We start from the raw sequence: 115,343 nt of genomic DNA, 5'->3' as shown, positions 1-115,343 counted from the left end.
GCTTACCAAAGTCTTCACCAGCATTATCACCTTTTGCATCTTTAACAGTATACTTTGTTGCTAATTTAACGTCTTTAATAGTTAACGAACCGCTGTTTTGTAATAAGAACTCTTTCTTAACAGAATCCCCTGGTTTTAAATCTTTAATATCTACAAGCGTCTTAGGGTTTAATGTAAGGTCTAACGTCCCAGCTGCAAATGTATTGTTTGATACTTCTTTATCGCTAAAGAATGCAAATGTTCCTCCACCAATTAAAGCTAACCCCAATGCTGCTGATGCAACTCCCATACCTAATTTCTTTTTCAGACTCACAATCAATTCCCCCTAGCTTTTTTATATTTTTATCACTTATTTTTCAATAAGAGATGTAAAGAAAACTATATTAGCTTAGCTAATATGTGTTCTTTTTTAAAAACCTTATGTTCATTATAACGAACAACCCTATATAAACACAACACATATTTATTAATATTTTCAGTTATTTTTATTTCTCAATATTATTTAGATTCTTCAGAAAAAAGAATGATGATTTATAAATTTTTTCACACTCAAATGCATTTAATACTATAAGAAAAAAGAAAAACAAAGAGGTGAGGGCTAACGTTCCCTCACACTCATATAAATATTACTAGTTTTGCTTATTCGTTCATTATCTCTTGCACCACATTCTTGTTTTCCAGCCGTTTCACTACAGCAGTTACTCCGCTTTTTTCTGTTCTTCTGCTTTCTTTTGTCCTTCCGCTTCAATTGCAACGTTTAATTGTTGCTGAAGAGCCTGAATTTGCTCATCAATAGCTTTCAAGCTAATTTCTTTCTCAATATAGTCATGTTTCTCTTTGATACTGCGAAAGCCTTCATTTACATATACGGACACTTGCTGCATCGACTCATCTTTATTTACCTTTAATTCTTCTTGTATTTGATTGTAAGGAGCCTCTATTTCAGTATATACATTTTGCAGAGCTTCCTTCTCAGCAACAATTTTCTCACGCCCTTGTTGCCATACAGAAATCGCCTGTTTTATTTCTTCAATAGAAGTTGCTTTCGATTTCCCCTTCATCGTTCCATACTCACGCTCAATAAACTGTTTATGTTTCTCAGATTGCTCTTTTAACGTATTAACTGTTTTCGGAAATATAATTGCTGTAGAAAGCGTCGCTTCCACTTTTGTTTCATGAATGAACGCCGCTTCTGTATACGTCATAATTTGAGATCCTAAATAAAACGTAATAGAACACATACACGGCAATATAAGCATCTTTTTAAAATTCCGCGGTCTTTTCAGCATCTTAATCTCCCCCATCGAACATTACGTTCTTTATACAGAACATTATCTATATTATAGTAAAGAACTATTAAAATTGATAGACAAATACTAGAAAAATAGAAAAAGGGCTATCCATGTGATAGCCCTTTTTGTTATTATCTTTCTTCACCTGCTGTTTGTTGTGCATCAAACGTCCAATTTAATTGTAACTTATCGCCTTGGAATTGATTTTGATCTTTTCCATTATCAACGAACTCAAATTTCACTTTGAATTTATCAGATTTACCTGCTGAAATACCTTTTTCATCCCAGAACCAAGCCGATAAATCATTATCTACAGCTGTAAGTGTGTCACCTTTTAATTTATCTAAAGTAGTTTGTTTCACAATTGTCTCATGCTTATCTACATTTTTTAAGAATGTTACTTTAATATGTTTACCAAAATCATCTTTATTATCTTTCTTTACATCTTCTACATTATAATCTGTTTTCAGTAGAACCTTTTTAATATCTAAAGAGCCTTTATTTTCTAGTTTAAATTCTTTTTCAATTGTATCCCCAGGTTTTAAATTCGATACGTTAACAACTGTTGATGGATTTAATGCTAAATCCAGTGTCCCAGCCGCAAATGTATTGTTTGACACTTCTTTATCACTGAAAAACGCAAATGTTCCTCCACCAACTAACGCTGCTCCTAGTACTGCTGATGTAATACCCATTCCTAATTTTTTCTTTAAAGTCATGTCCATATCCCCTTAATATATATTTGTTAACTTCCTAAACGGAAAGTATAACCAAACGAACTAGACGGATTGTTCTACTTTTTTATCTTTCTTTTCTCCGTCAATACTACGAATAGCACCAAAAATAGAAATCGCGGAATAACCAAGTAAAAAGACTCCTGGAATAATAAGAAGTAATGCTGCTCCCGCTTTTGAATTCGCATAATTCAGTAAATACCCAACATACGGAACTGTAATATCTGCATACTTTCCAACTACATTTTCTGCAAGTACTGGCTCTAAATCTGGTCCGTTGTTGTTATCCCCTTTTGTTTCATACACTACTTTTCCATTTGTATCTTTTACACCGATAATACGGTGAGTGATAATTTTTTGATCTTTCTCTTTAAAGGTAATAACATCACCTTTTTGATATTTAGAACCATCTTTGTTTGGTTCTATTGCAATGATTGATCCTGTTAAAAACGTTGGCTCCATTGATCCTGAAAGAACGCTCTTAAATTGATATCCCATCACTGTGGGATCACCACCGCTTGCTTTTGAAGAAATAACTACAAAAGCTAAAAACACCATCAATGCAAATAAAACAAATGAGATCGCGTTGCTAATTACCTTCCAAATTAATTTCATCGACTCTCTCCCTCTCCGTTGTTTTATATTATTTGAAGTATGCAATGTTCATTGTGTTCTTTAACAAGAACACAAGTAAATGATATAACGAACTTTAGGTTATTGCAATAAGAAAATTTACAATTATTAGTTAAAAGTATTTTTAGCATAGAAAAAGACTGTGATAAAATCTCCACAGCCTTTTTACTAATACGTTATTTTTCTTCTGTTTTCATTCCTTTTGTATTTCGGCGTAGCACTACATATAAAATGGCTCCAAATAGTACAAGTGCGCCTACCCCAACACTTATTACTTTCACATTTGACTCTTTTTCTTCTGATACAATTGTATCTTTTTTAGGCATCGCAAAAGTGACATCTTCTGTTGAAAGAACATTTACCGTCGCAATTGTTTGATTATTTTTCGTAATATCAACTGCACCAACTACCTCACCACGATGAATTCCTTTATGATACAAAGATTCTTTATCTAATGAAGCTGCCCGGAAAATAGTTTTCACATTTTTCCCTTCATCTTTCTTAAGCATAAGTTCTGCACTTTTTTCAAGTTCACTATTAATATCTTTATTTAAATATGTTGTTTTTTGATGCCAACTATGTTTATCTAGTACAGTTTGCTTCACAAATTGACCAAAAGAATAGTCCGCCATCTGCTTCAAATCTTCATAAATTTCAGGTCTTTGAGAAGCCATTACTACATTTATAATACGATTTCCATCTTTCTCATTTAATAAAACAAGTGTATTACGCGCTTCATTCGTAAACCCTGTCTTACCGCCAATGCTATATGGATTTTCAAAAAAATTAGATTTATTAAAAATAGACACCGTCTGCCTAGACGTCGTAACTGTCGTTCTTTTCGTATTCATCGCTTGTAAAATTTCAGGATAATTTTGCACACCTTTCGTAATCATAGCCATATCATATGGCGTCGTATAATGATTCGGATCATGCAATCCATTCGGTGTTACAAAGTGACTATCTCTCGCTCCTAATTGCTTTGCTTTCTCATTCATCATATTGGCGAAATTTTCAACACTCCCGCCAATCCGCTCCGCAATCGCATACGACACATCATTCGCACTCAGCACCATTAAAATCATAAGCGCAGTATTTCTATTAATTGTCTCTCCAGGTTGAAACTCAATTTGATAATTACTCTTCTCTTGATCTAATGCTAATTGTGAAAATGTAAATTGATCCTCTGGCTTTGTATGCTCCATGAGTAGAATCGCTGTTAACACTTTCGTCGTACTAGCAGGATATGCGCGGTGATATGCGTTTTTGTCATACAAAACATCTCCTGTTTTCGCATCAATTGTCGTTGCAAACTGACTAAAAACATTTGGTCCTTCCGCAGGTGGTGGTGCAACTTGTTCTGGATTTACTCCAATATTCGTCTCAGCACGCAATGTCATAGGTGTCAACAAAAACAAACAAATAACTGTAATAAAAACCAAAATTTTCTTAAAATTTACCATATGACTCTCCCTTTTCCATTTAATCCCTTAACAAAATAATATATCTACCAATCATATGTAATTTGTATTAAACTGGAAGAATTTTCACTATTTTTTACTATATCATATTTTTACGATAAAGAACATAAATATACAATAAAAATAAGAAGGAATTACTCTTTCTTATCCTTCTCATCAATCAACGAATCTATTAACTTTTGACTAGCTTCCTCGGGCGTAATCTCATCCGTTATCCCCATAAACGACCAACCTTTAGAATCAACCCACTCAACAAACTCTTGTAAAAATTCATCATGTGTAACATCCACATCAAGAATCGATCCATTAATCGAAATCGTTCTATTTCTAGACACGCGCATCTTGAACGTTTTTCTTACCATTACAACTTTTCTCCCTCTACTCCTGAATATTTATAAAATAATCTTGTATCTCTGTTATACATGATTTTCAGTAAATTGTAAAAAGGATATATTGGCCAATTTAAATAGCAAAAATGAAAATCTCTTACCTACGTAAACGTAATACGACATATAATTGCTCATAAATTATTAAATAAATTCATAAAAACATACAGTTATGTGGATTTATTTAAGTAAGCCATTATAGCCTTTTGGAAGATATTATCTAAAATAGTATACTAAACGGATGAAGGATATTTGAATACAGAAACTGAGGCTTTCTATTTAGCTGGACTCTTAAGTGGTAGACTTAGAGACTGATGCCGAAATTCATATTTAATTTCTATTTCTGTACATAATATTGTAAGAAAGAAGGTAGTACTGTGAAAACAACAGAAAATTTTACTGACAGGGCCGATATATATGCACAATATCAGCCTAGTTATCCTAATGAATATATTGATTACTTACTTTCAGCTAACCAACTGAAAGGAAATCCGATTGTAGCTGATATTGGTTCAGGTACGGGTACGGGGATATTTAGCCGCCAGCTGCTTGAAAGTGGTTTACATGTTATTGGAGTTGAGCCAAATAATGATATGAGGAAGATGGCTGAGCAATCGTCAAAACTATATTCTCGTTTTCAATCCATAAAAGCAACTGCTGAAAATACCACTTTAAAAGAAAATAGTGTAGATTTAGTAACTGTTGCCCAAGCATTTCATTGGTTTGATAAAGAGGCTTTCAAAATTGAATGCCAACGAATTTTAAAACAAAAAGCAAACGTTGCTCTTGTTTGGAATAGTAGAGATTTAACTAGTCCACTTATTAAAGAGAACGCAGAAATTTGCCACATCAAATTCAAATGACTTTCGTACAATAAAGTAGAATATATTAGAAAACACCTTAAAATGAGGAGGAACTCAATGGCGCGTTGTACGTATTGTAAAACGAAGTGGAAAGTAAAAGACGTATGGTCGCTTCTCATAACATTTGAAAAAGATTGTCCGTATTGTTTTGGAAGACAATATATGTCTAATGATACTTTTCATCAAGCTAACGCTGCTTTACCACTGTTATTTTTATGCCCTTTAATTGTTGATTTAAGCGATGAAAATCCTTTAGATAAATACCGGAAATAATATAACGGCTACATTCAAAAACTACTTTTTACTGAATTTTCTTCTTATCATTATCCCTTCATACATTACTAGCATAATCGCTTATACTTTCCCTTTTGAAGATTCCGTAGCCCAGTAGGAATAGCGTCCTCTGAACAAGGTTTATCAATTATGACTAAAAAACAGTGATATATGTATACTGTTAAACATAAAAAATTAGCATTAGGTTCCAATCAAATATTAATTGAAACTCAGCACCGCTTGTATTCTGTAATTCAGAATACAAGCAGTGTTTTTTATTATGCATTTTTGCATACAGTATGATTTTCTCTTGTAAATAGATAATAATGGTATATAATAAAATCAATGTTTTACCAATAAAAGGTAATAAAAAGCAGTGTGATAAGTAAATAACCAAAACGTATTAACAGATTTGCTCTATGTAAATCATGATACATATATGGAATCAAAACTATGAAATTATATGTAGAGGTTAGATTACTACAAGATGAAAGATTCATAGCGAATACACTCGAGGAAAAAAGCGTTCGATTAGATTAATGTTATAAAACTACTTAATGTGGTATCTATGGAACGAATTGAGAATATACTTAGGGGGAATTTCAAGTGAAAACATTTGGTAAAGTATTATTAACAGGAGCTTTAGCTTTAGGTGGTTTAACAGCTATGAACATTGATACACCGAAGGCACATGCTGACGGAGCAAGCGAGTTCTGTCGTTATATTTGTGGTCCTAGCGAAACGGTGAACGGTGTTACAGTTCAGGTACACTCTACACAAGTTACTTTTGGTAGCAGCGTAATTGCAAGAATTACAAATGACCGAGCGGAAGAAATTCATTACAATGTCAGCCTTGAAAAGAAATATGGCGATAGATGGGGAGAATTTGAAACCAACTTCCGTTGGCAAAATCAATGGGTCCCAGCTGGAAGCAATGATGAAATTGCAACTTTCACAGGATATGGCGATGATATTTATGAGGATGGAACATATCGTTATAAAGTCGAAATAAAAGACGCTGACGGTTCTATTGATACAATTTACACAGCAGGAATGACAGTTACAGGGCGATAGCTCATGACTGAGTTCCATTATTTATGATTTTATTTTTGATAATATCATTGATAATTGCGGTGATATTATTATTAAAATAAGCTCTTCGAGGCTTATTTTTTTATATAAAAATTGGAATGATAATATCCAGAAAATTACATCTTTACACTATTGAAATTTGTTGTTATTATAAGAATACATTAAATGTTACAATATTCAACAAATTATATAAATTCTCCGATTACACGAATGAAATGAAAACACATTGCTGGTGGTAATATTTATAGTTGGGATCCCGTAGCTCAGCAGGGAGAGCGCCACCTTGACAGGGTGGAGGTCGCTGGTTCGAACCCAGTCGGGATCATAAGAATAAAAAGCCCTCAAATCCTATGGATATAAGATTTGAAGGCTTTTTATTTTTCAACTTCTTTATTAATTTATATATCACTGGTCACAATTTGGTCACCTATTCATAGATTATCAGCTTTATACCCTAAACTTTAGATAAATTCCAAAGATAAAAATGAACTTTAACACACCCTCAAGTTTACGCTTTAATTCTTGAAGGAATTAAACAATTAAGTAGGTCTTTAAATATTAAAACCTCTCTTACTCACCAAATTCAGACTGGAATTTTTTATTTTCCACATCTATTATTACTGAGTCCATTTCATGCATTTTTTTGTAATAATCCTCCAAACTTTGTATCATACTATATTGATTACCATCTGTAATACTTTTGAGACTTGTTAATTCCTTTGTTAATGGAGCATAGCATGCATGTTTATCACCTGCTTTTTCCTTCTTAATTAATTCTACTCCTCTCAAAGGATTATAAGGAACGACATGAGATGTTCTTAACAGATTTCTTAAATCATGAAAGTATTCATTCTCCGCATTTAAATCTTTACTTTGTTCTAAACAAAATTCCGTTAGATAATCAATTGTAGTCTGTATTGGAATGCGAGCCGAAATAACGTACTTTTCGCCATATCTCGTATCCTCAATTATGTATTCGTTTTCCCTGGCTTCTTTTAAATGTTCACTAGATAACCAGAACAATCCTAAAACATTGTATTGCTGATCTTGTTTTTCTACGAACGCGCAAACTAGATATCCATTTTCTTTACTAGTAATTAAATCAAAATCATTTTTACTTATATAAAAATCCTTCTTAGCGTATTTTACAAATCCTCTTCCACCTTCCTCTTTTTCTACATAGTCTCTTGGAGTTACATTTACTGTCTTTATTTGTAAAGCCCATGTTTTAATCTCAGAATCTTGATTTCGACTGTAACGATATTGGTTGGTAACTAAAATATCAAATCCAAAATCAACTTCCATTTTCGTAGCTTCGTATTGCATTGTATAAAATTGAGCTATTACATAATGCTCTCCTCCAAATCCATAGTATATGTTATCTTTGTCTAAATTCTCCATACTCTCCCCCTATATTTAGTAACATAATAATCACCTTCCATATTAGGTTAATTTATAATTATAGAAAAGGAAATTAATTCATAAGGAGTGTTGGTGATGTCCCCGAAATTAACATTAGAAGATATACAAATTCTTGCTGAATCTCGAGAAGGAAAATGCCTATCTGATCATTACATAAACAGTCAAACTCATATGACTTTTCAATGTAAGAACGGACATATTTGGAAGGCAACACCAGCAAAGGTTAGGTTTGGGCGATGGTGTAGAAAATGTAGTGGACATGAAAAAAAGACTTTACAGGACATGCAAAAAGTCGCAAAGAAACATGGTGGAGAATGTCTGTCATCTAGTTATAAAAATAATAAGACAAAATTAATATGGAAATGTAAACATGGTCATAATTTCGAAGCCGGTGCATCTTTAATTTTTACTAGAGATAAGAAAGGGAGATTTTGCCCTAAATGTAGTACTAGAAAAAGAGGAATTGAACGTAGACATACAATTGAGGAGATGCAACAGTTAGCCTACAATAGAGGTGGGAAATGCCTATCAACTTCTTATACTGATTCCCATACCAAACTAACATGGCAATGTACCGATGGACATATATGGAAGGCTAAGCCCAATCAGATTTTGTCTGGTAGACATTGGTGTCCTCATTGCACTCCAAACTTAACCGAAGAAAGGGTACGTTTTACTTTAGAAGCATTAACCGGTTTATCGTTTAGATCCAATCGTGAAATCATAGCTCCTTATGAATTAGACGGATACAATGAATATTTAAACGTAGGATTTGAATATAATGGAATTCAGCATTATAAAATAGATGGATTCTTTATCAAAAATGAAAATGAGCTAATGCAACGCATTCAACATGATACACAGAAAGAACAATTATGTAAGCAAAAAGGAATTAAACTACTTATTATTCCTACACACGACATATCAGATAAAACGAACGATGAACAACTTATTCAATACATAACAAATATGCTACTCACAAAGAACATACCGATCAAACAAAATATCCATTCTATTGATAGTCGTAAATTATATACAACATACATGTCTTCACTTTATGAACTTAATGAAATAGCAAAAATGTATGGTGGACAGTGTACCGCCTCAGAATACAAAGGAAGCAAAGCTAAAATTGAATTTGTATGTGCCAAAGGACATCATTTTATGAAAAGACCTTACGAAGTAAAACAAGGACAATGGTGTAAAACCTGTTACTTAGAATCAAGAAATGATGATTCTCACATGAGCACTAAACAAATAAAATCTCTTCATGATCTACATAAAATAGCAGAAACATATAATGGTAAGTGCATTTCTTCCAAATACAAAAACAGTAAAACTAAAGTGGAGTTTGTATGCGCTAAAGGACATCATTTTATGAAAAGGCCCTATGAAGTCATGCGAGGACAATGGTGTAAAGAATGTTATTTAAATAAACGAAAGAGACATTAAATCTAATAAAAAATAGTACCCTATGGATACTATTTTCATTCTATCTTAACTACTTTTTAAAAATATTCTCATAATGCCATCTTAAGTACTCTTCTTTTGGAGGAGAAAAAGATGGCTTTTTTATTTTCTTCCCACTAAATTTCATAAGTGTTTCTTTTAAGATGATATCAGATTCAATAAACTTAGAAACCTCTATTGTTAAATCAGGATGGATTGTAATATATCCTTGATCAAATGCTTTATCTAATAAAACGGATAAACAAATCCCATTTTGAGGATCAAGTCTAGTATTCTTGTTTTCTGACCAAGGTATAATATGAGAACCTACCAAGAATTCTTTTATTTTTATTCCAGTTATTGCACATTCATATCTATAATTCTTTTTCACTTCATTAGAAAAAGTACTTTGACCACTTCTTCTCTTACTAGTTCCAATGTTATCATCAACGAAATAATTTTTATTCTGTATTTCTTGTATAAATCCAACTCTATTCACAATATTTTCGAGCTCGATTTCCTTATGTTCTTTCCCAGCATATGCTTTCTTTATGATATTTCGAAAATCGCGCTCTTTAATCTGTGTCATGCCATATTGATGGAATAAATATGCCCAAGTTTCCCCTCTTTGCTTAAATTCCCACTCAAATTCATCAAGATCAGTTTTTGTTAAATACGATTCAAACAATATTGCTTTATCTATTATGCCACGTACTTTATCTTTTCCAATGTTTTTAATCTCTTTAATTCTGCCAGCACCGAAAAAATAAAAACTATTTTTTATTTCAGATGCATTCTGTGGTCTTCTATAAATAAACAGATCTCCAGCGTTAACTCGACCATATTTACTAGGGGACCAATCATAGGAAACAAAGTCCACATCTCCATGATCAGTGGTAGTACCTTTTGTATCTAAAATAAAAAAATTAGTACCTATGTTATCTAGCTCTTCTTTATAATAATCAAGAATATCCTGCATTAAACACGCTCCCCTTTCAAAAACACATAACATTAAATCTTAACATTCAATTTAAAAATTATATCACGTTTAGTCAAAGATCATTTTACTAATTTTTCCGAACAGATTCCAGTTGCATAATTAGTAATACATGACTATATGCATCTAATTTAATTTTTATATTAGAATTCTATAATATCCTAACTATAACTTTTGGGGTGGAGGTCACTGGTTCGAGGCCAGTCGAGATCATATGAGAAACCCCTTGATAGTCAAGGGGTTTTATTTTGTATTTCTCAATTCTATGGCCTCACAAATTGGTTACCCTACCATAAAGTTGTTTACTTACTACCGCGCTTCGCTTGCTACCCTCTACAAAAAAATTTAGGACGTTGTCCTAAATTTTTTCGTAAAGGATAAAATTTGGTGATTTATTCCACAACTTTTTATAGTTATAAATCCTTTTATGTTTTCATTACGTTATTACGTTAAAATTATATTACTTATTTATCATTTTTGTTTTTTTAATTCAATCTCTTTCCAACCATTAAACTCATAATAAAAAAGTTCAGGACTATATGCCCTAAGATCATACATAGATTCAGCATCTAAACGTTTATATAAATCCAAATGAAACCAATCATATTTCTTCTTAACAGGATATAAAGGATATCCCATAATAAAAGCAAATTCTTCCCAATCAATTAAATTATTTTTATTACCACAACACATTTTTACATCCTCACATCTATAAACACTCTCACACTTTGTACAATAGCAATAAGACATCAATAATCTCCTTCAAATGTTTTTATTTAATCGTCGTTTCATTCTTAAATAAACTCTTGAAAAGCCGTACTAGATTCCCATTTTTGATCACTTACTAAGTCTATAAAATAGCTTATTACTTCCATATTATTTTTATTGCGTATAAATCCAATAGGATCATTATCCTTCAACAATTCAGCAATTGAATTAAGTAAAAGAAAAGCAATTTTTTCGTTGATTAAAAAGTCCTCTGTATCTTTTTGAATAAATCCTACAGGCAACTCATCAATCAAAATTTTTATGGCCTTAATATCTGATTTCCATCCTTCATTTTGAATGTCATCATCTTGAATAACAACCCTTATATCTTTACCTTCAATAAAATTAATTGGCGTATTTTGTTTTAATAAACCATTTAAAATATTTTTCTCCATTTTAAACATCCTCCTGTATAATAACTTAAAATATTAGATCATTTATTTTATTTGCAGTTTCAATTTGCATACTCGGTAATACATGACTATAAGTATCTAATGTGACACGTATATTTGAATGCCCCAGCCGTTCTGCAACCACTTTAGGATGAACCCCTTCTTTCAATAACAAAGTTGCATGTGTATGCCTTAAATCATGAAATCTAATCTTTGTTATATCTATTTTCTCTATTAAGCTATAAAAAGACCTTAATAAATTTCTAGGTAAACATGGTGTCCCAATATTTGTGCATACCACAAGATCATGATTTGTATATAAAATCCCTGCCACTCTTTTTTCATTACCAATGGTTTCTTTATGCTTCACTAAAAAATTTATCGTTTCATTAGGTAATGCAATGCTTCTTTGTCCAGACTTTGTTTTTGCTCCTGCTATTATTTTGTTCCCTGCATGATTTAAAGTCTGCTTAATTGAAAGTGTATTATTATTAAAATCAATATCTTTCCATCTTAGGGCTAATATCTCACCCTGCCGCATTCCTGTAGTAAGTGCCAAAAGGAATGCAATATAATATCTACTACTCTCTGCTACCTTTAGAAAGCCTTTTACCTCTCCTATATCCCAGACTTTTAATTCACTTTTATATGCTTTAGGTCTATCAACCAAAGAGGCAACATTACGTTTTATTAACCCCCACCTTTCAGCTTTTTTTAAAGAATCATTTATTAAAGAATGTATTTTTTGTACATTCTCTCTTGATAATAAATTATTCTTTATTATCTCGTTATACAATTTTTGGATATCTATAGGTCTTATTCTGGAAATTTCTATGTTTCCTAGGTTAGGAATAATATATTTATGTATTAACCAACTATAAGTTTTAAAAGTTGACTCTTTTATAAGTATCTTTTTATCATCAAGCCAACTATTTAAATATTCTTTATACAACATTTTAGAAGGTTCACTAAATGTACCATCTTTTAAAAGAGCATGTTCTGCTTCAGTCAAAGCATTTTGTGCTTCCTTTTTTGTTTTAAAGCCCCTCTTCTTTTTTTGCCGTCTCTTTCCATTTATTCTCCCTAGTTCTAGTACATAATACCAACTATGACCATCTTTTTTTACAGAACCAGCCAATTAATTTTCCTCCTTTACATCGCTACCTTCTAACCAAGAGATAAATACAGTCTTTAATACTTTAATTCTTCTCCCTATGCGAACTATATGAAAATCACCAGAGTTAACCAACTCATAAGCTTGTCTTCTTCCAATTCCTAATATTTGTTGAATATGTACAACATCTAGTACTGATGGGTATTGTTCTAATGTATTCATAAAATCCTCCTATTTTAGTACGAATGAGTTGATAAAAAACGTCTATTTCTTTGTATTTTTTCTTGATCAAAAGTAGTATTTTTCTTATCCAACTTTGATTCAGTCCATCTCTTTGCAATTCTAGTAGTAACCTCTAAACTATCATGGTTATTTAAAGCTCCCACTGAAATCAGTAAACCAGCAATTTGATCTAATAGCTGTTCTGTATTCCCTATTTTCACTTTTTTTCTTATAATGGGAGAAAAATTTTGTGTTAAATCTGCTTTTTGAACGAAAATCCACCTAGTATCTAGCGGCCACCTAGTTTTATTTTTATCTGATAATGGAACCTTAAGGGTTAACCATTCCATTGTTAAGTAAGACCAAATGTTATTTTCCTTTAGAATAAAATCTTCTATAGAGCTAACTCCAAATTCTTTTAGACATTTTCTTCTAATTTGAAATTCAACCCTCCATACAGATTTTATTTCATCCCATAAATGTTCTTTCCACAAATCATAAAACCAAAGTTTTTGAGATTTTTTCACTTCAAGCGTTTTATTATATATACGTGCCAACAATGGATCGCCACGCCCTATTGTAAAACCACTAAATTCACTTCCATTGTAATATTCATCATTTACAAAATGATTTACTTTCCCTCTTGCTCTAGTTACTACTTTTTCCAAATCATATCTAGTAAAAGGAGTTTCATCACTATCTACACATACATCAATCCTTGATAACTTTGTATCTGTTATAGAGATTCCAAAACCACTTAACCAATTAAAAAACTCTTTAACAGCCTTTTCAAAGCCAAGTGACCATAAATAAGATGCAAGAAACCGGACCTTAATCGGTGACGTATTTTTTACCTGCTTATCCATAAAGTACATTAGAAAATCATTACATGATACCTTATAGGAATAGAAAGGAATGCCGTTTCTATGTACTTTTAAACTAATTCCGTTTATTTCAACTTCATACTCTTTGGATTCTTCTTGAGCTTTAGATTTTAATAAAGCTAGCATATCTAATGTGCTTTTAAAAGATTGAAAATAGTCAAAGACTTCAACTCCAAATTCAACTGTATCAATACCTTTAATAATCAATATATGTTCCTCCTTACCTGATGTTGTAATTAGAACCACGCATGTTATATGGTTGCGGGATTCTTAATCGATGAAACGCCTCATTCTTAACATTGAGCCTCTGCAAGTCCCAGGCTAGCCCCAGGCCTTTAAGAGGCCTTGGTCTAGCTAACTAACAACAGCCTGATATGCCTTCCCTCTCCAAATTAAGATCTAGTTGATACTCTGCTTGGCTTCCTTTAGATATCAACTGCACCTAAACCTTTTTGATTTTTTACAAGTTTCCCCTCAACTTTTCATTGAATTATTTATACTTTTTCTAACTACTTTTAATATTTTTCAACATCTTCTAAAAGCTATATACACTACTACAAAACAAAAATAACGAAATGCGTTAGTTTATTTCCAAAAAATATAATAACAAATAAAAATAACGGATTCAGTTAGATTATACTAACATAATCCGTTATTTTCAACCTTATTTTATATTTTTTTCAAAATCCGTTAATAATGCTAAAATAGAATAGAAATAACAAGGAATGGAGCGAACATTATTTATGAAAGAAAAAGAAATCCTCGAAAATTTTTCAATTGGACCTCAAATCAAGTTATTGAGAAAAGAGCGAAAATGGACTCAACAACAACTTGCAAAAAAACTTAATGTTTCCTCTCAAGTAATCTCAAACTGGGAAAGAGGTTATACAATTCCTACTGCCAATGATATAAAAAAACTTGCAACAGAACTTAATGTTGATTCAAATATGATTCTTACTGGTCATAGTACTGAAGAACTTACTAATTATGTTACGGGGACAATGGCAGTTAGTACATGGGTTCAAAGTTTTGCAGACAATTTCGGATACGAACTAGTAGCTCAATTCTTGAATAATGATTTAAATATTGAAGAACTATTAAATTCCAATGTAAAGCTCAATTTCAACGGACGAATTCTAACAGATTCTGATAAACAAAAAATCCTTAATCTTATTAAAGTGCTGTATCAATAATTCCTATCAAATATAATATATTCATAATTAATAGCAATAATTATGAAAGGCGATTATTACTTAACTTAATAATCGCCTTTCATCACATTTCAGTTATCATTTTTCTCATAAAAATTAGTAACCAGTCTCTAATATCTACTTATTAACTTTCCGAATAATACCTTCCATAATTTCTATAAAATCAGTTGGCCACTCCTCTTGTGATAGATCATTAATTAAATGTCGAACATTCTTTTCATTCTTTTTATAGGCAATGTTTCCTACATTTTCACAAAACTTGGCTAAAAATTTATCCCCTGGTACAACCTCATCTAATTTCTCTTCCCAAAGGGTATCAAACTCTTTCATAACCTTATCAATATCAATTTCTAAATCTAACTTTTCTCTCATTTTAACTCTTGTTTTATTAAACCATTCTTTTAAACCATCAATATCATGAACAATATCCTTAGAATTTTTCTCTGGATATATTGCTGTCAAATATTTTTCACGAGTATATTTTCTTGAAGATTCTATTTTTATATCCGTATAGGTCTTTTTCATTATTCTCCCTACTTCATCCACATCCATCATGTTTGTTCCATCCTTAGCCTTAATAAACTTATCTAAAACTACTGGACTTAAAAATAGATTTTCAATACATACTCCTGGCCAAAAGACTAAACTACTTCTTTCTGGATGCTGACTAATCTTTCGTTCTTTCTCTTCTGGTGTTTTATAATCTGAATCTAAAATAAAGAATGTTTCCACACCACTCTTTTCGAATATTTCTAATGATTCTGCATTAGCGAAATATTTATACTTTGTTTCACCTTTCATATCAATACAACCTATTTTCGATAACATTTGCGGTTGAAATTTTTGTAAGTATGTATCTACAATTAATTTATCTGTCTTTCCTTCTACAAATATCAACATTTTTTTTATCAGTAGTGCTTGAGCGTTATAACCTAATTCACTAATAACTTGATCTAAACTTTCTGAATCTAATAATTGAATACTATTTTCTTCCTCCTCTTTTCTCTTAATCAAATAAACAGATTTATCATACGTTTCTTCTACAAATGCTGTTGAGTGGCTTGTAATAAATACTTGAGCATATTTTGCTTTTAACTGTAGATATTCACTTAACCTTTGTTGTAATTCAAAATGTAAATGTATTTCTGGTTCCTCAATTAATATAATTTCAGGATCCAGAAGTTCTATATCTAATATAATCCTAAAAATTTCTCTTATTCCTGTACCGTTAAGGTTTATCAAGTTATCCCCAACATCGATGACTGGCTGATTTTCCTGATTGAAAAACACATCTATTTCGATGCCTAGCAATCTCTTACACATGTTTCTAAAATTCATCCAAACATCAAAATGTTCTTTTCTGTTCTTTAGTAAAAACAATCTGTGTGCATCTTCCGGAGTTACTCCCTCTTTTTTTTCAGGCTGAAATATTATTTTATTGTTTTTTATTGCTTCTTGGCTAATTGTAATATTCTCATTTTGAAAACGAATACTATTAACTTTTGATTTACCTATATTAATTTCCCACGTATCTTTTATTGCCTTTTCTATTTCTTTTAACCCCTTTATTAAATCTTGAACATATTTATCATATAAATTTATTTCCTTCTTTAATTTTAATAGAATATCCTCTTGTATATCCTGCATATCAATATCATTAGTTTTTAATAAAAACATCGCGCTATCTGATAAGTTTAAATTGTCTTCTATGTACTTATGAGCATTTATAGTCTCTTCTATTTTCAAATCCATTGTTAAAGATGATACATACTCGTAATCCTTCTTATATTGGTCTGACGCTGCATTGAAATCTTTAACTTTTTCAATGTCATCCAAAAACATTTCTACAAGCTGACTATAGCCAAGCATTTCCCGATCATATTGCTTCATTAACTTTTGAAAGTTCCTATATTCCTTATCACTCATTTTCATAATTAAATGGTAGGTATAAATTTCTTTCTTTTTTTGTGTACACCCTACCCATGCAATATAGTATTGATCAAAAACCTCCAGCACTCCAATTAACGCTAACTCTTTAGCACGAGTAGCATTCATTATATCTTCTTTACCTAATATATCTTTAGTATACAAACTATGAGATCCTATAGCCTCAAAAAAACAACGTATTGCTCTTAAATAATTAGACTTACCTATATTATTTTTACCTATAAAAAGATTTACATCATTCATATCCTCTAATAAAGTGTTTTTTATATTACGGAAATTTCGTATATGTAAAGATTTTAATTTAATACTCATCTTTTCCTCCATAAACTCAATATTTTCAAAATTACTATACAATAAATAAAACTCCCTTCTTCCCCTTTAGTATATTATACATATTAACATTTATCTTCCAATCTATTTTAAAATTATAAAATAGAACATTCACCTATACATCTTACTATGTAATGACTGGTGAGCTACCTGGTCACAGACTGGTCACAGAATATAGGAAATTACTGGACATCAAGAATTATTTTAGTATACGTAACCTCCTTAAAAGCTTGTCATGAAGTCATTTCTGGACAAATTAAAATATTAAAGGAAATTATACTCTCTACCTTGACAGGGTGGAGGTCGTGAGTTCGAACCTCTCCGGGATCATATGAAAAACCCCTTGATAGTCAAGGGGTTTTCTTTATGTAGCAAATAAATGATTATTATTAAAACTAAATTTTTTCCCTACTTCTTTTCTCCATTTTGGAGAAAGACATAAATTATATTAATCATCGCTCTGCGTTATTCGCTAGAACTCGATTCTTTACTCTCTTTTGAGAGCTTTTTAAAATTCTCTTTGAAAAATAGCCTAATACGGCAATTTTTATATTTATTTATATAAATTTATCAATAAAAAAAGATCTACACAGTTTAACTATGCAGATCTTTGTAAATTTAAGTTTAAAAATGAATAGACGAATCCTATTTTTGCCCTAACTTGATTGCCTTTTTGATATTACTAAATGCACCTTTACCATATATTAATACGCCACCGCGGTAAACACGACTCGTTAAACCAATCATTATACATATTGTTGCGATTAGAATCCCTAATGCTAGCGCAATCTCCCATACTGGGATATTAAGGAATCCAATTCGTACAAGCATAACTATAGGAGTAAAGAAAGGTACATAACTAGTAATGGTAACAACCATGCTGCTTGGATTTGACATTCCATAAATTGCAATATACAAAGCAGCAAGTAACATAAACATCAGCGGCATAACAGCTTGAGAAGATTCCTCTATACGCGTAATGATAGAGCCAAATAGACAAGATAATGAGCCATATAATAAGAATCCTAATGTGAAGAATAGAATCCCATAAAACACTAGAGTTGGAGCAACAGAATTTAAATCAATACTATTTAAAATATCATTTTTCGAATCATTAATCGCTGTTTTATATCCAACAGTTGCGACCAAGCCCCAAATTATGATTTGCGTAATACCAGCCAATAATGTCGAGAATAGCTTCGCATATAAATGTTTGGTAGGCGAAATACTTGAAACAACTAACTCCATAACACGAGAAGATTTCTCTGTTGCAACATCTGTTGCTAATTGTGCAGCATACATTAATATCATTAGATAATTTAGCATGATAAAGACATTAATTAAAATCCCTACACCCTCAGTATGTTCTCCATCTTTAACCTTATCTGAAACCGTTTTGGTATGAATTTCTACTGGCGTTGTTAACACCTTTAATTCATCTTGCGATAGATTCAATTGCTGGGCGAAGTTAGAAGATTGTATTTGAGATAAAATCGTTTGAACCTTGCTAACATCTTGCTGATTTACATCCGTCTCAGTTATATACGTAGCCTTTAATTGTTTATTATTCAATTCCTCTACAACGATTGCATATGTATAATCACCATTTTTAACACCTGATTCTGCTTTTTGTTTATCCGTGCTACGTTTAACTTGTATCTTACTATCGACATTTTTAAACACTTGATGAATGGTTGAATATAATTCTTCTTTTTCTGTAACAACAACAACTTGATCGTCCTCGTTACCTGCAAACAAGTTATAAATCTTGTCAAAATTCATCAATCCTATAATTAACATAGAAACTATTATTGTAATAGCAAAATATGATTTTGATTTCACTTTAGATTTATAGTTTTGTAAAAAAATTGTCCAGAAACTACTCATTTTGTGCACCTACTTTCGCAATAAAGATATCATTTAATGTAGGCTCTTCTACTGCAAACTTTTTTACATACCCTAATTTTGTTATCTCTTTAAATAAAACATGTGACACTTCTTCATATGAAATTTTAAGAGTAACTGCATTTTTACGTTTCTTCATACTTTCTACACCTTTTATTTCTTTCAAATGGTCAAAGTCATGATCGCCAACGATTACAACGTTCTTTTTACCAAAATCACTTTTAATTTTGGCAATGTCACCCTGAACAACAGGTACACCTTTGTGCATAATACAAATGTGTTGGCATAACTCTTCCACATGTTCCATACGATGTGAACTAAAAAGAATTGACGACCCTTGTTTTTGCATATCAAGAACAGCGTCTTTTAACATTTCAACATTTACTGGGTCTAAACCACTAAATGGTTCATCTAAAATTAAGAGTTCAGGCTTATGTATAATCGCTGTTATCAGCTGGATTTTTTGCTGATTCCCTTTAGAAAGTTCTCCTACCTTTTTGTTCAGATGCTCAGTAATATTAAAACGCTCCAGCCAATAGTGAAGTTCTTTTTCTGCATCTTTACTTTTCATATTCTTTAGTTTTGCAAAAAAGTTAACTTGTTCTTTGACAGTCATTTTCGCATAAAGACCACGTTCTTCTGGTAAATACCCAATTTTATCTGTAACACCATAATTTATAGGTTTACCATTCCATGAAATGGTCCCACTTGATTTCGATAAAAGTCCAAGTATCATTCGAAATGTAGTCGTTTTACCTGCTCCATTCCCGCCCAAGAATCCAAATATTTCACCTTTTGGTATCTCGATATTCAAATTATTCACTGCAACATGCTCGTCAAATTTCTTTGTTAAATCTTTAATTAGTAAACTCATTATCCACACCCTTAATTCCCAAGATGATTTATTTATACAATTGTATATCCATAATCAACCACAATATTTTGCCCTCTAATGGCATCGCTTTTATCAGACATTAAAAATAAAATGACATTTGTTACATCTGAAATTTCAACAAATTTTCTATATGGAATCTTTTTTAATAACTTATTTCCTTCAAAGGACTTCAAATAGCTTTCGTTATTATCGTTTATGCTATAGGACAGTGAATTGTATACCACTGTAATGATTCATTTTTTATCTTTCAAAAATGAATCATTACCAACAAATGTTATATTTCGCATTATAAGGTTAGCATAAGATTTTAAATATTTAATATGCAATTCTGCATATTTTAATACTCTCAATTATTTACATAGTGTTTGACCATCTTTATTTAAAGCAGCCCCCACATTTACAAAATTCACTTAAAACAAGAATTTGTTTATCCATACTTTTTCTATAATTTTTCATGGAAGAACTGAAATTAATTAGTACCCCTGTTAAACACCTAAATCTGATACTTAAACTAACTAATCTTCCTCTAATAAATTGTTGTCTTATTTAACTTCACAATTAATAGTATCCAGCAGGCATAGTCACAACATCTTCGTACACCTCCTCATTAAAGCTGAAGGAACACTAATTAAAATCTGGTCCAGAAATTTTACCTTTCTACGTTACAGGATCCGCATAAGAAAACATAGAATACAGTACCTCCTCTGTTACAACTAGCTTTATGTCTTGAATTCAAAAAACATAATATCTAATTTATATAATTAATCTCGTGAGTTCAAACCTCTCCAGGTTCATAAAAAAGAGACACCATATNNATATGGTGTCTCTTTTTTATCTAATTCAATTACTTCCCACCAAACATCTTCTCCAAAGACTTTGCATTGGCAAACAATACTTCTTTCAAGTTATCGTCAGCAACGATTTTATAGTCGCCATCTTTGTCTTTCTTTAAGTTCAATGTAACTTCGCGAGTTGCCATTGCTGCATCTTTATCCGTTAAGTTTTTGATGATAGTTGAGGTCATTGTTTTTTCAATCGCTTTTTCAGATTGTTCTTTGTCTTCGCTAAATGCGCTAGCGAAGGCCATTGGCATAACTTCTCCCACTGCTTTTGTTACAGCAACGGATAGATCAGCAGATGTAATTTTCACTTTCACTTCTGCTTTGTCATCCTTTTTCGATACTTCTTCTAGCTTTTCAAATTTAAAGTTCTTTGTAATTGCACTTAGCATTGCTTTTGCCTCAGCATCATCTGTTTTTTCATTTAGTTTATTAAATTCCTTGTCACTCTCAACAAATGTACGAGCCTTTTCTACATCACCTTTTTGTATCGCTGTTAAAAATTCTTCTGTAGTATCTTTCGGATTTGCACACCCTGCTAAAACAACCGCTGTTAATCCTACTACCATCATTAATAGCAATAATCTCTTTATCTTTTGCACGCTCATTCTCCTCATTATCTTTTCTAGTAAGTCAGTATCATACAATATTATGAAACTGACATTACAAACATTTTTTAGTATAGCATTTATATGATTAATTTTCTATTAATTCCCAAAAATATAAAGAGCCTTGCAGCATTCCTACAAGGCCTCTCTTCTATCAATCTGTATCCGTAGCACAAATGAACCACATTTTCTGTTCCCTACTACCATCCATATAGTCCGATCAAAGATCATAAGCGATAACCAAAGTGATATATTAATAGCAGCAAATAATAAATATAAAATGAAGTCTCTCTTTTGTAGTGCCCCTCTATTCATTACAATGTAAAATGCACCGATAGGAGGCAAAATAAAGCAAAGGAAAAAGTTTTTCTTAACAACCATAGATACGCAGTTTCTTTCTGCATATGAATCCCCTTTTCATCATAATACTTGCTTCAACATCGGCCTCACTACCCTATATTCATCACTATAAGCTTCCTTTATGATTAAAGGCGGATATTCACTTTTTTCTTCCTCAATCATTGTAAACACTTCTGTTTTCTCTTGTAATGTATTAGATTCTCTATTTTTAGTAGGGTTTTTACTTGTTTTAATTTTCTTTGTTACTTCGCCAAGTTTTTGCCCAACTTCTTCTACTTTGGCAGGTTCATTCGTAACATAGTATTCTTGTTCGTCCCATACTAATATAGGTGGCACTTGTTCTCTTTTGTTACATATTATATAAGTAGTACTAGCTACAAGTAGTATACAAGTTAATAAATAGAAGATAGTTTTTTTATTCATATACTACACTCCTTATCTATCAGTTCATTGGATTATATAACACAATTTATTTACAGTAAATGGATTTATAGGTAATTTTTAGGTTTAACAATAAAGAAAAACCTTACCGAAGTAAAGTTCCGTTTTTACATTCTATAGTGACTGATTAATTAATACGATCATTACAATAATCGCTATAAGCATAACAACTAAACAGCCGATTAATTTATAAAATCCTCGCTTCGTTAATGTCCCACCTTGAACATCTTTACGAATAAATAAGAATACGGCTAAAAATAATACAAGCCCAATGCCAAAAGCATACATCATTTGCATATGTTAATCTTCCTTTCTCTCTTCCATCTTAATATCTTTTTGCCAAAACAACAAATGAGATAAAGACGGTACTCATCGTAAGTGCCATAAGTATATTCAATAATTCAGTAGCAGATAGTGTAAGTATTTTTAAGTTTAAGCCAATAGAGAAAAGAAGATAATATACTGTTAATGCAAAAAAGGTTACAAACATTCCTTTATAACGAATGAATTTCATTCGCTCATCTTTTTCTTTAAATTGTGGGTGTAAGTAGCTTAGGCAGAAACTCATAATCATCATCCCAAGCAATGGATACGTTATAGCCGGCGGTGCAGAATGCGTCATTATACCTGTTAATATCATAAATCCACTCATAAATAGAAAGATAATTCCCATGATTACAAAGTACTTTTGTGAATAGTTCATTCTTACTCCTCCCCTTCTTTTCCTTCATAAATAAATACATGTTCTATCGTTGTCTGAAATGTTTTTGCTATTTCAAATGCTAGCGGAAGTGATGGATCGTATTTCCCTTTTTCAATTGAGATAATGGTTTGTCTGGAAACCCCGAGTTTCTCGGCCAGTTTTTCTTGAGATAGTCCAAATTTCTTTCGGTATTCGACCATTTTATTTTCCAAGGAAATTTCTCCCTCCTTCCATATATCGAGTATATATGTAAAGTAAACTTTACGTCAAGGTTCCTTTACATTTATTTCAATCAGTTTTCGTTCTATTTATATAGAAGAAACTTGTTCGATTTCAGCACGTCTATTTTGTAATAAAACATGGAACACTGTATGTAATCGTTACTATATTTCCTCCTCACTTTTTTAAAAATTTAATATCTTCATATTTGTTTTATCCTTTTAAAATATTTCATTCTCTGCTTTATTAGATGCAATGTGTTATTTGTTTTACGGTGTTTTTTGGCATATTTATAGAAACTAACGGGTTATAAAGCATTTTTTATGTTTAACCACTTTTTTTGTAGAAATCCTTCATTTTCCTTTCGATATTTAACACTATCGAAATAAAGTTTATGGTAAATTCATAATTTTTTATTTTTTATACTATATTCCGTTATATTGTTGTATAATATCTATGAAAGCGCTTATTATTTCAATATACATAATTCGAATCAACTTTTATCAAAACATTCCAATGATTATACTTATATTTACATGTAACAATTCTAGTTTTCAATGTAGGTATACCAAATATATCCACCCCATTTTTCTGTAAAATTACTTTATAAAGTGAAAGATTAACTTGGGTGATAAGTTATTGTGAATGTTTTTTTACAAAACAGATAAGTAATAGTGTTTGGTATTATGTAAATTATTGTAATAACATAAGAGTAAAGAAAACATTTACATTGATTATTGGTTCATCAATTATTGAAAAGAGCAAAATGCACCTTTTGTATGGAAAAGGATTATATGCATTGGGAGGTTTAAACAAATGACGAGGAAGAATACAACGACAAACCCTTGGGCCAAGTTCCACGGTCCGAACCTTGGTTATGTGATTGAACAGTATGATCTTTACGTAACTGGAGCAGGTTCTGTTGATCCGGAATTACAAGAGCTTTTTGAAATTTTTGGAGCTCCTTCGTTTCAAGATGATGTCGTAACAGGGGACAACACAGCAACACATTTTTCTCCTCAAAACACAGGTAACATTGAAAAAATTCTTAAAGTCGTTCAACTTGTTGAGCAGATTCGTTCTTTCGGGCACACGTTGGCTCACATCAACCCGATGGAAGATGCTGCAAATGGACAATCTCTTCTTGAGAAAGCAATGAACGAACTGAGCGATGCTGACTTGAAAGCGATTCCAGCGAAAACAGTATGGCAAGATGCACCAGAAGGTATTCACACTGCACTTGATGTAATTCATAGATTAAAAGACGTTTATACAAAATCTTTAGCTTATGAATTTTCTCATATACAAGATAGTGAAGAACGCACGTGGTTGCATCAAATGGTGGAATCAAATTCATTGCGTCAACCACTATCAAATAAAAAACGAACTGCTCTTTTAAAACGTTTAACAGCTGTTGAAGGTTTCGAGCAATTCTTGCATAAAACATTCGTTGGGCAAAAACGTTTCTCTATCGAGGGCGTTGATATGCTTGTACCTGTTTTAGATGAAATTGTTCTAGAAGGTGCTAAGAACGGCGTAGAGGATGTCATGATTGGTATGGCTCACCGCGGTCGTCTAAGCGTACTTGCTCACGTATTAGAAAAACCATATAGTCACATGTTTGCTGAGTTCAAACATGCAAAAATAGAAGGCGCAGTAGCCAATTCTGGCTGGACTGGCGACGTAAAATACCACCTAGGTAGAGAACAAGTCGTTAGTAACGAAGAAGTTAGCACTCGCGTGACATTAGCAAATAACCCGAGTCATCTTGAGTTCGTGAATCCTGTAGTAGAAGGTTTCGCACGTGCTGCTCAAGAGAATCGTAAAAAATCTGGTCTTCCAGATCAAGATACTTCAAAATCATTCGTAATTTTAGTTCATGGTGATGCTGCATTCCCTGGTCAAGGTATTGTATCTGAAACGCTCAACTTAAGCAGATTGAACGCGTATCAAACAGGCGGAACGATTCATGTTATCGCAAACAATGCAGTTGGTTTCACGACTGATAGCTATGATTCTCGTTCTACGAAATATTCAAGTGACCTTGCAAAAGGTTTCGATATTCCGATTGTTCACGTGAACGCTGATGATCCAGAAGCTTGTCTTGCAGCTGCTAACCTTGCGATTCAATATCGCATGTTGTTCAAAAAAGACTTCTTAATCGATTTAATCGGTTACCGTCGATATGGTCATAACGAAATGGATGACCCAGCAGTTACGCAACCACAAGTGTACAAAAAAATTAAAAATCACCCAACTGTAAGAGCAATTTATGCAGATCAATTACAAGCTGCTGGTGTTCTAAATGCAGATGAAGTTGAAACAATTACTCAGTTTACGCAAGAACAATTAAAATCCGATTATGCACAAGTACCGCCAGCTGATACGAGCGATGCAACAATTCACGTTAAAGTGCCAGATGTTGTTGCAAAAGGCATTCAACCAATTGATACTGGTGTTGAGATTGACTCACTTCGTGCAATTAATGAAGGTCTACTATCTTGGCCAGAAGGCTTTAACGTATATCCGAAAGTGAAGAAAATTCTTGAGCGCCGTAAAGATGCTTTAGAAGAGAACGGTAAAATTGAATGGGCACTTGCTGAGTCATTAGCATTCGCTTCTATTTTACAAGAAGGTACGCCAATTCGTTTAACTGGTCAAGATTCACAGCGTGGTACATTTGCGCACCGTCATATCGTATTACACGATACTGATACAAATGAAACATATTCACCGTTACACCGTTTACCAAACATTAATGCTTCATTCTCTGTTCATAACAGTCCATTATCAGAGGCTGCTGTTGTTGGTTACGAATATGGTTATAACGTATTCGCTCCAGAAACTCTTGTTATGTGGGAAGCGCAATATGGTGACTTTTCAAATACTGCGCAAGCATTATTTGATCAATATGTTTCAGCTGGAAGAGCAAAATGGGGTCAAAAATCTGGTTTAGTTCTTCTATTACCACACGGTTATGAAGGTCAAGGACCAGAGCACTCTAGTGCACGTCCAGAGCGTTTCTTACAGTTAGCTGCTGAGAATAACTGGACAGTTGCAAACTTAACGAGCGCGGCACAGTACTTCCATATCCTGCGTCGTCAAGCATCTATCTTAGGAACAGAAGCTGTTCGACCATTAGTACTGATGACGCCGAAGAGTTTATTACGTCACCCACTTACGCTTTCAACTGCTAGTCAGTTAAGCGAAGGACGTTTCCAACCTGCTTTAGAACAAGAAAACCTTGGCACGAAACCAAATAAAGTAAAACGTCTTGTTTTAAGCACAGGTAAAATGGCGATTGACTTAGCAGCAGAAATCGAGTCTGGTAAACATGAGTACAACTTAGACGAAGTTCATGTCGTTCGTATCGAGCAATTGTACCCATTCCCTGCTGAGAAAGTTCAATCTATTATTAAACGATTTAAAAACTTAGAAGAAATCATTTGGGTTCAAGAAGAACCTCGTAATATGGGCGCATGGCATTACATGGCTCCAATTCTGTTCGAACTTGCTGGAGATAAAGTGAAAACAGGTTACATTGGACGTCCTGATCGCTCTAGTCCATCTGGCGGCGATCCATTCGCTCACAAAGCTGAGCAAGAACTAATTGTTGCACACGCTTTAGATGTGAAGTATAACTTCCGTCAAGATAAACAAGAAATTGAAGTTTTCAGCAACTAAAAAGTAATAATGAAGGTTTCTAGCTTGTTCCCTGGGCAGATATTCTGCCCAAGGCCAGGCTAACAAATGGAGATTACCGAAGACAAAAGAAGAAAAAACACACCGTTAGGCAAATAAGGGGAGGACATTTAAAATGATCGAAATTAAAGTACCTGAGCTTGCAGAATCTATTACCGAAGGAACTATTTCACAATGGCTTATCAACGTAGGCGACAAAGTTGAGAAAGGCGGCAGCGTTGTTGAGCTTGAAACTGATAAAGTCAATGTAGAAATCATTGCAGAAGATTCAGGTATTGTATCGAAGTTACTAGGCGAACCTGGGGATACAGTTGAAGTTGGCGCAACTATCGCAATTTTAGATGCTAATGGAGCACCAGTTGCAGTAAGTACACCTGCACCACCTGCTGAGCAAGCAAAACAAGAAACAGCTGAAGCACCGAAAGCTGCGGCTCCAAATGCTGAACAAACTACGAGTCTACAAGGCTTACCAAATACGAACCGTCCTATCGCATCACCAGCTGCTAGAAAAATGGCTCGTGAATTAGGAATCGACTTAAACGACGTACGTAGCACAGATCCACTTGGACGCGTGAGACCACATGATGTACAAGCTCATGCTGCAGCACCAAAAGAAGCACCAGCTGCTCCAAAGAGCCCAGCTCCTGCTCCAGTTGCAAAAACGGAATTCGAAAAACCAGTTGAGCGCGTGAAAATGTCCCGCCGCCGTCAAACAATTGCAAAACGTCTTGTAGAAGTTCAACAAACATCTGCAATGTTAACAACATTTAACGAAGTTGATATGAGTGCGATCATGGAATTACGTAAAGAGCGTAAAGACGCTTTCGAGAAAAAACATGATGTACGTCTTGGCTTCATGTCATTCTTCACAAAAGCAGTTGTTGCAGCATTAAAACAATTCCCATTATTAAATGCTGAAATTCAAGGTGACGAGCTTATCATCAAAAAATTCTATGATATCGGTATTGCAGTAGCAGCTCCAGATGGATTAGTTGTTCCAGTTGTACGCGATGCTAACCAATTAAACTTCGCTGAAATCGAAAGTGAAATTCGTAATTTAGGTATGAAAGCACGCGATAACAAACTTTCATTAAAAGAACTACAAGGTGGTACATTTACAATTACAAACGGTGGTGTATTCGGTTCTCTAATGTCAACACCAATCCTAAATAGCCCTCAAGTTGGTATTTTAGGAATGCATAAAATCCAAGTACGCCCAGTTGCAATTGATAACGAGCGTATGGAAAACCGCCCAATGATGTACATTGCTTTATCTTACGATCACCGTATTGTTGATGGTAAAGAAGCAGTTAGCTTCCTTGTTGCTGTTAAAGATATGCTTGAAGATCCAAAATCATTATTATTAGAAGGTTGATAGATTAATAATCTAATATATAAAGGCTGTAGAATACATCATTCTACAGCCTTTTTTTGCGTTCATACGGGACAAATTTCATGGCATAAGATAATAATGTATGCCTAAACGTAAGGAGGATTAAAATGAATAACCTTCCAATTCATGCAAAACTTAAAGTAAATAAGGATACTTTCTTCCTGCCCGATTCAAACGGGGGTGTCTATTTTCGAAATAACGCCAGTTCATTTCGCATGGACGGTGATGGAATTTATGACTGGATTGAAAAATTAATGCCAATGTTTAACGGTAATCATTCTTTAGCAGAAATAACTGATGGTCTCCCTCTCCCCTATCAAAATCGTGTATTTGAAATTGGAGAGGTTTTATATGAAAATGGTTTCGTTCGCGATGCAAATCAAGATGCACCTCATGAATTAAACAGTACATTACTCGACAGATATGCTTCACAAATTGAATTTTTAGAAGCTGATTCTCATTCAGGTGCTTTAAAATTTGAAACGTACCGCGGAGCAAATGTCCTTGTACTTGGCTCCGGAGATATGCTTACTTCTTTAGTTTCTTCTTTATTAGAATCTGGTTTACCTACATTTCATTACCTCGTTACAGATCGAGATGAAACAAACTATGACAGAATACATGAGCTAATAGAACGTGCATATGAAGTTGATAACGGTGTACTCATTCAAGAAATCGATACTACAATTGACCGTCCCTTGCATGAAGTATTCGAACCTTTTGATTGGATTTTATATGTTTCTCAAAATGGAGACATTGACGGTTTAAAAACAGTTCACACTATTTGTAGAGAAACGAAAAAGAATTTTATACCAGCTATTTGTTTATCAACACTCGGTATAGCTGGACCTGTCGTAACGGAAAATCGTGATGAATGCTGGGAATCCGCATGGCATCGGCTACATGAAACGACTTTGCAAAATGAAAATTCATCAGATTCCTTCTCACCAATTACATCTGCAATGTTAGCAAATGTAATCGTTTTTGAATTGTTTAAACATGTCGCGGATGATTTATATCGTGAAAAAGAATTACAATTCTTTTTATTAAACTATGAAACACTTGAAGGAACGTGGCATCCTTTTATAAAACACCCTCTTGCAACTGATGAAAGTTTTACAATTGATACGATAGAAAATCTTTCTGAAAAACTTGAGCATCGGTCCAACCAACATACTTCAACTGATGTATTCCGCTTTTTCGACTCATTAACTTCTAAAGAAGCCGGTATATTCCATGTATGGGATGAACAAGATTCATATCAATTACCGTTATCACAATGCTATATTCAAGTAGCCAATCCATTATCAGATGGCCCAGCTCCCCTTCTGCCTCTTATGACTCGCAGTGGATTAACTCATAATGAAGCACGCCGAGAAGCTGGTTTAACAGGAATTGAAACATATGTAGCAGAAATCATTCACCGCCTTATTCCTGAACATAACGATATCGGTATTGGCGCTGGAGAAACGATGACAGAAGGATTTTACCGGGCACTACAACAACATTTAAATAATAAATTGTATGAACGGCAGTCACATATGCTAGAAGAACTTACAACGATTGATTTAACTGATATTCACGATAAACATTGTAGATTTTATTACGATGCCCTTGCTACAATTCATGAAACACCTAAAATCGCAATGAGTGAAGAGATTCTCAGTTTTCCAGTCGTTTGGGTTGGTATAAATGATAAATGGTACGGTGCATCTAATATTAATATGACGTTAGCGTTACGGAGCGCACTACAACTATCACTGCTCCACATTCAAAGTGAAGAGACTCCTTACAGAGCTAATATCTTGCCTGAATCATCTATTATTTTATATGACACGGATTCTTTTAGGGTGGAAATACAAGCGGAAGAAGAAATTCCAAGTGTGCAATCTTTACAGCTTGCCTTACAGCATTTAGAAGAACATAATTTTTATCCCTTCGTGTTTGATTTAGCAATCGAACCATTTTTGAAAGAAAACTTAGACGGTGTGTATGGGGTATTAATTGCAAAGGAGGACGGTCTATGACTCAAAATATATTGCTTATAGGGGATGGCCTTCTTGCAGACTATGTACATGATCAATTATGCAAACAATATTCCATCATTCGTCAGCATACCCTTACAGAAGAACTTCCTGAAAATATTTATCTCGCTCTCGTATTACATGATGGATCTCCTTCTCCTATTCATCATGATGCTGAGCTAATTTTTCGCTCAAATCATATTCCGTGGCTTCGTGGTTTCACTTCATTTGGCGAAGGTATTATCGGTCCTTACATTCATCCTCTTACGCCCGGATGTTCCCATTGTTCTGATGGACGCCGTTTTATCGCTGGCTTTGATCAAAAAGAAATGTGGGAACTACAGCGGAAATATGCCTTTAAAGCCGAAAATGGAACGAGGCGTGATGTACGTGCCACCCAAAATGGCATGTTACAAATGTGCCATCTTATTTGCGCAGAAACAGAAAAAATATTAACTCATAACCATTCTTCTTTAGAAAATGAACTTATTTTACTAAACTTACAAACATTACAATGTACGCGGCATTCTTTTCTTCCAGATCCTCTCTGTCCTGTATGTAGTAGTTTACCTGATGATACTGCGGATGCGGCGGAAGTTTCTTTACAACCGAGTTTAAAAGTAAGCACCGAAACGTATCGCTGCCGTTCCATTCATGAATTAAACACATTTTTAACGAAAGACTATTTAGATTATCGGATCGGTATGTTGAACGGCAAAATGCAGCATTCTTTATTGCCATTCGCTGACGTCATTATAAACATGCCATTAATGTTTGGAAATGAAGGTGTTGCAGGCCGAACTCATTCCTTTGCAGTGAGTGAAGCAACTGCTATTTTAGAAGGTTTAGAACGATATTGCGGTATGTCGCCTCGCGGGAAAAAGACAAATGTGCATGGTAGTTTTCATGATTTAGAGGAACATGCACTAAATCCCCTTACACTCGGTGTGCATACAAATGAACACTACAGTCGTGATAATTTTCCATTTAAGCCGTTTGATCCTGATTATGAGCAAAACTGGGTATGGGGATATTCTTTATCACAAAACAGACCGCTTTTAGTTCCTGAATCAATTGCTTATTATAGCCTTGGTCATCGAGATGCTTTCGTGTATGAAACATCAAATGGATGTGCAATTGGCGGTAGTTTAGAAGAAGCGATTTTTCACGGCATTTTAGAAATTGTAGAGCGTGATGCCTTCTTACTCACTTGGTATGCCGAATTACCTCTTCCCCGCCTTGATCTTAGTTCAGCAAATGATACAGAATTACAATTAATGATCCAGCGGTTACGTACGATTACTGGATATGAATTACACGCTTTTAACGCGACGATGGAACACGGCATCCCGAGCTTATGGGTAATTGCAAAGAATACACGTGAAAATGGAATGAACGTTGTTTGTGCGGGAGGCGCTCATTTAGATTCTATTCGAGCTTTAAAAAGTGCCATTCAAGAAATAGCAGGCATGTTACTTATAACAGACGATGAGCTCGAGCACAAAAGAGAATACTACGAAAAATGCTTACAAGATCCTTATTTCGTTAATAAAATGGAAGACCATAGTATGCTGTACGGATTGAAAGAAACGGAAGAACGTCTTCACTTCCTTTTACGAGAAGATGCACCGGTGCAAACGTTCCAAGAAATGAATGTATCACAATCATTTGATATGGATTTAACATCCGATCTCCACCAACTTTTAAATCGTTTGCATCAATCTAATCTTGAAATAATCGTTGTAGATCAAACCGTTCCCCTTATAGAAAAGAACGGACTACACTGTGTAAAAGTTATTATTCCAGGCATGTTACCGATGACTTTCGGACACCATCTTACTCGGATTACAGGACTGGACCGGGTATATACCGTACCGATGACACTTGGATATACAGACGAACCTTTAACGAATGAAAGATTAAATCCACATCCACATCCGTTTCCATAGTAAAGGAGGGATTTCATGCAGCTAGATACTTTTTTACATCATCTCCATTTCTCTATCGATGAAATTATGCCGAATCATGAGGTGGACTGGAAAGACGCACCGCTTCCTTATAAATTATATCGAAATGTACCTACCATCCCGCTCTCCTTAGAAATCCCATTATCTTTACCGAACTCTTCTACTACACCTACTTTAGATGAAATTGGTCACTACCTTTGGTATTCATTTGGTGTAACACAATTATGTCAGCTAAATAGCGAGAGAAATGTATTACGAAGATCTATTCCTTCAGGCGGCGCTTTATATCCGAATGAATTGTATATCTATTTAAAGATTGACGATTATCCAGACGGCATTTACCATTATGACGCCGCGCATCACCGGCTTATTTTACTTCGCGAAGGAAATTTCGATTCTTATTTAGCAGACGCACTCGGTAATCGCTGTAATATACATGATTGTTTCGGTGCTGCATTTATATCTACTATGTTTTGGAAAAATTTCTTTAAATACAATAATTTTTCATATCGCCTTCAAGGATTAGATAGCGGGGTTCTCATTGGACAATTACTAGAATGTGCAAAACAGTTCGGTTATACGAACGGCGTATACTTTCAATTTCTAGACCGTGCACTGAACCGTTTACTCGGATTGTCAGAAGGTGAAGAAAGTGTGTATGCCGTTATTCCTTTAAGTACAGAGCCAGAAACTAATTGGTTTCACAATGATTACCGTGAAAATAAAACAGTTACTTCTCATGAGTTGTTGCAACAAATTCCGCCGTTAGCACATGAACATTTCGTTCGCTCAAAACATGTAGGTGAATATCCGATGATAACAAAAATAAATGAAGCTTCTATGATCGAATCGACAGCACACTTCCAAACACTACATCATGAAGAGCACTATCAACATAATGCGTACGCTGTACAGCTACCAAAAGTAGAACGGTTATCGTATGATTTCCTACAACTTTGTAAAAAACGATATTCTCCTGATGCGGACTTTATTTTAACGAAATGGGATGCAGCCGAGCTCGCTACTTTACTACAAGAAGCGAGCCTCTCCTTCCCCTATTACAACGACCTTGACGGTAAGTATGCAAATGAAAATGCACGCGTCTTCTTATATGGATGTTTTTATAACGTGAAAAATATTGAAAACGGGGCTTACGCTTATAATAGTAAAACACATTCGATACAACCAATTCGGTATGGAGACCTTCGTTACCCTCTTCAATCTAGTATGACGATGGATAACGTAAACCTTTTTCAAGTACCACTTTGCTTACATGTAGTCGGAAAGAAAGATTACTATACACGTGCATTAGGCTATAGAGGATATCGTATTCACCAAATGGAAGCTGGTATACTCGTTCATAAACTCGTTTTTGCAGCGACCGCGATGGGGATGGGCGGGCATCCATTACTTAGTTTTGATACAAATTCATGTGATCAATTGTACGGTATTGATGCTGGGAATGAAACGTCTCTTATTCAAATTCCTGTTGGGGCGTATCGAGCGCGGAATTGGTTAAAAGGGGTTTTGCATAGTTAAAAGCACGCCGATGGACGGCGTGCTTTTTTACTAGATTAACTTAAAAATACTCTTAATTTGTCTAGCAAATAACCAATTTTTCGTACCGTAGTTATCATTTAAACTATCTAAATTAATAGATTGTCCGTTAGCAAACTTTAATTCTAACGTTGTATTTTTGTCATTTGTTTTTAAATTACTATTTGTAATATCATCATACTTTAATTTTTCAATCTCAATATATTCGTCTTTTTCTTGTCCGATCACGACATGGTCTTGGAAGAAGAAAAACACTTCTACTTTTTTACCGAAACAAAATACATTTTTCGTATAAATTAATGTCGCATTATCAAGTCCGACGCATACTTCTTTCATCTCTTCCACAACGTGTCCAAAGTCTTCTTCTTGTCTTGCGTTTGATTCAGCAATCCATTCTTCGATTGTTTTCATGTTAATTGCCATACTGTGCCCCCTGGTTCGTTCATTGCTTTTTTTAAAAATAAATACTATATGAAAATATAAGCGATAAGTACTATGTTTTCAAGGGTGAACGGTATATTCAAAATAAAGTTAAATTTCAAAGTAATCTACTAGAGGCACCGATTTCATTATATTTTAAACGTTTGAACGAGACATTCTTCATCATCGATTAACTGTGTTTTCTCATCAAATACGATGTTTAGCTCCCTATATACTTTCTTCCAAAAAGAAACAGCTGGTACATTTTTCACAAGTTCGATAACGAAATACTGTCCTCGTTTCTCTTTTAGTACATTCTCAATAACTTGTTTACCAATTCCTTTTCCTTTGTACTGATTCAATATGAAAATGTCATTTATGCCAAAGTCGTTTTCCTTCTTCAAAAACGGGCGTTCCAACAATAATAAAAATCCTACAATACTATTTTCAGCTTTTATAAAATACGGAGTGATTCCGTCATTTCCCCAAAACATGTGCAAATCTTCGTATTCAAAAAATCCATTTGCCCCAATCTTTATATTAGGAGTGAATGTAGAGAGATCATGAAGATATAGTGCGTACAAATTACGTAATATTTCTTTTTCAGATTCTTGAACGGTTTGAAGTGCTACAAACATTTTTAATAATCCCCTTCCCTATATGTAACTGTTTCTCCCTCTTTATTATTCGCTAAAAAAGTTTACCTACCTTTGCAAAAAAAATAGCACTTAAAAAGTGCTATTCTGCTCTCCTTGCCGCTTGCTGAATTGGGTCCCAAACGCTGTTATATGGTGGTGCATAACTTAAATCGACATCTTCTAAATCATGAATGCTCATTTTATTGAAAAGTGCCATCGCGATCACATCAATACGTTTATCTACGCCTTCTTCTCCAATTACTTGCCCGCCCAACAATTGTTTCGTATCAGAGCGATATAGTAGTTTCAAGTAAAGTGGTTTTGCATTTGGATAATAGCCCGCCATATTTGTAGAATCTACTTTGACCGTTTTATACGGGATATGTAGCCCTTTTGCTTCTTTTTCATTTAAGCCTGTTCTTGCGAACGTCAAATCCATAAATTTAATAATACCTGTGCCTAACGTACCTTTAAATGCTCTTCGTTTATCAAGCATATTCAGTCCAGCAAGTCGCCCTTGTTTATTAGCAGTCGTTCCGAGCGGGATATGATCATGAATTTCCTTTATAACGTGGTAATGTGTTGCGCAATCACCGGCTGCATATACGTCTTGCACATTCGTTTGCATATATGCATTTACTTCGATTGCCCCTTTATAATTTGTACGTATATTTGTTCCTTCAAGAAAATCAGTATTCGGCTTCACTCCAACCGATACTAAAACAAGATCTGCTTTATACGTACCTTTATCCGTTTCAATTTGTTCCACTCTTTCATTTCCTTTAAATGCTTTCACATTTTCATTCGTTAAAATTTCAATATTGTGTTTATCTGCTTCTTTATGTATATATTCAGCCATATCTGCATCATAAATCGTACCGATATGATCATTTCGCTCAATCATTCTTACTTTCTTACCAAGTTCGACGAATGTTTCTGCCATCTCCAGTCCAATCGCACCACCGCCAATAATGGTTACATCTTCAACTTTATTCGTTTCTAGCGTTTTTAATATACGCTCAGCATCTGGAATTGTTTTTAAAAGATGAACACCTTGCAAATCTCGACCTTCCCATTCTGGCATAACAGGACGCACTCCAGTTGCAATTAATAAACGATCGTACGGAAATTCAAAAACTTCTTTCGTCTTCGTATGCTCTGCGTACACCATTTTCTTTTCTGTATCTACTTTCGTTACTTCATGACGCACTTTCGCATCAATTCCATATTTCTCACGAAACGTCTTTACGTTGCGCGCGATTAACTTTTCAGTTGAAGCGATAACACCACTAATGACATACGGTAATCCACACTGAGCGTATGAATAAATTTCACCTTTTTCTAACGTTACAACATTTGCATTTTCATCGTTTCTAACAATTTGCATAGCTGCACTCATACCAGCTGCATCTCCGCCAATAATGACATAGTTCACTTTACCACTCCTTCTTTTTTACATACTCTTTACGTTTTCCATATTTTATAGAAATAACACCTACTTCCATTGTAAAGAAAGAGGATTTTATCTTCAAATTTGGTGCACAAACCTATGCTTTAATAGGTAGCCGTCGTGTCTTATAAACAACATGTTTAATATGCTATAACAGTTACTATTGAAAGTAGGTGAAATATATGTGCGCCGGCCTTCTCGCCCAGCTTCCAGATGAACCGCAAGAACCAAAAGAACCGAAACCCGCCCTCTCACTTGACCAAGAATTTTCCATTAATGCGACAATATACAGCGCTCGTGCCTGGTTATCTAACGATGATACGTTTGCGCAAGATATTTGGAAAGCTACCCAATTCGCTTCAGCATCACATGCTGGCAAGTCTATCTTTCCAGTCGGTTCAGTTAAAATTCTGAACTTCTCTGACGATACAATAACTGTTACTGCTTCACCAGAATCAGATCATGCGCTCAAAATAGTCGTACCCCCCCATTCCGAGGCAGCCCTAACATCTGGTCCTTTATCACATATACAAGCTAGTACATCAGGAGGATCAAGTAAAGTCACATTTCTCTTTCACATCTTTTTCTCAAGGGATCCTGGTTCAGATAAATAACCATAAAAAAGGTACAGTTATGCACTGTACCTTTTTCACATGTTTATTCTCTTGATTTGATGAGTTCAACATTATAAGTTTCAATATCTGTTAGCTTTCCTGTAAAATATGGATTTTCTCTATACCAAGATTGTTTTGAAAAATACGTTTGCATATCTTTCGTCTGAAAAATATGTCCATGCCTTGCATATATTTCATTTCTAGCAATTTTCAACTGTTCTTTCGATAAATATGCTAAATCTGTACTCGTTAATTTTCGAATATCACTATCTGGGAAAATGAAACCATTATATACATACGGAGTGGTAGATGGCGGAGTAACATTATAAACAACTGTTTTTTCTGTACTTTTCTTTTGAAATGGAAGATTATAAGACGGAAGTGCCGTTACCGTTTCTACCTTCGTCGTTTCCCTTCCATTTTCTCCATTTCGTTCTAAATAAATCGTCGTACTTCCATCAGTCGCTATAGGCCCCCATGTAATTTCTTCTCCTGCCAGTGCTGTAACTGGTTTTTGATTTACGTACAATGTTGCACCAGGCGCGTTCGTTTGAACTGTAATATATTGACCTTGCAACGTTAAATCTATCATTACGTTATTTTGGCTTTGTTTCATAAGTACAACCTTTTCCTCACGCGATAGTTTTACATAATCATTTTTATATTCTGATTGAAACACTTGATTGCCCGGAAGAAACGGCCCATATTGCTTCTCAAACTTTTTGTCATCTGTCTTATCAATTTCTTTTCCGTTCATTTTTAACGATACGCCTTTTTCATTTGTAAGCAAAGTGGTATAGTACGTCTTCACTTTCAATTTATACCGATCAAATATAAAGAAATACTTTCCGTCTTTCGTTAACGAAAAATCAGCTCTTTCTATTCCGTCCCGTTGTTTTTCACCTTGTCTCAAATATTCTTTTAATTCATTCACATACGATGGATTTTCTTTTATATATGAAAATAGAGGCGTTAAACTCTCTTTTGTTATCATAACCGATTGATCATCTGCCGTAATGATCTCAGCTAATTTCTCTCCGTCCCTCTCTTGTAAAATCGTAATCATCCGATCTACTTGTGCCACCTGCGTATAATACGATGATCCGTACAAATATAATCCAATAATCGCTATAACAAATAGTGCTAACAGTGTAATGCCAACCTTTGCACCACCGCTCATGTTCTTCTTTACTACAGGACTTCCCCTCTTCGTCCCGCAGTTTTGACAAAATTGCACACCATCTTCAAACTGAATTCCGCACTTTGTACATACATTCATCCAGTCAACCACCTTTTCATTAGAAGCCAGTTATTCCCTGTGTTAAGGCTTGAATTATCGTGCTAATGTAAGACCAAAGTACAATAAATGTTGCAATTCCAATTAAAACATTTGCAATAATAAGTGTGTACACGAGATCTAATCCGCCATTGTCTAGCTTTAATATGGCTACAGTTATACTAATCCCTATATAAGTTGCAGCTACCGATAATAATATCGGTAAGAAAAAGATTAATAAGAAACTAAAAAGAAAAGAAAGGACTAATATAGCAATAGCCGGCGTCGCTAGCGTTCCCCATATACCGAATACTTCAAGAAACGAAAAAGATGATTTCATCATCTTACCACTTACAAAAATAATAAATCCGACAAATAAAGTTAAAATTAATAAAAAGAAAAAGACCGTTATAGATTCTACAAAAAATGTGGGAGTAGATATATCTGGTGCAAATGTTCTCGTAACTGCTGATGCTGCACTCATCATTCTATAAAAAATACATGCTCCTAAAAAACAAATAAGAACAAGACTTACAATTCCATTTCTTACTTCAATCGTGCCGCTTTTCATAATCGCTGTCGGTGCTTGTAATGCATGTTTAAAAAATTGAAAATAGCCGCTCGCAAACCGCTTCGCTTGCTCTACCGTTTCATTTGGCCGAGTTTCCTTTACTTGTGCCGCGCGTGCTTGTTCCGGCCCTTCTTCTTGACCACTACTTGCCACTACTTCTTCCGTTAACGAATGTCCACAATTCCCGCAAAACTTTGCCTCTGCTGCATTTTCTGTATGACATGACGGACATTTCATTCTCTCATCCCTCCTTAAGCATATACCATATAGGGTGTTACAAATTCAATATATGACTTTGTACATAAAACATGACTACAAGAAAAAGATTCTGAAATCCTTCTTTCAAAAGAAATTATATATGCTAGCAATCTTGAAAAATAATGCTATTATGAAACAGAACAAATAACATTTTTAACAGATTGGATGAAAGACAATGGAATTGGTAAACTCAATTTTTCAAATACTCCTTACAAGCGTAATCCAATTATTTTCCTTAATTGGCGTTATCATTGTAATTGGATTTCTATTAGGTTATTTAGAATCACTAACACGAATGTATTGGTCGAGGGCTTTCGGAAGAAAAGGATTCCTTTTAACGGCGTGGATTGGTGTTCCGATCCACGAACTTGGACATGCCATTATGTGCGTACTGTTCCGTCATAAAATTGTAGCAACGCAGTTTTTCCCAACAGATACAAGTCAAGGAGCATTAGGTTACGTACAACATCAATACAATCAAAAAAGTGTGTATCAACGAATTGGGAATTTCTTCATCGGCATCGGGCCTATTATTTCTGGTATTACTGCATTAATCCTTTTAATGCGCTATTTCGTACCAGAATCATATTTTTTATTTAATACAACTCTCGAAAAAACGATCGCTTCTACTTCTATTAATGTAGAAATGATTCAAAACATGCTCTTGTCGACGTTTGTATTATTGAAAAGCTTATTTACAATCGGCAATTTATTGAATCCTTCCTTTTGGTTATTTTTATTTATCGCCATTTGTATTTCCGCACATATCGCTTTAAGTAAACCAGACATTAAAGGATCAATAGACGGAGTTATCGTCATGTTTATCGTTTTATTTTTATTCAACATCATAGCGGGACTGTTTCAATACGACAGTAACCAGCTAATTGGACAGGTTATGAAATATAATATGTATCTCATTGCGTTTTCTAGTGTAGCACTGCTTTTCTCTTGTCTTTCTACACTCGTTAGTTTTTCGTTTTATAAAATAAGAAGAGGGCGTTCTTTTTGAACGCCCTCTTCTTATTAATTATTCCCCTTATAATCACAATGCTCAACAGGCACACGAGCATGCCCTTCTTCATCGGTACACCATGACTGTGATTGGAATGCAAGAAAGATACCAATCCATTCTTCTTCCTTTTCAAAGTGAATGAGTATCCCTCCGTCTTGCCATATGCCATTATCACCTTTCCATTTCTCTACATTCCCTTGATTCATGTGAATATCATGTATACCGTTTCCTGGTTTGAAATGAAAATAGGAATCTGGTGTGTTTTCTTCTGGTCCCCATCTTTCACCAAACGCGTAAATAATCGCTTTTTCTTCTATCGCTCGCTTTATATAACGTTCTATTTTTTCGTTTAAATCATTATCTGCTCCTGCTTTTTCGGGAGGCAAAGGAATCATTTGTTTTGAATCAAATAGATTTCCTCTTACATAATCTAAAGCCACTTTCGGTTCATTGTTTTTTATTTCTGTAAAACCGAATGGTAATGTCGGTAAAATATGAATCGCTTCTGATTTAATATTGTTACTCGCAAAATATAAAACTTCTGACGGATAACTTTGCGATTTTACGTTAATTGCAATACGATAATCTACTCCTACTTCATCTTGTAAATGAACTTGATAATGAGGTGTTTTCCCTTTTCCAATCTTTGATTGTATAACTGTACCTTTTAACACACCGTAGTTTTTTAGGGGCATACATTTCATCTCCTATTCATCTAAAATCGGCAAGGATACCCCCTACTTCAATCGTGTGAAGGGCGATAGCCCAACGATAAGTGGGGGAGGAATTGCCGGCAGATACGGTATGGTACGTTAAAAATCCTAAGATTCTGTACCATATCAAGTATCTGAAACTTCCACCTTGCCTCCTACTTTCTCTACTTAAGTTGTTTGCTTTCACTAAAAATCTGTTACAATTTAATTTGTGAAAGGCGGTGAAAATAATGCCTACAATTACTGCAAAAATACAAATCCATGTTTCCGATAATCAAGCTGAAAGTCTAAAGATAACAACGAACGCTTACCGCAAGGCTTGTAATTGGTTATCAAAACACATATTTGAAACAAAGAACCTTAATCAAGTAAATCTCAATAACTTATATTATTCTGATTTGCGAAATCAATTTAGGTTAAAAAGTCAAATGGCTCAATCTGTGATGAAAACTGTAATTGCTCGTTACAAGTCGGCTAAATCAAATGGACATGAATGGTCTTTGATTGACTTCAAACTTGCAGAATATGATTTAGTCTGGAATCGAGATTATTCACTAACCAAAAACCAATTTAGTGTAAACACGCTTGAAGGTCGCCTAAAACTAAATTATGAGCGTAAGGCTATGAAGAAATACTTCAACAGCACTTGGAAATTTGGTACTGCTAAATTAGTGCATAAGTACAAAAAGTGGTTCTTACATATCCCGATGACAAAAGAGTACCAAACATTAGATTTCGCAGATGTAAACAACATCGTTGGTGTTGATTTAGGAATCAACTTCCTTGCAACCACTTATGATAGTCAGGGCAAAACAACCTTCTACAACGGAAATATTGTTAAACATAAGCGTGGTAAATTTAAAGCTACTCGTAAGCAATTACAAACACGACAAACACCATCTTCTCGTAAGAAAATAAAACAAATTGGCTCAAGAGAAAACCGTTATGTAACTGATGTAAACCATCAAATTACAAAGGCACTCGTTGAGGCATACCCTAGAGGTACTATGTTTGTTTTAGAAGACTTAACAGGGGTTCGTTCTGCGACAGAGAAAGTACGAGTGAAAAACCGCTATGTTTCTGTATCTTGGGCTTTCTATCAGTTCCGTCAAATGCTTGAGTATAAAGCTGAATTGAATGGACAAAAGGTAATTGTGGTAGACCCCAAATATACTTCCCAAACTTGCCCTAAGTGCGGAAACATTGAAAAAGCGAATCGTAATAAAAAGCTACACACTTTTAAGTGTAAAAATTGCCAATACCAATCAAATGATGACCGTATTGGTGCGATGAATCTACACCGTAAGGGAATTAAGCATATCAGTGTAGTTACCACAGGAGTATAGCTCTTGTGGTAGGGGCGAAGTCAACCGTCCTTATGCTCCACCATACTAAGGTAGGAGAGCATTGCTCGTTCGTACTACTGGGTAGGAATAAGCGTAGTTGCTCTCTATGAGGGTAGAAGCACTGTCGAACTCCGACAGACGCAAGCCCCCACTTCAAACGACCCGTAAGGGTGTTAAGTGGCGGGTTGTTGACTTAGTAGAAGCTTTTCATATTTAAAACATTATCCATTCATAAAAAAAATCCTCCTATGTTAGGAGGATTTTTAATTTCTCAACATATACCAAACAATAACCTCTACCACTACAAGCAAAACCGCACCAAAGATCATTAACGTCGTCTTCTTTAATAGTTCATTTTCACGGTAAGGGATATTACATAAGTAAGCACCTAGTGTAATCCGTGATGGACAAGCGATTGTCGCTACTGATGATGCGGTGTTTTGAAGTGTTGTGACATATTGCCACGGGAGTGCTACGTTTTGTGCGGTTTGCATTTGTAGTTTTATAAACATTGCATTTGATCCTGCGTTACTACCTGTTAAAAATCCACCAATAGCGCCAATAAACGGCGCAACGAAAACGAAAAAGGTTCCAAATGTATCACCAGCTGTCTTTGCGAGTAATGAATGCATGCCTGATGCACCCATTAGTTCTGAAATGGCGATAAACATTGTCGTCGTAATAGCAAATGGAATCCATTGTTTGATCGTTTGTGAGAATGATTGTTTAATAATATTAGACGGGATGCGGAAGAAAATAATAGTAAATAAGCAAGTCATACCGAGCCAAAATCCTGGTGAATATAGTAACTCTAGTTTATAAGAGTATGATTTCAAATCAAGAACCGCATATGATCTGAACAAATCATGTAATGCTGGAACGAGGCGAGAAAGTAAAATACAAACTGTTAGAAATATATAAGGGCTAATAATTTTTATAATGGATACTTCTCTCTCCGTTGCAGCGGCATGTTCTGTTATAAGATTTTGCCCACTTTTTCCTTTTAATTTAATGATAAGAAAGCCAAATGTAATCGTAACGATAGAACTTAATATCCCGGCTAGTTCAACACTTACGTACGCATTAGAAAGATATATTCCGAGAGAAAATAATAGAAAGAACCCTACTCCTTCTTTCCACTTTTCTATAACCGCTTGCCAGCCGCCAACAACGTGTAAAGAAAGAATAACGAAGTAAGCAAACATCGGAATACTTAATAGCGCTGTATTTGTACCAAGTGTTGTAAGAGGCATATTTATTAGCTGCGAACCGATAATCGTACCCGTTGCCATTGCGCCCCATGAACTAGCTAGTAAGCCGATGAATGAGAGCAGTACAGCTTGAAATGGTTTATAGCCTAGCGAAAGAAAAATAGGTGCTGCAACCATGAATCCAATACCAAATCCACTTACTGATTCAATAAGCGGACAAATGCCAAAACACATAAGCAGCATTTGTAATAAGCGATCATGTGTGATTTCTTCTAAAAAACGTGCTACTTGATCGATGTATCCCATTTTGTTCATGAGGTGAAATAAAAAAATACCGAAAAATAAAACGTACCCGACAATAAAACAAATTAACCATCCTTTAATCGTTGCGTGCACAGTTTCACTTATCCCTAATCGAAACGTTGGCGAGAGTAAAACGATTCCGACAGACACTGCATAAGAAATTAACGAGGATCTTAATGACGTTTGTTTAAATAAAAATAAACAAATGAAAATCATCATAATTGGGATAAGTGCCAACAATATGGCCATGTTATCATCTCATTTCGTTTAAAATACAATTTTTAACTATTATATAACAGATGACATAATTTTCAATTGTTTTTACAACAGATTCAAAAAAGGAGCCGTTTGGCCCCTTTTCATTCACCCCATTTTCTATTATTCTGAAAAACTGTCTGCTGCCCAATTATTTTTTCTAACACAACAAACACAATGTAAGTACATATTGCTTGCAATATAATATTCCAAAATTTCATTAATGTAAATGAATGAATCCGTAGAAATAATTCGTTTAATAATACAATCGAAACGATACTAAATAATTCTATACTAATCGAAAATAGACATATTTCTAAAATAGACTGTTCTTGAATGCGATTTAAGTTGGAAAAGATAAATACATATCCTAAAAATAGAGCCATCAACTCTATTTTCGCCATGCTAATGAGCCAAGCGTATAGTGGTATAGTTAAAAGAAGATACAGTAATTTGCGTCTTAGCATGCCTTCTCACCTCTGAATTAAATGTATTTTCTGTATATTTTAACATTTATTACGCAAAACAAAAAGAAGAGACTTACGCCTCTTCTTTTTGTTTTGTTGCATATATTAATTCACATATTTCTTCTCGTTTTTCATTTTCTAAAAGCTCAATGATCTTACTTCCAACAACAACTCCGTCACATATTGTAACCATTTCTTCTACATGTTCTTTTGTTGAAATACCGAATCCTGCGACTACTGGTAAGTTGACGTGTGATTTTACTTTTTCTAAGTAACTACGAATCTCCTCTTTAAAGTTTTGACGTACTCCCGTTACGCCCGCTACTGTAACAGCGTAGACGAATCCTTCTGATTCACTCGTAATTTTTTCGATTCGCTCAATTGGGCTCGTTACGGTAACGAGTGGAATTAGCGCAATGTTTGCCTCTCGAAGTAACGGCGCAATAATATTTTGTTCTTCATATGGTAAGTCTGGAATGATGATGCCGTCTACACCTGCTTCTATGCAGTTTTCGATGAATCGTTCTTTTCCAAATGCGAGTACTGGATTTAAATATGTCATGAGTACAAACGGAATTTGCACTTCTTCCCTTACCTCTATTAATGCTTGAAAAATTCCTTTTACTGTTATACCGCTATCTAGCGCTCGCTTCCCTGCTCTTTGAATCGTTGGGCCATCTGCAACTGGATCTGAAAACGGGATACCAATTTCAACGATGCTTGCTCCTGCTTCGTCTAGAAAACGAATTCTTTCTTTTAATTTCTCAAGTCCACCATCTCCGCCCATTACGTACGGAATAAATGCTTTCTTACCATTTTCAAACGCTGCTTTAATTTTTTCTACTCCCATTTTTCACACCTCTTCCATATAACGTTTTATACTCTCTACATCTTTATCACCGCGGCCTGATAAGCAAATGACAAGTCCTTCGTCTTTCTTCATTTGCGGCGCTAATTTTAATGCATATGCGACAGCATGTGAGCTTTCTAAAGCCGGAATAATTCCTTCTTTTTTCGTTAATAATTGAAATGCTTCTAACGCTTCATCATCAGTAATTGAATGATAAGAAACGCGGCCAATATCTTTTAGCAAGCTATGTTCTGGACCAACACCTGGATAATCGAGTCCTGCTGAAATAGAGTGCGCTTCTTGAATTTGCCCTTCTTCGTTTTGCAGAAGATACATCATTGATCCGTGTAAAACACCGACGCTTCCTTTCGTTAAAGTTGCTGCATGCTTTTCTGTATGAACGCCTTTCCCTGCTGCTTCTACGCCGTAAAGAGCGACCTCTTCATCGTGTACGAACGGATAAAACATGCCCATCGCATTACTACCACCGCCAATACAAGCAACGACTGCTTCTGGTAACTTTCCTTCTAACGCCTCATATTGTTTTTTCGTTTCATTTCCAATTACACTTTGGAAATCACGGACAATTTGCGGGAATGGATGTGGCCCGAGAACGGATCCCATAATGTAGTGTGTATCGTGCACGTGTGAAACCCAGTAGCGAAGCGCCTCGTTCACTGCATCTTTTAATGTGCCGCTACCTGCCGCTACACTTTCTACTTTCGCTCCGAGTAATTCCATTCGGAACACATTTAATTTTTGACGTCTCACATCTTCCTCTCCCATAAAGATGACGCATTCTAATCCGAGTAGGGCACATACAGTAGCAGTTGCCACTCCGTGTTGTCCTGCTCCTGTTTCAGCGACAACTTTTTTCTTGCCCATTCGTACTGCAAGTAGTGCCTGACCGATTGTATTGTTAATTTTATGAGCTCCTGTATGGTTCAAATCTTCACGTTTTAAATAAATCTTTGCACCACCGCAATACTTCGTCATATTTTCAGCGAAATAAAGCGGTGTTTCCCTTCCAACGTACGTTTTTAAATAATGATTTAATTCCTTTTGAAACGCTTCATCTTGCATCGCTTCTTTATATGCTTCTTCTAGTTCTAATACAGATTGCATTAACGTTTCTGGAACGTATCGTCCTCCGTATATACCGTAGTGACCTTTTTCATCTGGATATGCGTAGTTCATTTGGAACACTCCTTCGATTTTATAATAAATTGTTTTATTTTCTTTAGATCTTTCTTTCCTTCTGTCTCTACTCCGCTACTTACATCGACCATATATGGCCGAACAGTTCGAATTGCTTCTTCTATGTTAAGGATGTTTAATCCACCAGCTAATATCGTTTTCTTTCGCAACTCTTTTGGCATATGCCCAAGTAATTCCCATGAAAATGTCTTTCCATTTCCTCCATGAAACTTTTCTTTCGGGCTATCAAACAATATATAATCCGTTTCATATGCTTGAGCGCTTTTCATATCACTCTCTGAAGTTACTCCTAGCGATTTTATAGACGGAATATTCAATCTTCTAATTTGATGATTCTCTTCATCCCCATGTAGTTGCACATGCGTTAACCCGCACTCATCTGCAATCTTCTGAATCACTTCAACTGATTCATTTACGAAAACCCCGATTTTTAATACGTGTGCTGGAAGCTCCCCAATAATTTCTTTCGCTAGCCCCAGAGTAATTTTCCGCTTACTTTCTGCAAAAACAAATCCGATTGCATCTGCTCCGTATTCGCAAGCACATTTTGCTGTTTCAACATCAGTAATACCACAAATTTTCACTTTCATATATTCACCTTACAATCTTCAAAAAAGCTACTAATAGAAGATGATGTCATAAGTGCCTCTCCAACTAATACACCTTTTGCTCCAGCTCTTTTAACGCGGGTAATATCTTCTTTTGAATGAATGCCACTTTCACTAATCCAAAGTAATTTCTCCTCATTCAATCGTTTTCCTAACTTTTCAGTTTGGCTTAAATCTACTTCGAACGTTTTTAAATTACGATTATTAATGCCAATAACATGTGGATTTAGTTGGATCGCAGTTTCTAATTCCTGTTCATCATGAACTTCAACAATCGCTTCCAATCCTTTTTCTAACACGTAGCTATACAACTCTTTTAACTTTTCTTTCGTTAACGCTGCTACGATTAGTAAAATAATATCTGCTCCCGTTTCATACGCTCTATCGATTTGAATCTTATCGATTATGAAATCTTTACATAAAAGCGGAATGTTACTTTCTTCTCTTGCTGTTTGTAAATCGTGAAACGATCCTTTAAAAAATTGACCATCTGTTAAAACAGATACTGCTCCTGCCCCGCAGTCTTCATATGTTCCCACTTGTTTTCGTACGTCAACGTGTAAATTGATATCTCCTTTTGATGGTGATGCTCGCTTTACTTCTGCAATGACAGTAAACTGCTGTAACGCTTCTACAAGTGAATGTGTCTTTCTTTTTGTTTTGACTGGTGTATACGTTTCATATAACTCCGCAACTTCCTTTTTCTTCTGTTCTACAATTTTATCTAAAATCGTCCCCACTTTAGTTCACCCTTTCTAATTTTTCGTTGCTTGCTGCAATTAATAAGTTTAATTTGGTTAATGCTTTTCCAGAGTCAATGCTATGTGTTGCTAGTTTAATTCCTTCTTCAATCGTTTCTGTTTTTCCATTTGCAAAAAGGGCTAGACCTGCATTTAATAACACTGTATCGCGGTAAACACTCTTTTCTCCACTCAATACGCCGACTGTAATCTTTGCATTTTCTTGTGAATTCCCCCCTCTAATTTCTTCATTTTTCACTCTTGAAAAACCATAATTTTCTGGATCAATATTCATTTCTACTATTTCATTATCTTTTAAAAGGACTACTTGATTTTCCCCTTGTAATGACGCTTCATCTAAAAAACCACTTCCATTTACGACAAGCGCTTGTTTCCGGCCTAACTTTTGTAATACTTGTGCAACTGGTAATAACATATCTCGTTTATAAATACCGACAAATTGTGTTTCTAAATTCACTGGATTTGTTAAAGGACCAATTAAATTAAAGATTGTCGGCACGTTTAACTCTTTTCTTATTTTCATAATGCGCCTTAGTGCTGGATGCATTGCTGGTGCAAATAAGAAGGCAATGCCCACATGCTCTAGTAAATAATCAATCTCGTTTGGCGTACTACTAATATTTACACCTAGTTCTTCTAATAAGTCTGCACTTCCTGTTTTACTAGAAACGGCACGATTACCATGTTTTGCAACCTTTACACCTGCTCCTGCCAGTACGAATGCTGATGTTGTGCTAATATTAAACGTTTGAGCACCGTCACCACCCGTCCCGCAATTGTCCATTGCTCCTTGTATATGGTTCGAAAACGGCAATGCCTTTTCGCGAAGAGCTCGAACGAGACCGTATATTTCTTCTGCAGTTTCACCTTTCGCTTTCAGTAAGACTAAGAAAGCTGCAATTTCACTTTCTAATATGTTTTCACTTAATAAAAGTAGTCCTGCTTTATACATTTCCTCTTCTGTTAAATGTTGACCCTCCACTAATTTACGAAGATAGTTATTCATACTCTTTCCTCCTCTTTTACTTCTGTTAAAAAGGCACGTATTAACTTTCCGCCTTCTTCTGTTGCGATTGATTCCGGATGAAACTGTAATCCGAAGAGCGGATAATAATTGTGACAGACTGCCATTATTTCTCCGTCGTCCATCGCTGTCGCTAATATGTCAAAACAATCTGGCAAGCTCGTTTGCTCTGCAACAAGGGAATGATAGCGCATCGCCGTCAGCGGCTGTGTAACGTATGAAAAGATTGACGTTCCGTTATGTTTCACACGCGATGTTTTTCCGTGTTTAATACGTTCTGCTCTAACAATGTCTCCTCCAAATGCGGCTATGATCGCTTGGTGGCCAAGACAAATCCCTAATATGGGAACGTTCTTATAAAAATGACGAATCACTTCGATACAAATACCAGCATCCTCTGGTTTTCCTGGTCCTGGTGAAAGCACAATTCCTGTTGGATTCATCTCTTCTAGCTGTTCTATCGTTATTTGATCATTTCTTACGACTACAATATCTTCTTCGTATTCACCTAACAGTTGATACAAGTTATAAGTAAATGAATCATAATTATCAATTAGTACAATCATTTCATTACCTCCAATAGCGCTCTCGCTTTATTTAATGTTTCTTCATATTCAGCTACTGGATCTGAATCGTAAACGACTCCTGCTCCGGCCTGAACGTATGCTTTTTCATCCTTTACGACCATCGTTCGAATGGCAAGTGCCATATCAAGATTCCCTGAAAAACTAACGTATCCAACTGCTCCGGCGTATACGTTTCTTTTTTCATTCTCTAGCTCATTTATAATTTCCATCGCTCTAATTTTCGGAGCTCCAGAAACTGTCCCTGCTGGTAAGCAATACGCTAGCGCATCAAATCCGCTCGTTTGTTTTCGCAATGTTCCGTAAACTTCAGATACAATGTGCATAACGTGAGAATATTTTTCTACTTTCATATATTTATCTATCGTCACGGATCCAATTTCACTCACTCTGCCAATATCATTTCGCCCAAGATCTACAAGCATCATATGCTCCGCTCGTTCTTTCTCATCTTCCAACAGTTCTTTTTCGATTTCCTCATCTTCCCTCTTCGTTTTCCCCCTCGGCCTCGTACCAGCAATTGGATTCGTCATCACTTTATTCTCCCTTACTGATAGCAAACTTTCCGGTGAAGAACCGAGTACAACATAATCTTGAAAATCGATATAGAACATATATGGTGATGGATTTGCAATTCGAAGTTTTCGGTATAACGCGAATGGATCACCAATACATTCACTTTGCAAACGCTGTGACAGTACGACTTGGAATATGTCCCCAGCTCTTATATGTTCTTTCGCCATTTCTACCATCTCACAAAACTCTTTTTCCGTTATAGAAGAAGTGAATGATAATGTGGATTGTATTGCATTTACTTCAGCTTCTTCTCCTTGTAGCACTTCCTCTTTGTATACTCGTAGCCTTTCGTATACTTCCTCATAATCTGCTGAATCATCTTCCCTGCATACATATACAAACGACAACTTTTGGCGTAAATGATCGTAAACGATAAACTCACGATATAGTAAAAGGTGTACTTCCGGAATATTTAATGGGTCGTGTAAATCCGCTCCAATGTTTTCATACTGCCGAATGACATCATATCCAATATAACCAACTGCTCCTCCGCAAAATGGAAATGGGCTATCTACTTGTGATGATGCGATTACTTCTTCTAACACTTGTAGTACGTTACCTTTTAACTTTTCTGTTTGCCCATATATCATTCTTTCTACTTCCGTACCAACGCTTGTCACCTCTCCATAAGGATTACATCCTAAGTAAGAATAACGCCCTTTATCTTGATGAAGCTGTGAACTTTCTAATAAAAATTTCTTCTTCCCTTTCATACGTCTATATAAAGAAATTGGCGTAATGCTATCTCCTTCTTCTTCAGTGATTACTAAAAATGTCTTTCTCTCTCTTTTTTGTTTTATAAATTCTTCTTTCGTCATCATGTCCTTCACCTCACTCTGAAAAATAAAAAAGTCCCCTACATATCGAAAATATGTAGAGGACGATAAATATACCGCGGTACCACCTCGTGTTGGATGCAAAAGCATCCCGCTTTGTTCAGGTACAAAATTTATACCTTATCCTTGTAACGGCGGAACCCGGGTTGCCTACTGAAAATAATTGTTCAGCATACCTCTCGTAAGCCCATTCCGTATATGGCACCGTACCGGGCTCCCACCTATTCCCGGCTCTCTGTAACGTCTCCAATATACGTACTCTTCTTACTTAAACGATTTCATTTATTTAATTTTTTATACACAAAAAGGGAGTACTCATCCTATAGAAAGGACGGGTACTCCCGTGGTGCCACCTTAATTCGTTACAAATGTAACGCACTTTACCGTATCAAAAACAATACGTGTCTCTTGTATCGATGAGATCATGTCGCCAAAGCCTACTTCTTTCGTTTCGGTTTGGAAGCTCCGAAGCCCATTCCACATCAATTCCATACTGATTCGCACCAACCATCAGCTCTCTGACATGTTCATCATGTGTACTCTTCTTCATCAACGCTTGCATTTTTTTAAGTTGCACTCATTATAGACCTGACTTTTTTCACAAGTCAATACTTTTTTAAAAATTTTATTTTTCTTTCCTTTCAATATTATATTGACAAAACAACCTCTTTTTATGTAAATATAATAAATACTCTATTAAAAATAAGGTTTTTTGTATGAATATTATATATTAAAAAAGTAAAATCACATCAAAAAACGCTTACATTTCTGAAAATTCATATTTCTATATGGATTTTTCAGAATAATCATGATAGATTATAAAGTGAAACTTTAATAAGTGGGGGGTTTGTTCATCCCCCACTGATTATTAGTTGAACTAATCGGGCATTTACGGGCAGTTGATCTCCCACCTAACTTCCTTGCCCATCCAATTTTAAGGTGGGAGTTTTACTGCCCGTTCATGCGGGATAAATATGCATAACGCATCAAAAGACCTGACAAAAGAAAGGGGAACTACATGAGTACGCAGATGTTAATTTTAACTTCTATCTCTATTTACATGCTCGGGATGCTAATTATCGGCTATTTCGCTTATAAGCAAACATCCAACTTAACAGATTATATGCTTGGCGGGCGTACACTAGGCCCCGCAGTAACAGCATTAAGTGCTGGAGCAGCTGATATGAGTGGTTGGCTTTTAATGGGCTTACCCGGTGCAATGTTTAGCGTTGGATTAAGTAGTAGCTGGATTGCGATTGGCCTAACATTAGGCGCATATGCAAACTGGCTTTATGTCGCTCCTCGCTTACGTACCTACTCTGAAATTGCAAATAACTCTATTACTATCCCAGAATTTTTGGAACACCGTTTCCACGACAAATCCCATATGCTACGTTTAGTATCTGGACTTGTTATTATGATATTTTTCACGTTTTATGTAGCTTCAGGATTTGTCTCTGGTGCTGTATTATTCGAAAATTCATTTGGACTCAATTACCATGTTGGTCTTCTTATCGTTGGTGGAGTTGTCGTAGCTTACACATTATTTGGTGGATTTTTAGCTGTAAGTTGGACAGACTTCGTGCAAGGAATCATTATGGTAGTCGCTCTTATTCTTGTTCCAGTCGTAACAATTATGCACGTAAATGGACTTGGTCCAGCATTTGAAACAATTAAATCTATCGATCCGGCATTATTAGATATTTTTAAAGGTACTTCTGTATTAGGAATTATTTCATTATTCGCATGGGGCCTTGGTTATGTTGGACAACCACATATTATTGTACGCTTTATGGCGATTTCTTCTGTAAAAGAAATTAAAAGTGCACGACGTATTGGTATGAGCTGGATGATTTTCTCTGTTGCTGGAGCTATGTTTACTGGCCTTATCGGTATTGCATACTATTCAAAAGCAGGTTTAAAACTTTCTGATCCAGAAACGATTTTCGTTGAACTTGGCACTATTTTATTCCATCCACTTATTACTGGATTTTTATTAGCAGCTATTTTAGCAGCTATTATGAGTACAATTTCTTCTCAACTTCTCGTTACTTCGAGTGCAGTAACAGAAGACTTATATAGAACATTCTTTAAGCGTGATGCTTCTGATAAAGAACTTGTATTTGTCGGGCGTATGGCTGTTCTTGTTATTGCTTTAATTGGATGTGCATTAGCACTTAAACAAAATGATACGATTTTAGCTCTTGTTGGATATGCTTGGGCTGGGTTCGGTTCTTCATTCGGACCTGCTATTTTATTAAGCTTATATTGGAAACGTATGACGAAATGGGGCGCGCTTGCTGGTATGGTTTCTGGTGCCGCTACTGTTATTATATGGACTCAATTCAAATTCTTAAAAGATTTCTTATATGAAATGATTCCAGGTTTCGCTATTAGTTTACTAGCTATCGTAATTGTTAGTTTACTAACACAACCTTCAAAAGAAGTTGAAGAGCAATTTGAGAATTTCGAAAAACAACATAGTCATAATCTATAAAGGGAAAGCTCTGCTGTTATCGTATCAGCAGAGCTTTCTTTATATCAAAGTTCGACGATCTTCTGCTCGAATTTAACAATTTCTTTATGTTTCGTTAAATTAAACGTAACACTACTCCTTTATAGTATTACTATCAGCACTTATACAGAAAGGGGACTCCAATATGTTAGCAGCTTTCCAGCAACAACAAACACGAAAATTTTCACCTATCACCAATACTTCTGCGTCTTGTTTGAACATACAACCTAATCCACCTAAAATTACAATTGCTCCTTCTGTTATTTCAGTCATCGGTGTTCATATGGAAAAAAATAAGTTAAAAGTAAGAACTGGCCAAAGCACTGAGTTATCAGCTTCCGTTTTGCCAATGCAGGCAACAAATAAAGAACTTCTTTGGACGAATATGAATGCTGATGTTATCACACTGTATCCAAAGGGGGACACGGTAACGATTACTGGAAAAAGTGCAGGTAGAGCAGTCGTAATTGTCACAACTGCTGAAGGAAAGTTCCGTGACCTATGTATCATTCACGTACAACCTTATATGACAAATCCAAAGTAAAAGAGTGGCTACGAAGCCACTCTTTTACTTTATTTCAATGTGTGGATTTTTACTTTTAACAAGATTGATGAATTGCTCTTTATCTTTAGGAGAAATAATTTCTGTTTGATGTGCACCATAAACAATTTCAAGTCGATCAAATGACAATGCATGGGCTGCTATTGGATTTTTTGTATTTAAAACTTGTTTTATATCTCGTATAAATATGCGCTTTTTAACGAAACCTGATCTAATTGTAATTGTTTCTTCTCCGACGATGTATTTTGTCGAAAACCAACTCCAAATAAATAATATCGCTAATGAAATTGTAAAAAATAAAAGAAAATATTCTCTACCTGCAAATAGGGGAGCAAAACACGCTCCAATGACAACGAAAAAAATCGGATATAGCCATACATCTTTTTTTGATGGGAATTCCATTTCCTTCCCCCTTCCACACCCGTATTTATATAAAACAAAAAGAGAAGTATCACAACTTCTCTTTTCTCCTCTAACATTATAATTCCTGTGTATACGCCGGCTCGTTTATTACATTTTTTGCTGTTCGTTTTTGTTGCTGTAGTAAGAAAACAGATACACCAAATAATACGAGCATGCTACCGATAATTTGCATGGCATTTAGTCTTTCACCGAGTAAGAAGAACGCTAGTATAGATGCTCCAACGGGTTCTCCTAAAATACTCATTGAAATTGTTGTTGCATTTACGTAGTTTAATAACCAATTATTAATGACGTGTGACACTGTCGGGACAACCGCAAGTAAAAGAAAAACGGTCCAATCCCACTTCGTATAACCTGTAAAAGGCACTTGCAATACTATATTATAAATTCCCATAAAAATACCTGCGAATGCAAAAACTGTAAAGCTGTAAATCCAGTGTGATACTTTCTTTACTGTCGTTTGCCCGATAAATAAATAACCGACAACCGCTATTACACTTAAAAAGGATAATATATCTCCATAAATTGCTTGTTCACTTAGCCCTAAATCTCCCCAACCAATACACATTACGCCTAATATCGCAATTCCCATCGTTGCAATAGCTGAGTATGTTGTTCTTTCTTTAAATAAGAAAAAACCTCCAATTAAAGATACGATTGGTTGAAGCGCTAAAATAATCGTCGAACTCGCAACTGTCGTATGCTTTAAAGATTCAAACCATAATAGAAAATGAAGTGCTAAAAAGAAACCAGATCCAATTAAAAATCCCCAATCTTTTATTTGAATCTTACTAAAATCTTCCCGTTTTTTCCATACGATAGGCAGCATAATAAGTACGATAATCCATAAGCGGTACATACTTAAAATAGAAGATGGTGCTGAGGACATCTTTACAAAAACTGCTGCAAAAGAAATGGCAATTATAGAAATAGCTAATGGTAGTGCGATTGACTTTTCTTGTTTCAAATCCTGTCTCCCCTCTCACCTGTCAAAAATCCCACTTCATTATATCCGTTTTCTTTCGTGACTTAAATACTAATTTTTTAGATTCTTCGTACCATTATGGTAAAATAGAAATTAAGGCACCAATTAGTGAATATTTATTTCCTTTTTCACTACAAGCGTCGCTCTTACAATCGTTACAGTAAATTTTTATTTAGGGGGATCTACATGAGTCAAACAATAGGGAGAATTGAAGAAATTTCATTTTATAGCGCATCACTTCAAGAAGACGTTACACTTCTCGTTTATTTACCAGTAAATTACACACCACTGCACAAACATACAGTTGTAATTGCACAAGATGGTAGAGATTATTTTCAGCTCGGTAAAGCGCATCGTGTAATTGAGCGCCTTCGTGAAACTGAAGAAATTGACCGTACAATTATTGTCGGTATTCCATATAAAAATGTACATGATCGTAAAGAAAAATATTTCCCAAATGAAGTAAAAAATGCTGCATATATACGTTTCCTTGCTCATGAACTTGCACCATATATTGATGAAAATTATCCAACGTACCAAATGGGAAAAGGTCGTGTTTTAATTGGTGATTCTCTTGGCGGAACAGTTTCCTTTATGACTGCACTTATGTATCCGCATACATTCGGTAAAGTCGTTATGCAATCACCATTTGTGGATGAGACAGTAATGAACTTAGCAAAAGACTTCAAAGATCCACAAGCATTAGAACTGTATCACGTCATCGGCACAGAAGAAACGGCTGTAAAGCGTACTGATGGACAAGTATCTGATTTCGTAGAACCGAACCGTGAGTTAAATACACTTCTTACAGATAGAAATTTCATTACGCATTACGAAGAGTTTGAAGGTAATCATACTTGGAAATATTGGCAAACTGATTTACCAAAAGCCTTCTCTCATATTCTATCAATGAAATAATAGAGAGCAGTATTCAGAATAATTTGATATAATAGACGAAGAGATCTATTTATCTCAAAATCTAACTAGACTTACAAAGGGAGGAATTGGAACATGAAATTAGGCATTGTAATTTTTCCATCTAAAATGATTCAAGATAAAGCGAACGGATTGCGTAAGCGTTATGACCCACACTACGCATTAGTTCCGCCACATATTACATTGAAAACACCCTTTGAGACGCAAGATGAACAATTAGAATCGATTGTAAACGAGCTACATACAATCGCAGGTAAAACGAACCCTTTCACCCTTCATGTTGGGAAAGTCGGTTCATTCGCACCTGTTAATAACGTCCTTTATTTTAAAGTAGAAAAAACACCTGAACTTACTTTCTTAAATGAAGAAATGCATGGCGGGTTATTCACGCAAGAACGCGAATATGCTTTCGTACCTCACTTAACAATCGGACAAGGCTTATCAGATGCAGAGCATGCTGATGTATTGGGGCGATTACGTATGAAAGATTTCTATTATGAACAACCAATTGATCGTTTCCATCTTCTATATCAATTAGAAAATGGAACATGGACTGTACACGAAACATTCCATCTTGGAAAGGGGAACAACTAATTTGCACGCACAGATTGTACAAACGGACGAACAACTAAGAGATGCATTCTCTGTACGTAAACAAGTGTTTGTAAATGAACAACGTGTCTCTGCTGAAGAAGAGTACGATGAGTTTGAAGAAACTTCAACACACGTTGTTATATATGACAATGATGTTCCAGTTGGTGCTGGACGTTTTCGCACCCTTGATGGTATAGGAAAAGTGGAACGCATTTGCGTGCTAGGTTCCCATCGAAAAAAAGGCATCGGAAAAATTGTTATGGATGCGCTTGAAGCGTATGCAAAGGAAAATTCGCTACCAAAATTGAAACTTCATGCTCAAACACATGCTGAAGATTTCTATAAAAAACTTGGATATGTAACGAGTTCTGATGTATTTATGGAAGCAAATATCCCGCACGTCGTAATGATAAAAGAATTGTGATTTGAAAGCAGGAGGTGACCCCTCCTGTTTTTTTACATTGCTATTTTCTTTTTCTTCCGCTAAAGTTAAATGTTGATGCTATAGTTTTGAAGGTGAATATATGACACAAGAAAAATTTTCACAAAAATCGTTAACACACGCTGATATTCCGCGTGCGACATATCATACTCCGAAAACATCTACCCATTTAATTATGGAAGAAGATGTAGATGCGGCTTATTTCCGCGCTCTCGAACAACAAAATGTTTTTTTAAACGAAAAACAATTAGAAGCCGTGCGCACAACAGAAGGTCCTGTTCTTACACTAGCTGGTGCTGGAAGCGGGAAAACATCTGTTTTAACAACTCGCGTTGGTTATTTAGTAAATGTAAAACAAGTTCATCCAAGAAATATTTTATTACTTACATTTACACAAAAAGCAGCTGAAGAAATCCGAAGTCGTGTTGCAAAGTTACCAGGTATGAATCATGCAGCAAGTAGCTACGTTGTTGCTGGTACATTCCACTCTGTTTTCTTAAAATTGCTTCGTAGTCAAGGGTATAATCAGCAAATTTTAGCAAATGAAAAACATAAACAAATTATGATAAAGAAAATCTTAAAAGAATTGCGTTTAAAAGACGATTATGATTCGGAAACGATCCTCGCGATGATTTCACTTGAGAAAAACAAATTAAATCGTCCGAAAGATGTAAAGGCGAAAACGCCAGTCGAACAAGAATTTAAAGAAGTATATGAACGTTTTGAAGAGGTAAAACAACGATACAATTATATTGATTTCGATGACATCTTATTGGAAACATATTATATGTTAGAAAATAATGCTCCTTTACTAACTCAATTACAACAACGTTTTCACTACATTGAAGTAGATGAGTTTCAAGATACATCCTATGCACAATATGAAATTGTAAAATTGTTAGCCACGCCAAGAAATAATTTGTTCATCGCAGGTGATGATGATCAAGCAATTTATGGCTGGCGAGGGGCAAGTCACCAAATTATTTTATCTTTTCCAAAAGAATTTGATAACACAACAATCATTGCACTAAATACGAATTATCGATCCAATCCCTTTATCGTCGGGCTTGGAAATGAAGTTATAAAATTAAATCAAGAACGTTTTGATAAAGAGCTATACTCCGTTCGTGAGGAAGGTGTACAACCTTTTTATGCAAGACCTGCTACAACTCTTGATGAAGCAAATCAAATTTTGCAGCTCATTCAAGAAAAAGTAGATAGCGGTGACCGAAACTATAAAGATTTTTGTTTACTGTATCGCACACATTCTGTAAGCCGTTCGTTACTTGATCAGCTTACCATTCATAAAATTCCGTTTATTAAACACGGGGCGAGCCAATCATTTTATGAACATTCTTTAATTAAGCCTGTATTAGATCATTTAAGACTCGTGATTGAGCCGTTTCGACTAGAATCACTTTCAAACATATTGCCGACGATGTATATCGGACGTGATGATTGTATTTCATTTATTGAACGTGAACAATGGAAATATGGTGAAGGCCGTTTTCCTTCTCTTCTTCATTTCTTATTATTAAATCCGAGCTTAAAACCTTTTCAAGTGAAAAAGGTAAATGAGCGCATCGATTTTATTAAATTTATTAAAGAATTAGAACCGAAAAAAGCATTAAAAGAAATCATACATGGTAAAGGAAAATATTTAGAGTACTTACAAAGTAACGATCGTTCTTCCTTTACGATGCATAAAGACATACAAGAAGAAATGTTGGAAGAATTAATGGAGTCTGCAACTCGTTTCACCGATATTCCAGCTTATTTACAATTTATCGACGAGGCGATTCAAGGTCAAAAGGAAATGGAAGCATTAAAAACAATGCCGCAAAAAGATGCCGTTTCACTTATGTCAATTCATAACGCAAAAGGCCTTGAATTTCCATGTGTCTTTTTACTTGGAGCGAGTGATGGAATCCTGCCCCATACTTCTTCTTTAAAAGATGCAAATGATCGTATTACGGAAACTTCTGAAGCGTTAGAAGAAGAACGCCGATTACTGTATGTCGCCATTACACGTGCGAAAGAAGAGCTTTACATTTCTTCTCCGCAATTTTTCAGAGGAAAGAAATTAGATATATCTCGTTTTTTATATACTGTGCGAAAAGATTTACCTGAAAAGACATCCACTAAATAAGGATGTCTTTTTTTATATCACATTATGTACATCCCTCCTATATAAATTCCTTGTTTTTATCGTGAGAATTAACGTAATATCAGCCATATCCCACTCATATTGTAATAGTGTATGTCAGAACTCACGATAAGGAGTGAACATAATGAGCTGCAATTGTAACGAAGACCATCATGAACATGATTGTGATTTCAACTGTGTATCGAATGTCGTTCGCTTTATACATGAACTGCAAGACTGTGCAACAACAACATGTGGATCTGGTTGCGAAGTTCCATTTTTAGGTGCACATAACACTGCATCAGTAGCTAATACACGTCCTTTTATTTTATACACAAAAGCCGGAGCACCTTTTGAAGCATTTGCACCATCAGCAAGTCTTACTAGCTGCCGATCTCCAATTTTCCGCGTAGAAAGTATAGATGATGATGATTGTGCTGTATTACGTGTATTAACTGTAGTATTAGGTGATAACTCCCCTGTACCACCTACTGACGATCCCATCTGTACGTTTTTAGCTGTACCAAATGCAAGATTAGTATCAACCTCTACTTGCATTACTGTTGATTTAAGTTGCTTCTGTGCGATTCAATGCTTACGCGATGTTACAATTTAAAACTAAATAATGCGTTAAGTATGGATTGGGTGGCAGATAATTCTGCCACCCAATCCATGCTTAACGAGTATTATTATGTAAATTTCTTAAAATTGGGAACTTGTCTAGAACATAGAACCTGTCCTTTTCATTAACTGAAAGTAGAAACAGATAAAGGAGTGAAAAACATGTTCTCTTCTGATTGCGAATTTACTAAAATTGATTGCGAGGCAAAACCAGCTAGTACACTACCTGCCTTCGGTTTTGCTTTCAACGCGTCTGCACCTCAGTTCGCTTCACTATTTACACCACTACTATTACCTAGTGTAAGTCCAAACCCAAATATTACTGTTCCTGTAATAAATGATACAGTAAGTGTTGGAGATGGTATTCGAATTCTACGAGCTGGTATTTATCAAATCAGTTATACATTAACAATTAGTCTTGATAATGCACCTGTTGCACCAGAAGCTGGTCGTTTCTTCTTATCATTAGGTACGCCAGCTAACATTATTCCTGGATCAGGTACAGCGGTTCGTTCTAACGTTATTGGTACTGGTGAAGTAGACGTATCCAGCGGTGTTATTCTTATTAACTTAAATCCTGGTGACTTAATTCAAATTGTACCAGTTGAGTTAATTGGAACTGTAGACATCCGTGCAGCAGCATTAACAGTTGCACAAATTAGCTAGTAAAAAGCGGTATTTCTAATACAGAAATACCGCTTTTTATATGTATAATAAAAAACACTCACAGTAACATGAGTGTTTCATTCTTCATAGTGTTTTATTGTGTTCTTCTTTTTCCCACAATTGCATCCCTTTTTCTTCACAAATCCTTGTTGTTGTAATTGTTCTTGATATGCCTGTTGTTGTGCATGGTGCTGTTGCTGTATTTGATACCACTGCTGCAGGTCATATGAATTTTGCCTAGGATTATTGCTCACAGCAAACATCTCCTCTACTGTCAATTCTGTCTATTTACTATATGAACAACTCTTTATTTCCGTTCCCTCATTCTTTTAAACTCCGCTTTTTCTCTTATTATGAAAATATATTATTCTCCCATAAAATATCCTGTAATCGTTTCAATGATTGCTGCTGCTCCTGCAATAGCTAATAATGCAAGTAACGGCTCCGCAACGATAGGAATCCAATTATATAAAACTAATAAAAAAGCACTAACCCATACACCTGTACACCAATAACAGCTTAATAATTCGCCAATCCACTTTCTTAATCCTTTACCTTTCACTTTTGTAAACGTTGATACACTTCCATCTGGCTCCGTAATCTCTAATTCATCAATAAATGGTCTTCGCAAAAAGGCTGTAATTTTATCATAAACAATTAAACGAGTGAGCCTAAAGGCTGCTAACGCGAAAATAAAAAATAAAAGCCAGCTTGTAAACAGCATAATTCCACCTTCCCTTATCTTCTTTCGCCTATTTAAAAAAAAAGGTCTTGAGATTGTGACCAAATCTCCTCGACTCCAATATCTTATTAATGTAAATACAAACAAGAAGATAAGGAGTGACATTAATGAGTTGTAACGAAAATAAACACCATGGCTCTTCTCATTGTGTAGTTGACGTTGTAAAATTCATCAATGAATTACAAGATTGTTCTACAACAACGTGTGGATCTGGTTGTGAAATTCCATTTTTAGGTGCACACAATACTGCATCAGTAGCAAATACACGTCCTTTTATTTTATACACAAAAGCTGGAGCGCCATTTGAAGCATTTGCACCATCTGCAAGCCTTACTAGCTGCCGTTCTCCAATTTTCCGTGTGGAAAGTGTAGATGATGATAGCTGTGCTGTACTACGTGTATTAAGTGTAGTATTAGGTGATAGTTCTCCTGTACCACCTACTGATGACCCAATTTGTACGTTTTTAGCTGTACCAAATGCAAGACTAGTATCGACATCTACTTGCATTACTGTTGATTTAAGCTGTTTCTGTGCGATTCAATGCTTACGCGACGTTACTATCTAATAAGTGAAGTAAACTAAAAAACTATTGGGGTGGTAGAAGCTTTCTACCACCTTTACATATTTAAAAGCCGGCCATACTAATTGATTGGATATCATCTATAGACAACCTAATATCTCTCATGCTATTTTGCGGCATAATAGATACAATGCCATTACGATACGATATGATCGATCCAACATAAGAAACTGTAGCTGTTTTTATTCTGCACCTTACTTTCGGAATGTAATGAGGGCGGTTTAATAAAAAATGAATTTTTTCATCATTATTCATATCCTTAAATGATTTATTATACGGAACAGTTCTTACTGGTTCTTTCTGTTCTTTCTGTTCTTGTTGTTCTTGTTGTTCTTGTTGTTCTTGTTCTGCGTGTGCTTCTTTTTTCTCTTCTTCTATTTTTTCTTCCACTTGCTGCTCTTCTTGTTGTTCTTGTTCTGTTACCTCTTCCACAGCACTACTTACAATATTTTCATTTCTATTACTTTGCTCTTTTTGATCTTCATTTCCAAAGTTTGTCAGGATAATCCTTTTTATTTTCGGTGCAGTAAGTTCTAAACTTACTTGCGCAATATATAACAACGGTTTTCCAACTGTTGAACTTTTATTTTTATTCTTCACACTCGTCCCTCCCACTTCCATACGTAGCTGAATAAATTGTGTACTATTATAGTTATATTCATCACGTGGTAAGAACTTTCGTTAAAAATCGTTCTTTCTCAGAACAAATAAAAAGGACAATCTCAGCATTTAGAGATTGTCCTTTAAAAATTAATATTATATTTATCCTAGGATATGATACCCTGAATCAACATGAATGTTTTCTCCTGTTACACCGCGAGCTAAATCACTGAATAGGAATACTGCTGTATCGCCAACTTCTTCTGGAGTTGTTGTACGACGAAGTGGTGCGCGCTCCTCAATTTCTCTTAAGATTGAGTTGAAATCGCCTACACCTTTTGCAGATAACGTACGAATTGGTCCTGCAGAAATAGCGTTGACACGAATACCATGTTGACCTAAATCGTTTGCTAAATATTTCACGCTCGCTTCTAATGAAGCTTTCGCAACACCCATAACGTTATAATTTTTCACAACACGCTCGCCGCCAAGGTATGTTAACGTTAAAATATTTCCGCCTTCTGTCATAACTTTCTTCGCTTCTCTGGCTACAGCTGTTAAAGAGAATGCACTAATATTTTGTGCAAGTAAAAATCCATCGCGAGAAGTATCTACAAATTCGCCTTTTAAGTCATCGCGATTTGCAAAAGCAATACAATGTGCTACACCGTGAATAGTACCTACTTCTTGTTTAATTGTTTCAAAGCAAGCTGTAAGTTCCTCATCATTTGTTACATCACAAGGTAATACAAGTGATTCTTGTCCTTCTAATGTATCCGCTAATTCACGAACATTTCTTTCTAAACGTTCTCCTGCATATGTGAAGATTAATTTTGCACCTGCATTATGCAAAGAGCGAGCAATTCCCCACGCAATACTTCTTTGGTTCGCAACGCCCATAACAACAAATGTTTTCCCTTGTAATAGTTCCATGATATATCCTCCCAGAAATACTTATACTTGTTATTAGTACCTGATACTATAATTATAGTACCATAAAACCGCTTAAAGGCAAACAAAAAAGTCATTAACAGAAATTTGTTAATGACTTTTGGTTTCTATAAAAAAGCGCTCTAATCCTTCTTCCCAAGACGGCATTTGTAAAAAACCATTTAATCGTAGCATGTTATGTTGAAAGATAGAATATTTGGGCCTCGCAGCCGCAGCCCCGAATTCTTCCGTTGAAACAGGTAACACATTCACTTTCATATTTGTATACGAAAATATCTTTTTTGCAAATTCAAACCAAGAGCATGAGCCTCTGTTTGATACGTGGTATGTACCGTATAAAGAAGTATGAATGAGCTTATTAATAACTATATTTAAATCCGCCACATACGTAGGAGAGCCAACTTGATCCGCTACAACAGATATTTCATCTCTTTCTTTTCCTAATCGCATCATCGTTTTCACAAAATTATTTCCATATTTACCATATAGCCACGATGTGCGAACGATAAAATATTTATTATGTAACTCTTTGACGAACTGCTCCCCCGCATACTTAGAGGCTCCATATATATTTATCGGCGCTGGACTATGAAATTCATCGTATCCCTCTGGTCTGGCGCCTTGAAATACATAATCAGTACTAATATAAACTAGTTTCGCTCCTACTAATTGTGAAGCGACCGCTACATTTCGAGCTCCGATTGCATTTATTCTATATGCAAGATCCTGTTCTTTCTCCGCATGATCTACTTTCGTATAGGCAGCACAATGAATAATTATATGTGGTTTTATTTCTTGTACCACTTGTTGTATTCGGGATATATTTGTCACATCTAATAACTTTTTATCAAATGGATATATATCATATTCTTCAGAGTTTAACTCTTCAAATAGTTGCTTTCCTAATTGGCCGTTTGCTCCTGTTATGATAACCCTCTCTTTCATTTAACATGCCCCTTACTGGTCTTTTAGTAGTTTCCACCATTCCTTATTCTTTTCATACCATTTCACCGTCTCTTGTAATCCTTGTTCAAACGTATATTTCGGTTCCCAATCAAATTCATTCTTCATTTTCTCTGCATCAATCGCATAACGACGATCGTGCCCTAAACGATCTGTAACATATTCGATATCTTTTTTTGTTTTTCCTAAAAGAGTAATAATTTGTTCCACAACTTCTACATTTGTTTTTTCATTATTTCCACCTATATTATATACTTCTCCTACACGTCCCTTATGCAGAACAACGTCAATCGCACTACAATGATCCGTTACATGTAACCAATCTCTTACATTTAAACCATCACCATATAACGGTAGTTTTTTTCCTTCCAGTGCATTCGTAACCATTAACGGAATTAATTTCTCGGGATACTGGTACGGCCCATAATTGTTAGAACAACGCGTTACTATAACCGGTAAGTGATATGTTTTATAGTAAGATAGAGCTATCAGGTCCGCGCTCGCCTTACTTGAAGAATATGGACTATTTGGAGCTAACGGCGTTTTCTCTGTGAATTTCCCTATTTTCCCTAAAGAGCCATACACTTCATCCGTTGATACTTGCACAAGTTTTATATGCGAATATTTTTTAACTAGTTCTAATAAAGTGACCGTCCCAATTACATTTGTATCATAAAAAGGAATCGGATTTTCAATACTACGGTCCACATGTGATTCAGCTGCAAAATTTACAATCACTTGTACGTCTCGCTCTTTTATAATATGTTCTAATAGCTCTCCATTTTGAATTTCTCCTTTTACAAAAGAGTAATTCGGGTGATTCTGAAGAGATTTTACGTTATTTAAATTCCCGCTATATGTTAATGCATCGTAATTAATAATTTTATATGTTTTATAACTTTGTAGCATATAATGAACGAAATTACTTCCAATAAATCCAGCCCCACCTGTTACTAATATATTCATAAACAACGCTCCTACTTAAAAACTATCTTCATATTCCTCTAGTAATGGTAATATCTGATCCTTATCGGACAATATAGGATCGGTTACTGGCCAAGGAATTGCTAAATCTTTATCTTCCCAAAGTAATCCTGAGTCATGCTCTGCGCTATAATATTCATCTACTTTATACATAACGATAGTATGCGGAACAAGGGTGCAAAATCCATGCGCAAACCCTTTTGGCACTAGTAATTGTCGATGGTTATCTGCACTTAAAATATACCCTTTCCATTGTTTAAATGTTGGTGATTTTTTTCGTAAATCAACGATAACATCATAAATTGCCCCTTGCATAACTTGAATGAGTTTCGTTTGTGCTTTCGGTTTTTTTTGAAAGTGTAGTCCCCGAATCGTTCCTGCCTTAGCCGAATAAGATACGTTATCCTGTACAAATGAATACGTAATCCCTAATGTTTCTAGCACCTGCTTATTATAGCTTTCTGAAAAAAAGCCACGCTCGTCTCCAAACAACCTCGGTTCTAACAATTTTGCATCGATAAAATTTGTTTCTACGACTTTCATATTCTCACCTATTCTCCGTTAAACTGTTTCCCAAAATCAATATCCCGTGCTAACGTATTCGCCTTTTGAAGAGAAGCATGAGTTCCCGCATCAGTCCACCAGCCGCTCATTTCATTATAAGTAAGTACCCCTCGTTTTAAATACCAATTATTTATATCTGTAATTTCAAGTTCTCCCCGTGCAGAAGGTTTTAATTCTTTAATATAAGAAAAAACTTTCGAATCATACAAATAAATTCCCGTAACAGCATAAGAACTTTTCGGCTCTTTCGGCTTTTCTTCAATTTCAACTATTTTTCGGTTTTGAATATGTGCTACGCCAAATCTTTCGGGATCTTCTACAGATTGCAAGAGCACTTTCGCACCTTCTTTTTGATTTGCAAACTCTTCAACATACGGAAGAATATCATCTGAAAAAATATTATCCCCCAATATAACTACCATACGATCATTCCCGACGAAATCTTCACAAAGCCCTAACGCCTGTGCGATACCGCCCGCTTTATCTTGCACACGATACGTAAAGGACACGCCAAATTCATGACCACTCCCTAAGAAGCTAACAACATCCCCCATATGCTCTTTACCTGTAATAATCATAATGTCTGTAATATCGCATTGTTTTAGCTTATATACCGCATGATAAATCATCGGATACCGACCAACAGGAAGTAAATGTTTATTCGTTACTTTCGTTATTGGATATAATCTCGATCCAGTACCACCTGCTAAAATAATTCCTTTCACTCTGCATCTCTCCTTTATGATGGAGATAATATATCTTTGTAATGTTCTATAAACACTTGCCGGTACTTCTCATATGTATCCGCATCAAACTCATCCCCGTTGTAATGAATACACCATAAATTTGCTTGATTTGGGATACCGATTAAATAACCAGCCCTTTGAAACTCTAAAGACTGTGACACATCATAAAAGTGAAACCCTTGAAACAAATCTTCTCGCCACGGAATATCATACTGCGTTGCCATGAATAAACCATCAATTGCCTGAACTGACAAAAATGGTTGATTACCATAAAAAACCTGATCTAAATTTAATAATTGATAATTCTGTCTTCTGTATTCAATCACTTTCCCTACTAAATTTTTTCCTTCCCACCATATCCCGTTATTCGGTAAAAACTGAGCCCCAGCGACTCCTATTAAACCAAGCTTTTCATTTTCTTTAAAAAGAGATATAAGTGTAGAAAACATGTCTCGATTAATAAGATATGTATCTTGATGTATATACACTTTGTATTTCGCTGGATATGAAAGGGCTCGGTTGTATGCACTTGCCATACTTTGTGCATCTCGTATCGGAAAAATTTGTACGACATAGCCAGGGGGAACAAAAATGTTTCTGATTTGGCTCTCACATTGTTTGAAAAGCTCTTCATTATTTACACAAACAACAACTAATATTGTATGATCTTTCATTTTTGTCCCCCCTTTTATTCTTCCTTATTTACCTCTGACATATAGTGTTCCACAAATATTTCCCGATACTTCTCATAGTTCGTCATATTCACATCAAAATGATAATGGATACACCAAGCATCGCGCTGTACAGGTACACCGACTGTATATCCTGCTTTTTTAAATTCAAATGATTGAGATACATCATAAAAGTCAAATCCGTCAAATAAGTCTTCTCGCCACGGAACATCATATTGTGTCGCCATTAATAAACCGTCAATACATTCTACAGGAATAAATGTTTTTGATTCGTGATACGGTTGTTCTAAACTTGCCATATAAAACAAATCATTCATATAACCAATGACCTTTCCTACAATTCCACGCCCTTCGTTCCATACACCAGTTGGAGGAACATATTGCGCTCCAACCATCCCAATCATACCAAGGTGTTCATGTTCCTCAAATAATTGAAGTAATCCGTATAAAAAAGCTCTATTTATAATAAAAACATCTTGATGTAAATACACTTTATACTTCGCTGGATGCGAAATGGCTTGATTGTATCCACTCGTCATACTTTTCGCATTTCGAATCGGCATAAATTGGACAATATACCCTGGTGGTACTAACAATTGCAATATATGTCGCACGCAGTTTGCATACAATTTCCGATCATTTATACATGTAACAAATAATATTGTTTTGTCTGCAGCACTCATAATTGTGATTTTTCAGCTTCAATAATATACTGAAATACAACTGTCTCAGCCATGAAGCCACTTCCAAGACGATATTTTTTACAAATTCCATATAACTCCTCAATAAGTGGCTCATACATTTTATGATCAACATATACACGATCTACTTTACTAATAACATATCCTGCTTTTAAAAACATTCTTAGCATTTCATTAAATGTAAAGAAACGAATATGTGTTTTATCTAATAAACCATATTCTGTATACGTCCAATTTCCGGCAAGTAAGGGAGCTAATACTGAAATATGAGCAACGTTTGGTATACTTGCTAAAATCACACCATTTTGCTTTATATATGGCTTAACCTTTTCAATCACAGCCCATGGATCAAATAAATGCTCTAATACATCTCCAAATAGGATGCAATCAAATTGCCCCTCCTCATAAGGAAGATCTATTTTTTCTATATCCCCTAAAATAACATGATCTAGTCTTTCTTTCGCTTTTTCTGCAGCCTCTGGAAATGCCTCGATTCCTGATACACGTGTACCATTTTCTTTAATAGCTGCTCCCAATGTACCGCTCGAGCAACCAATATCAAGAACTTCTTTCCATTCCTTTTTTATATGCTTTAATAAATTCGGATTCGCTGCATTATAATAATGCTCGGATTTTTCTTCATATAAAGAACTTTTTTCGCGATTCATTTCACACACTCCTTATGCAAATTGAATTAGAAATATAAATCTCATATGAATTCTATAAAGTGCAGATTTTGTTCATCCCCCACTGATTATTAGCCCGCAAATAGCTTTATAAAATTTTTTATCTATATTGGTTTCGTTACTGATACTCTAATATATAACCAATCTATTAGAGTTAGAATAACGATAAATCATTTCTAAAAAACGAAACCTATTACGCTTTATATGGTTTATCAAAAACTCCCCGAAAATATTTACGGTTATATTCAATTGCAGCATTATTCGGAACATAAGAAGCTGCTAATTCATTGTAATAATACGCTTTATCCTGCTCCCCTAACCTGCTATAACAAATACACATTTGTAAATAGGGTAGCCATGTGTAGCTAGCTGGACTATGAAAAGGACTTTCCGTTGCCATTGGTACTTCCGTTGCAAGTTTAAACCAAAATATCGCTTCATTATATTTTTCTTGTTCCATATATATATATCCTATTCTTGTACAATTCTCTCCTCTAGGGACGTCATACCGAAACGACTTCACACAAGATTCGATTGCCTTCTCCCACATTCCGAGCTTCGCATAGCAATCTCCTAACTTACCACATGCATAAATTTTCTCTTCATACCATCCTTCGTCTTGATTAAGAAATGTTTCATAAAGAAGAACTGCATCATCATATTTTTGGTTATCCATAGATTCATTTGCGTAATAAAATAAATCCCTCGAACTCAATTCTTCCCCTGCAGCTACAGTATTTTGAAAAATTTTCAAATTACGATTTGTTACTTTTTTTTCTTTTTTATGTGTAATAGCAACTTTACTACTAAAAGTCTCACCAGCAATAGCTAAATACTCATGAACCTTTCCAAACCATTGAAATTGTTTTTCACGCTTTACAAGTCGATTTCTTTTTGTACAATATAAAGGTTTCCCGTTAGAATCCATCGCAAGATGATAAGGCATCGAAACAGCATCAAATTTAGGATCTAATTCTATTTTTAAGAGTTTCAATGCTTCTTGAGCATCTTCTAATAATACGTCATCTGCATCTAGCCACAATATATACTCTTGCGTCGCTTTTGAAAAAGAAAAATTTCTTGCTGCCGCAAAATCATCAATCCACTGGAAATCATATATGTTAGAAGTGTATTTCTCTACGATTTCTTTCGTTCGATCGACGGAACCTGTATCCACTACTATAATTTCATCCACAATTTTCTCAACTGTCTCTAAACAACGGGCTATTGTCTCCTCCTCATCTCGAACAATCATACATAAACTAATTGTAATTCCTTGCTTGTTCAACATAATCACCCTCTTCCAAATCAATCATATGTTATACATATACTAAACTTTCCATTTTTTTTAAATTGTTCAAGTAGTTTAAGATTTCTTTTCAATAATTCAAATGTCCGTGTCATTTTCTTTCGGTTTTGCATCTACTATATAATGAACGCTTTATGGAGGTGAATTTATGTCAAATAATAATTATTCAAATGGATTAAATCCCGATGAATCTTTATCAGCTAGTGCATTTGACCCTAATCTTGTAGGACCAACATTACCACCGATACCACCGTTTACCCTTCCAACTGGGCCTACCGGGCCTACTGGACCTACCGGACCTACCGGGCCTACTGTACCTACGGGGCCTACCGGACCTACTGGACCTACTGGACCTACTGGCGGAGGAACTGGAATAACTGGACCTACCGGGCCTACTGGTGACACTGGGGCTACCGGACCTACGGGGGCTACTGGACCGACTGGACCATCCGGATTAGGACTTCCAGCAGGATTATATGCATTTAACTCCGGTGGGATTTCTTTAGATCTAGGAATTAATGATCCAGTACCATTTAATACTGTTGGATCTCAGTTTGGTACAGCAATTTCTCAATTAGATGCTGACACTTTCGTAATTAGTGAAACTGGATTCTATAAAATTACTGTTATCGCTAATACTGCAACAGTAAGCTTATTAGGAGGTCTTACAATCCAAGTGAATGGAGTACCTGTACCAGGTACTGGATCAAGTTTAATCTCACTTGGAGCACCTATCGTTATTCAAGCAATTACGCAAATTACGACAACTCCATCATTGGTTGAAGTAATTGTTACAGGACTTGGGCTATCATTAGCTCTTGGTACGAGTGCATCCATTATTATTGAAAAAGTTGCTTAATTTTTTACTTAGCAGTAAAACTGATATCAGTTTTACTGCTTTTTCAATTTCAAATTCAATCATGAAACATTCGTTAGCTACATAATCATATTGTTGTATGACATTTTGCAGGAGGCACAAATATGGAAAGTAAATCTGCTGTTCAGCTTTATCTCGAATTGCTAAAGAAAACAATTTTATTTGAAATATGGTTGGAATATGAGGCATACTTACCCGCATCTCTACATATTTCGAAAGAACTAGAATTCGAACCCGTTACAGTCCCCCTCCCTTTATTCATTAAGCAATATGCCGAAAACCATAACTTAAAAATTGTAAAACCAAATGTTTCAAAAAGTGAACGTCATGATGGAATGGATTGGCCAAGAGCAGCACATAGCATGATTGGTCGAGAACGTATGAACCAATTACAAGAGGCAATGGAAACCGTTGTTCGTGAAAATATAGAGGGAGATTTTATTGAAACAGGTGTATGGCGCGGAGGATCATGCATTTTTATGAATGGTTTTTTACAAGCAAACAACATTACGAATCGTACTGTGTGGGTCGCAGATTCATTTGAAGGTTTGCCAGCACCGAATCTAGAACAATATCCAAAAGATTACGGTGATTATTTACACACATTCGATTACTTACGCGTCTCTTTAGAACAAGTACAAGAGAATTTTAAAAAATATGATTTACTAAATGATCAAGTGAAATTTTTAAAAGGTTGGTTTAAAGATACTTTACCAACAGCACCAATTGAAAAAATAGCAATTGCACGGCTTGATGGTGATATGTACGAATCCACCATGGATGGTCTCATGAACTTATATGATAAAGTTTCTAAAGGTGGCTATATAATTATCGATGACTACGGGCTACCGCCATGCGCTGAGGCTGTGACAGACTTTAGAAAGCAACGAAATTTAAAAGCCCCTATTACTAAAATTGATGTATTTGGCGTTTATTGGAGAAAAGAATAAACAAGATTTAATCTATAGGAGATTCCATTTTCACTCATTCTTCTCTTACTTCTAATCCAATTAAGTATTTCTTTTGTGGAATCTCCTTACATATAACAATTGTTTTCCTTTGTTCTCTCACTACAAATTGAAAATTTTATTAATAGAGTGACTGCATATTCTCACACAAGAAAGGGGTATACTCATGAGCGAACTTAACAAAGAAATGACTTTACTCCCCCCTCCTGAACTCGTCCAATATGTAGGTGGCGACTTCAAAAAGGTGGGAAAAGAGTTCCTAAAGCATTTTATTCAAATTGGCGCTTTAAAATCAAATGAAAAAGTATTAGATGTAGGCTGCGGCGTCGGCCGAATGGCTGTACCATTAATGAATTACTTAAATGATGATGGAGCATATTATGGATTTGATTTGTTTAAAGATGGAATTACTTGGTGTCAAAATAACATTTCAACTATGCGTAATAATTTTCACTTTGAACATGTTGACATATACAATCAATTCTATAATCCAGAAGGAAAAGAAGATGCCTCTCAATATCGTTTTCCCTATGAAGACGGAACATTCGATTTTATCTTTTTAACTTCTGTATTTACACATCTTCTTCCAAAAGAATTAGAACATTACGTATCTGAAATTGTACGTGTATTAAAAAAAGACGGGAGATGTTTCATTACATTCTTTCTAATAAATCCTGAATCGTCCTATTATTTAAATGCAGGACAAAGTACATTAGGTTTTTATCATCGAATTGAAAATTGCTACGTTGTAAATAAAGATATTCCCAATTTTGCAGTTGCTTATCCTGAGACAGATATTTGCAATCTATTGAATAAGTATGGTCTAGAAATAATCAATAAGCCACATTATGGTTTATGGTGCGGCAGACCAGAATATACAAGTTACCAAGATATTGTTCTTACAAAAAAAAGCTTCTGAAAGGAAGTTATGTATGGCGAGTGAAAAAAATCTACCCCTCGTTTCTATCCTTATTCCCACTTATAATCGACCCCATTATTTCAAAATCGCTCTAGAAAGTGCATTGGCACAAACTTATTCAAATATTGAAATCATCATCGGAGATGATAGTACAAATGATGAAACAGCAACTCTAATCCATGAACAATACTTACCAAATTATAAAAATATAACATACATTCGAAATATCTCTACTCTAGGACAATTTCACAATGACCTTATGCTCATAGAAAAATCAAATGGTGAGTATATAAATTTTTTAATGGACGATGACGTGTTTTATAAGCATAAAATACAAAAAATGATGGCCTATTTTGAGCAAGATTCCAATAAAGATCTTGCTCTTGTTACTTCTTATCGAGTACGTATTGATGATCATGGAAATCTAATCGGCGATGCCCATCCAACACAAAAGTTATATAGCGAAGATACACCATTAAACGGAATATTTTTAGGCGACTGGATGCTAAAGGCCGGCCACAACATTATCGGCGAACCTACAACTACTTTGTTTCGAAAGAACTTGCTCACTGAACCTTTTGGCACCCTTAAAGAGCGACAATATTCTTGTAGTGTTGATATGGCCTCATGGATTTCTTTACTTTCTAAAGGAAATGCAATATACATTTCTGAGCCTTTAAGTCAATTTCGCTACCATGCTGGACAACAAATACACAATAAACTACTTCAAGGTTGCGAAGATTTCACACACCTCGTTATAACAGCAAAAGAATATGGATTTTTACAAAATACTATAGACTATAGAACAGCTCTACTTAGTGCTTACAAATGGTGTAAAAGTTCCTTAAAATACTACCTTCATCAACTAGATATTTTTCCTGACGCACATGTACGTCTTGCCCATTGTTTGGATATAATTATTAAAGAGTTAAACAATTAAACTACTCTGCAAAATCAAAAGTGTATGGACTATATGTGAATCATTCGTATAGTTCATACATTCTTTCTCATACTATAAAATCCATTACTATAAAGAGCAGTAGAAAGGAATACCTACATTGAAAGATTCAAATTCTCAATATCAAATAGACTACGTATTACTATTTATTTTATTTGCCATTGGGATTGTTAGTTGTTGTGCTATTGCAAGTGCGCAAGCCTCCTTACCGCCATTTTTACAAAACGTCAATTTTGTACTCAAGCAAATCCAATGGTACTTCATTGGATTTATAGCCATTGGTGTTATTATGATTATCGATTTCGATCGTTATCAAAAAATTGCTTGGTATTTGTATAGCTTTGCAATGGTACTACTTATTGGACTAGAACTTCAAGTACCGGGTGCCGTTACAATTAAAGGCGCTACCGCTTGGTACAGGCTCCCAGGCATCGGAAATTTTCAGCCTTCTGAAATTATGAAATTGTTTTTAATTATCGTCATTGGACGAATTATAGCAAATCATAATGAGAAATATTTTTCCCAAACAATGCGTGACGATTTTTTATTACTTGGAAAAATATTTGCGACAAGCTTGCCACCACTACTACTTATTGCAAAAGAACCAGATTTAGGAAACACAATGGTCATTTCAGCGATGCTTGCAGCAATGATACTAGTTTCTGGCATACGATGGCGTTTTATTTTCGGATTAGTTTCAGGTACTTTCGTGGCTGGATCTACATTAATATATATATTTTTTACTCACACAGATTTCTTTAAAGCACACATTTTAAAAGAATATCAATTAAATCGCTTCTACGGATGGTTGGCACCTTACAAATATGATGCGCAAGGCTATCAATTAAGACAAGCATTCTTAGCGACTGGATCCGGAGAAATGCAAGGAAAGGGGTGGGAAAATGGACAAGTGTATTTTCCAGAACCACATACAGATTTTATTTTCACTAATGTCGCTGAACAATTTGGATTTCTAGGTGCAAGTGTTATTATTTCACTTTTTTTCTTACTCATTTTTCGAATGATTCATATCGCTTTAGAAAGTAATGACCCTTTCGGTAGTTACATTTGCGCTGGTACAATCGGAATGTTTACTTTCCAAGTATTCCAAAATATCGGGATGACAATCGGATTACTTCCCATTACAGGGATAACATTACCTCTTATGAGCTACGGAGGAAGTTCACTGCTTACATACATGATTGCGATTGGATTCATTTTAAATATTCGCTCAAGAACGAAAAGCTTTATGTTTAAATGAACAACACAAAAACGCTATATTTTTATCTCTATCCTTTTTTAGATATACTAATGAAAAATACCATGGAGGTTTAAATATGAAATATGACATTATAGGAGATATTCATGGATGCTTCCAAGAGTTTCAAAATTTAACAGAGAAGCTAGGGTATAACTGGAGTAGCGGTCTACCGATCCACCCTGAACAACGTAAACTTGCATTCGTTGGTGATATTACAGACCGTGGTCCTCATTCATTACGTATGATCGAAATTGTATGGGAACTTGTCATACATAAAAAAGAAGCTTATTACGCTCCTGGAAATCACTGTAATAAACTATATCGATTTTTCCTTGGACGTAATGTAACAATCGCTCACGGACTTGAAACAACTGTCGCTGAATATGAGGCACTTCCTTCTCATAAGCAAAACATTATAAAAGAAAAGTTTATCACTCTTTATGAACAATCACCACTCTACCACATACTAGATGAAAAAAAAGTAATCGTATGTCACGCTGGGATTCGGCAAGATTACATAGGAAGACGAGATAAAAAAGTACAAACCTTTGTATTATATGGTGATATTACAGGAGAAAAGCATGCCGATGGCTCACCTGTCCGTCGCGATTGGGCGCAAGAATACAAGGGGCAAGCTTGGATTGTATATGGACATACACCAGTAAAAGAACCTCGATTCGTCAATCAGACAGTCAATATTGATACTGGTGCTGTATTTGGTGGCAAATTAACCGGATTACGTTATCCTGAAATGGAGACTATCTCTGTCCCTTCTTCTTTACCTTTTGTCGCTGAGAAGTTCCGTCCAATTTCATAACTACCTTACTTAGCGAGAGATTACCGTATTATTTAGGCAGATCTCATATAAAACTAGGTAAAGTAATTAAAAAAAGANNTCTTTTTTTAATTACTTTACATATAATGTCGCAGGAGGTGACAGAATGAAGAAAAAATCTTCTAAACAAAAAAGAAAATTTCCCCCTTTATATCTGCCCATGTACGGAATTAACAACTGGTGTAGCATTCGGGCTGCAGCCATAGAAGAACTAGAAGAACAAGAGTCATCAAAAAAAAGCAAAGTAAAACCAACATATGTCTCTTTAGAAAATGCTGTGATGAACCACATAATCGATCGCAGAAAAATAAAGATGCAACAAAAAAATAAACAGCTCTCAAATCAAGATGAACAGGTACTACGTTCTAACCAAACAGAAGAAACGGTGGAAGAAAATAATTCTGTAGCAATAAATAAAAAAGTGGAACCAGAAATTCCAGCTGCTATTATAAACAAAGTAAAAAAAATAAAAGAAGCATTAGCTTCATCGAATGATATACAAACTGAAAAACCACTCATAATTGAGACACCTACACCTGAAAATACAAAAGTTAAAAGGGGCGGCCGATATGCATATGCGGAGGGCCTTCACTCTCATGCGGAGGGCATGGCAGCACATGCGGAAGGCTTATTAACACACGCAAAAGGTTCTTTCTCTCATGCAGAAGGATCCAACTCAAAAGCAACTGGACATAGTTCGCATAGTGAGGGAAGTGAAACGACAGCAGGCGGTGCTTATTCTCATGCGGAGGGTAAACAGACGACTGCTTTAGGCGAAGCAGCACACGCAGAAGGAACCGCAACTATCGCTAACGGCTTCTCTTCTCATGCGGAAGGTCATCATACATCAACAGCTCATTTTGCAGGTAGCCATATTATGGGGCGCTTCGGCACTGCAGAAGAAGCTTATTCCTGGTTTATTGCAAATGGTGCAAACGACACCGACCATAATATCGGTGCTAAATGGCTTGCCCATAATGGAGAAATGTATATTGAGGGCGCGTCTTACAATGCAAGCGGAACGGATTTTGCACAAATGTTTGAAACAGAAGGTCATAAACCTATTGATGTCGGTTATTTCGTTACATTTAGTAGCGAAGAAAAAATTCGGATAGCTACTTCACACGATTCGTTCATTTTAGGAATATCTAGTGCAACCCCTGCACTTATAGGAAATAGCGGGGCTTTAAGTTGGCAAAAACGCTATAAAACAGACAACTTTGGAAAACGCCAATATGTATGGACGGAATCAGAAGAAATACAACCTCTTTTAAATACAGAATGGGATCCAGCTTGCAAATATGTAGCAAGAAAAGATCGCGCCGAGTGGCTTCCTGTCGGATTAATTGGGCAAATGTTAGTACGTGATGACGGCACTTGCGAAACGCATGGATATTGTCGTCCAAATGACAATGGCATTGCTACAAAAGCCGAAAGTGGATTTTTTGTTATAAAGCGTACGGGTGAGAACCAAATTTTAATATTATTCCGCTAAGAAAAAAGGGAACAAAATTCTTTATAACATAAGAATTTTGTTCCCTTTTTAAGCATTCCTAAGTAACTCTTGCATATCGCTTGGAATCTTTATAGTGAAAGACATTTCTTTCTCTAAAATAGGATGATAAAACGTCAAAGATTTACTATGAAGTGCTTGCCGTTTCATTTCATCCCTTCTTCCTCCATATAAGTTATCACCAAGTAATGGATGTCCTATATGAGCCATATGCACACGAATTTGATGCGTTCTTCCTGTCTCAAGCTCCAGCGCTACATGTGTCTTATGATATGTACTATCAATTACTTTAAAATGAGTAACTGCCCTTTGTCCATCCTCACAAACCGTTCGCTCAATAATGCTATCAGATTTCCGACCAATTGGTGCATCAATCATTCCTTCTCGTTCTACCATCTCACCGTGAACAATTGCTTCATACGTTCGTTTCACAGCTTTTTGTTGATGCTGCTTCGATAAAAGATGATGCACGAAACGATTTTTTGCAATAAGCATAAGCCCTGAAGTATCACGATCTAACCGTGTTACAATGTGTACTGTACTTGCAAGATGCTGCTTATCATAATGAGATAAAAGCGCATTGGCAACACTCCCTGTCGGATGTTCCCTAGATGGAATCGTTGACATGTTCGCCTCTTTATTAATGATAAGAACCGCATCATCTTCATATACAATGCATAAAGGGATATCTTCTGCAATCATCCCTTCACTTCTTTCCTCCACTGGAAAAAAGATGCGTAATTCTTCACTAGCTCGCAACTGATGACGAACACTCGCATGTTGACCATTTACTTCAATTGCCCCGCCGTGAAACTTTATATCCGTTAAAGCGGCTTTAGAAATACCTTTCGTTTTCAAAAATTCCCTAACTAAAGTACTCTCTTCAGCCAGTCCTATATCCCATTTCAATGTAAATCTGTTCAAATTTATAACCCTTTCTATTTATCTGCAACAAACGAGTCACGAACTCGTTTCCAGAACGGGAACGGGCGGAAACGAACAAATCGTACTTTCTCGTTTGCGACGCGATACTGGATTGATTTCACATCTTGATGAACCATCGTTAAATGATCCACTGTAATTTGTAAGTTCATTCCTGCAGCTGGCTTTAACACACATGTATGGTGCTTCGGCAATACGAGTGGCGATCCCACAGTACGAAACACACGATTGTTAATGGACGCCATTTCTGCAATTTGAATCGCTTCAATAGAAGGGTGAATAATTGCTCCGCCAAGCGCTTTATTATATGCAGTACTTCCTGAAGGAGTAGAAATACAAAGGCCGTCCCCGCGGAATGTTTCAAAATATTCTCCGCGTATTTCTACTTCTGTTACTAATGTACCTTCTGCACTTTTTACAGTCGCCTCATTCATCGCCAAATACTGTGACTCTTTACTTCCATTCACATAGCGAATAATCACTTCTAAAAGCGGATATTCCACCACTTGGAATGGTGTTTTCGCAATCGCAATTACTAATTTCTCTACTTCTGTCGGTAACCAATCTGCATAGAAACCTAAATGTCCTGTATGTACACCAACAAATGCTGTTTCATCCAATCGATTATAATAACGATGAAACGCATATAAAAGCGTTCCATCTCCCCCAACAGAAATTACAATATCGGGTTCCTTTTCATCCATTGTAAATCCAAAATCTAACAAGTACTCTTTCATCGTGCTTGCCAGTGTATCTGATGATTGATCTCCCTTTGACATAATTGTAAATTTCATCGCCCAACACCCTTTAGTTTATGATTCGGAATCTTTCGTTTCTTGCTTTCTTGAAAAAGCCTTCTGCGCTTCTTGAATCTCAAGACGAATAGAAGACATTTCTTCATCTAATAAAAACGCCGCTTCCGCTGCACGTTGCAAGCGTATTTTAATATCTTCAGGAAAACGTCCACTATATTTATAATTTAAAGAATGCTCAATTGTTGCCCAAAAGTTCATTGCTAACGTGCGTATTTGGATTTCTACCAATACTTTTTTTTCTCCCTGAATCGTTTGAACGGGGTAACTAATGACAACGTGATAAGAGCGATAGCCGCTATCTTTCTTTTGCGTGACATAATCACGTTCTTCCACGATTTCAAAGTCATTTCGTTTTCGAAGATATTCTACAACAGGCTTAATCTCATCAACAAATTGACACATCATTCGAAGGCCCGCGATGTCTTGCATATCTTCTCTCAGCCGATCTAGCGGTACATTTCTCTTCTCCGCTTTATCAATAATACTAGCAACCGACTTTACCCTTCCTGTTACAAACTCAATTGGAGAATGCTCTGTCAACATTGCAAATTGAGTACGCATTCCTTTTAGTTTCACTTTCAGCTCTGCCACCGCTTGATGGTAAGGTGCTAAAAATTCTTCCCAATTTCGATTCATTTCAACCACCACCAAAATCAATCCATTTGCTTATAGAAATACTTTTTCTACAGCAGTTACTAGTTCTTCTCCGTAATTTGCATTACCTTCAATATTTTCAACTAAATATTCTACTTCTTCTTTTAAATTTTCTAATTCCATTTCAACGTCATTCACACGAACGAACATTACTATATCGTTATTCATCGCTTCATGCATTGCTTCCCAGCATGTGTGCGGAATACTTACATAAATGAAAGATGATTCGTTTTCTAAAATATATAAAAATGATAAATTGTCTGAGTCTACAAGTACGTGATTACGCGCACTTAACTCCTTTACCTCTATTTCATTATTTTCCGCACAAAAAATAAGCGCATTCTCTCTCTTTTCTACGCTCTTAACTTGAATTTTATTTTGCATGCTCTAACTCCTCCATCTCAACTTCCTGTCTTACTTAACAGTATTATTGTATCATAACATGGACGCAAACAAATAAAACATTGAACCAAATTTATGAAAAAGCGATAATGTGTAAAGAATTATTTTTTAAAAGGAGCGCGCATACAATGACACAAGAAATTGAAATTGAATTTAAAAATATTGTTACAGAAGAAGAATTCGATACATTATGTAAATCATTCTCTATTGAAGCATTTACGAAACAGGTGAATCACTACTTTGAAACACCGGGCTTCTCGTTAAAAGAAGCCGGCTCTGCACTTCGTATTCGTCATAAAGGAGAAATTTATACATTAACATTGAAACAACCTGCAGAAGTCGGCTTGTTAGAAACGCATCAAGTCGTAACAGAAGACGAAGCAAGAATGATGATGGAAACAAACGTAATCATTCCAGGGGCTGTAATGGATCAACTACACAAATTACAAATTCCTGTTTCCACTTTAACTTATATGGGTAGTTTAACAACTGAAAGAGCCGAAGCATTATTTAAAGGCGGAACGCTTGTCTTTGATCATAGTTTCTATTACAATCACGATGATTATGAAATTGAATTTGAAGTGCAAGATGAAGAAACAGGAAAAGCTGCATTTATTCATTTATTAACGCAACATAACATACCTGTTCGTCATACAAATAACAAAGTAAAACGCTTTTTCCTTGCCAAACAAAACAAAGCACGCTAAAGTGAAAATTCCACTAGTGAATATGTTTCACTAGTGGATACATCTTACTAAAAAAGTTTACACCCGTAGAATAAGCAAAGAATGTTTGAGAAGGCTGTTTATTTGCCCTCTCGAACATTCCATTGCTACAATAGATATACATTTCATGGAAAAAGGAGTTTATAAAGGATGAGCAAGCAACCGATGACACCATTTGAAGCAATTGGCGGTGAACAATGCATTGCAATATTAGTAGATACATTTTATTCCTATGTCAGTAAACACCCTGACTTATCTCCCATCTTCCCGGAAGATTTAACAGAAACCGCTAGGAAGCAGAAGCAATTTCTAACACAATATTTAGGTGGTCCTAATTTGTACACTGAAGAACATGGTCATCCTATGTTAAGGGCACGCCATCTTCCGTTTGAGATTACTCCAAAACGAGCAGAGGCTTGGCTATCATGTATGGAGCAAGCAATGGATGATACTGGAGTGCATGGTCATATAAGAGAGTTTGTTTTTGAACGTTTAGCATTAACCGCTCAGCATATGGTTAATACTCCAAACGAAACAGGTGAAGTGTAATGGATAAGCAGGAAGCAAAGCATATAAATATGCCATCTCCTTCCGCATGCGAGCATAAGTCTGTAGAAGCATATTTATTTATTGATCCACTTTGTAAAGATTGCTGGGAAATTGAGCCTTTTATTATTAAACTATGGCTTGAATACGGGAAATACTTCTCTATTCGTCATATCGTAACAGGAAAAGTGGATGGAACGAACGCTTCCTCACACAAATGGAATAAACCTGCTAATATTCGATTTGTGTGGGAAAAGACAACAAGTTTACAAGGTTTTTCATGTGATGGAAAGGTACATATGCAAGAAGCATCGTCAACACCATATTTAGTTTCGATGGCAATTAAGGCGGCGGAGTTGCAAGGCCGAAAAGCAGGTTCGAAGTTTTTGCGAAAACTCCAAGAATACATTTTCCTTGAAAATGTATCAAACCCTGACTGCGAACTATTACTTGCATGTGCGAAAGATAGCAATATTGATGTAGAAGAATTTAAAAAAGATCTACATTCTGCTAGTGCAAAAAAAGCTTTCCAATGTGACTTGAAATTCACGAATGAGATGCATATTACAGAAATACCCTCCCTCGTCTTTTTTCATGCGAACTCAGATGAAGAAGGTATTAAAATCGCTGGAAATTATTCCTACGATGTATACGTACAATTATTGAAAGAACTTGTAAAATGTGAAATTGAGCCAGAACCATTACCACCTTTAGAAGCATTACTAGAAGCAACACAATTTATATCTTCAAAAGAAGTAGCATTTATTTATGACTGTCCGCAGCAAGAAATTGAGCGCGAACTTAAAAAATTACAACTGAAACGAAAAGTACAAATGATTGAAGTAAAATGCGAACGTTATTGGAAATGGATAGCAAAAGAAAAAGACCTGGTGTAAACACCAGGTCTTTTTCTTTACGGCTTATAAAAATATTAAAGGGGATGGGAGAAATTTTCACGTTCAAACAAAGGGGTATATGTTTGTATGTGAATTCGTTCACGCTTATTATATTACAAGATTCGACGCCAGATGACAACCCCTTTTGTCGAAATTCACACTTTTGTCACATTCTAAACGTTTTCATTTTTGAATAAGCTATAAAAAAGGTCATTTAGGGGGGTTATTTATGAAAAAATCTTATATTGCTCTTCTCTTTCTAGCTGTCATCGTTTCTTTTTTCTTGTACATCCTCTCTCTACTACAAGCTTTTCCTAAAATTATTGCCTTACCTCTTTTATTTGGAATCATCGTTATCACTCTCTCTTATTTCAATCATAAAAAAAGATTCAAAGGGTTTTAATTTCAAAAATCAGCTGTAAAACTATCCTTTCAGTTAGAAAAACAAAGAAATTCACCTTATTTTTTCGACAAATATCGACATTGAATTTATTCAACAAAAAAGACGAGGATACAATCTCTCGTCTTTTTTCATTACTTTTCTTCAAATAATAATGCTTCTAATTCATTTAATTTCTCTTCAAATACTTGTAGTGCCTCTTTTACTGGTTCAGGAGATGCCATATCTACTCCTGCTTTTTTCAGCACTTCAATTGGATAATCAGAGCTTCCTGCTTTTAAGAACTCGTTAATATAACGTTCTACTGCTGGTTGTCCTTCTTCTAAAATCTGTTTAGATAGAGCTGTCGCTGCACTAAATCCTGTTGCGTATTGATATACGTAATAGTTGTAGTAGAAGTGCGGAATACGAGACCATTCTAAACCAATCTCTTCGTCGATTACTAAAGCGTCACCGAAATATTTCTTATTTAAATCGTAGTAGATTTCCGTTAGCATGTCTGGCGTAACAGCATGTCCTTCTTGTACTTTCTTATGAATAATATGTTCAAACTCTGCAAACATCGTTTGACGGAATACAGTACCACGGAATCCTTCTAAATAATGATTTAATAAATATAGACGCTCTTTCTTATCTTCTGTCGTTTTTAATAAATAATCATTTAGAAGCGCTTCATTACAAGTTGATGCCACTTCTGCTACGAAGATGGAATAATCACCATATACGTGCGGTTGTGTTTTTCTTGTATAGTAACTATGCACCGAATGACCAAATTCATGAGCAAGTGTAAATAAATTATTTACATTATCATGCCAGTTCATTAAAATATACGGATTTGTTCCATATGCACCAGATGAATATGCCCCGCTTCGTTTTCCTTTATTCTCATACACATCTACCCAGCGATTTTCATATGCTTCTTTCAAAATATCAACATATTCATCACCAAGTACGTTTAAAGATTTTAATAAAAGGTCTTGCGCTTCTTCGTATTTCACATTCATTTTCACTTCTGGTACAAGTGGTGTATATAAATCATACATATGAAGCTCATCAAGTCCTAATGCACGCTTACGAATATCGATGTAACGGTGTAATAAATGTAAGTTGTCATTTACCGTTTCAACAAGTTGATCATATACTGCTTCTGGAATATTATTATTGCTTAGTGCAGCTTGGCGAGCAGAATCATATTTACGAACACGCGCATTGAAATTATTACGTTTTACTGCTCCGCTTAACGTACTTGCGAATGTATTTTTAAATTTCCCGTACGTTTCATATACAGCTTTAAATGCATCTTCGCGAACACGGCCATCATCACTTTCTAAAAACTGAATGTAACGACCATGTGTAATTTCTATTTCTTCTCCGTCTTCACCTTTAATAGATGGGAATTTTAAATCCGCATTATTCAACATACCAAATGTATTGCTTGATGAACTCATTACTTCAGGTGCTTCCGCTAATAAAGCCTCCTCAGCTTCTGATAATACGTGCGGGCGTTGACGTGTAATTTCTTCTAATGCATGTTCATATACACTTAAATCTCTATTTTCCTTCAAGAATGTTTGCAGTGTATCTTCTGAAACCGACAAAATTTCAGGTACAATATACGCTGTGCTACTAGATACTTGTGAATATAAATTTGTTGCGCGATCATTTAATGCTTGATATACAGAGTTTGTTGTATCTTGATCGTAACGCATATGAGCATATGTATATAGCTTACCTAATCGCATTGAAATTTCGTCTTCATATTGCAATGCCTCAAGTAAATTGTCCGCAGAGTCACCAAGTTTCCCTTTAAATTCAGTTAACTTCGGTAATAGCTCTTTAATAGCTTGGAATTCTTTTTCCCATTCTGCATCTGTTTGGAAAATATCTTCTAATCGCCACGTACTTGCTTCTTCAATCTCATTGCGATCTGGTAATGTTTTCGCTTTGTTTTGTTCAGACATTCTTTAAGCCCTCCTTTAATTATCTCTACTTAAGTACAATTCGTTTTTTTCTTATGTAATTCCTTCACAATCAGTCTTTATTATATCCCCTTTTCCTTCTCTCATGTTGTACTTTGCCTCAAATAAAGATAAGGCATACGCTAAACAAGTTTCATCATATTTCATAACTTCCTCCTCTGTTTTTAACATAACGATTCCCCTTATTTTCCGGTACTTATAAGTCTCCACTTTACGTAATACACCTGTATAACATAAGAATGTCATATATTCAGTAACTGCTACTTTCCATATATGCTTTGAAAAGTACGGGAGCATACGCCTTTTCGTATACTTTTTTACATAACTACACACATATTGAAGAGAAATACACTCTCCTACTGCAAGCTCCCCTATACACTTCATATATAGAAAAGCTTGCCATATAAATGGGTTTGTTTGAAAAGCAAATCCAGAAGGGAGTGGAACACCAATTTCAGAAGGAAAGCTCGCTGGGGTACATTTAAATTGATATAAGAGGCGTAATAGTGACTTATAATTATAATTCCAAATAGGCAAAGCATTTTTTCGAAAATAGTCCTTTCGTTGCTTCCATTCTCGGTCTAATATTTCTTTTTGGAAAGGAACAGGGGAAAAGAGTAATTCAAAAGTAGTAGTTTCAGTTGGTAAATATATAGTATGTGAGAAAGAGACGCTTGTAGAAAAAGAAGTGAGAAACGCGCATTTCATAAATGCTTTTTGTTTGGAACAGAAGAAAATAAGAAATGGTTGAGGATAAGATTGTAAGGAGAAAGCCATAAGTGAGGAAAATTTCATCCAATATGCAGATTGCTTTTTCAATTGATTTCCACCAATGATCCAAATGACCTGTATACCCGCTCGCCAATACGAATAGGTTCGTTTGTACAGCTGCTCTATAGAAAGATTTGCGCATTGGTATTCAATCGCAATTTTTCTCCCTGCTCTCTCTATAAAAATATCTGGTCGTTGCTGAATCTGGGGCAGATAATGCTCTATATCTACATGAAAGTTTTGACGTTCGAACCATCTATATAACAATTCTTTACCGTGCCTATGATACATAGATTCCGCTTCATAAAAGGCAAGACATGAATCCACTTTTTTATGAGCAAAATGCCAACTTTTTTGTTTCCCTAATTTCATTTGTACTTCCTTTCCACAAGCTACACAAAAGAATCGTTCCTGTTGACGCATACGGCGCAAAAGCTCTTCATTACAATTGTAGAGTAAATGAATTTTTTCTCCGTTTTCTCTTTTAGCTATAAATATCGTAATCACATCCTTTCAGCTCTTTACATTCTACAATTTATTACAAATTCCTTTAAAAAAAGAGATGTCCCAATTTCGGACATCTCTTTTTATAATAAAGGGGATAATAACCGGTACGTTGATTCAACAATTCGTCTATGAAGACGCCTTTTATGAAAATGATCGACATGAATTTCACTTGATTCTTCTAAATCATCTTTAAAGTCTTGAACAAGTCTTTTAATGCTATCTGTATCATATAAAAAGGCATTTACTTCAAAATTCAAATGAAAACTTCTCATATCCATATTAGCTGTCCCAATTGAAGCTAAATCAGAATCGACAATGACAACTTTACTATGGAGAAAACCTTTTTCATACTCATATATCTTTACCCCTGCATCTAAAAGCTCTGGGAAGTACGATCTCGATGCGTAAAAGACAGTACGCTTATCAGGCTTACTCGGCATTAACAAACGAACATCAATACCAGCAAGCGCAGCTACCTTTAATGCGGATAAAATATCATCATCCGGAATGAAATACGGCGTTGCAATCCAAATAGATTTCCGAGCAGAAGCGATCATTGCGAAATATAAATGCTTAATCGTTTCCCACTTATTATCAGGGCCGCCTGCAACGAGCTGCACGCCTCCCCAATGATCACCCTCAACTGCTTTTGCTTGTAAATATTCAGGAGCTAGCACAGCCTCTCCAGTCATATAAAACCAATCTTGAAGGAAAATAAGCTGTAAACTTTGAACCGCTTCACCACGTAAATACAAATGCGTGTCTCGCCAAAAGCCAAAATATTTACTTTTCCCTAAATACTCATCACCGATATTTAATCCGCCTACAAACCCTTCGTTCCCATCAATCACAACAATTTTCCTATGATTTCGATAATTAATCTTATCGTTTAAAATCGGAAAGCGCACAGGAAAAAACGGAATCATTTCAACACCTGCATCGTTTAATTCTTCAATATACGATTTTGATAACTTAAAACTTCCAACCGCATCATATAAAAAACGAACAACAACGCCTTCTTTTGATTTTTGTATTAAAATATCTTTAATTTCTGTTCCTAATTTATCATCACGCACAATGTAATATTCCATATGAATGTGATGTTTTGCTCGTTTTAATCCATCTAAAATGGCCTGAAACGTTTCATCTCCATTTGTTAATGTCCTCGTTTCAGTTTGAAATGAAATATTTAAAGCGCCTAAGCGATCCGCTAAACGAAATAACAGCTCTTGATGCTTATGATTGCGTAAAATTCTTTCTTCGTAATCTTCATGCCCTTTATATTGTAAAAACGCCTGTTCATCAAGTAACGCCTTCTTTTGAAACATTCTTTTTCTCCGAAAATTTTGTCCAAATAATAAATAAGCAAAGAAGCCAAATACCGGAAAAATCCCTAACACAATTAACCATGTAAGTGTTTTAGATGGATGGCGATTTTCTAAGAAAATAACGCAACCAATTAAAAACGCAGATACTGTAAATAAAATACTAATAATACCTAAAATCGAAACATCTTTTATCCCAATCACATCTGAATAAAATGCTACATCAATAAACATACGTAACGAAACAAATAATGCGAACAATAGCAGGATAAAGAAAATCAGCTTTAACGTATTTTTCATCTCTTACCTCCTAACTAAGAAAGCTTTCCTATTCTTCATATAAAAAGCCGATTTCATACTACAGAAATCGGCCTACGTTTTAGCAGGAAAATTATTGCGAATCGTTTCAAGCGCATGCTCTTTCACAATTTGTTTTCCATACTCACTTACACGATGAATTGTTAAAGTTGATTCTTCCCCATATTCTAAAATAATACTTAAAATACGATCGATTTCTTCTTCATCATGTAGCACTTCATCGAATTCCACATATACATAATAGCGGTTCTCAAATGAATACAGCTCATCTTTTATATCTTCAAAGATAAGACGATGACTTAATGAAATGACATCTTCAAAATCATTAAATTTAATTAAAAAGCCAAACGTACCATCTTCATTAAAGTTTGTTCCTGTTTGTTCTTCTACCTCTTCGACTAACTCTTGTTGGAATAATGATTCGATGCCTTCATCTAGAGGAATATCTATAATTTTGTCTACCCCTATCGGTAGTTCCAGCTTTTGTCCGTCCTTTGAAAGCTCTGCTTTCGTGACAAGTACTTCAATCCCTTTATCGACTGCTTGCACTTGAATCCATAACGGCCCATCAATAAAGAAATCGTCATGATCACGAGCTTCGTCCATCATCTCCCAAAAGAGCTCTTCACTTCGTTCGCGATCATACCAAATTTCTTCACGATTAAATCCTCTATCCTCTATATCAATGTACGTAATAAAAAATTTCATCGTATGATCATTAATTCTTTCAATATCCAAAATACAACTCTCCCTTCCTGCTTAGAATTGTTATGAAGGGATTCCCCACTCATATGACAAATCAATAGATTCTTGTACTCTCATTTTATGATAAGATTCTCCAGAATGGAAATAAAATCGATTTATTTTACAAAAATAGTTATATGCCTATCTTTACTCGATCAACTACATAAATATATTATTATAGCGATTTCTTACTTACAAAAAATTTGGACATACATTTCCACATTCCCCCGTACACTTTAATAAAGTGAAACTTCTATTGGAAGAGATTATTTAACAACAACTTTCTTCATCACATACATACAGTTCGCTTATTAAAACATCATAAATGGAGGCAGACGAATGGACTTAGAGTTTTTAACATCCGTACTAATGATTGTCGGTATCGATGTTGTATTAGGTGGTGACAATGCAATTGTCATCGCACTAGCTAGCCGAAATTTACCTGAATCGAAACGAAATAAAGCTATTTTGATTGGTACTCTTTTAGCAATCGTACTAAGAATTGCCCTTACTATATTAGCTGTCTATTTACTCGACATTCCATTTCTACAACTGATTGGCGGGGTTTTACTTACATTAATTGCAGTCAATTTATTAACTGATAATAACAACGATCTTTCTGCTATTCAAGGAAAAACAACTTTATTCCAAGCTGTGCGGACAATTGTTTTCGCGGATCTCGTTATGGGGTTTGATAATGTTATTGCCATTGCAGGTGCAGCTCACGGGAGATTTTTACTCGTCATAATTGGCTTACTCATTTCTATCCCTATTATTATTTGGGGCAGCAAACTTATTTTAATACTTATGGAACGATTTCCATTCCTCATTTATTGCGGTGCAGCGATTCTTGCCTATACTGCAGGAAAAATGGTTACACATGAAGACAGACTTGCCACCTTTTTTCATAACAACCCAAGTTTCACTGCAAGCATTCCTTATTTGTTCATTTTCACTATTTTATGCATCGGCTTTATCGTACAACAAGTTCGATTACGCAATGTGAAACATTAAAAAAAACCTTCTACTATATAATAGGTAGAAGGTTTTCATATTATTATAATTAATTTACAAGACGTTGTGCTTCACGTAATTGGAACGTTCTTACTGTACGTGGTAAGAAACGGCGAATTTCGTCTTCGTTGTAACCAACTTGAAGGCGTTTCTCGTCAATCATAATTGGACGACGTAAAATCCCTGGATAGTCACGAATCATCTTATATAAATCTTGAAGTGGTAAAGATTCTAAGTTTACATTCAATTCTTGGAAAACTTTCGAACGAGTAGAAATAATCTCATCCGTTCCGCTTTCTGTCATACGTAAAATCTCTTTAATTTCCTCAATTGTTAATGGATCTGAGAAAATATTACGTTCTGTATAGGGAATATGATTTTCCTCTAGCCATAATTTCGCCTTTCTACAAGACGTACAGCTTGGAGAACTATATAATGTTACCATACAAAGCTCACTCTCCTTAAAGAGTACAAATTCTGTACTAAATACAGTTTTAATTTCTAACTTCAGCAATTTTTCGCGATAACTTGTCTTATTGAAAAGTACAAAAATCGCATTTCATGTAAGCAACAACTTATAATAAACAACAATTACTTTTAATAAGTAACTTCTATAATCATTATACAATAGATTTTGCAAGAAATATACAGTAAATTTCCTGCTAGTTGAGAAAACTCTTCCGTGTATTCCACTGCTATGTAACATGATTACGCTCAATTTATCTGTACTTGAACAATAACTTTCAACCCTTTCAATACTCATTTCCCCTAGATTTTTCATATAATATATAGTTATTTATCTATAATCTTCCCTATGAAAAAGAGAACGTTTTCTTACTTTTTCCTGATAAATCAATTAAGAAATGTAAGACTATACAAATGAGAATGAAAAGGAACATTTGTTCTTATTTTAACAAATATTCTCCCTCCTGTCCACACGATTTCTAAAGTAAATTATTTTTTTCTGACATTTCTTTCTTTTTTATTTTTTATCTCATACAATAAACATACAGACAGGCAAAGGGGGAGTTTGCAAATGATTGCTTTTTTTGTTGATTTTATTACGGTTGCTGCCCTCATCATCGGAATAACAGCATTGATTGGTGTCATTACAAATAGCATTGGCGAAAAGCTCTTTGGCGGAAAAGAAAAAATGAAGTTTGTTAACAAAAGTTTGGATGTACAATCCGGCTGGAATCAAGTTGGCGGAAAAGGCATTTATAAGAAACGCACGTATTAAAAAAAGCAGGTGGTTAGCCTGCTTTTTTTATTTCCCTACGGATGCCCATTTGAAGCTCACATCAGGGCCATATTTATGGTTGTACATATCTTTAATTGTTTCTCTTTGTAAGTATGCTCTACCACGTTGGTATACTGGAACAATCGCAGCGTCATCAAGTAACATTTTTTCTGCCTCAAGTAAGTTTTTCCAGCGAGCATTTACATCGCTTCCATCTTTTTTCGCTTTCATAATGATTTCATCGTATTTCGGATTAGAGTACTTCATCTTATTTTGTGACCCATCTGTTACAAACATATCAAGATATGTGATCGGATCTGGGAAGTCTGCCCCCCATCCAGAGAATGACATGACATAATCACCCGCATCTTCTAATTTCAACTTTTGTGCGAATGGTTGTTGTTTAATTTTCACTGTTAAGCCTGGTAAATTCTTTTCCAGTTCACCTTTTAAATATTCACCAGTTTTCTTAGATAATTCAACATCTTCATTTAATAACTCTAATTCAATTTCATTTTTTCCAAGCTCTTTTGTACCAGCTTCCCAATATTTTTTTGCTTCTTTCACATTTGGTTTTACAATATCACCATTTTCAGCACGGAAATCCTTTTTATCCGGACCTTTAATGAAGTTATCAGGAATTAATCCTGTTGCTGGCTTAGAACCGTTATTTAATAATGTATCAACGAACGGCTTACGATCAAAAGCAAGGGAAATTGCTTTACGAATATTTTTATTTGCTAAAGCTGGATCTTTTTGATTTAAGCGTAGGAAAAATACAGATGTCTCTTCTACTGTTTTGAAATCTGGTTTTCCTTTATATTTATCGATGAACTCTGCTAATAACGTCGCTCGATCGATTGCATTTGTTTCATATAAGTTAATTGGCGTAGATGTATCTTTTACAATATTAAAGTTTACTTCTTCAAGCTTCACTTCTTTATTGTCCCAATATGATGAGCTCTTTGTCATTTTAAAACTGCGTTCATGTTGCCAATCACTTAATGTAAATGGTCCGTTGTAAAGCGTTGTGTTCGCTTCCAAACCAAACTTCGCACCTTGCTCTTTCACAAATTTCTCATTTACAGGATAAAAGATTGGATATACCATTAAATCTACAAGATATGGAATAGAATTGTCTAATTCTACTTCTAATGTGTAATCATCAATTGCTTTTACACCTAATTGATCAGGACTCATCTCTTTTTTATTAATTTTCTCTGCATTTTTTATATCATACATAATGTATGCTGATTTCGCAGCTGTGTCTGGGTTGATTGCTCTTTGCCATGCGTATACAAAATCTTTCGCCGTTAAAGGCTCACCGTTTGACCATTTCGCGTCTTCACGTAATTTAAATGTATATTTTTTACCGTCTTCTGACTTTTTAAATTCTTTTGCTACACCTGGAACTAACTTATCATCTTTTCCAAGGCGGTATAGACCTTCCATCGTGTTGTTCATTACTTTTGAAGAAACTGCGTCAGCTGATAATGCTGGGTCCATCGTTGGAATTTCTTGTGTTTCAATTAAATTAAGAACTTGCTTCGCACCGCTTTTCCCGCTATCCCCTTTTGCGTTTGCTTGCGGTTCATCTTTTTGGTAGCTACATGCCCCTAATATCATGCTCATTGCTACTGTTGATACTACAAAAACTGGTATCTTTTTTTTCATACTTCCACCCTCCAAAAAATGTTAGCCCTTTCATTTTCAAACAGAAAGAAATATATATATGTTCTAATAATTCATATTATACACACAAATATATTTTTTGTATATTTATATTTCTATTTCATTAAAATTTTGTGTTAAAAAATATATCTTTGTAAACGTTTTATATTGTCTATTTTCCTTACTAAAGTGCCAAAAATAATTATTTTTATATTCTTCTAAATTATCAGAGAAAAATAAATTTTATATTTTATAATATTTTATGTATAATTATCCCACCCTTTTCAACATAAAATAGCAGGCCCTTCATATTAAAAATATATAGGCTAAAATGAGTGCAAAGGATAAGAAAGTATGTTACGATACATTTTGCTAAAAATAGATATCGGTAAAGAGGGGACGGACATGACAGCAATTCAGGCAAAAAATGGGCCGACAGAGAAATTAAGTTTATTCTTATTAACATGGCCTATTTTTCTAGAAGTTTTTCTTTTTATGTTGATGGGGATCGCTGATACTTTCATGTTAAGTGCATTATCAGACGATGCTGTATCTGGGGTTGGTGCAGCGAATCAATATCTCCATATTGCGATTTTGGTATTAGAAGTCATCGGGAACGGCGCTGCTATCGTTGTATCTCAATACCTCGGTTCCAGACGCTTTATGGAAGCATCTAAAATATCAGCATTAGCCGTCACATTAAATTTAATAGTTGGGCTCGTTATAAGCGCTGGTTTTCTTTTATTTTCGGAACATATGATGCTCGCAATGAACTTACAAGGCGATGTACTAACGTATGCGCAAAACTACTTATCTATCGTCGGAGGGGCAATCTTCCTGCAAGCTATCATTAACTCATTAGCCGCAATTATCCGTGTACACGGTTTTACAAAGCAAGCGATGTTTATTTCACTCGGAATGAATATTATTCATATCGCTGGAAACTACGTACTCATTTTCGGGAAATTTGGTTTCCCTGAGCTCGGTGTACAAGGGGCTGCAATTTCTTCCGCTATCAGTCGATTGATCGCACTTATTGTTTTCTTCTGGTTACTATATCGCGTTATGGAATATCGTGTGAAATTACAATATTACTTCACTTTATCCAAAGAATACATTGGAAAAATTTTAAAAATCGGCATTCCATCTGCATTTGAACAAGTGATGTATCAAGCTTGTCAAATCGTCTTCCTTTATTACGCAACGTACTTAGGAACGGAATCATTAGCTGCTAGACAATACGCTACTAACATTTCCATGTTCACTTATTTATTTGCAATTGCGATTGGTATGGGAACAGCCATTATTATTGGCCGCCTTGTTGGTGGTGGCGAAAAGGATGAAGCATACGAACGTTTGTGGAAAAGTGTAAAATGGGCGATTGGTGTAACTTTATGTATGGTCGCTCTCGTTATTACATTCCGTACACAATTAATGGGACTGTTTACAGATAATCCGCACATTATCAGGTTAGGCGCAAGTGTTCTTTTACTAAGTGTACTACTTGAAACGGGACGTACGATGAACATCGTCATCATTAATTCGCTTCGTGCAGCTGGTGATGCAAAATATCCTGTTTTAATCGGTGCATTTTCTATGGTGTTAATGAGTTTACCACTAGGTTACTTTTTCGCCTTTCATTTAGATATGGGGCTCGTGGGTATTTGGCTAGCGATCGCCATCGACGAATGGACACGTGCCATTATTATGTTCTTCCGCTGGAAAAGTAGAGCTTGGGAACGTTACGCACTAGTTAAACCTGAAGAACAAGAAGAGAGTATTTCTGTTCAAGTTTAGTAATTTTATATAGTAGAAAAAAGAGCCCTCCTTCCGCAATGGAAGAATGGCTCTTTTTTATTGATAGATTTCTTTATATTTCTTATACTCTGCTTCAGAACATAGTACGAAATGTCCTGGACGAATTTCACGCATTGTTGGCACTTCGCTACCGTAATCATGCTGCGATGGATCGTATACGATACGTTTACGATTACGCTCATAATCTGGATCTGGTAGCGGAATTGCTGATAATAGTGATTTCGTATATGGATGAACTGGATTCGCATATAACTCTTCACTTGTTGTCAGTTCTACAATTTGACCACGGTACATTACGCCGATGCGGTCACTAATGTATTTTACCATCGATAAATCATGGGCAATGAATAAGTATGTTAACCCTTTTTCTTTTTGTAACTTTTTCAGTAAGTTTACAACTTGCGCCTGAATCGATACGTCAAGTGCTGAGATCGGCTCATCGGCAATGATAAATTCTGGTTCTACAGCAAGCGCTCGAGCGATACCGATACGCTGACGTTGTCCACCTGAGAATTCGTGTGGGAAACGGTTTGCGTGCTCTTTATTTAAACCAACTGTGTTTAGTAGTTCATGAACACGGTCCATGCGCTCTTTTTTACTTTTCGCTAATCCGTGAATATCAATACCTTCTGCGATAATATCCCCTACTGTCATACGAGGATTTAGTGATGCGTATGGATCTTGGAAAATCATTTGCATTTTACGGTTGAATTTCTTCAATTCTGTGCGTGATTTCTTACCATGTACGTTTTCACCATCGAATAATACTTCACCAGCAGTTGCATCATATAAACGAATAATCGTTCTTCCAGTTGTTGATTTACCACAACCTGATTCTCCTACAAGACCAAATGTTTCTCCGCGGTAAATATCAAATGAAATATCATTAACCGCTTTGACAACACCACCACTCACGTCGAAGTGCTGCTTTACATTTTTTACTTCAATTAATTTCTCACGTTGTTTAGTCATGTTGTTCACCTGCTTTCATTTGAAGAATACGTTTTTCAACAACTGCCGGCGGTTTTACTTCTGGAGCTTGCTCGTGAAGTAACCAAGTTGCCGCATAGTGTGTATCACTTACTTTAAATAAAGGCGGTTCCATTTCAAAATCAATTTTCAGCGCCTGTGGGTTACGTGGTGCAAAAGCATCACCCTTTGGCGGCTTCAATAAATCCGGAGGCGTTCCAGGAATTGCGTATAACTCTTCCTCTGAACCATCTAAACTTGGCATAGATGCGATTAAGCCCCAAGTATATGGATGTTTCGGATTATAGAAAATTTCATCTACAGTTCCAATTTCAACAACTTTACCAGCATACATAACTGCCACTCGGTCAGCAACGTTTGCTACTACACCTAAGTCATGCGTAATGAAAATAATTGCCGCTTCTGTTTTTTGCTGAATGTCTTTCATAAGTTCTAAAATTTGTGCCTGAATCGTAACGTCTAGCGCTGTTGTCGGCTCATCGGCAATTAATAATTTCGGGTTACAAGCTAACGCCATCGCAATAACTACACGCTGTCTCATACCACCTGAGAATTGGTGAGGATATTGTTTTAAACGTGCTTCTGGATTTGGAATACCTACAAGGTCGATTAATTCTAACGCAACTTTACGTGCGTCTCCTCTACTCATCCCTTGGTGTTTAATAAGACCTTCCATAATTTGATTCCCAATTGTCATCGTTGGATTTAATGATGTCATTGGATCTTGGAAAATCATCGCGATATCTTTACCACGAACTTGCTGCATTTCTTTTTCCGTTAATTTCGTTAAATCACGACCGTCAAATACAATCTCTCCATTTTTAATACGGCCTGGAGGATTTGGGATTAACCCCATTAGCGCTTTAGAAGTAACTGATTTCCCAGAACCAGACTCTCCTACAATCGCTAATGTTTCCCCTTTTTTCAAATCAAAAGTAACTCCGCGCACTGCTTGTACTTCACCTGCATGTGTATCAAAGGAGACTTGTAAATCTTTTACCTCTAACAATGTTTTCATTTTTACTTCTCCCTCCTCATTTACTTACGCATTTTTGGATCTAACGCATCGCGTAATCCATCTGCCATTAAGTTGAATGCTAGAATTAACATACTGATGACAACCGCAGGGATGAACATCATGTGTGGATACGTTTGAATAGATTTATAACCATCATTTACAAGAGAACCAAGTGACGCGAATGGTGGCTGAATTCCTAAACCAATGAAACTTAAGAACGCTTCACCAAACACCGCTGATGGAATTGTGAACATTGTCATTACGATAATAGGTCCCATTACGTTTGGAATTAAATGTTTCACAATTAATTGTGTATTTGTTGCACCTAATGTACGAGATGCTAATACATATTCTTGGTTTTTTAACTTTAGGATTTGTCCACGAACAATCCGCGACATCCCTATCCAACCCGTAATCGCCATCGCGAGTGTAATTGACCAAATACCAGATCCCATAATGATTACCATTAAAATAACGATGATTAAGTATGGAATACCGTTAATAATCTCCATAATACGTTGCATAATATTATCTACTCTACCGCCGTAGAATGCTGAAATACCTCCGTATGCAACCCCAATTACTAAGTCAATTGCTGCTGCTAAAAGAGCGATATATAATGATACGCGTGTACCTTCCCATGTTCTTGTCCATAAGTCACGGCCAAGATCATCTGTACCAAACCAGAAGTACTCTTTAATATCACGTTTTTCATATTGGTCAACACCATATTGATCTGTACCGTCAAATGGTAACCAATGAACATTTTCAATAACTGGAATTTTTGGTGGTAATTTCGCACGACCTAAATCTTGCTCTTTATACGAGTGTTTACTTACCATCGGTCCAAAAATCGCTAATAGCGCAATGATTACTAATAATACAAGGCCAAGCATCGCACCTTTATGTTGGAACAAACGTCTTCTTACATCTTGCCAAAACGTTAAGCTTGGACGGGCAATGACTTCATTATCAACATTATTTTGATTGGCTTGTTGAAATAAATCTGGAGATAATTTTTGTACATCTTTCATCATTTTTTCCCTCCCGCTAAACGAATACGAGGATCAATAATTCCGTATAAAATATCGACAATGAAAATAACTAAAATGAAGATTGCACTATAGAAAATCGTAGTTCCCATAATAACTGTATAGTCATTTAAAGTAATCGATTTAACGAATTGTTCCCCAAGTCCTGGTACAGCATAAATTTGCTCGATAACAAGTGTTCCTGTAATTAATGCCGCAACCATTGGTCCTAAAATTGTTACAACTGGAATTAACGCGTTACGAAGTGCGTGTTTTACAATGATAACGCCTTGACTAATTCCTTTTGCTTTCGCTGTTAAAATATAGTCTGACTGCATAACTTCAATTAATTCTGCACGAGAGAAACGTGCGATTGTTGCGATAACTCCCATCGATAATGCAATTGTAGGCATTACAGTAAACTCTGGTCCTTTCCAGAATGCTACCGGGAACCAACCAAGTTTTACCCCTACGAAATATTGTAGTAATGCGGCGAATACGAATGATGGTACCGACATTCCGAGTACCGAAATAACTGTTGCACTATAATCCACCCACGTATTATTACGAAGTGCGGCAACAATACCTAAAATTAAACCGATAAATGTCCCTAATATAATCGCTTGTAAACCTAATTGGGCTGATGGTCCAATACGATCCACAATCATGTCTGTTACTGGGCGGTTATCATATTGGAATGATACCCCTAAATCACCTTTTGCTAAGTTACCTAAGTAACGTGCGTATTGAACTGGTACCGGATCATTTAATCCGTATTTTTCAAGAATGATTTCTTTTTGTGCCGGTGATAGCTTCTCCTGGTTTTTAAGCGGAGAACCCGGAAGTAATTTCATCAAAAAGAAAGTCAGTGTAGTAATTAAAAATAATGTCAAAGCCATGTACACGAAACGTTTTAATACATAACGTCCCATAGTCAAGCACCTCCCCGTTTTTCTCAAAAGCAATAAGATAGTTTAAAATATTCTTACTTTTATTTTTTTAAAATAAGAGCATATGCCCATCATAGGCATATACCCTTGTAAACGATGGAAAAAAAAGATTATTTTTGTTCAACAGATGCCCATTTGTAAGTTAATTTACCACCATAGTTAATTGGGATAATATCTTTTACGGCACCTTTTACTACATACGCTGAACCTTTTTGGAAGATTGGAGTGATAACTGCATCTTCTTTAATTAACATCTTCTCTACTTCTAGAAGGTTGTTCCAGCGAGCTTGTAAATCTTTTGTATCTGTTTTAGCTTTTAGGATTAACTCATCATACTTCTGATTAGAATACCCTGTTTTATTTTGAGAACCATTCGTAACAAACATATCTAAATATGAGATTGGATCTGGGAAATCTGGTCCCCAAATACCAAACGCAATATCATATTGCTGAGAATCTTCTAATTTATTTTTTTGTGCGAATGGTTGCTGTTTAATTTTAATTGATAAACCTGGTAAGTTCTTTTCTATCTCACCTTTTAAGAATTCACCAACTTTTTTAGCATCTTCATTATCAAAGTTTAAGAATTCTAGTTCGATTTTATCAGTTCCAAGCTCTTTCTTCGCTGTTTCCCAAAGCTTTTTCGCTTCTTTTGGATTTGTTTCAACTAGCTTTCCATTTTCAGCTCGGAAATCTTTTTTATTCGGACCTTCAGCGAAATCTTTTCCAACAAATCCGTAAGCTCCAATTGCACCGTTATTTAAAATAACTTTCGCAATGTTATCACGGTCAAAGGACATTGAAATTGCTTTTCTTAAGTTTTTATTACTTAAGTACTGATTACTTTGATTAAATCTTAAGTAAGCAACCCCTGCTTCTTTTCTTGTTTGGAACTCTGGGCTTTGTCTAAACTTATCAACAAATTCAGACGTTAAAGCCGCACGATCAATCGCGTTTGTCTCATATAAATTTACATCAGTTGCTGTATTTTTTACAATATTAAAGTTGATTTCTTCGATTTTAACCGTTTTATTATCCCAATATGAAGGATTCTTCTTGAATTGGAAACTTTGTTCATGTTTCCAATCACTCATAACGAATGGACCGTTATATAATGTTGTATTTGCCTCTAAACCAAACTTATCACCTTGTGCTTTTACAAAGTTTTCATTTAGCGGGTAAAATACTGGATAAACTGTTAAATCGATAAAGTAAGGAACGGGATTGTCTAATTCCACTTCTAATGTATAATCATCAATCGCTTTTACACCTAATTGGTCAGCAGGTAATTCTTTTTTATGAATTTTCTCTGCATTTTTAATATCGAACATAATGTACGAATACGTTGCTTTTGTATCTGGATTTACGGCTCTTTTCCATGAATACACAAAGTCTTTAGCTGTTACAGGTTCCCCATTTGACCATTTCGCATCTTTTCTTAATTTAAATATGTATTTCTTCCCATCATCTAGCTTTTCGACATCTTCTGCAACGCCAGGCATTCTCTTTTGATCTTTGCCAATACGATATAAACCTTCCATCGTATTATTTAATGCTGTAGAAGATGAAGAGTCAGATGCTAATGATGCATCCATTGACGGAATTTCAGATAACTCTGTTAAATTAAGAATCTGTTTTCCGTTACTACTACTCGTAGCGTTCTCTTTCCCTTTTGCTTTTGCATCATCTTTTTGGTAGCTACACGCGCCAAGCAACATACTTGCAGTTAAAGTTGATGCAAGTAATAACGGTATCTTTTTCTTCATGTTGTGTTGCCTCCCCTAATTGCACTTCCTGTACCCTCACTTGTTAAAAAGTAGAATTGAAAGAATAATCTCCAAGTTTCTACAATTTTCATTATACATATAATACGACGATTGTGAATATAGTTTTTTGTTTTTTTGTTAAAATTTTTAATAAAATGTTTATATTTTTAATTTTTCGTAAAGGGATACGTTAACATTGCTACCATCATCTTAAAATCAGACCTTTAATTGTGTATAATTTTCAAAAAATTATTTCTAGTACTTATTATAGCTTTTATAGTATAATAATTCTAGTAATATTTTGACGGAGGGGAATATTTTGAATAAAGTTTTTTTTCATACTTGTATACTAATTTTTATAGCGATGATTGCTTCTAGTATTGGTGCATTCCTCATTTCATCTCAATTTTTGTTGAACTTTGTCAACATCTCGTTTTATATCGCGCTATTTTTTATTCTGATAGGTGGTTTTTTATTCATATTTCAAAATGGATTTTTCAATGTAACTCTTTACGCTTTCCAGAGAGTATTTGGCACGAACAAAAAGATTGACTCTTTAATTGAAGAAGTCGAGGAACCTACAGATAAGAAAGAACGTATTTATAAAACATATTCATTCAAATGGACATATCCAATTTGTATTACAGGTATCGTTCTTGGGTTGTTCTCGACCCTCATTAGCTTTACTATTTTGATGTAGTTTGCAAACACTATCCCATATGATATAATAATCAGCAAAACATTTTGTTATAAAACTTTAGTTCTTTCATATTAAAAGAGCTCAAGTAACAATAAATAAATTTATATGTATGCGATGATAAAGAAGAGTACATATTGATGCAATTTCAGAGAGCTTGTGGTCGGTGTGAACAAGTAATTGTACAGTATGGAATGGGCTTTTGAGCACCAAACCGAACCGAAAGTAGTAGGCCTTGGCGTTATATCCAGACGTTACTATGGATTAGAGAGATTTCACAGTAGTGAAATAATTAGGGTGGTACCGCGGTCCATTCGTCCCTATAGTTTTTTGGGATGAATGGGCTTTTTTGTTTGCCTTCTCTTCCCTATCACGCATTCAAATTTAGGAGGAAATAATTATGTCAGTTATCTTTTCTGGTATTCAGCCAAGCGGAACGATTACACTTGGAAACTATTTAGGGGCTATGAAGCAATTTACAGAGCTTCAAAACGAACACGATTGCTATTTCTGTATTGTAAACCAACATGCCATTACAGTACCTCAAGATCCTATACAACTTCGCAAAAACATTCGTAGTCTTGCTGCACTTTATGTAGCATGCGGCATCGATCCTGAAAAAGCTACTTTATTTGTACAATCAGAAGTACCTGCACACGCTCAACTAGGATGGATCATGCAATCTGTTGCTTACGTTGGAGAATTAGAGCGTATGACACAATATAAAGATAAAGCTTCAGGTAGAGATTCAGTTCCAGCTGGATTACTTACGTATCCACCATTAATGGCTGCTGATATTTTACTTTATAACACAGAAATCGTACCTGTTGGTGATGACCAAAAACAACATATGGAATTAACACGTGATCTAGCAGAGCGTTTCAACAAACGCTTCCGTGAAGTGTTCATAGTTCCTGAAATTCGTATTCCAAAAGTAGGAGCTCGCGTTATGTCATTAACCGAACCTACGAAAAAAATGAGTAAATCTGATCCGAATCCAAAATCAATGATCAGTATGCTTGATGAACCAAAAACAATTGAAAAGAAAATTAAAAGTGCTGTAACAGATTCAGAAGGTATCGTGAAATTCGATAAAGAAAATAAACCTGGAATCTCTAACCTATTAACAATTTACTCTTCATTCTCAGGAAAAACAGTTGAAGAGATAGAAGCAATGTACGAAGGAAAAGGATACGGCGACTTCAAAGGCGACTTAGCACAAGTAGTCGTAGAAGCAATTCGCCCAATCCAAGACAAATATAACGAACTAATCAGCTCCCCAGAACTAGACGAAATTCTAGACAAAGGTGCCGAAAAAGCAAACCGCGTTGCATTCAAACAACTACGCAAAGTAGAAAACGCAATGGGACTAAGCAGAAAACGTAGGTAACATAAAAAGCGGAGGCGACTGCTTAGCCCTGACGGCTAAAGTTCTTTCCCACAGAAGGTGCTTTTTACCTTCTCGTGGGGAAGGTTCTTAGACGCGAAGGGCTAGGAGCCGGAGCTAAATTACATATAAAGTGGAAGCGGCTCGTTTAGAATGTGAGGGGGATGGAGCTCCTGACGTAAAGGCGCTTTTTGCCTCGCAGGAAGGCGCGAAGCCACCGAACATTCTTGCCGCTGGAGCTGGATTTCACCAAATTAAAAAACCGCCAATTGGCGGTTTTTTAATTTACCTTTTGCTCATTTTCCATTTCCCATAACTTTTCAAAAAACGGCTGTCCTTTTACAAGGCGCTCGCATAATTGTTCGTGCTTCTCAGACCAGCCTGATTTCGCTTCATCATATAGTCTTGCCCAAATATCTTCAAATTCCATATGTTGGACCGTTCCATATGCTGACGGATCCCACTCTGTGTACCAATAGCGAATTTCCGCTGTATTTTTCGTTGTATGTAATTGATCTAACGCCATAAATAATAATTGTTTTAGTTGTCTTTCTTTACGAGTCAAGCCATTCATAATGAAAGGCGATGGTGATAAAATGTGGTGTTCTTTTTCTGTTTCTTCTACTTGGAACTCATACTTTTCTGCTTGTACGTTTTCTACCATCTCATATACCATCTGCTCTTGCCGTGGTATAAGTCTGCTTTTACGAATAGGTACATTGTAACCAATTGTATCAATCGCAATAATTCCTTTTCCATCTGTAACAACAAAGCAATACTCTTGCTGCAAACGTTCATGATTTTTACGAATATAAGCCTTATGATGTACGTCTTCCAACAATTTTTGCGGAAGCTCTAACAATTCGTCCTCGATGTAATGATATAATGTGGCATCTACTTTTAATAATGGCACTTGATCTAATAGCTCAATCGTATCATCTTTCCGCCATTCGTAAAAATGACAAACGTTATACCCATTCTCTTCACCTTCAAACCAATTTACCCATACATCATGTAGATATAACATTCACTACCCCTCACTTCACTACTGTTTGTATCAATCATTATGTTCAATTTTTCTTAACTTTATTCCACCTAAGGAAATATATTCTAATTATTATTTTTTCTTCTATTAATACTAAAAAAACAGGAAATAGAGCTCCTGTTTTTTTATATATGAAATGTATTTGCTTTATTCAATATTTCTTTTGCATCTATAGATAATAAAGAAAGTGTATCTTCTCCTTCCAATGTTACACAATCTTTGACAATATGAAATCCAAGCGCATAGCCAAGCATCTTTGGATAAGAGTGAAATCCATTTAATAAGATGTCGTGCTCCCTTGTTCCTCGTTTTATACTTATTCTTTCATGTACAACATTTTTCCAATAATAAATAGCCTCTTCTTTTGAAAGATACATCGTCCACGGTGCATTGTTTTTTTCTGAATATCTTTCCGTTACCGCTTGCTCAGCTAGCCCTTCCATAATCATCGTATCAAGTAATGTATATTCTGTTTCTTTCGTCTCAATTTGATGTAACCTGCATATGTGATGATATTCATGCGCCAATAACACCTTTAATTCTTCCACCGAATTCCGTCCACATACAAATAAGAAAATAACATGACGCATAGATAATCCAGCCCTACCGTTATACTCTTCTTGTACAGTTCGATTATAGGAATCTGATAATAAAATAAAGACAGGGACATCCGGACCTTTCAACCAATTTTTCAATTTATCATACTCCAAGCTCAACTCTTTCCAAATTTCCTTTTCCTCTAATTCTTTAATTTCCTTTTCCCCATGCATGACCGGACGATACATCCCTTTTGAAATTAAAAAGCGATACAACCTTTCTTTTGGCAACGGAATATACTTCGTAAATTTCTCACAAAGTTTTTCTGGCCGTCCATAATATAAATGTAGCCATTCAGCTGTTTCAATAACCCCCATCTTTATCCCTCCTTTTTTCTTATGTATATGCTACAAGAGAAAAAGACGTAAAAATAAATAAGGAGTTTTTTCGTAATATGCTACGAAAAAACTCCTTATTTCATCTATTATTTATACGATTTAAATACTAATACTGCGTTATGACCACCGAATCCTAGTGAGTTACTTAATACTGCATTTACTTCTTGTTGTCTCGCTTGATTCGGTACGTAATCTAAGTCACATTCTGGATCTGGTGTTTCATAGTTAATTGTTGGAGGGATTACTCCGTCTGTAATTGATTTAATTGAGAAGATCGCTTCAACAGCACCAGCTGCTCCTAATAAGTGACCTGTCATTGATTTCGTTGAGCTAATTGCTACTTTGTACGCGTGCTCACCGAACGTTTCTTTAATTGCCATCGTTTCATACTTTTCATTCGCATCCGTACTTGTACCGTGCGCATTAATGTAATCAATATCTTCTGGCTGTAGACCTGCATCTGCTAAAGCTTGACGCATTGCACGCACGCCGCCTTCACCACCAGGAGCCGGCATTGTAATATGGAATGCATCACCAGTTGCACCGTAACCAGCGATTTCCGCATAAATGTGAGCACCACGAGCTAATGCGTGCTCTAATTCTTCAAGAATTAAAATACCTGAACCTTCACCCATTACGAAACCGCTACGGTTTTTATCAAATGGACGGCAAGCCGTTGCTGGGTCTTCATTAAATGTTAATGCTTTCGCTGAGCTAAATCCTGCGAATGCCATACTTGTTAACGGCGCTTCAGCTCCGCCTGTTATCATTGCATCAGCATCACCACGCTGAATTGCTTTAAATGCATCACCAATTGAGTTTGCACCAGATGCACAAGCCGTTACAGAGCAAGTGTTAATTCCTTTCGCTCCTGTTGCGATTGATACTTGACCTGCTGCCATATCTGGGATCATCATCGGCACGAAGAATGGGCTCACACGGCGCGGACCTTTCTCAGTAAAAATCTTAAATTGTTCTTCGTATGTCTCCATACCGCCAATACCAGATCCAATCCATACACCAATTCGAGGTCCGTTTTCTTCTGTAATTTCAAGCTTTGCATCTGCAACTGCCATTTTCGCTGCTGCTACTGCATATTGTGTAAAGCGATCCATACGGCGCGCTTCTTTTTTATCAATATATTTCTCGACTTCAAAGTCGTTAATTTCTGCTGCTACTTTTGCTGGAAATAGTTCCGGATCAATTCTTGTAAGTCGTCCGATTCCAGATACACCTTTTTTAATGTTTTCCCACGCTGTTTCAACATCTGTACCGATCGGTGTAACAGCTCCTAGCCCTGTAATTACGACCCTCTTTTTTTCCATACAAAATACACTCCTTTTTTTCTCTCAGTCCTTATTTACCCCAACGAAGAGCAACTGCTCCCCATGTTAATCCGCCGCCAAAACCAACAAGTATAATTAAATCACCATCTTGAATACGTCCATTTTGCAATTCCTCTACCATTGCAATTGGAATTGAAGAAGCTGATGTATTACCAAACTTTTCAATTGTCATACTCATTTTTTCTTGTGGTAAATTTAATCTCTCTCTTGCAGATTCCATAATACGAATGTTCGCTTGATGCGGTACTAAGAAATCCACATCCTCTTTCGTAAGACCAGCTTTATCCAGCACGCGAAGACAAGATTCACCAAGTTGACGAACGGCAAATTTAAACACTTCTCTGCCATTCATCATAACATACTCGTCTTGATAAAGATGCTTACCGCCACTTCCGTCTGCTCCTAATTCGAAAGATAGAACGCCTCTTCCTTCTGAAACAGCTCCCATTACGATAGCACCGGCTCCGTCTCCAAATAGTACCGCTGTATTTCGATCATTCCAGTCTACAATTTTAGATAGTTTATCACTACCAACTACTAATACATTTTTATAAGTTCCCGTTTGAATAAATTGCTGCGCTGTAATCATTCCGTACATAAAACCAGCACATGCTGCACCTACATCCATTGCAGCTGCATGTTTCGCTCCAATCGCTTCTTGAATGACACAAGCTACTGCTGGAAACGCACGATCTGGTGTTACTGTCGCCACCAAAATAAGATCGATATCTTCTCCGCTAACCCCTGCATCTTCAAGTGCTTTTTTAGCAGCCTCTACGGCCATATACGAAGTATCTATTGTATCATCGGCAATGCGTCTTTCGGCAATTCCCGTTCTCGTACGAATCCATTCATCGGATGTATCCATTATCTTCTCTAAATCGTGATTTGTGACTACTTTTTCCGGCACATATCTTCCGATCCCTAAAATGCCCACGTTCACATCGCAGCCCTCCGTTTTATATCAATTATTATGACTTGGTACTAATTTTAAAACATAAATGTATTTTTGTCTAGAATATATTTCAGCTAAAACATAAAGCTAGGCATTATTCACTTTATTGTTTATTAAAAGAAACAGAAACATACCTTACCTGTTTCTTTTGAAATATAAAAAGGCTCGAACCGCTTCTCTCGACGGTTCGAGCCTCTTTCTCCTCAAAAAGAAAGGGTTTTATTGTTGATCTGCTTTCCCAAGCTCATATGCTTCGTTCATAACTTTCATCAATAACTCTAATACTGGTTGTGCTTTCTCCATATCAAGCGCAATTCCATTATCATCTAAAATGGCCTTTGCTTCTGGTAAATGCTTCATTGCGATTTGTAAAAACTGCATGCTTTTTTCGTTCATATTATACTCTTCCTCTCCATTAAAACTTTCACATACAATAGTGTAACACGCGTGCTACCCTTCGTATAACTCTTTATATTTTTTCATGTGTGCCAGTTGCTTATTTAAACCGTATTCTAACGGAGTATTTCTTTTTATCGAAATTACCTCGATAGCCTCATCTCTTACTTCGTTATTATTTTTATTTACTTTATCATCCGCGCGTAAAAGGTTCATACCTTTTTTCCATAATGACTTTTTACCACTAAGCAAATTGTATATACCGAGATGCTGCTCGTTCATTCCATTTTCCCATAAGTATTCACATACATCTTCCACGTACAGTAGATCACTTCCGTTTTCCTCACTCGCATAATAGCACTCTTTCTCATCCAGTTCTGATAAAATGAGCTGATGATACATCATAAAAGACGGTTGCCACGGTCCATATAATGTAGGAACTCGAAATACACTATATTGTAAATCCCCTTTTTTCAATCCTTCTTCTACTTTCAAAAATATGCGCTTATTTTCCGATTCATCTGTACTACCTACTTCAATAGAAGAAATTAAATTTAACTTCAATTTTTGTTCTTCACACATTCTTATAATTCGCTTTAAATATTGTAATATGACTCTTTCATTCCGAAATCCACATTGCTGATTTGGCTCATATAAGCAAAAGTAAACAGTATCGAATCTCTCTTCCTCTACTAATCTCCATCCATCTTCATCTCTTATCGAATAATACGTAAATAACGCATTTCGCCCAATTAACAATAACTTCTCTTCATTAATTTTGGTCATACTATTGAATTCATCAAAATCAAGACCATACACTTCTACTTCTTCTGCGATCATTTTATTCACAAGGTGATAACCTACAAACGTAAGTGCACCTATTATCAGCACGCGTTCCATACCACCAACCCTTTCTCCTTGAAACAAATAGCTCCTCATTTATGTATATGGGAGCTTCACAATTCTTCTTCATATTTTTTAAAGAAATCAGTCGTTTGCCTAACCATTTTATATTTCACATCTTGCAGATGGAACAAGACAGAAGTATCGCATTGATTTAATTGCCTCATTTTCTCATATTTACGCAACTGTTGTTTTCTTCCTCTTTTTTCTTGTGTTGATACGAAAACTTTGACAGGTACACAAGATGGCAGAAGCGTAAATGATTTCTTATTTATTTTTAAATCTAACTCTTCTTCTTTGGCATCATACGCCAAACTTAATTCCTTCACTAATCTTTTGTAAAAAAACTTATGCTCTTTCTCAAATTCCACATATTCTGGTAAATCTAAACATGGATTCAACATAATGACAGAACGAATACATTCAGGGTATTTGTTCATCATTTCAAGTGCTACAAGCGCACCCATACCATCTGCCATTATGTGCATTTTCGCATTTAACGTCTCTTTTCTCAAAACAACATCATATAAACGTTTTGCTAGACGAACAGATTGGTCGTTTCCCCAGTGCCTTCCGTATAAATTAGAAGAAAAGACTGTGTAGCCTTCCTCAATAAGGCCATGTAAAAAATAAGATCTTCCCGCATGCTGTGTCCATAAACTTGTACCATTCTCAATAAAGTAGTTGTAATCACCGAGGAGCATAACCGAAAATCCATTTGGCTTCTCCGGTAAATAAATGACACATGGTTCTTTTTCTAAGTAAAAAAAACGTTCCGTAATACTCATTTTTCCCCCGCCTTATTTTCTAAACATATAAAACCACTCTTTTATAATGTATGAACGGAATGCAAATTTGCGTTGAAAAATCTACAAATATTTTTCTATATTCTTTTTTCAATTGTGTTACAATAAGGACAGATTGAACGAATAGAGGTGTAAAATATGCGTTTCATTTGGGCATTAATTTGGTCGTTCTTACTTGTACATATGATGAGCTATGTAATCGGCTCTATGACTGGCGGTACATACGACTTTAACCAAGCGTCTATTTTCTCAGTTGTTCTTGCTGTATTAGTACTAGCGATTTCAGCTGCAATTCCAAACGAGCCAGTAGAACAACACTAAAAAAAGAGTCCGGATTTTATCCGAACTCTTTTTTATTTTTATTTCACATGAACAACTAATTCGTTATTTTCTACATCGACAACTACGTGACTATTGTCAGTAATTGTTCCTGCAATTAATTCTCGCGCTAATTTCGTTTCCACTTGACGTTGTACGTATCGTTTTAATGGACGAGCTCCATACATCGGATCAAAGCCAGCTTCTACAACAAATTCTTTTGCTGCGTCTGTTAATTCTACTGTAATGTGACGGTCAGCTAAACGCCCTTGTAATTCTTTTACAATTTTATCAACAATACCTTTAATTTCATTCGTTGTAAGAGGTTTAAATAAAATAATTTCATCAACACGGTTTAAAAATTCAGGGCGGAAATGTCCTCTTAATTGCCCCATTACAAGGTCTCTTGATTCCTCTTTAATCGAGCCATCTTCTTCTAATCCATCTAGTAAATGAGCAGATCCAATATTTGAAGTCATAATAATAACTGTGTTTTTAAAGTCCACTGTACGTCCTTGCGAATCTGTAATGCGTCCATCATCTAACATTTGTAATAAAATGTTGAATACTTCTGGATGTGCTTTTTCAATTTCATCTAATAAAATAACGGAATATGGTTTACGTCTTACCGCTTCTGTTAATTGACCGCCTTCTTCATATCCTACATATCCAGGAGGTGCACCAATTAAGCGTGACACTGCGTGTTTCTCCATATACTCAGACATATCAATACGAATCATTTGCTCTTCACTATCGAATAAAGACTGCGCTAACGTTTTTGCAAGTTCTGTTTTACCAACACCCGTAGGGCCTAAGAAAATGAAGGAACCAATCGGGCGGTTCGGATCTTTAATACCAGCGCGAGCACGAAGAACCGCGTCTGATACTAAGCTTACTGCTTCCTCTTGTCCGATGACACGCTCTGATAAGATTTGCTCTAAGCGTAGTAATTTCTCGCGTTCACCTTCAACGAGTTTAGCAACAGGAATACCAGTCCAGCGTGAAACAATATCTGCAATTTCTTCTTCACTTACTTCCTCACGTAATAAACGATTTTCTTGTTTATTATGCGCGCCCATTTCTTCCGCTTCTTTTAACTCTTTTTCAATTGCTGGAATTTTCCCGTGACGAAGTTCGGCTGCTTTATTTAAATCGTAATTACCTTCTGCTTCTTCTAATTCACGGCGCAGACGTTCTAAATGTTCACGTAAGTCACGAACTTTGTGAATGTCTTCTTTTTCTTTCTCCCATTTCGCTCTCATACCACTTGCAACTTCTTTTAAATCTGATAGTTCACGTTGCAACGTTTTAAGACGTTCTTGGCTACCACGATCTGTTTCTTTTCCAAGAGCTGCTTCCTCAATTTCTAACTGCATAATACGACGCGTTACTTCATCTAATTCTGTCGGCATAGAATCGATTTCTGTACGAATTGTTGCACACGCTTCATCGACAAGATCAATTGCTTTATCTGGTAAGAAACGGTCCGAAATATATCGATCTGATAAAACTGATGCTGCTACAATCGCGCGGTCATGAATATTTACACCATGATAAATTTCAAAACGCTCTTTTAAACCACGTAAAATGGAAATTGTATCTTCAACAGTTGGTTCTTCTGCTAATACTTGTTGGAAACGTCTTTCTAACGCCGGGTCTTTCTCAATATATTTACGATATTCATCTAATGTCGTCGCCCCAATACAGTGTAGTTCACCGCGAGCAAGCATCGGTTTTAACATATTCCCTGCATCCATCGCACCTTCTGTTTTACCGGCGCCAACGATTGTATGAAGTTCATCAATAAATAATAAAATACGCCCTTCACTCTTTTTAATTTCATTTAATACAGCTTGCAGACGCTCTTCGAACTCACCACGGAATTTCGCACCAGCTACGAGCGCACTCATATCTAACGCGAAGATCGTTCTATCTTTTAGCCCTTCAGGTACATCTTTTTTCACAATACGCTGCGCTAACCCTTCAACGATTGCTGTTTTACCAACACCTGGCTCACCAATTAAAACAGGGTTGTTTTTCGTTTTACGTGAAAGAATGCGAATGACACGTCGAATTTCACTATCCCGGCCAATAACAGGATCAATTTTCCCTGCTCTCACTTCTGCCACTAAATCACGGCCATATTTTTCTAACGCTTCATAAGTTGCTTCTGGATTTTGACTAGTCACTCTTTGATTCCCCCGAACTGTCATTAAAGACTGTAATAAGTTATCTTTCGTAATATGAAATCTTGTAAATAATTGATTGATATCGCCTTTTTCTTCAGAAAAAGCAAGCAATACATGTTCCACTGAAATGTAGTCATCTTGCAATTTCTCTGCTTCTTTTCCTGCTCTTACAAATAGTTGTTGCAGAGCACCTGTTATATATAATTTGCCTACTTCTGCACCGCTTCCCGTTACAGAAGGCTTTTTCTTAATTAAACTTTCGGCGCCTTGCTTTAACGCTTCTATATCGACATTCATTTTTTGAAAAATACGCACTGCTAACCCATCTTGCTCTTCTAATAATGTAAACAAGAGATGAACAGTATCTACTTCTTGATGATGATGAGATACCGCTAAAGATTGGGCACTCATAATCGCCTCTTGTGTTTTTGTTGTCATTTGATTTAAGTCCATCTTTACAGCCCTCCAAACGTTTGACTTTCTTTGACCTTTGATTTAATTATACGCCAACTGACTTTTTTATACAATAAATTCGCCTATGCATTTTCAAACTTATTATTGGAAAAAGAAAAAAGGAGCATTCATTATGCTATTAAAAAAAGTACGATAAATGAAACTACATTATGTAACAACAAAAAAGCCGCAATAAAGATTGCGGCTTCTGTTACGGTTTTCTTTTATATGTCCACTGGCGGTTATGATTCGTGTTATCTGGAAACTTTTCACCGGCAGTTAATTGTACCATTTGCGGATTTTTTACCATACTTCCCGTTTCACCAATTTCTACGTAAATGCCATCATTTGGCGCTTTTTGTCCAGAACGAAACCTGCGATTTTGTCCCATCTTCATTCTCCTTCCATGACGTCTTGCCTCATTAGTATATCCATTTTAAAAGAAAGGTTTTCTGTCATGTTTAGGAAACAAGTACTACATCTCATTCTTGTACATATACATGAATGACACAAGCTTAGGAAGGAATTCCTTTCCTATCTGTAGAAAAAAAGAAACCAACCTACTCTAGGCTAGTTTCAAAGGAGAGTCAAACATATACGAGAAGATTACATGTTCATTATATGCCTCATCATACGAGCAATGTAACCCTTTTCACATTTTGTACATAATGAAAGAAACATTATTTGAACTTTCTAAAAAGATGTTGACTTTTCTTAATTTCCAACGAGAAATAGTAGACACCATAGTACTTCGCGACGTAAGATGGATATATAGTGAAACCTCCATCTATGGTGGTCTCACCCAGTCTAACCTCTTATTTCTGCATATTAAAAACGGAAATACAGATAGAAACAAAAAAATTATTATAAGAGGTGAAATTATGAACAAACAACATTTAATCGCATTAGACTTAGACGGCACTTTATTAACAGACAACAAAATAATTTCCACTCGAACGAAACATACAATTGCAAAAGCAAAGGAACAAGGACACGTTGTCGTTATTTCAACAGGACGTCCATTCCGCGCTAGTTATGATTACTATAAAGAACTAGGTCTGAATACACCTATCGTAAACTTTAACGGTGCGTACGTGCACCATCCTCTTGATTCAAACTGGGGTATACATCACTCTCCTCTTGAGCTAGCAACAGCGCAAGAAATTGTACGAGCTTGTTTTGATTTCGGCGTAAAAAATATATACGCTGAAGTTATGGATGATGTGTATGTTCGTGAAATTGATGAAGATAAAAAACACATTTTCGAATTCGGTTCTCCTAAGATTTTTACAGGAGACTTATTAAATATTTTAAATGACCATCCAACTTGCTTATTAATTGACGCACATGACGAGCATTCTACTGCAATTCGTCAACATTTAACTGATATGCATGCGGAAGTAATCGACCATAGAAAATGGGGTGCACCTTGGCCGATTATTGAAATTGTAAAAAGCGGATTAAATAAAGCGGTCGGATTACAAAAAATTTCTAGTCATTACAACATTCCACAAGAGCGAATTATCGCTTTCGGTGACGAAGATAATGATTTTGAAATGATTGAATTTGCTGGTCACGGCATCGCAATGGGTAATGCCATCCCTGAATTAAAATCACTCGCAAACCATACTACGTTAACGAACGAAGAAGATGGTATTGCTTTATATTTAGAAGAGGTTCTTGGGTTGTAATCTAAAAATTCCCTACTTATAGTTTCCTGCCAAATGCCCATACTATAAGTAGGCGCATAAGACATCGCGTCGATTGTTTTCAGCTAAATAAAGGGGGTTTTTCGAATGGGTAAAAAGAACAAATCAAAACGTTTTATCCAACAAGGAGCCGATGCTGTTATGAAGCATGATGCAAGATTCCCGTACAGAGGTACATTAGCTGAGGCAGAAAAGGCAAGAAGTAACTCTTCTTTTGGAGGGGTTTAAATGGGGAACTTACTATTCCAACAAGCTAGAGATGCTGTTGAAAATGCCGTATCTTGTTCAAGCGGTACTGAGCAACAAGATCTCGTATATAGAGCAAAAAATGCTTTGCAATCCGCTTACGCAAACTCTTCAACTGCTGAAAAAGTTCAGCTCCGTGAAATGCAAGAGCAATTGCAAAACATTACGAATGTACATTAAAAAAGAGGACCAACTTTGGTCCTCTTTAATCTTTCCGAAACAATCCGAACACCCCAACTGTTTGCAGTATATTTGTAAATGCACCTGGGTCCACTTGTTTAATAATCCTCTCCAATTCGTATAACTCGTAACGGGTAATAACCATCATTAACATTTCTTTATTTTCATTCGTATAAGCACCTGTTGCTGGTATCGTTGTAATTCCTCTTACTAATCGCGAGTGAATCGCCTTTCTTACGTCCGCCCCATTCTTCGTAACAATTAATGCTGTAATCTTTACATGACGAGTATGAATTGCATCAATAATTCTCGTTGATACATATAAAGTCACTAACGTATATAACGCTTTTTCCCATCCATATACATAGCCAGCAGCGATAATGATAATTGCATTAAAAAAGAAAAAGTATGTACCGACAGGCTTATCTTTTATTTTTGATAAAATCATGGCGATAATATCTAATCCACCTGTAGAAGCACCCCACTTTAAAGCAATCCCTACTCCAATTGCCGAAATAATCCCGCCAAAAATCGCATTTAATATAATATCATTCGAAACCGCTCTAACAGGGATGATTTCTAGAAACAGAGTCATAAATATAACACAAAGAAAACTAAAAAAGGTGAAGGCCTTTCCAACCTTTTTCCACGCTAAAATAACGACAGGAATATTAAATAAGCTAAACAATACTCCCGTAGATATGTGAATCGATAAAAAATCACCTAATATTTGTGATAATAATTGAGACAATCCAGCAAAGCCGCTCGCATACACTTTTGCTGGTGTTAAAAATAAATTCATCCCAATCGCGTTTAATAAACCTGCGATGATTACAACGATTAACTTCTTTATAAGTTCAGTATAATTCAACTTCAAATCCATTTCGAATCCACCTTTACCCTTCATAAATGCACCGCTATACATAGTCTTTACGAAAAAGGAAATGATAAACGTACAACGTTTAGGAATGGAGTTGATACATATGCCACATACGAGTGATAACGACAAAAAAGCACGCGATAATAATGCAAAACGCGCACAAAAAAATGAGCAAGAACAAAAAAATATAGAGCAAGGTAAACGTGCATACTCTAAAAAGACCGATCACCTTTGATTCCACCGTACATCAGCAATTATGTTGATGTACTTTTTTTACATTTCACAGGAAAAAACATTAAAAATTCACTTCATGTTCACTTCTATATTCTACAATAGCGATAACATATTCGGATGAGGTGTTGGCATGAGAGGGAAACAAATTTTCATTATTACTGCACTAATAAGTATATTGATGCTATCTGCTTGCGGACAAAAAAACGAATCAGCTACAGTCGCCACAGCAACAGACTCAACCGTTACGAAGGACGACTTCGAAAAACAGTTGAAAGATCGTTACGGAAAAGACATGCTATACGAAATGA

General features: G+C 35.5%; 118 protein-coding genes, 1 tRNA gene, 3 pseudogenes and 3 other annotated features (2 of these 125 cut by a window edge). Of the genes and pseudogenes, 45 read left to right on the top strand and 77 right to left on the bottom strand.

Annotated features, from left to right (window positions below; all coding sequences use genetic code 11):
* The 6 genes and pseudogenes from calY to CN409_RS12130 all read right to left on the bottom strand — a co-directional run.
* Positions 1 to 313, bottom strand: partial view of a biofilm matrix protein CalY gene (gene calY, locus CN409_RS12155; protein ID WP_000053713.1) — the 5' portion only. It extends 281 nt beyond the left edge of the window; 313 of the gene's 594 nt are visible here — the first part of the coding sequence; its start codon is at positions 311 to 313; its stop codon lies off the left edge, out of view.
* 388 nt (positions 314 to 701) lie between these two features.
* Positions 702 to 1,304, bottom strand: a pseudogene (locus tag CN409_RS12150) (DUF4047 domain-containing protein); the annotation flags it as partial.
* A gap of 119 nt (positions 1,305 to 1,423) precedes the next feature.
* Complete coding sequence (locus CN409_RS12145) at positions 1,424 to 2,011, bottom strand: CalY family protein (RefSeq protein WP_000172852.1); 588 nt, start codon at positions 2,009 to 2,011, stop codon at positions 1,424 to 1,426.
* A 60-nt stretch (positions 2,012 to 2,071) separates the two neighbouring features.
* A complete protein-coding gene (gene sipW, locus CN409_RS12140; protein ID WP_000767804.1) occupies positions 2,072 to 2,641 on the bottom strand; it encodes a signal peptidase I SipW in 570 nt (189 codons plus the stop codon).
* 194 nt (positions 2,642 to 2,835) lie between these two features.
* Complete coding sequence (locus tag CN409_RS12135; protein WP_000247024.1) at positions 2,836 to 4,122, bottom strand: D-alanyl-D-alanine carboxypeptidase family protein; 1,287 nt, start codon at positions 4,120 to 4,122, stop codon at positions 2,836 to 2,838.
* Between the two features lie 152 nt (positions 4,123 to 4,274).
* On the bottom strand, positions 4,275 to 4,502 hold the full coding sequence (locus CN409_RS12130; protein WP_000251862.1) for a hypothetical protein: 228 nt from the start codon (positions 4,500 to 4,502) through the stop codon (positions 4,275 to 4,277).
* A gap of 401 nt (positions 4,503 to 4,903) precedes the next feature.
* Between CN409_RS12130 and CN409_RS12125 the strand changes: the two are divergent.
* The 4 genes and pseudogenes from CN409_RS12125 to CN409_RS12110 form a co-directional block, all read left to right on the top strand.
* A pseudogene (locus CN409_RS12125) lies at positions 4,904 to 5,371 on the top strand (class I SAM-dependent methyltransferase); the annotation flags it as partial.
* A 75-nt stretch (positions 5,372 to 5,446) separates the two neighbouring features.
* Positions 5,447 to 5,662 (top strand): hypothetical protein, encoded by a 216-nt coding sequence (locus CN409_RS12120; protein WP_000090226.1) that lies wholly within the window; start codon positions 5,447 to 5,449, stop codon positions 5,660 to 5,662.
* Between the two features lie 606 nt (positions 5,663 to 6,268).
* Positions 6,269 to 6,736, top strand: a complete 468-nt coding sequence (locus CN409_RS12115; protein WP_086389850.1) for a hypothetical protein — start codon at positions 6,269 to 6,271, stop codon at positions 6,734 to 6,736.
* Positions 6,737 to 7,006: 270 nt separating this feature from the next.
* Positions 7,007 to 7,079 (top strand) — tRNA-Val (locus tag CN409_RS12110).
* A gap of 245 nt (positions 7,080 to 7,324) precedes the next feature.
* On the opposite strand, the gene CN409_RS12105 is transcribed toward CN409_RS12110, so the two are convergent.
* The gene (locus CN409_RS12105; RefSeq protein ID WP_097982080.1) at positions 7,325 to 8,155 is read right to left on the bottom strand and encodes a hypothetical protein; all 831 of its coding nucleotides are present in this window, start codon (positions 8,153 to 8,155) and stop codon (positions 7,325 to 7,327) included.
* Between the two features lie 96 nt (positions 8,156 to 8,251).
* Here CN409_RS12105 and CN409_RS12100 point away from each other — a divergent pair, with 96 nt between their 5' ends.
* On the top strand, positions 8,252 to 9,628 hold the full coding sequence (locus tag CN409_RS12100; RefSeq protein ID WP_097982081.1) for a zinc-ribbon domain-containing protein: 1,377 nt from the start codon (positions 8,252 to 8,254) through the stop codon (positions 9,626 to 9,628).
* A gap of 49 nt (positions 9,629 to 9,677) precedes the next feature.
* Here the strand turns inward: CN409_RS12100 and CN409_RS12095 are convergent, their stop codons facing one another.
* From CN409_RS12095 to CN409_RS12070, 6 genes are all read right to left on the bottom strand, one after another.
* A complete protein-coding gene (locus tag CN409_RS12095; protein WP_240518633.1) occupies positions 9,678 to 10,604 on the bottom strand; it encodes an HNH endonuclease in 927 nt (308 codons plus the stop codon).
* Between the two features lie 489 nt (positions 10,605 to 11,093).
* Complete coding sequence (locus tag CN409_RS12090; RefSeq protein WP_097982091.1) at positions 11,094 to 11,315, bottom strand: aldehyde dehydrogenase; 222 nt, start codon at positions 11,313 to 11,315, stop codon at positions 11,094 to 11,096.
* A 101-nt stretch (positions 11,316 to 11,416) separates the two neighbouring features.
* Positions 11,417 to 11,785, bottom strand: a complete 369-nt coding sequence (locus CN409_RS12085; protein ID WP_240518632.1) for a hypothetical protein — start codon at positions 11,783 to 11,785, stop codon at positions 11,417 to 11,419.
* 25 nt (positions 11,786 to 11,810) lie between these two features.
* A complete protein-coding gene (locus CN409_RS12080; RefSeq protein ID WP_097982084.1) occupies positions 11,811 to 12,920 on the bottom strand; it encodes a tyrosine-type recombinase/integrase in 1,110 nt (369 codons plus the stop codon).
* The gene (locus CN409_RS12075; RefSeq protein ID WP_048557220.1) at positions 12,921 to 13,118 is read right to left on the bottom strand and encodes a helix-turn-helix domain-containing protein; all 198 of its coding nucleotides are present in this window, start codon (positions 13,116 to 13,118) and stop codon (positions 12,921 to 12,923) included. It lies immediately after the preceding gene.
* A 14-nt stretch (positions 13,119 to 13,132) separates the two neighbouring features.
* Positions 13,133 to 14,209, bottom strand: a complete 1,077-nt coding sequence (locus CN409_RS12070; protein WP_097982085.1) for a replication initiation factor — start codon at positions 14,207 to 14,209, stop codon at positions 13,133 to 13,135.
* 536 nt (positions 14,210 to 14,745) lie between these two features.
* Between CN409_RS12070 and CN409_RS12065 the strand changes: the two genes are divergently transcribed.
* Entirely contained in the window at positions 14,746 to 15,195 is a 450-nt protein-coding gene (locus tag CN409_RS12065) for a helix-turn-helix domain-containing protein (protein WP_240518631.1), read from the top strand.
* 135 nt (positions 15,196 to 15,330) lie between these two features.
* Here the strand turns inward: CN409_RS12065 and CN409_RS12060 are convergent, their stop codons facing one another.
* The 10 genes and pseudogenes from CN409_RS12060 to CN409_RS12015 all read right to left on the bottom strand — a co-directional run bounded on the left by CN409_RS12060 (position 15,331) and on the right by CN409_RS12015 (position 23,453).
* Positions 15,331 to 17,472: an ATP-dependent nuclease gene (locus CN409_RS12060; RefSeq protein ID WP_170955784.1), complete on the bottom strand. Its 2,142-nt coding sequence runs from the start codon at positions 17,470 to 17,472 to the stop codon at positions 15,331 to 15,333.
* Between the two features lie 663 nt (positions 17,473 to 18,135).
* Entirely contained in the window at positions 18,136 to 19,377 is a 1,242-nt protein-coding gene (locus tag CN409_RS12055) for an ABC transporter permease (RefSeq protein WP_000094236.1), read from the bottom strand.
* Entirely contained in the window at positions 19,370 to 20,269 is a 900-nt protein-coding gene (locus CN409_RS12050; protein ID WP_000054722.1) for an ABC transporter ATP-binding protein, read from the bottom strand. Before CN409_RS12050 ends, CN409_RS12055 begins: the two co-directional genes overlap by 8 nt.
* 32 nt (positions 20,270 to 20,301) lie before the next feature.
* A complete protein-coding gene (locus CN409_RS12045) occupies positions 20,302 to 20,514 on the bottom strand; it encodes an SDR family oxidoreductase (RefSeq protein ID WP_003258596.1) in 213 nt (70 codons plus the stop codon).
* A 620-nt stretch (positions 20,515 to 21,134) separates the two neighbouring features.
* Positions 21,135 to 21,731, bottom strand: coding sequence for a DUF4878 domain-containing protein (locus CN409_RS12040; protein ID WP_001169502.1), 597 nt, complete (start codon positions 21,729 to 21,731; stop codon positions 21,135 to 21,137).
* A 141-nt stretch (positions 21,732 to 21,872) separates the two neighbouring features.
* Positions 21,873 to 22,141, bottom strand: a pseudogene (locus tag CN409_RS32665) (hypothetical protein).
* A gap of 16 nt (positions 22,142 to 22,157) precedes the next feature.
* Positions 22,158 to 22,520, bottom strand: a complete 363-nt coding sequence (locus tag CN409_RS12030; RefSeq protein ID WP_001036577.1) for a hypothetical protein — start codon at positions 22,518 to 22,520, stop codon at positions 22,158 to 22,160.
* 132 nt (positions 22,521 to 22,652) lie between these two features.
* Positions 22,653 to 22,835, bottom strand: a complete 183-nt coding sequence (locus CN409_RS12025) for a DUF3976 domain-containing protein (protein ID WP_001178294.1) — start codon at positions 22,833 to 22,835, stop codon at positions 22,653 to 22,655.
* Between the two features lie 28 nt (positions 22,836 to 22,863).
* The gene (locus CN409_RS12020) at positions 22,864 to 23,241 is read right to left on the bottom strand and encodes a hypothetical protein (RefSeq protein ID WP_001109897.1); all 378 of its coding nucleotides are present in this window, start codon (positions 23,239 to 23,241) and stop codon (positions 22,864 to 22,866) included.
* Between the two features lie 2 nt (positions 23,242 to 23,243).
* Positions 23,244 to 23,453: a helix-turn-helix transcriptional regulator gene (locus CN409_RS12015; RefSeq protein ID WP_000428510.1), complete on the bottom strand. Its 210-nt coding sequence runs from the start codon at positions 23,451 to 23,453 to the stop codon at positions 23,244 to 23,246.
* A gap of 823 nt (positions 23,454 to 24,276) precedes the next feature.
* Between CN409_RS12015 and odhA the strand changes: the two genes are divergently transcribed.
* From odhA to CN409_RS11990, 5 genes are all read left to right on the top strand, one after another.
* A complete protein-coding gene (gene odhA / locus CN409_RS12010) occupies positions 24,277 to 27,144 on the top strand; it encodes a 2-oxoglutarate dehydrogenase E1 component (protein WP_086389849.1) in 2,868 nt (955 codons plus the stop codon).
* A 133-nt stretch (positions 27,145 to 27,277) separates the two neighbouring features.
* A complete protein-coding gene (odhB, locus tag CN409_RS12005) occupies positions 27,278 to 28,537 on the top strand; it encodes a 2-oxoglutarate dehydrogenase complex dihydrolipoyllysine-residue succinyltransferase (protein WP_000569919.1) in 1,260 nt (419 codons plus the stop codon).
* 125 nt (positions 28,538 to 28,662) lie between these two features.
* The gene (locus CN409_RS12000; protein WP_001061548.1) at positions 28,663 to 30,582 is read left to right on the top strand and encodes a putative thiazole-containing bacteriocin maturation protein; all 1,920 of its coding nucleotides are present in this window, start codon (positions 28,663 to 28,665) and stop codon (positions 30,580 to 30,582) included.
* Complete coding sequence (locus CN409_RS11995) at positions 30,579 to 32,528, top strand: TOMM precursor leader peptide-binding protein (protein ID WP_000192992.1); 1,950 nt, start codon at positions 30,579 to 30,581, stop codon at positions 32,526 to 32,528. The genes CN409_RS12000 and CN409_RS11995 overlap by 4 nt, the downstream gene beginning before the upstream one ends.
* A gap of 15 nt (positions 32,529 to 32,543) precedes the next feature.
* Complete coding sequence (locus tag CN409_RS11990; protein WP_001175535.1) at positions 32,544 to 34,085, top strand: SagB family peptide dehydrogenase; 1,542 nt, start codon at positions 32,544 to 32,546, stop codon at positions 34,083 to 34,085.
* A 30-nt stretch (positions 34,086 to 34,115) separates the two neighbouring features.
* Here the strand turns inward: CN409_RS11990 and CN409_RS11985 are convergent, their stop codons facing one another.
* The 3 genes from CN409_RS11985 to CN409_RS11975 form a co-directional block, all read right to left on the bottom strand.
* Positions 34,116 to 34,526, bottom strand: coding sequence for a DUF3908 family protein (locus CN409_RS11985; protein ID WP_000996793.1), 411 nt, complete (start codon positions 34,524 to 34,526; stop codon positions 34,116 to 34,118).
* Between the two features lie 146 nt (positions 34,527 to 34,672).
* On the bottom strand, positions 34,673 to 35,161 hold the full coding sequence (locus CN409_RS11980) for a GNAT family N-acetyltransferase (protein WP_000495856.1): 489 nt from the start codon (positions 35,159 to 35,161) through the stop codon (positions 34,673 to 34,675).
* A 100-nt stretch (positions 35,162 to 35,261) separates the two neighbouring features.
* Positions 35,262 to 36,596 carry a CoA-disulfide reductase gene (locus tag CN409_RS11975; protein ID WP_097982088.1) on the bottom strand — a complete coding sequence of 445 codons (1,335 nt, stop codon included), beginning with the start codon at positions 36,594 to 36,596 and terminating at the stop codon, positions 35,262 to 35,264.
* A 197-nt stretch (positions 36,597 to 36,793) separates the two neighbouring features.
* Between CN409_RS11975 and CN409_RS11965 the strand changes: the two genes are divergently transcribed.
* Positions 36,794 to 37,225 (top strand): hypothetical protein, encoded by a 432-nt coding sequence (locus tag CN409_RS11965; protein WP_000332402.1) that lies wholly within the window; start codon positions 36,794 to 36,796, stop codon positions 37,223 to 37,225.
* Between the two features lie 43 nt (positions 37,226 to 37,268).
* Here CN409_RS11965 and CN409_RS11960 read toward each other — a convergent pair whose 3' ends face one another.
* Complete coding sequence (locus CN409_RS11960; protein WP_001099914.1) at positions 37,269 to 38,504, bottom strand: TcaA 3rd/4th domain-containing protein; 1,236 nt, start codon at positions 38,502 to 38,504, stop codon at positions 37,269 to 37,271.
* 19 nt (positions 38,505 to 38,523) lie between these two features.
* Positions 38,524 to 39,309, bottom strand: a complete 786-nt coding sequence (locus CN409_RS11955) for a zinc ribbon domain-containing protein (RefSeq protein ID WP_000650096.1) — start codon at positions 39,307 to 39,309, stop codon at positions 38,524 to 38,526.
* 196 nt (positions 39,310 to 39,505) lie between these two features.
* On the opposite strand from CN409_RS11955, the gene CN409_RS11950 reads away from it, so the two are divergent.
* Positions 39,506 to 40,339 carry a hypothetical protein gene (locus CN409_RS11950; protein WP_000424512.1) on the top strand — a complete coding sequence of 278 codons (834 nt, stop codon included), beginning with the start codon at positions 39,506 to 39,508 and terminating at the stop codon, positions 40,337 to 40,339.
* A gap of 14 nt (positions 40,340 to 40,353) precedes the next feature.
* Here CN409_RS11950 and CN409_RS11945 read toward each other — a convergent pair whose 3' ends face one another.
* Positions 40,354 to 41,037 (bottom strand): DUF2278 family protein, encoded by a 684-nt coding sequence (locus tag CN409_RS11945; RefSeq protein ID WP_001128581.1) that lies wholly within the window; start codon positions 41,035 to 41,037, stop codon positions 40,354 to 40,356.
* A gap of 248 nt (positions 41,038 to 41,285) precedes the next feature.
* Here CN409_RS11945 and CN409_RS11940 point away from each other — a divergent pair, with 248 nt between their 5' ends.
* On the top strand, positions 41,286 to 42,401 hold the full coding sequence (locus CN409_RS11940; RefSeq protein ID WP_001142359.1) for an RNA-guided endonuclease InsQ/TnpB family protein: 1,116 nt from the start codon (positions 41,286 to 41,288) through the stop codon (positions 42,399 to 42,401).
* Between the two features lie 263 nt (positions 42,402 to 42,664).
* On the opposite strand, the gene CN409_RS11935 is transcribed toward CN409_RS11940, so the two are convergent.
* The 9 genes from CN409_RS11935 to trpE all read right to left on the bottom strand — a co-directional run bounded on the left by CN409_RS11935 (position 42,665) and on the right by trpE (position 51,079).
* Entirely contained in the window at positions 42,665 to 44,164 is a 1,500-nt protein-coding gene (locus CN409_RS11935; protein ID WP_000996271.1) for an L-lactate permease, read from the bottom strand.
* Positions 44,165 to 44,274: 110 nt separating this feature from the next.
* The gene (locus tag CN409_RS11930; RefSeq protein WP_086389846.1) at positions 44,275 to 44,637 is read right to left on the bottom strand and encodes a DUF4029 domain-containing protein; all 363 of its coding nucleotides are present in this window, start codon (positions 44,635 to 44,637) and stop codon (positions 44,275 to 44,277) included.
* Positions 44,638 to 44,710: 73 nt separating this feature from the next.
* Positions 44,711 to 45,487, bottom strand: coding sequence for a tryptophan synthase subunit alpha (gene trpA / locus CN409_RS11925; RefSeq protein ID WP_000537822.1), 777 nt, complete (start codon positions 45,485 to 45,487; stop codon positions 44,711 to 44,713).
* 3 nt (positions 45,488 to 45,490) lie between these two features.
* On the bottom strand, positions 45,491 to 46,684 hold the full coding sequence (trpB, locus tag CN409_RS11920) for a tryptophan synthase subunit beta (protein WP_001105026.1): 1,194 nt from the start codon (positions 46,682 to 46,684) through the stop codon (positions 45,491 to 45,493).
* Positions 46,681 to 47,295, bottom strand: coding sequence for a phosphoribosylanthranilate isomerase (locus CN409_RS11915; RefSeq protein ID WP_086389845.1), 615 nt, complete (start codon positions 47,293 to 47,295; stop codon positions 46,681 to 46,683). The genes trpB and CN409_RS11915 overlap by 4 nt, the downstream gene beginning before the upstream one ends.
* Entirely contained in the window at positions 47,292 to 48,053 is a 762-nt protein-coding gene (trpC, locus tag CN409_RS11910; RefSeq protein ID WP_000536711.1) for an indole-3-glycerol phosphate synthase TrpC, read from the bottom strand. The genes CN409_RS11915 and trpC overlap by 4 nt, the downstream gene beginning before the upstream one ends.
* Before the next feature lies 1 nt (position 48,054).
* Positions 48,055 to 49,080: an anthranilate phosphoribosyltransferase gene (gene trpD, locus CN409_RS11905; protein WP_001067363.1), complete on the bottom strand. Its 1,026-nt coding sequence runs from the start codon at positions 49,078 to 49,080 to the stop codon at positions 48,055 to 48,057.
* Complete coding sequence (locus CN409_RS11900; RefSeq protein ID WP_063675109.1) at positions 49,077 to 49,664, bottom strand: aminodeoxychorismate/anthranilate synthase component II; 588 nt, start codon at positions 49,662 to 49,664, stop codon at positions 49,077 to 49,079. The genes trpD and CN409_RS11900 overlap by 4 nt, the downstream gene beginning before the upstream one ends.
* Entirely contained in the window at positions 49,661 to 51,079 is a 1,419-nt protein-coding gene (gene trpE / locus CN409_RS11895) for an anthranilate synthase component I (RefSeq protein WP_002083083.1), read from the bottom strand. Before trpE ends, CN409_RS11900 begins: the two co-directional genes overlap by 4 nt.
* 52 nt (positions 51,080 to 51,131) lie before the next feature.
* Positions 51,132 to 51,376, bottom strand: a binding site (T-box leader).
* A 42-nt stretch (positions 51,377 to 51,418) separates the two neighbouring features.
* Positions 51,419 to 51,656, bottom strand: a binding site (T-box leader).
* Between the two features lie 456 nt (positions 51,657 to 52,112).
* Here trpE and putP point away from each other — a divergent pair.
* Together putP and CN409_RS11880 are read left to right on the top strand one after the other, a co-directional pair.
* Positions 52,113 to 53,591 carry a sodium/proline symporter PutP gene (gene putP / locus CN409_RS11885; RefSeq protein ID WP_000107191.1) on the top strand — a complete coding sequence of 493 codons (1,479 nt, stop codon included), beginning with the start codon at positions 52,113 to 52,115 and terminating at the stop codon, positions 53,589 to 53,591.
* 163 nt (positions 53,592 to 53,754) lie between these two features.
* Entirely contained in the window at positions 53,755 to 54,153 is a 399-nt protein-coding gene (locus tag CN409_RS11880) for an Ig-like domain-containing protein (RefSeq protein ID WP_000878727.1), read from the top strand.
* A gap of 24 nt (positions 54,154 to 54,177) precedes the next feature.
* On the opposite strand, the gene CN409_RS11875 is transcribed toward CN409_RS11880, so the two are convergent.
* Both CN409_RS11875 and CN409_RS11870 read right to left on the bottom strand, forming a co-directional pair.
* Positions 54,178 to 54,573, bottom strand: a complete 396-nt coding sequence (locus tag CN409_RS11875) for a PH domain-containing protein (RefSeq protein WP_000395656.1) — start codon at positions 54,571 to 54,573, stop codon at positions 54,178 to 54,180.
* A gap of 76 nt (positions 54,574 to 54,649) precedes the next feature.
* The gene (locus CN409_RS11870) at positions 54,650 to 55,561 is read right to left on the bottom strand and encodes a DMT family transporter (protein WP_000806930.1); all 912 of its coding nucleotides are present in this window, start codon (positions 55,559 to 55,561) and stop codon (positions 54,650 to 54,652) included.
* 204 nt (positions 55,562 to 55,765) lie between these two features.
* Between CN409_RS11870 and CN409_RS11865 the strand changes: the two genes are divergently transcribed.
* From CN409_RS11865 to exsF, 6 genes are all read left to right on the top strand, one after another.
* Positions 55,766 to 56,497, top strand: a complete 732-nt coding sequence (locus tag CN409_RS11865; RefSeq protein ID WP_000084010.1) for an alpha/beta hydrolase — start codon at positions 55,766 to 55,768, stop codon at positions 56,495 to 56,497.
* Positions 56,498 to 56,590: 93 nt separating this feature from the next.
* On the top strand, positions 56,591 to 57,109 hold the full coding sequence (locus CN409_RS11860; RefSeq protein ID WP_000765871.1) for a YjcG family protein: 519 nt from the start codon (positions 56,591 to 56,593) through the stop codon (positions 57,107 to 57,109).
* 1 nt (position 57,110) lies between these two features.
* A complete protein-coding gene (locus tag CN409_RS11855) occupies positions 57,111 to 57,533 on the top strand; it encodes a GNAT family N-acetyltransferase (protein WP_000543309.1) in 423 nt (140 codons plus the stop codon).
* A gap of 100 nt (positions 57,534 to 57,633) precedes the next feature.
* Positions 57,634 to 59,700, top strand: a complete 2,067-nt coding sequence (locus CN409_RS11850) for an ATP-dependent helicase (RefSeq protein WP_000191211.1) — start codon at positions 57,634 to 57,636, stop codon at positions 59,698 to 59,700.
* 142 nt (positions 59,701 to 59,842) lie between these two features.
* A complete protein-coding gene (cotY, locus tag CN409_RS11845; protein WP_001277697.1) occupies positions 59,843 to 60,313 on the top strand; it encodes a spore coat protein CotY in 471 nt (156 codons plus the stop codon).
* A gap of 167 nt (positions 60,314 to 60,480) precedes the next feature.
* Positions 60,481 to 60,984 (top strand): exosporium protein ExsF, encoded by a 504-nt coding sequence (gene exsF, locus CN409_RS11840; protein WP_000492933.1) that lies wholly within the window; start codon positions 60,481 to 60,483, stop codon positions 60,982 to 60,984.
* 77 nt (positions 60,985 to 61,061) lie between these two features.
* Here the strand turns inward: exsF and CN409_RS11835 are convergent, their stop codons facing one another.
* Together CN409_RS11835 and CN409_RS11830 are read right to left on the bottom strand one after the other, a co-directional pair.
* On the bottom strand, positions 61,062 to 61,247 hold the full coding sequence (locus CN409_RS11835; protein WP_014894818.1) for a hypothetical protein: 186 nt from the start codon (positions 61,245 to 61,247) through the stop codon (positions 61,062 to 61,064).
* A 101-nt stretch (positions 61,248 to 61,348) separates the two neighbouring features.
* A complete protein-coding gene (locus CN409_RS11830) occupies positions 61,349 to 61,708 on the bottom strand; it encodes a DUF1360 domain-containing protein (RefSeq protein ID WP_000899662.1) in 360 nt (119 codons plus the stop codon).
* Positions 61,709 to 61,833: 125 nt separating this feature from the next.
* On the opposite strand from CN409_RS11830, the gene exsY reads away from it, so the two are divergent.
* Positions 61,834 to 62,292, top strand: coding sequence for an exosporium assembly protein ExsY (gene exsY, locus CN409_RS11825; protein ID WP_001277734.1), 459 nt, complete (start codon positions 61,834 to 61,836; stop codon positions 62,290 to 62,292).
* Between the two features lie 60 nt (positions 62,293 to 62,352).
* On the opposite strand, the gene CN409_RS11820 is transcribed toward exsY, so the two are convergent.
* From CN409_RS11820 to CN409_RS11775, 10 genes are all read right to left on the bottom strand, one after another.
* The gene (locus tag CN409_RS11820; RefSeq protein WP_097982089.1) at positions 62,353 to 62,928 is read right to left on the bottom strand and encodes a spore coat CotO family protein; all 576 of its coding nucleotides are present in this window, start codon (positions 62,926 to 62,928) and stop codon (positions 62,353 to 62,355) included.
* A gap of 141 nt (positions 62,929 to 63,069) precedes the next feature.
* Positions 63,070 to 63,840: an enoyl-ACP reductase FabI gene (gene fabI, locus CN409_RS11815; RefSeq protein ID WP_000421885.1), complete on the bottom strand. Its 771-nt coding sequence runs from the start codon at positions 63,838 to 63,840 to the stop codon at positions 63,070 to 63,072.
* A gap of 108 nt (positions 63,841 to 63,948) precedes the next feature.
* Complete coding sequence (gene rfbD, locus CN409_RS11810) at positions 63,949 to 64,803, bottom strand: dTDP-4-dehydrorhamnose reductase (protein WP_000664661.1); 855 nt, start codon at positions 64,801 to 64,803, stop codon at positions 63,949 to 63,951.
* A gap of 12 nt (positions 64,804 to 64,815) precedes the next feature.
* Positions 64,816 to 65,787, bottom strand: a complete 972-nt coding sequence (rfbB, locus tag CN409_RS11805; RefSeq protein ID WP_097982090.1) for a dTDP-glucose 4,6-dehydratase — start codon at positions 65,785 to 65,787, stop codon at positions 64,816 to 64,818.
* A gap of 15 nt (positions 65,788 to 65,802) precedes the next feature.
* Complete coding sequence (gene rfbC, locus CN409_RS11800; RefSeq protein WP_000869412.1) at positions 65,803 to 66,348, bottom strand: dTDP-4-dehydrorhamnose 3,5-epimerase; 546 nt, start codon at positions 66,346 to 66,348, stop codon at positions 65,803 to 65,805.
* A gap of 8 nt (positions 66,349 to 66,356) precedes the next feature.
* The gene (locus tag CN409_RS11795) at positions 66,357 to 67,094 is read right to left on the bottom strand and encodes a sugar phosphate nucleotidyltransferase (protein WP_000676159.1); all 738 of its coding nucleotides are present in this window, start codon (positions 67,092 to 67,094) and stop codon (positions 66,357 to 66,359) included.
* 14 nt (positions 67,095 to 67,108) lie between these two features.
* A complete protein-coding gene (locus CN409_RS11790) occupies positions 67,109 to 67,789 on the bottom strand; it encodes a glycosyltransferase family protein (RefSeq protein ID WP_000651525.1) in 681 nt (226 codons plus the stop codon).
* A 14-nt stretch (positions 67,790 to 67,803) separates the two neighbouring features.
* Entirely contained in the window at positions 67,804 to 68,490 is a 687-nt protein-coding gene (locus tag CN409_RS11785; RefSeq protein ID WP_001271181.1) for a glycosyltransferase family protein, read from the bottom strand.
* Complete coding sequence (locus CN409_RS11780) at positions 68,487 to 69,176, bottom strand: class I SAM-dependent methyltransferase (protein ID WP_001078436.1); 690 nt, start codon at positions 69,174 to 69,176, stop codon at positions 68,487 to 68,489. Before CN409_RS11780 ends, CN409_RS11785 begins: the two co-directional genes overlap by 4 nt.
* Positions 69,177 to 69,387: 211 nt before the next feature.
* Positions 69,388 to 70,485 (bottom strand): glycosyltransferase, encoded by a 1,098-nt coding sequence (locus CN409_RS11775; RefSeq protein WP_000932911.1) that lies wholly within the window; start codon positions 70,483 to 70,485, stop codon positions 69,388 to 69,390.
* Between the two features lie 166 nt (positions 70,486 to 70,651).
* On the opposite strand from CN409_RS11775, the gene CN409_RS11770 reads away from it, so the two are divergent.
* The 7 genes from CN409_RS11770 to CN409_RS11740 all read left to right on the top strand — a co-directional run bounded on the left by CN409_RS11770 (position 70,652) and on the right by CN409_RS11740 (position 77,816).
* Positions 70,652 to 71,362, top strand: a complete 711-nt coding sequence (locus CN409_RS11770) for a BclA C-terminal domain-containing protein (RefSeq protein ID WP_098217799.1) — start codon at positions 70,652 to 70,654, stop codon at positions 71,360 to 71,362.
* 122 nt (positions 71,363 to 71,484) lie between these two features.
* Positions 71,485 to 72,330, top strand: a complete 846-nt coding sequence (locus CN409_RS11765; RefSeq protein WP_000444387.1) for a TylF/MycF family methyltransferase — start codon at positions 71,485 to 71,487, stop codon at positions 72,328 to 72,330.
* A 184-nt stretch (positions 72,331 to 72,514) separates the two neighbouring features.
* The gene (locus CN409_RS11760) at positions 72,515 to 73,267 is read left to right on the top strand and encodes a class I SAM-dependent methyltransferase (protein ID WP_001292844.1); all 753 of its coding nucleotides are present in this window, start codon (positions 72,515 to 72,517) and stop codon (positions 73,265 to 73,267) included.
* A 13-nt stretch (positions 73,268 to 73,280) separates the two neighbouring features.
* The gene (locus CN409_RS11755; protein ID WP_000135606.1) at positions 73,281 to 74,207 is read left to right on the top strand and encodes a glycosyltransferase family 2 protein; all 927 of its coding nucleotides are present in this window, start codon (positions 73,281 to 73,283) and stop codon (positions 74,205 to 74,207) included.
* A gap of 118 nt (positions 74,208 to 74,325) precedes the next feature.
* Positions 74,326 to 75,486, top strand: coding sequence for an FtsW/RodA/SpoVE family cell cycle protein (locus CN409_RS11750; RefSeq protein WP_000655325.1), 1,161 nt, complete (start codon positions 74,326 to 74,328; stop codon positions 75,484 to 75,486).
* Between the two features lie 76 nt (positions 75,487 to 75,562).
* Complete coding sequence (gene prpE, locus CN409_RS11745; protein WP_000872690.1) at positions 75,563 to 76,303, top strand: bis(5'-nucleosyl)-tetraphosphatase PrpE; 741 nt, start codon at positions 75,563 to 75,565, stop codon at positions 76,301 to 76,303.
* Between the two features lie 124 nt (positions 76,304 to 76,427).
* A complete protein-coding gene (locus CN409_RS11740) occupies positions 76,428 to 77,816 on the top strand; it encodes a peptidase G2 autoproteolytic cleavage domain-containing protein (RefSeq protein ID WP_000730508.1) in 1,389 nt (462 codons plus the stop codon).
* Between the two features lie 48 nt (positions 77,817 to 77,864).
* Here the strand turns inward: CN409_RS11740 and CN409_RS11735 are convergent, their stop codons facing one another.
* Genes CN409_RS11735 through CN409_RS11720 form a run of 4 tightly spaced genes read right to left on the bottom strand, consistent with a single transcriptional unit; the run spans position 77,865 to position 80,629 of the window.
* Positions 77,865 to 78,758, bottom strand: a complete 894-nt coding sequence (locus CN409_RS11735; protein ID WP_001079127.1) for an RluA family pseudouridine synthase — start codon at positions 78,756 to 78,758, stop codon at positions 77,865 to 77,867.
* Positions 78,759 to 78,772: 14 nt separating this feature from the next.
* Positions 78,773 to 79,570, bottom strand: a complete 798-nt coding sequence (locus CN409_RS11730) for an NAD kinase (RefSeq protein ID WP_000673196.1) — start codon at positions 79,568 to 79,570, stop codon at positions 78,773 to 78,775.
* 18 nt (positions 79,571 to 79,588) lie between these two features.
* On the bottom strand, positions 79,589 to 80,227 hold the full coding sequence (gene yjbM / locus CN409_RS11725) for a GTP diphosphokinase (protein ID WP_001081480.1): 639 nt from the start codon (positions 80,225 to 80,227) through the stop codon (positions 79,589 to 79,591).
* Positions 80,228 to 80,257: 30 nt separating this feature from the next.
* The gene (locus CN409_RS11720) at positions 80,258 to 80,629 is read right to left on the bottom strand and encodes a UPF0738 family protein (protein WP_001179996.1); all 372 of its coding nucleotides are present in this window, start codon (positions 80,627 to 80,629) and stop codon (positions 80,258 to 80,260) included.
* 146 nt (positions 80,630 to 80,775) lie between these two features.
* Between CN409_RS11720 and CN409_RS11715 the strand changes: the two genes are divergently transcribed.
* The 4 genes from CN409_RS11715 (at position 80,776) to CN409_RS31810 (ending at position 83,217) form a co-directional block, all read left to right on the top strand.
* Entirely contained in the window at positions 80,776 to 81,354 is a 579-nt protein-coding gene (locus CN409_RS11715) for a CYTH domain-containing protein (RefSeq protein WP_000191102.1), read from the top strand.
* Positions 81,355 to 81,522: 168 nt separating this feature from the next.
* Positions 81,523 to 81,921: a globin domain-containing protein gene (locus CN409_RS11710; RefSeq protein WP_000043386.1), complete on the top strand. Its 399-nt coding sequence runs from the start codon at positions 81,523 to 81,525 to the stop codon at positions 81,919 to 81,921.
* Positions 81,921 to 82,814: a ClpXP adapter SpxH family protein gene (locus CN409_RS11705; protein WP_000360643.1), complete on the top strand. Its 894-nt coding sequence runs from the start codon at positions 81,921 to 81,923 to the stop codon at positions 82,812 to 82,814. Before CN409_RS11710 ends, CN409_RS11705 begins: the two co-directional genes overlap by 1 nt.
* Before the next feature lie 229 nt (positions 82,815 to 83,043).
* Positions 83,044 to 83,217, top strand: coding sequence for a hypothetical protein (locus tag CN409_RS31810; protein ID WP_000750354.1), 174 nt, complete (start codon positions 83,044 to 83,046; stop codon positions 83,215 to 83,217).
* A gap of 131 nt (positions 83,218 to 83,348) precedes the next feature.
* On the opposite strand, the gene pepF is transcribed toward CN409_RS31810, so the two are convergent.
* From pepF to mecA, 4 genes are all read right to left on the bottom strand, one after another.
* Positions 83,349 to 85,175, bottom strand: coding sequence for an oligoendopeptidase F (gene pepF / locus CN409_RS11695; RefSeq protein ID WP_097980916.1), 1,827 nt, complete (start codon positions 85,173 to 85,175; stop codon positions 83,349 to 83,351).
* A 51-nt stretch (positions 85,176 to 85,226) separates the two neighbouring features.
* Positions 85,227 to 86,471, bottom strand: coding sequence for a competence protein CoiA (locus CN409_RS11690; RefSeq protein WP_000628322.1), 1,245 nt, complete (start codon positions 86,469 to 86,471; stop codon positions 85,227 to 85,229).
* Positions 86,472 to 86,551: 80 nt separating this feature from the next.
* Positions 86,552 to 88,096 carry a cardiolipin synthase gene (locus CN409_RS11685; RefSeq protein ID WP_000799189.1) on the bottom strand — a complete coding sequence of 515 codons (1,545 nt, stop codon included), beginning with the start codon at positions 88,094 to 88,096 and terminating at the stop codon, positions 86,552 to 86,554.
* A gap of 72 nt (positions 88,097 to 88,168) precedes the next feature.
* Complete coding sequence (mecA, locus tag CN409_RS11680; protein WP_000350716.1) at positions 88,169 to 88,852, bottom strand: adaptor protein MecA; 684 nt, start codon at positions 88,850 to 88,852, stop codon at positions 88,169 to 88,171.
* Positions 88,853 to 89,197: 345 nt separating this feature from the next.
* Between mecA and CN409_RS11675 the strand changes: the two genes are divergently transcribed.
* Complete coding sequence (locus tag CN409_RS11675; protein WP_000362600.1) at positions 89,198 to 89,872, top strand: TerC family protein; 675 nt, start codon at positions 89,198 to 89,200, stop codon at positions 89,870 to 89,872.
* 49 nt (positions 89,873 to 89,921) lie between these two features.
* Here the strand turns inward: CN409_RS11675 and spx are convergent, their stop codons facing one another.
* The gene (gene spx, locus CN409_RS11670) at positions 89,922 to 90,317 is read right to left on the bottom strand and encodes a transcriptional regulator Spx (RefSeq protein WP_000258267.1); all 396 of its coding nucleotides are present in this window, start codon (positions 90,315 to 90,317) and stop codon (positions 89,922 to 89,924) included.
* Positions 90,318 to 90,908: 591 nt separating this feature from the next.
* Here spx and CN409_RS11655 point away from each other — a divergent pair.
* Positions 90,909 to 91,112 (top strand): hypothetical protein, encoded by a 204-nt coding sequence (locus CN409_RS11655; protein ID WP_000559983.1) that lies wholly within the window; start codon positions 90,909 to 90,911, stop codon positions 91,110 to 91,112.
* Positions 91,113 to 91,139: 27 nt separating this feature from the next.
* Here CN409_RS11655 and CN409_RS11650 read toward each other — a convergent pair whose 3' ends face one another.
* Positions 91,140 to 92,786: a peptide ABC transporter substrate-binding protein gene (locus CN409_RS11650; protein WP_000727253.1), complete on the bottom strand. Its 1,647-nt coding sequence runs from the start codon at positions 92,784 to 92,786 to the stop codon at positions 91,140 to 91,142.
* 351 nt (positions 92,787 to 93,137) lie between these two features.
* On the opposite strand from CN409_RS11650, the gene CN409_RS11645 reads away from it, so the two are divergent.
* Positions 93,138 to 94,580, top strand: a complete 1,443-nt coding sequence (locus tag CN409_RS11645; protein WP_002083070.1) for an MATE family efflux transporter — start codon at positions 93,138 to 93,140, stop codon at positions 94,578 to 94,580.
* A gap of 57 nt (positions 94,581 to 94,637) precedes the next feature.
* Here the strand turns inward: CN409_RS11645 and CN409_RS11640 are convergent, their stop codons facing one another.
* The 5 genes from CN409_RS11640 to CN409_RS11620 all read right to left on the bottom strand — a co-directional run bounded on the left by CN409_RS11640 (position 94,638) and on the right by CN409_RS11620 (position 100,356).
* Positions 94,638 to 95,573: an ABC transporter ATP-binding protein gene (locus CN409_RS11640; protein WP_000166354.1), complete on the bottom strand. Its 936-nt coding sequence runs from the start codon at positions 95,571 to 95,573 to the stop codon at positions 94,638 to 94,640.
* The gene (locus CN409_RS11635) at positions 95,566 to 96,609 is read right to left on the bottom strand and encodes an ABC transporter ATP-binding protein (protein ID WP_000854341.1); all 1,044 of its coding nucleotides are present in this window, start codon (positions 96,607 to 96,609) and stop codon (positions 95,566 to 95,568) included. Before CN409_RS11635 ends, CN409_RS11640 begins: the two co-directional genes overlap by 8 nt.
* 20 nt (positions 96,610 to 96,629) lie before the next feature.
* Positions 96,630 to 97,646: an oligopeptide ABC transporter permease gene (gene opp3C, locus CN409_RS11630; protein WP_000974107.1), complete on the bottom strand. Its 1,017-nt coding sequence runs from the start codon at positions 97,644 to 97,646 to the stop codon at positions 96,630 to 96,632.
* Positions 97,643 to 98,572, bottom strand: a complete 930-nt coding sequence (gene opp3b / locus CN409_RS11625; protein ID WP_000534168.1) for an oligopeptide ABC transporter permease — start codon at positions 98,570 to 98,572, stop codon at positions 97,643 to 97,645. Before opp3b ends, opp3C begins: the two co-directional genes overlap by 4 nt.
* Positions 98,573 to 98,700: 128 nt before the next feature.
* Entirely contained in the window at positions 98,701 to 100,356 is a 1,656-nt protein-coding gene (locus CN409_RS11620; protein WP_000727209.1) for a peptide ABC transporter substrate-binding protein, read from the bottom strand.
* A gap of 319 nt (positions 100,357 to 100,675) precedes the next feature.
* Here CN409_RS11620 and CN409_RS11610 point away from each other — a divergent pair, with 319 nt between their 5' ends.
* Both CN409_RS11610 and trpS read left to right on the top strand, forming a co-directional pair.
* Positions 100,676 to 101,056 (top strand): DUF3899 domain-containing protein, encoded by a 381-nt coding sequence (locus CN409_RS11610; protein ID WP_001045002.1) that lies wholly within the window; start codon positions 100,676 to 100,678, stop codon positions 101,054 to 101,056.
* 105 nt (positions 101,057 to 101,161) lie between these two features.
* Positions 101,162 to 101,378: a binding site (T-box leader), on the top strand.
* Positions 101,379 to 101,453: 75 nt separating this feature from the next.
* Complete coding sequence (gene trpS, locus CN409_RS11605; RefSeq protein ID WP_000110979.1) at positions 101,454 to 102,443, top strand: tryptophan--tRNA ligase; 990 nt, start codon at positions 101,454 to 101,456, stop codon at positions 102,441 to 102,443.
* Between the two features lie 277 nt (positions 102,444 to 102,720).
* Here trpS and CN409_RS11595 read toward each other — a convergent pair whose 3' ends face one another.
* From CN409_RS11595 to CN409_RS11560, 7 genes are all read right to left on the bottom strand, one after another.
* Positions 102,721 to 103,467, bottom strand: coding sequence for a YjbA family protein (locus CN409_RS11595; protein WP_000966119.1), 747 nt, complete (start codon positions 103,465 to 103,467; stop codon positions 102,721 to 102,723).
* Positions 103,468 to 103,610: 143 nt separating this feature from the next.
* The gene (locus tag CN409_RS11590; RefSeq protein ID WP_000538198.1) at positions 103,611 to 104,399 is read right to left on the bottom strand and encodes a DUF2268 domain-containing putative Zn-dependent protease; all 789 of its coding nucleotides are present in this window, start codon (positions 104,397 to 104,399) and stop codon (positions 103,611 to 103,613) included.
* Positions 104,400 to 104,506: 107 nt separating this feature from the next.
* Positions 104,507 to 105,745: a beta-ketoacyl-ACP synthase II gene (gene fabF / locus CN409_RS11585; protein ID WP_000412645.1), complete on the bottom strand. Its 1,239-nt coding sequence runs from the start codon at positions 105,743 to 105,745 to the stop codon at positions 104,507 to 104,509.
* A 31-nt stretch (positions 105,746 to 105,776) separates the two neighbouring features.
* Complete coding sequence (gene fabH, locus CN409_RS11580) at positions 105,777 to 106,709, bottom strand: beta-ketoacyl-ACP synthase III (RefSeq protein WP_001100533.1); 933 nt, start codon at positions 106,707 to 106,709, stop codon at positions 105,777 to 105,779.
* A gap of 231 nt (positions 106,710 to 106,940) precedes the next feature.
* The gene (locus CN409_RS11570) at positions 106,941 to 107,117 is read right to left on the bottom strand and encodes a ComZ family protein (protein ID WP_001003335.1); all 177 of its coding nucleotides are present in this window, start codon (positions 107,115 to 107,117) and stop codon (positions 106,941 to 106,943) included.
* 54 nt (positions 107,118 to 107,171) lie between these two features.
* Positions 107,172 to 108,044, bottom strand: coding sequence for an NAD-dependent epimerase/dehydratase family protein (locus CN409_RS11565; RefSeq protein WP_000486171.1), 873 nt, complete (start codon positions 108,042 to 108,044; stop codon positions 107,172 to 107,174).
* A gap of 29 nt (positions 108,045 to 108,073) precedes the next feature.
* A complete protein-coding gene (locus CN409_RS11560) occupies positions 108,074 to 108,808 on the bottom strand; it encodes a lipase family protein (protein ID WP_000028706.1) in 735 nt (244 codons plus the stop codon).
* A gap of 156 nt (positions 108,809 to 108,964) precedes the next feature.
* Between CN409_RS11560 and CN409_RS11555 the strand changes: the two genes are divergently transcribed.
* Positions 108,965 to 109,147, top strand: a complete 183-nt coding sequence (locus tag CN409_RS11555) for a YjzD family protein (protein ID WP_001211116.1) — start codon at positions 108,965 to 108,967, stop codon at positions 109,145 to 109,147.
* Positions 109,148 to 109,185: 38 nt separating this feature from the next.
* On the opposite strand, the gene clpB is transcribed toward CN409_RS11555, so the two are convergent.
* Both clpB and CN409_RS11545 read right to left on the bottom strand, forming a co-directional pair.
* Positions 109,186 to 111,786 (bottom strand): ATP-dependent chaperone ClpB, encoded by a 2,601-nt coding sequence (clpB, locus tag CN409_RS11550; protein WP_000365378.1) that lies wholly within the window; start codon positions 111,784 to 111,786, stop codon positions 109,186 to 109,188.
* 211 nt (positions 111,787 to 111,997) lie between these two features.
* Positions 111,998 to 112,177, bottom strand: a complete 180-nt coding sequence (locus CN409_RS11545; protein WP_000531422.1) for a YjzC family protein — start codon at positions 112,175 to 112,177, stop codon at positions 111,998 to 112,000.
* Between the two features lie 490 nt (positions 112,178 to 112,667).
* On the opposite strand from CN409_RS11545, the gene CN409_RS11535 reads away from it, so the two are divergent.
* The 3 genes from CN409_RS11535 to CN409_RS11525 all read left to right on the top strand — a co-directional run bounded on the left by CN409_RS11535 (position 112,668) and on the right by CN409_RS11525 (position 113,921).
* A complete protein-coding gene (locus tag CN409_RS11535) occupies positions 112,668 to 113,477 on the top strand; it encodes a Cof-type HAD-IIB family hydrolase (protein ID WP_001041241.1) in 810 nt (269 codons plus the stop codon).
* A gap of 105 nt (positions 113,478 to 113,582) precedes the next feature.
* The gene (locus CN409_RS11530) at positions 113,583 to 113,723 is read left to right on the top strand and encodes a hypothetical protein (RefSeq protein ID WP_000516816.1); all 141 of its coding nucleotides are present in this window, start codon (positions 113,583 to 113,585) and stop codon (positions 113,721 to 113,723) included.
* Entirely contained in the window at positions 113,724 to 113,921 is a 198-nt protein-coding gene (locus tag CN409_RS11525; protein ID WP_000527408.1) for a DUF3813 domain-containing protein, read from the top strand. It begins immediately after the preceding gene.
* A 25-nt stretch (positions 113,922 to 113,946) separates the two neighbouring features.
* On the opposite strand, the gene CN409_RS11520 is transcribed toward CN409_RS11525, so the two are convergent.
* Positions 113,947 to 114,804, bottom strand: coding sequence for a YitT family protein (locus CN409_RS11520; protein WP_000364431.1), 858 nt, complete (start codon positions 114,802 to 114,804; stop codon positions 113,947 to 113,949).
* 100 nt (positions 114,805 to 114,904) lie between these two features.
* Here CN409_RS11520 and CN409_RS11515 point away from each other — a divergent pair, with 100 nt between their 5' ends.
* Positions 114,905 to 115,036, top strand: a complete 132-nt coding sequence (locus tag CN409_RS11515) for a DUF3941 domain-containing protein (protein ID WP_001120845.1) — start codon at positions 114,905 to 114,907, stop codon at positions 115,034 to 115,036.
* A 129-nt stretch (positions 115,037 to 115,165) separates the two neighbouring features.
* Positions 115,166 to 115,343: the 5' portion of a peptidylprolyl isomerase PrsA gene (prsA, locus tag CN409_RS11510; RefSeq protein ID WP_097980915.1), read on the top strand. 680 nt of this gene lie beyond the right edge of the window; the window shows 178 of its 858 coding nt (coding positions 1–178); its start codon is at positions 115,166 to 115,168; its stop codon lies beyond the right edge, outside the window.

Origin of the sequence: Bacillus sp. AFS012607 (assembly GCF_002558005.1) — a bacterium.
GTDB lineage: Bacteria > Bacillota > Bacilli > Bacillales > Bacillaceae_G > Bacillus_A > Bacillus_A thuringiensis_S.
The sequence above is the reverse complement of the archived record's forward strand: the minus strand, read 5'-3'. Positions and strand labels throughout refer to the sequence as shown.

Coding starts and splice junctions, on each gene's coding strand:
- CN409_RS12145 (WP_000172852.1), bottom strand. CDS start 2,011: ATGACTTTAAAGAAAAAATTAGGAATGGGTATTACATCAGCAGTACTA.
- sipW (WP_000767804.1), bottom strand. CDS start 2,641: ATGAAATTAATTTGGAAGGTAATTAGCAACGCGATCTCATTTGTTTTA.
- CN409_RS12135 (WP_000247024.1), bottom strand. CDS start 4,122: ATGGTAAATTTTAAGAAAATTTTGGTTTTTATTACAGTTATTTGTTTG.
- CN409_RS12130 (WP_000251862.1), bottom strand. CDS start 4,502: ATGGTAAGAAAAACGTTCAAGATGCGCGTGTCTAGAAATAGAACGATT.
- CN409_RS12120 (WP_000090226.1), top strand. CDS start 5,447: ATGGCGCGTTGTACGTATTGTAAAACGAAGTGGAAAGTAAAAGACGTA.
- CN409_RS12105 (WP_097982080.1), bottom strand. CDS start 8,155: ATGGAGAATTTAGACAAAGATAACATATACTATGGATTTGGAGGAGAG.
- CN409_RS12100 (WP_097982081.1), top strand. CDS start 8,252: ATGTCCCCGAAATTAACATTAGAAGATATACAAATTCTTGCTGAATCT.
- CN409_RS12095 (WP_240518633.1), bottom strand. CDS start 10,604: ATGCAGGATATTCTTGATTATTATAAAGAAGAGCTAGATAACATAGGT.
- CN409_RS12090 (WP_097982091.1), bottom strand. CDS start 11,315: ATGTGTTGTGGTAATAAAAATAATTTAATTGATTGGGAAGAATTTGCT.
- CN409_RS12085 (WP_240518632.1), bottom strand. CDS start 11,785: ATGGAGAAAAATATTTTAAATGGTTTATTAAAACAAAATACGCCAATT.
- CN409_RS12075 (WP_048557220.1), bottom strand. CDS start 13,118: ATGAATACATTAGAACAATACCCATCAGTACTAGATGTTGTACATATT.
- CN409_RS12065 (WP_240518631.1), top strand. CDS start 14,746: ATGAAAGAAAAAGAAATCCTCGAAAATTTTTCAATTGGACCTCAAATC.
- CN409_RS12060 (WP_170955784.1), bottom strand. CDS start 17,472: ATGAGTATTAAATTAAAATCTTTACATATACGAAATTTCCGTAATATA.
- CN409_RS12055 (WP_000094236.1), bottom strand. CDS start 19,377: ATGAGTAGTTTCTGGACAATTTTTTTACAAAACTATAAATCTAAAGTG.
- CN409_RS12050 (WP_000054722.1), bottom strand. CDS start 20,269: ATGAGTTTACTAATTAAAGATTTAACAAAGAAATTTGACGAGCATGTT.
- CN409_RS12030 (WP_001036577.1), bottom strand. CDS start 22,520: ATGAATAAAAAAACTATCTTCTATTTATTAACTTGTATACTACTTGTA.
- CN409_RS12025 (WP_001178294.1), bottom strand. CDS start 22,835: ATGCAAATGATGTATGCTTTTGGCATTGGGCTTGTATTATTTTTAGCC.
- CN409_RS12020 (WP_001109897.1), bottom strand. CDS start 23,241: ATGAACTATTCACAAAAGTACTTTGTAATCATGGGAATTATCTTTCTA.
- odhA (WP_086389849.1), top strand. CDS start 24,277: ATGACGAGGAAGAATACAACGACAAACCCTTGGGCCAAGTTCCACGGT.
- odhB (WP_000569919.1), top strand. CDS start 27,278: ATGATCGAAATTAAAGTACCTGAGCTTGCAGAATCTATTACCGAAGGA.
- CN409_RS12000 (WP_001061548.1), top strand. CDS start 28,663: ATGAATAACCTTCCAATTCATGCAAAACTTAAAGTAAATAAGGATACT.
- CN409_RS11995 (WP_000192992.1), top strand. CDS start 30,579: ATGACTCAAAATATATTGCTTATAGGGGATGGCCTTCTTGCAGACTAT.
- CN409_RS11990 (WP_001175535.1), top strand. CDS start 32,544: ATGCAGCTAGATACTTTTTTACATCATCTCCATTTCTCTATCGATGAA.
- CN409_RS11985 (WP_000996793.1), bottom strand. CDS start 34,526: ATGGCAATTAACATGAAAACAATCGAAGAATGGATTGCTGAATCAAAC.
- CN409_RS11980 (WP_000495856.1), bottom strand. CDS start 35,161: ATGTTTGTAGCACTTCAAACCGTTCAAGAATCTGAAAAAGAAATATTA.
- CN409_RS11965 (WP_000332402.1), top strand. CDS start 36,794: ATGTGCGCCGGCCTTCTCGCCCAGCTTCCAGATGAACCGCAAGAACCA.
- CN409_RS11960 (WP_001099914.1), bottom strand. CDS start 38,504: ATGAATGTATGTACAAAGTGCGGAATTCAGTTTGAAGATGGTGTGCAA.
- CN409_RS11955 (WP_000650096.1), bottom strand. CDS start 39,309: ATGAAATGTCCGTCATGTCATACAGAAAATGCAGCAGAGGCAAAGTTT.
- CN409_RS11950 (WP_000424512.1), top strand. CDS start 39,506: ATGGAATTGGTAAACTCAATTTTTCAAATACTCCTTACAAGCGTAATC.
- CN409_RS11945 (WP_001128581.1), bottom strand. CDS start 41,037: ATGCCCCTAAAAAACTACGGTGTGTTAAAAGGTACAGTTATACAATCA.
- CN409_RS11940 (WP_001142359.1), top strand. CDS start 41,286: ATGCCTACAATTACTGCAAAAATACAAATCCATGTTTCCGATAATCAA.
- CN409_RS11935 (WP_000996271.1), bottom strand. CDS start 44,164: ATGGCCATATTGTTGGCACTTATCCCAATTATGATGATTTTCATTTGT.
- CN409_RS11930 (WP_086389846.1), bottom strand. CDS start 44,637: ATGCTAAGACGCAAATTACTGTATCTTCTTTTAACTATACCACTATAC.
- trpA (WP_000537822.1), bottom strand. CDS start 45,487: ATGGGAGTAGAAAAAATTAAAGCAGCGTTTGAAAATGGTAAGAAAGCA.
- trpB (WP_001105026.1), bottom strand. CDS start 46,684: ATGAACTACGCATATCCAGATGAAAAAGGTCACTACGGTATATACGGA.
- CN409_RS11915 (WP_086389845.1), bottom strand. CDS start 47,295: ATGAAAGTGAAAATTTGTGGTATTACTGATGTTGAAACAGCAAAATGT.
- trpD (WP_001067363.1), bottom strand. CDS start 49,080: ATGAATAACTATCTTCGTAAATTAGTGGAGGGTCAACATTTAACAGAA.
- CN409_RS11900 (WP_063675109.1), bottom strand. CDS start 49,664: ATGATTGTACTAATTGATAATTATGATTCATTTACTTATAACTTGTAT.
- trpE (WP_002083083.1), bottom strand. CDS start 51,079: ATGATGACGAAAGAAGAATTTATAAAACAAAAAAGAGAGAGAAAGACA.
- putP (WP_000107191.1), top strand. CDS start 52,113: ATGAGTACGCAGATGTTAATTTTAACTTCTATCTCTATTTACATGCTC.
- CN409_RS11880 (WP_000878727.1), top strand. CDS start 53,755: ATGTTAGCAGCTTTCCAGCAACAACAAACACGAAAATTTTCACCTATC.
- CN409_RS11875 (WP_000395656.1), bottom strand. CDS start 54,573: ATGGAATTCCCATCAAAAAAAGATGTATGGCTATATCCGATTTTTTTC.
- CN409_RS11865 (WP_000084010.1), top strand. CDS start 55,766: ATGAGTCAAACAATAGGGAGAATTGAAGAAATTTCATTTTATAGCGCA.
- CN409_RS11860 (WP_000765871.1), top strand. CDS start 56,591: ATGAAATTAGGCATTGTAATTTTTCCATCTAAAATGATTCAAGATAAA.
- CN409_RS11850 (WP_000191211.1), top strand. CDS start 57,634: ATGACACAAGAAAAATTTTCACAAAAATCGTTAACACACGCTGATATT.
- cotY (WP_001277697.1), top strand. CDS start 59,843: ATGAGCTGCAATTGTAACGAAGACCATCATGAACATGATTGTGATTTC.
- exsF (WP_000492933.1), top strand. CDS start 60,481: ATGTTCTCTTCTGATTGCGAATTTACTAAAATTGATTGCGAGGCAAAA.
- CN409_RS11835 (WP_014894818.1), bottom strand. CDS start 61,247: ATGTTTGCTGTGAGCAATAATCCTAGGCAAAATTCATATGACCTGCAG.
- CN409_RS11830 (WP_000899662.1), bottom strand. CDS start 61,708: ATGCTGTTTACAAGCTGGCTTTTATTTTTTATTTTCGCGTTAGCAGCC.
- exsY (WP_001277734.1), top strand. CDS start 61,834: ATGAGTTGTAACGAAAATAAACACCATGGCTCTTCTCATTGTGTAGTT.
- CN409_RS11820 (WP_097982089.1), bottom strand. CDS start 62,928: ATGGAAGTGGGAGGGACGAGTGTGAAGAATAAAAATAAAAGTTCAACA.
- fabI (WP_000421885.1), bottom strand. CDS start 63,840: ATGGAACTATTACAAGGGAAAACATTTGTTGTTATGGGCGTTGCGAAC.
- rfbD (WP_000664661.1), bottom strand. CDS start 64,803: ATGAAAGAGAGGGTTATCATAACAGGAGCAAACGGCCAATTAGGAAAG.
- rfbB (WP_097982090.1), bottom strand. CDS start 65,787: ATGAATATATTAGTAACAGGTGGGGCTGGATTTATTGGAAGTAATTTC.
- rfbC (WP_000869412.1), bottom strand. CDS start 66,348: ATGAAAGTCGTAGAAACAAATTTTATCGATGCAAAATTGTTAGAACCG.
- CN409_RS11790 (WP_000651525.1), bottom strand. CDS start 67,789: ATGAAAGATCATACAATATTAGTTGTTGTTTGTGTAAATAATGAAGAG.
- CN409_RS11785 (WP_001271181.1), bottom strand. CDS start 68,490: ATGAGTGCTGCAGACAAAACAATATTATTTGTTACATGTATAAATGAT.
- CN409_RS11780 (WP_001078436.1), bottom strand. CDS start 69,176: ATGAATCGCGAAAAAAGTTCTTTATATGAAGAAAAATCCGAGCATTAT.
- CN409_RS11775 (WP_000932911.1), bottom strand. CDS start 70,485: ATGTTGAACAAGCAAGGAATTACAATTAGTTTATGTATGATTGTTCGA.
- CN409_RS11770 (WP_098217799.1), top strand. CDS start 70,652: ATGTCAAATAATAATTATTCAAATGGATTAAATCCCGATGAATCTTTA.
- CN409_RS11765 (WP_000444387.1), top strand. CDS start 71,485: ATGGAAAGTAAATCTGCTGTTCAGCTTTATCTCGAATTGCTAAAGAAA.
- CN409_RS11760 (WP_001292844.1), top strand. CDS start 72,515: ATGAGCGAACTTAACAAAGAAATGACTTTACTCCCCCCTCCTGAACTC.
- CN409_RS11755 (WP_000135606.1), top strand. CDS start 73,281: ATGGCGAGTGAAAAAAATCTACCCCTCGTTTCTATCCTTATTCCCACT.
- prpE (WP_000872690.1), top strand. CDS start 75,563: ATGAAATATGACATTATAGGAGATATTCATGGATGCTTCCAAGAGTTT.
- CN409_RS11740 (WP_000730508.1), top strand. CDS start 76,428: ATGAAGAAAAAATCTTCTAAACAAAAAAGAAAATTTCCCCCTTTATAT.
- CN409_RS11730 (WP_000673196.1), bottom strand. CDS start 79,570: ATGAAATTTACAATTATGTCAAAGGGAGATCAATCATCAGATACACTG.
- yjbM (WP_001081480.1), bottom strand. CDS start 80,227: ATGAATCGAAATTGGGAAGAATTTTTAGCACCTTACCATCAAGCGGTG.
- CN409_RS11720 (WP_001179996.1), bottom strand. CDS start 80,629: ATGCAAAATAAAATTCAAGTTAAGAGCGTAGAAAAGAGAGAGAATGCG.
- CN409_RS11715 (WP_000191102.1), top strand. CDS start 80,776: ATGACACAAGAAATTGAAATTGAATTTAAAAATATTGTTACAGAAGAA.
- CN409_RS11710 (WP_000043386.1), top strand. CDS start 81,523: ATGAGCAAGCAACCGATGACACCATTTGAAGCAATTGGCGGTGAACAA.
- CN409_RS11705 (WP_000360643.1), top strand. CDS start 81,921: ATGGATAAGCAGGAAGCAAAGCATATAAATATGCCATCTCCTTCCGCA.
- CN409_RS31810 (WP_000750354.1), top strand. CDS start 83,044: ATGAAAAAATCTTATATTGCTCTTCTCTTTCTAGCTGTCATCGTTTCT.
- pepF (WP_097980916.1), bottom strand. CDS start 85,175: ATGTCTGAACAAAACAAAGCGAAAACATTACCAGATCGCAATGAGATT.
- CN409_RS11685 (WP_000799189.1), bottom strand. CDS start 88,096: ATGAAAAATACGTTAAAGCTGATTTTCTTTATCCTGCTATTGTTCGCA.
- CN409_RS11675 (WP_000362600.1), top strand. CDS start 89,198: ATGGACTTAGAGTTTTTAACATCCGTACTAATGATTGTCGGTATCGAT.
- spx (WP_000258267.1), bottom strand. CDS start 90,317: ATGGTAACATTATATAGTTCTCCAAGCTGTACGTCTTGTAGAAAGGCG.
- CN409_RS11655 (WP_000559983.1), top strand. CDS start 90,909: ATGATTGCTTTTTTTGTTGATTTTATTACGGTTGCTGCCCTCATCATC.
- CN409_RS11650 (WP_000727253.1), bottom strand. CDS start 92,786: ATGAAAAAAAAGATACCAGTTTTTGTAGTATCAACAGTAGCAATGAGC.
- CN409_RS11645 (WP_002083070.1), top strand. CDS start 93,138: ATGTTACGATACATTTTGCTAAAAATAGATATCGGTAAAGAGGGGACG.
- CN409_RS11640 (WP_000166354.1), bottom strand. CDS start 95,573: ATGACTAAACAACGTGAGAAATTAATTGAAGTAAAAAATGTAAAGCAG.
- CN409_RS11635 (WP_000854341.1), bottom strand. CDS start 96,609: ATGAAAACATTGTTAGAGGTAAAAGATTTACAAGTCTCCTTTGATACA.
- opp3C (WP_000974107.1), bottom strand. CDS start 97,646: ATGATGAAAGATGTACAAAAATTATCTCCAGATTTATTTCAACAAGCC.
- opp3b (WP_000534168.1), bottom strand. CDS start 98,572: ATGGGACGTTATGTATTAAAACGTTTCGTGTACATGGCTTTGACATTA.
- CN409_RS11620 (WP_000727209.1), bottom strand. CDS start 100,356: ATGAAGAAAAAGATACCGTTATTACTTGCATCAACTTTAACTGCAAGT.
- trpS (WP_000110979.1), top strand. CDS start 101,454: ATGTCAGTTATCTTTTCTGGTATTCAGCCAAGCGGAACGATTACACTT.
- CN409_RS11595 (WP_000966119.1), bottom strand. CDS start 103,467: ATGTTATATCTACATGATGTATGGGTAAATTGGTTTGAAGGTGAAGAG.
- CN409_RS11590 (WP_000538198.1), bottom strand. CDS start 104,399: ATGGGGGTTATTGAAACAGCTGAATGGCTACATTTATATTATGGACGG.
- fabF (WP_000412645.1), bottom strand. CDS start 105,745: ATGGAAAAAAAGAGGGTCGTAATTACAGGGCTAGGAGCTGTTACACCG.
- CN409_RS11570 (WP_001003335.1), bottom strand. CDS start 107,117: ATGAACGAAAAAAGCATGCAGTTTTTACAAATCGCAATGAAGCATTTA.
- CN409_RS11560 (WP_000028706.1), bottom strand. CDS start 108,808: ATGAGTATTACGGAACGTTTTTTTTACTTAGAAAAAGAACCATGTGTC.
- CN409_RS11555 (WP_001211116.1), top strand. CDS start 108,965: ATGCGTTTCATTTGGGCATTAATTTGGTCGTTCTTACTTGTACATATG.
- clpB (WP_000365378.1), bottom strand. CDS start 111,786: ATGGACTTAAATCAAATGACAACAAAAACACAAGAGGCGATTATGAGT.
- CN409_RS11545 (WP_000531422.1), bottom strand. CDS start 112,177: ATGGGACAAAATCGCAGGTTTCGTTCTGGACAAAAAGCGCCAAATGAT.
- CN409_RS11535 (WP_001041241.1), top strand. CDS start 112,668: ATGAACAAACAACATTTAATCGCATTAGACTTAGACGGCACTTTATTA.
- CN409_RS11530 (WP_000516816.1), top strand. CDS start 113,583: ATGGGTAAAAAGAACAAATCAAAACGTTTTATCCAACAAGGAGCCGAT.
- CN409_RS11525 (WP_000527408.1), top strand. CDS start 113,724: ATGGGGAACTTACTATTCCAACAAGCTAGAGATGCTGTTGAAAATGCC.
- CN409_RS11520 (WP_000364431.1), bottom strand. CDS start 114,804: ATGGATTTGAAGTTGAATTATACTGAACTTATAAAGAAGTTAATCGTT.
- CN409_RS11515 (WP_001120845.1), top strand. CDS start 114,905: ATGCCACATACGAGTGATAACGACAAAAAAGCACGCGATAATAATGCA.